Source organism: Streptomyces sp. YIM 121038 (assembly GCF_006088715.1).
Lineage (GTDB): Bacteria > Actinomycetota > Actinomycetes > Streptomycetales > Streptomycetaceae > Streptomyces.
Map to the genome: position 1 here is coordinate 4,774,150 of NZ_CP030771.1, position 114,464 is coordinate 4,888,613.

General features: G+C 71.7%; 109 protein-coding genes, 1 tRNA gene, 3 pseudogenes and 1 riboswitch (1 of these 114 running past the window's edge). Of the genes and pseudogenes, 75 read left to right on the top strand and 38 right to left on the bottom strand.

The genetic code is table 11. The features are described 5' to 3' along the window. Positions 1-76: 76 nt before the first annotated feature. The 15 genes from C9F11_RS20115 to C9F11_RS20175 all read left to right on the top strand — a co-directional run bounded on the left by C9F11_RS20115 (position 77) and on the right by C9F11_RS20175 (position 11,730). Positions 77-1,039: a mucin-2 gene (locus C9F11_RS20115; protein WP_138960582.1), complete on the top strand. Its 963-nt coding sequence runs from the start codon at positions 77-79 to the stop codon at positions 1,037-1,039. Continuing rightward, a complete protein-coding gene (locus tag C9F11_RS20120) occupies positions 1,036-1,716 on the top strand; it encodes a cell surface glycoprotein (protein ID WP_138960583.1) in 681 nt (226 codons plus the stop codon). Before C9F11_RS20115 ends, C9F11_RS20120 begins: the two co-directional genes overlap by 4 nt. Further along, positions 1,713-2,258: a hypothetical protein gene (locus C9F11_RS20125; RefSeq protein WP_138960584.1), complete on the top strand. Its 546-nt coding sequence runs from the start codon at positions 1,713-1,715 to the stop codon at positions 2,256-2,258. The genes C9F11_RS20120 and C9F11_RS20125 overlap by 4 nt, the downstream gene beginning before the upstream one ends. Next, on the top strand, positions 2,255-2,425 hold the full coding sequence (locus tag C9F11_RS47435) for a hypothetical protein (protein ID WP_171075798.1): 171 nt from the start codon (positions 2,255-2,257) through the stop codon (positions 2,423-2,425). Before C9F11_RS20125 ends, C9F11_RS47435 begins: the two co-directional genes overlap by 4 nt. 120 nt (positions 2,426-2,545) lie before the next feature. Next, positions 2,546-3,061, top strand: coding sequence for an HNH endonuclease signature motif containing protein (locus C9F11_RS20130; RefSeq protein ID WP_138960585.1), 516 nt, complete (start codon positions 2,546-2,548; stop codon positions 3,059-3,061). Further along, positions 3,061-3,552: a single-stranded DNA-binding protein gene (locus C9F11_RS20135; RefSeq protein ID WP_138960586.1), complete on the top strand. Its 492-nt coding sequence runs from the start codon at positions 3,061-3,063 to the stop codon at positions 3,550-3,552. Before C9F11_RS20130 ends, C9F11_RS20135 begins: the two co-directional genes overlap by 1 nt. Before the next feature lie 86 nt (positions 3,553-3,638). Further along, the gene (locus C9F11_RS47440; protein WP_171075582.1) at positions 3,639-3,815 is read left to right on the top strand and encodes a hypothetical protein; all 177 of its coding nucleotides are present in this window, start codon (positions 3,639-3,641) and stop codon (positions 3,813-3,815) included. Positions 3,816-3,843: 28 nt separating this feature from the next. Beyond that, positions 3,844-4,269 carry a hypothetical protein gene (locus tag C9F11_RS20140; RefSeq protein WP_138960587.1) on the top strand — a complete coding sequence of 142 codons (426 nt, stop codon included), beginning with the start codon at positions 3,844-3,846 and terminating at the stop codon, positions 4,267-4,269. Positions 4,270-4,468: 199 nt separating this feature from the next. Next, entirely contained in the window at positions 4,469-5,476 is a 1,008-nt protein-coding gene (locus tag C9F11_RS20145) for a hypothetical protein (protein WP_138960588.1), read from the top strand. Then, positions 5,473-6,300, top strand: coding sequence for a hypothetical protein (locus tag C9F11_RS20150; RefSeq protein ID WP_138960589.1), 828 nt, complete (start codon positions 5,473-5,475; stop codon positions 6,298-6,300). The genes C9F11_RS20145 and C9F11_RS20150 overlap by 4 nt, the downstream gene beginning before the upstream one ends. Positions 6,301-6,572: 272 nt before the next feature. Next, positions 6,573-8,390 (top strand): hypothetical protein, encoded by a 1,818-nt coding sequence (locus C9F11_RS20155; protein ID WP_138960590.1) that lies wholly within the window; start codon positions 6,573-6,575, stop codon positions 8,388-8,390. A gap of 62 nt (positions 8,391-8,452) precedes the next feature. Beyond that, positions 8,453-9,271 (top strand): hypothetical protein, encoded by an 819-nt coding sequence (locus tag C9F11_RS20160; protein WP_138960591.1) that lies wholly within the window; start codon positions 8,453-8,455, stop codon positions 9,269-9,271. Between the two features lie 78 nt (positions 9,272-9,349). Next, a complete protein-coding gene (locus C9F11_RS20165) occupies positions 9,350-9,781 on the top strand; it encodes a hypothetical protein (protein WP_138960592.1) in 432 nt (143 codons plus the stop codon). 157 nt (positions 9,782-9,938) lie between these two features. Then, positions 9,939-10,472 carry a helix-turn-helix domain-containing protein gene (locus tag C9F11_RS20170; protein WP_138960593.1) on the top strand — a complete coding sequence of 178 codons (534 nt, stop codon included), beginning with the start codon at positions 9,939-9,941 and terminating at the stop codon, positions 10,470-10,472. Positions 10,473-10,476: 4 nt separating this feature from the next. Next, positions 10,477-11,730: a PBSX family phage terminase large subunit gene (locus C9F11_RS20175; protein WP_138960594.1), complete on the top strand. Its 1,254-nt coding sequence runs from the start codon at positions 10,477-10,479 to the stop codon at positions 11,728-11,730. Here C9F11_RS20175 and C9F11_RS20180 read toward each other — a convergent pair. Then, positions 11,699-12,142: a hypothetical protein gene (locus tag C9F11_RS20180; protein ID WP_138960595.1), complete on the bottom strand. Its 444-nt coding sequence runs from the start codon at positions 12,140-12,142 to the stop codon at positions 11,699-11,701. The two genes, C9F11_RS20175 and C9F11_RS20180, sit on opposite strands and share 32 nt — an antisense overlap. 42 nt (positions 12,143-12,184) lie before the next feature. Here C9F11_RS20180 and C9F11_RS20185 point away from each other — a divergent pair, with 42 nt between their 5' ends. From C9F11_RS20185 to C9F11_RS20260, 15 genes are all read left to right on the top strand, one after another. Continuing rightward, positions 12,185-13,669 (top strand): phage portal protein, encoded by a 1,485-nt coding sequence (locus C9F11_RS20185; RefSeq protein ID WP_138960596.1) that lies wholly within the window; start codon positions 12,185-12,187, stop codon positions 13,667-13,669. Positions 13,670-13,705: 36 nt separating this feature from the next. Beyond that, complete coding sequence (locus C9F11_RS20190; protein WP_138966757.1) at positions 13,706-15,907, top strand: phage minor capsid protein; 2,202 nt, start codon at positions 13,706-13,708, stop codon at positions 15,905-15,907. Between the two features lie 8 nt (positions 15,908-15,915). Next, positions 15,916-16,095 carry an Rmf/CrpP fold protein gene (locus C9F11_RS20195; protein ID WP_138960597.1) on the top strand — a complete coding sequence of 60 codons (180 nt, stop codon included), beginning with the start codon at positions 15,916-15,918 and terminating at the stop codon, positions 16,093-16,095. Positions 16,096-16,208: 113 nt separating this feature from the next. After that, the gene (locus C9F11_RS20200) at positions 16,209-16,934 is read left to right on the top strand and encodes a hypothetical protein (protein ID WP_138960598.1); all 726 of its coding nucleotides are present in this window, start codon (positions 16,209-16,211) and stop codon (positions 16,932-16,934) included. Positions 16,935-16,954: 20 nt separating this feature from the next. Continuing rightward, positions 16,955-17,965 carry a major capsid protein gene (locus tag C9F11_RS20205; RefSeq protein WP_138960599.1) on the top strand — a complete coding sequence of 337 codons (1,011 nt, stop codon included), beginning with the start codon at positions 16,955-16,957 and terminating at the stop codon, positions 17,963-17,965. An 11-nt stretch (positions 17,966-17,976) separates the two neighbouring features. After that, the gene (locus C9F11_RS20210; protein ID WP_138960600.1) at positions 17,977-18,222 is read left to right on the top strand and encodes a hypothetical protein; all 246 of its coding nucleotides are present in this window, start codon (positions 17,977-17,979) and stop codon (positions 18,220-18,222) included. 4 nt (positions 18,223-18,226) lie between these two features. Continuing rightward, a complete protein-coding gene (locus C9F11_RS20215) occupies positions 18,227-18,616 on the top strand; it encodes a hypothetical protein (protein ID WP_138960601.1) in 390 nt (129 codons plus the stop codon). Then, positions 18,613-18,930 carry a hypothetical protein gene (locus C9F11_RS20220; protein ID WP_138960602.1) on the top strand — a complete coding sequence of 106 codons (318 nt, stop codon included), beginning with the start codon at positions 18,613-18,615 and terminating at the stop codon, positions 18,928-18,930. Before C9F11_RS20215 ends, C9F11_RS20220 begins: the two co-directional genes overlap by 4 nt. Then, a complete protein-coding gene (locus C9F11_RS20225) occupies positions 18,927-19,277 on the top strand; it encodes a hypothetical protein (protein ID WP_138960603.1) in 351 nt (116 codons plus the stop codon). Before C9F11_RS20220 ends, C9F11_RS20225 begins: the two co-directional genes overlap by 4 nt. Then, positions 19,274-19,705, top strand: coding sequence for a minor capsid protein (locus tag C9F11_RS20230; RefSeq protein ID WP_138960604.1), 432 nt, complete (start codon positions 19,274-19,276; stop codon positions 19,703-19,705). Before C9F11_RS20225 ends, C9F11_RS20230 begins: the two co-directional genes overlap by 4 nt. Before the next feature lie 11 nt (positions 19,706-19,716). Continuing rightward, entirely contained in the window at positions 19,717-20,262 is a 546-nt protein-coding gene (locus tag C9F11_RS20235) for a hypothetical protein (protein WP_138960605.1), read from the top strand. After that, positions 20,262-20,732, top strand: coding sequence for a hypothetical protein (locus C9F11_RS20240; protein WP_138960606.1), 471 nt, complete (start codon positions 20,262-20,264; stop codon positions 20,730-20,732). Before C9F11_RS20235 ends, C9F11_RS20240 begins: the two co-directional genes overlap by 1 nt. Positions 20,733-20,977: 245 nt before the next feature. Further along, positions 20,978-23,035: a hypothetical protein gene (locus C9F11_RS20250; RefSeq protein WP_138960607.1), complete on the top strand. Its 2,058-nt coding sequence runs from the start codon at positions 20,978-20,980 to the stop codon at positions 23,033-23,035. Positions 23,036-23,056: 21 nt separating this feature from the next. Further along, positions 23,057-25,201 (top strand): hypothetical protein, encoded by a 2,145-nt coding sequence (locus C9F11_RS20255; protein ID WP_138960608.1) that lies wholly within the window; start codon positions 23,057-23,059, stop codon positions 25,199-25,201. Between the two features lie 14 nt (positions 25,202-25,215). After that, a complete protein-coding gene (locus C9F11_RS20260; RefSeq protein ID WP_249401800.1) occupies positions 25,216-26,850 on the top strand; it encodes a right-handed parallel beta-helix repeat-containing protein in 1,635 nt (544 codons plus the stop codon). 58 nt (positions 26,851-26,908) lie between these two features. On the opposite strand, the pseudogene C9F11_RS20265 reads toward C9F11_RS20260, so the two are convergent. Then, positions 26,909-28,106: pseudogene (locus C9F11_RS20265) on the bottom strand (IS110 family transposase). Positions 28,107-28,369: 263 nt separating this feature from the next. On the opposite strand from C9F11_RS20265, the gene C9F11_RS20270 reads away from it, so the two are divergent. From C9F11_RS20270 to C9F11_RS20280, 3 genes are read left to right on the top strand one after another with little or no spacing between them, the layout of a single operon-like run. Then, the gene (locus C9F11_RS20270) at positions 28,370-29,296 is read left to right on the top strand and encodes an N-acetylmuramoyl-L-alanine amidase (protein ID WP_138960609.1); all 927 of its coding nucleotides are present in this window, start codon (positions 28,370-28,372) and stop codon (positions 29,294-29,296) included. A gap of 53 nt (positions 29,297-29,349) precedes the next feature. Beyond that, the gene (locus tag C9F11_RS20275) at positions 29,350-29,586 is read left to right on the top strand and encodes a hypothetical protein (protein ID WP_138960610.1); all 237 of its coding nucleotides are present in this window, start codon (positions 29,350-29,352) and stop codon (positions 29,584-29,586) included. Next, on the top strand, positions 29,583-29,846 hold the full coding sequence (locus C9F11_RS20280) for a hypothetical protein (protein ID WP_138960611.1): 264 nt from the start codon (positions 29,583-29,585) through the stop codon (positions 29,844-29,846). The genes C9F11_RS20275 and C9F11_RS20280 overlap by 4 nt, the downstream gene beginning before the upstream one ends. 60 nt (positions 29,847-29,906) lie before the next feature. Here the strand turns inward: C9F11_RS20280 and C9F11_RS20285 are convergent, their stop codons facing one another. Next, complete coding sequence (locus C9F11_RS20285) at positions 29,907-31,259, bottom strand: transcriptional regulator (protein ID WP_138960612.1); 1,353 nt, start codon at positions 31,257-31,259, stop codon at positions 29,907-29,909. 158 nt (positions 31,260-31,417) lie between these two features. Here C9F11_RS20285 and C9F11_RS20290 point away from each other — a divergent pair, with 158 nt between their 5' ends. The 5 genes from C9F11_RS20290 to hemC all read left to right on the top strand — a co-directional run bounded on the left by C9F11_RS20290 (position 31,418) and on the right by hemC (position 34,204). Then, positions 31,418-31,852, top strand: a complete 435-nt coding sequence (locus tag C9F11_RS20290) for an ATP-binding protein (protein WP_138960613.1) — start codon at positions 31,418-31,420, stop codon at positions 31,850-31,852. Between the two features lie 170 nt (positions 31,853-32,022). Next, a complete protein-coding gene (locus tag C9F11_RS48690) occupies positions 32,023-32,331 on the top strand; it encodes a hypothetical protein (protein ID WP_249401801.1) in 309 nt (102 codons plus the stop codon). Between the two features lie 140 nt (positions 32,332-32,471). Continuing rightward, positions 32,472-32,645, top strand: a complete 174-nt coding sequence (locus C9F11_RS47445) for a hypothetical protein (RefSeq protein WP_171075799.1) — start codon at positions 32,472-32,474, stop codon at positions 32,643-32,645. Between the two features lie 144 nt (positions 32,646-32,789). Next, the gene (locus C9F11_RS20300) at positions 32,790-33,236 is read left to right on the top strand and encodes an NUDIX hydrolase (RefSeq protein WP_171075800.1); all 447 of its coding nucleotides are present in this window, start codon (positions 32,790-32,792) and stop codon (positions 33,234-33,236) included. After that, positions 33,233-34,204 carry a hydroxymethylbilane synthase gene (gene hemC, locus C9F11_RS20305; RefSeq protein WP_138960616.1) on the top strand — a complete coding sequence of 324 codons (972 nt, stop codon included), beginning with the start codon at positions 33,233-33,235 and terminating at the stop codon, positions 34,202-34,204. Before C9F11_RS20300 ends, hemC begins: the two co-directional genes overlap by 4 nt. A gap of 109 nt (positions 34,205-34,313) precedes the next feature. Here the strand turns inward: hemC and C9F11_RS20310 are convergent. The 7 genes and pseudogenes from C9F11_RS20310 to C9F11_RS20340 all read right to left on the bottom strand — a co-directional run. Further along, a pseudogene (locus C9F11_RS20310) lies at positions 34,314-34,526 on the bottom strand (fatty acid--CoA ligase); the annotation flags it as partial. 274 nt (positions 34,527-34,800) lie between these two features. After that, on the bottom strand, positions 34,801-35,352 hold the full coding sequence (locus tag C9F11_RS20315; protein ID WP_138966763.1) for a SigE family RNA polymerase sigma factor: 552 nt from the start codon (positions 35,350-35,352) through the stop codon (positions 34,801-34,803). 195 nt (positions 35,353-35,547) lie between these two features. Next, positions 35,548-36,438 carry a DUF1906 domain-containing protein gene (locus C9F11_RS20320; protein WP_138960617.1) on the bottom strand — a complete coding sequence of 297 codons (891 nt, stop codon included), beginning with the start codon at positions 36,436-36,438 and terminating at the stop codon, positions 35,548-35,550. 52 nt (positions 36,439-36,490) lie between these two features. Continuing rightward, a complete protein-coding gene (locus tag C9F11_RS20325) occupies positions 36,491-37,657 on the bottom strand; it encodes a lipid-transfer protein (protein ID WP_138960618.1) in 1,167 nt (388 codons plus the stop codon). 128 nt (positions 37,658-37,785) lie between these two features. Continuing rightward, positions 37,786-38,172 (bottom strand): annotated as a pseudogene (locus tag C9F11_RS20330) (MaoC family dehydratase); the annotation flags it as partial. A gap of 74 nt (positions 38,173-38,246) precedes the next feature. Beyond that, the gene (locus C9F11_RS20335; protein ID WP_249402204.1) at positions 38,247-39,206 is read right to left on the bottom strand and encodes a bifunctional MaoC family dehydratase N-terminal/OB-fold nucleic acid binding domain-containing protein; all 960 of its coding nucleotides are present in this window, start codon (positions 39,204-39,206) and stop codon (positions 38,247-38,249) included. A gap of 353 nt (positions 39,207-39,559) precedes the next feature. After that, positions 39,560-39,871, bottom strand: a complete 312-nt coding sequence (locus C9F11_RS20340) for a hypothetical protein (protein WP_138960620.1) — start codon at positions 39,869-39,871, stop codon at positions 39,560-39,562. A 369-nt stretch (positions 39,872-40,240) separates the two neighbouring features. On the opposite strand from C9F11_RS20340, the gene C9F11_RS20345 reads away from it, so the two are divergent. Then, the gene (locus C9F11_RS20345; protein ID WP_249401802.1) at positions 40,241-41,242 is read left to right on the top strand and encodes a bifunctional DNA primase/polymerase; all 1,002 of its coding nucleotides are present in this window, start codon (positions 40,241-40,243) and stop codon (positions 41,240-41,242) included. 178 nt (positions 41,243-41,420) lie between these two features. On the opposite strand, the gene C9F11_RS20350 is transcribed toward C9F11_RS20345, so the two are convergent. Then, positions 41,421-41,505: transfer RNA gene (locus tag C9F11_RS20350), tRNA-Ser, on the bottom strand. Between the two features lie 53 nt (positions 41,506-41,558). After that, on the bottom strand, positions 41,559-43,127 hold the full coding sequence (locus C9F11_RS20355; protein WP_138960621.1) for a trypsin-like peptidase domain-containing protein: 1,569 nt from the start codon (positions 43,125-43,127) through the stop codon (positions 41,559-41,561). A 453-nt stretch (positions 43,128-43,580) separates the two neighbouring features. On the opposite strand from C9F11_RS20355, the gene C9F11_RS20360 reads away from it, so the two are divergent. The 3 genes from C9F11_RS20360 (at position 43,581) to C9F11_RS20370 (ending at position 46,406) form a co-directional block, all read left to right on the top strand. Further along, positions 43,581-44,414 carry a glycerophosphodiester phosphodiesterase gene (locus tag C9F11_RS20360; RefSeq protein ID WP_138960622.1) on the top strand — a complete coding sequence of 278 codons (834 nt, stop codon included), beginning with the start codon at positions 43,581-43,583 and terminating at the stop codon, positions 44,412-44,414. 53 nt (positions 44,415-44,467) lie between these two features. After that, positions 44,468-45,112 carry an ATP-binding protein gene (locus tag C9F11_RS20365; protein WP_138960623.1) on the top strand — a complete coding sequence of 215 codons (645 nt, stop codon included), beginning with the start codon at positions 44,468-44,470 and terminating at the stop codon, positions 45,110-45,112. 328 nt (positions 45,113-45,440) lie between these two features. Continuing rightward, the gene (locus C9F11_RS20370) at positions 45,441-46,406 is read left to right on the top strand and encodes a DUF5926 family protein (protein ID WP_138960624.1); all 966 of its coding nucleotides are present in this window, start codon (positions 45,441-45,443) and stop codon (positions 46,404-46,406) included. A gap of 521 nt (positions 46,407-46,927) precedes the next feature. Here the strand turns inward: C9F11_RS20370 and C9F11_RS20375 are convergent. Continuing rightward, positions 46,928-47,626, bottom strand: a complete 699-nt coding sequence (locus tag C9F11_RS20375; RefSeq protein WP_138960625.1) for a hypothetical protein — start codon at positions 47,624-47,626, stop codon at positions 46,928-46,930. A 54-nt stretch (positions 47,627-47,680) separates the two neighbouring features. Continuing rightward, entirely contained in the window at positions 47,681-48,562 is an 882-nt protein-coding gene (locus C9F11_RS48695) for a bifunctional DNA primase/polymerase (protein WP_249401803.1), read from the bottom strand. 615 nt (positions 48,563-49,177) lie between these two features. Between C9F11_RS48695 and C9F11_RS20390 the strand changes: the two genes are divergently transcribed. After that, positions 49,178-50,575, top strand: coding sequence for a PP2C family protein-serine/threonine phosphatase (locus C9F11_RS20390; RefSeq protein WP_138960626.1), 1,398 nt, complete (start codon positions 49,178-49,180; stop codon positions 50,573-50,575). 121 nt (positions 50,576-50,696) lie between these two features. Then, positions 50,697-52,193, top strand: coding sequence for an aminopeptidase P family protein (locus C9F11_RS20395; RefSeq protein ID WP_138960627.1), 1,497 nt, complete (start codon positions 50,697-50,699; stop codon positions 52,191-52,193). A gap of 233 nt (positions 52,194-52,426) precedes the next feature. Here the strand turns inward: C9F11_RS20395 and C9F11_RS20400 are convergent, their stop codons facing one another. Further along, complete coding sequence (locus C9F11_RS20400) at positions 52,427-52,960, bottom strand: carboxymuconolactone decarboxylase family protein (RefSeq protein ID WP_171075801.1); 534 nt, start codon at positions 52,958-52,960, stop codon at positions 52,427-52,429. 47 nt (positions 52,961-53,007) lie between these two features. On the opposite strand from C9F11_RS20400, the gene C9F11_RS20405 reads away from it, so the two are divergent. Beyond that, positions 53,008-54,558, top strand: coding sequence for a PLP-dependent aminotransferase family protein (locus C9F11_RS20405; protein ID WP_138960629.1), 1,551 nt, complete (start codon positions 53,008-53,010; stop codon positions 54,556-54,558). 102 nt (positions 54,559-54,660) lie between these two features. After that, positions 54,661-55,587, top strand: coding sequence for an aldo/keto reductase (locus tag C9F11_RS20410; RefSeq protein ID WP_138960630.1), 927 nt, complete (start codon positions 54,661-54,663; stop codon positions 55,585-55,587). A 24-nt stretch (positions 55,588-55,611) separates the two neighbouring features. Here C9F11_RS20410 and C9F11_RS20415 read toward each other — a convergent pair whose 3' ends face one another. Beyond that, complete coding sequence (locus C9F11_RS20415) at positions 55,612-56,070, bottom strand: cupin domain-containing protein (RefSeq protein WP_138960631.1); 459 nt, start codon at positions 56,068-56,070, stop codon at positions 55,612-55,614. Positions 56,071-56,208: 138 nt separating this feature from the next. Further along, positions 56,209-56,736, bottom strand: a complete 528-nt coding sequence (locus C9F11_RS20420) for a helix-turn-helix domain-containing protein (protein ID WP_346347316.1) — start codon at positions 56,734-56,736, stop codon at positions 56,209-56,211. Positions 56,737-56,854: 118 nt separating this feature from the next. Here C9F11_RS20420 and C9F11_RS20425 point away from each other — a divergent pair, with 118 nt between their 5' ends. Continuing rightward, entirely contained in the window at positions 56,855-57,670 is an 816-nt protein-coding gene (locus C9F11_RS20425) for an NAD(P)H-binding protein (protein ID WP_138960632.1), read from the top strand. Positions 57,671-57,707: 37 nt separating this feature from the next. Here C9F11_RS20425 and C9F11_RS20430 read toward each other — a convergent pair whose 3' ends face one another. Next, positions 57,708-58,292 (bottom strand): ATP-binding protein, encoded by a 585-nt coding sequence (locus C9F11_RS20430; RefSeq protein ID WP_138960633.1) that lies wholly within the window; start codon positions 58,290-58,292, stop codon positions 57,708-57,710. A gap of 319 nt (positions 58,293-58,611) precedes the next feature. On the opposite strand from C9F11_RS20430, the gene C9F11_RS20435 reads away from it, so the two are divergent. The 9 genes from C9F11_RS20435 to C9F11_RS20475 all read left to right on the top strand — a co-directional run bounded on the left by C9F11_RS20435 (position 58,612) and on the right by C9F11_RS20475 (position 69,210). Continuing rightward, positions 58,612-59,445, top strand: coding sequence for a hypothetical protein (locus C9F11_RS20435; RefSeq protein ID WP_138960634.1), 834 nt, complete (start codon positions 58,612-58,614; stop codon positions 59,443-59,445). A 268-nt stretch (positions 59,446-59,713) separates the two neighbouring features. Continuing rightward, on the top strand, positions 59,714-60,469 hold the full coding sequence (locus C9F11_RS20440) for a YcnI family protein (protein ID WP_138960635.1): 756 nt from the start codon (positions 59,714-59,716) through the stop codon (positions 60,467-60,469). 92 nt (positions 60,470-60,561) lie between these two features. Next, the gene (locus tag C9F11_RS20445) at positions 60,562-61,287 is read left to right on the top strand and encodes an SCO family protein (RefSeq protein WP_138960636.1); all 726 of its coding nucleotides are present in this window, start codon (positions 60,562-60,564) and stop codon (positions 61,285-61,287) included. Continuing rightward, positions 61,284-61,985: a copper chaperone PCu(A)C gene (locus C9F11_RS20450; protein ID WP_346347317.1), complete on the top strand. Its 702-nt coding sequence runs from the start codon at positions 61,284-61,286 to the stop codon at positions 61,983-61,985. Before C9F11_RS20445 ends, C9F11_RS20450 begins: the two co-directional genes overlap by 4 nt. A 16-nt stretch (positions 61,986-62,001) precedes the next feature. After that, a complete protein-coding gene (locus tag C9F11_RS20455; protein WP_138960637.1) occupies positions 62,002-64,101 on the top strand; it encodes a copper resistance protein CopC in 2,100 nt (699 codons plus the stop codon). Positions 64,102-64,106: 5 nt separating this feature from the next. Then, the gene (gene efeB, locus C9F11_RS20460) at positions 64,107-65,366 is read left to right on the top strand and encodes an iron uptake transporter deferrochelatase/peroxidase subunit (protein WP_138960638.1); all 1,260 of its coding nucleotides are present in this window, start codon (positions 64,107-64,109) and stop codon (positions 65,364-65,366) included. A 131-nt stretch (positions 65,367-65,497) separates the two neighbouring features. Further along, positions 65,498-66,433: a prephenate dehydratase gene (pheA, locus tag C9F11_RS20465; RefSeq protein WP_138960639.1), complete on the top strand. Its 936-nt coding sequence runs from the start codon at positions 65,498-65,500 to the stop codon at positions 66,431-66,433. A gap of 675 nt (positions 66,434-67,108) precedes the next feature. After that, entirely contained in the window at positions 67,109-68,398 is a 1,290-nt protein-coding gene (gene serS, locus C9F11_RS20470) for a serine--tRNA ligase (RefSeq protein ID WP_138960640.1), read from the top strand. Then, positions 68,395-69,210, top strand: coding sequence for an HAD family hydrolase (locus C9F11_RS20475; RefSeq protein WP_138960641.1), 816 nt, complete (start codon positions 68,395-68,397; stop codon positions 69,208-69,210). The genes serS and C9F11_RS20475 overlap by 4 nt, the downstream gene beginning before the upstream one ends. 433 nt (positions 69,211-69,643) lie before the next feature. Here C9F11_RS20475 and C9F11_RS20480 read toward each other — a convergent pair whose 3' ends face one another. The 5 genes from C9F11_RS20480 to C9F11_RS20500 all read right to left on the bottom strand — a co-directional run bounded on the left by C9F11_RS20480 (position 69,644) and on the right by C9F11_RS20500 (position 73,540). Then, the gene (locus C9F11_RS20480; protein ID WP_138960642.1) at positions 69,644-69,883 is read right to left on the bottom strand and encodes a hypothetical protein; all 240 of its coding nucleotides are present in this window, start codon (positions 69,881-69,883) and stop codon (positions 69,644-69,646) included. 89 nt (positions 69,884-69,972) lie between these two features. Further along, complete coding sequence (locus C9F11_RS20485) at positions 69,973-70,695, bottom strand: ABC transporter permease (protein ID WP_138960643.1); 723 nt, start codon at positions 70,693-70,695, stop codon at positions 69,973-69,975. A 12-nt stretch (positions 70,696-70,707) separates the two neighbouring features. Then, the gene (locus C9F11_RS20490; protein ID WP_138960644.1) at positions 70,708-71,619 is read right to left on the bottom strand and encodes an ABC transporter ATP-binding protein; all 912 of its coding nucleotides are present in this window, start codon (positions 71,617-71,619) and stop codon (positions 70,708-70,710) included. Continuing rightward, on the bottom strand, positions 71,616-72,524 hold the full coding sequence (locus tag C9F11_RS20495) for an ABC transporter permease subunit (RefSeq protein WP_138960645.1): 909 nt from the start codon (positions 72,522-72,524) through the stop codon (positions 71,616-71,618). The genes C9F11_RS20490 and C9F11_RS20495 overlap by 4 nt, the downstream gene beginning before the upstream one ends. After that, on the bottom strand, positions 72,521-73,540 hold the full coding sequence (locus C9F11_RS20500) for an ABC transporter ATP-binding protein (RefSeq protein ID WP_138966774.1): 1,020 nt from the start codon (positions 73,538-73,540) through the stop codon (positions 72,521-72,523). The genes C9F11_RS20495 and C9F11_RS20500 overlap by 4 nt, the downstream gene beginning before the upstream one ends. Positions 73,541-73,853: 313 nt before the next feature. Here C9F11_RS20500 and C9F11_RS20505 point away from each other — a divergent pair, with 313 nt between their 5' ends. From C9F11_RS20505 to C9F11_RS20540, 8 genes are all read left to right on the top strand, one after another. Next, positions 73,854-74,714 carry a M24 family metallopeptidase gene (locus C9F11_RS20505; protein WP_138960646.1) on the top strand — a complete coding sequence of 287 codons (861 nt, stop codon included), beginning with the start codon at positions 73,854-73,856 and terminating at the stop codon, positions 74,712-74,714. Then, a complete protein-coding gene (locus tag C9F11_RS20510) occupies positions 74,711-76,486 on the top strand; it encodes an SDR family oxidoreductase (RefSeq protein WP_138960647.1) in 1,776 nt (591 codons plus the stop codon). The genes C9F11_RS20505 and C9F11_RS20510 overlap by 4 nt, the downstream gene beginning before the upstream one ends. Next, positions 76,483-77,427 carry a metal-dependent hydrolase gene (locus C9F11_RS20515; RefSeq protein ID WP_138960648.1) on the top strand — a complete coding sequence of 315 codons (945 nt, stop codon included), beginning with the start codon at positions 76,483-76,485 and terminating at the stop codon, positions 77,425-77,427. Before C9F11_RS20510 ends, C9F11_RS20515 begins: the two co-directional genes overlap by 4 nt. Positions 77,428-77,572: 145 nt before the next feature. Then, positions 77,573-78,505 (top strand): MerR family transcriptional regulator, encoded by a 933-nt coding sequence (locus tag C9F11_RS20520; RefSeq protein ID WP_138966776.1) that lies wholly within the window; start codon positions 77,573-77,575, stop codon positions 78,503-78,505. Positions 78,506-78,821: 316 nt separating this feature from the next. Further along, entirely contained in the window at positions 78,822-79,346 is a 525-nt protein-coding gene (locus C9F11_RS20525) for an RNA 2'-phosphotransferase (RefSeq protein ID WP_249402205.1), read from the top strand. 19 nt (positions 79,347-79,365) lie between these two features. Next, complete coding sequence (locus tag C9F11_RS20530) at positions 79,366-79,812, top strand: hypothetical protein (RefSeq protein ID WP_138960649.1); 447 nt, start codon at positions 79,366-79,368, stop codon at positions 79,810-79,812. A gap of 106 nt (positions 79,813-79,918) precedes the next feature. Next, on the top strand, positions 79,919-80,821 hold the full coding sequence (locus C9F11_RS20535; RefSeq protein WP_138960650.1) for an LLM class flavin-dependent oxidoreductase: 903 nt from the start codon (positions 79,919-79,921) through the stop codon (positions 80,819-80,821). 129 nt (positions 80,822-80,950) lie between these two features. Beyond that, positions 80,951-81,835, top strand: coding sequence for a Cof-type HAD-IIB family hydrolase (locus tag C9F11_RS20540; RefSeq protein ID WP_138960651.1), 885 nt, complete (start codon positions 80,951-80,953; stop codon positions 81,833-81,835). Between the two features lie 61 nt (positions 81,836-81,896). Here C9F11_RS20540 and C9F11_RS20545 read toward each other — a convergent pair whose 3' ends face one another. From C9F11_RS20545 to hisC, 6 genes are all read right to left on the bottom strand, one after another. Then, positions 81,897-83,018 (bottom strand): M23 family metallopeptidase, encoded by a 1,122-nt coding sequence (locus C9F11_RS20545; RefSeq protein WP_138960652.1) that lies wholly within the window; start codon positions 83,016-83,018, stop codon positions 81,897-81,899. A 248-nt stretch (positions 83,019-83,266) separates the two neighbouring features. Next, positions 83,267-84,880 carry a GAF domain-containing protein gene (locus C9F11_RS20550; RefSeq protein WP_249401804.1) on the bottom strand — a complete coding sequence of 538 codons (1,614 nt, stop codon included), beginning with the start codon at positions 84,878-84,880 and terminating at the stop codon, positions 83,267-83,269. A gap of 490 nt (positions 84,881-85,370) precedes the next feature. Next, on the bottom strand, positions 85,371-89,099 hold the full coding sequence (gene cydD / locus C9F11_RS20560; RefSeq protein ID WP_138960653.1) for a thiol reductant ABC exporter subunit CydD: 3,729 nt from the start codon (positions 89,097-89,099) through the stop codon (positions 85,371-85,373). Positions 89,100-89,177: 78 nt separating this feature from the next. Next, on the bottom strand, positions 89,178-90,197 hold the full coding sequence (gene cydB / locus C9F11_RS20565) for a cytochrome d ubiquinol oxidase subunit II (RefSeq protein ID WP_138960654.1): 1,020 nt from the start codon (positions 90,195-90,197) through the stop codon (positions 89,178-89,180). A gap of 14 nt (positions 90,198-90,211) precedes the next feature. Further along, a complete protein-coding gene (locus C9F11_RS20570) occupies positions 90,212-91,753 on the bottom strand; it encodes a cytochrome ubiquinol oxidase subunit I (protein ID WP_138960655.1) in 1,542 nt (513 codons plus the stop codon). A gap of 419 nt (positions 91,754-92,172) precedes the next feature. Further along, positions 92,173-93,252: a histidinol-phosphate transaminase gene (hisC, locus tag C9F11_RS20575; RefSeq protein WP_138960656.1), complete on the bottom strand. Its 1,080-nt coding sequence runs from the start codon at positions 93,250-93,252 to the stop codon at positions 92,173-92,175. Positions 93,253-93,701: 449 nt separating this feature from the next. Between hisC and C9F11_RS20580 the strand changes: the two genes are divergently transcribed. The 3 genes from C9F11_RS20580 (at position 93,702) to C9F11_RS20590 (ending at position 97,488) form a co-directional block, all read left to right on the top strand. Beyond that, entirely contained in the window at positions 93,702-94,823 is a 1,122-nt protein-coding gene (locus tag C9F11_RS20580) for a LacI family DNA-binding transcriptional regulator (protein ID WP_030677002.1), read from the top strand. Between the two features lie 247 nt (positions 94,824-95,070). After that, the gene (locus C9F11_RS20585; protein WP_171075802.1) at positions 95,071-96,405 is read left to right on the top strand and encodes a metallophosphoesterase; all 1,335 of its coding nucleotides are present in this window, start codon (positions 95,071-95,073) and stop codon (positions 96,403-96,405) included. Positions 96,406-96,609: 204 nt separating this feature from the next. Further along, positions 96,610-97,488, top strand: a complete 879-nt coding sequence (locus tag C9F11_RS20590) for a hypothetical protein (RefSeq protein ID WP_138960658.1) — start codon at positions 96,610-96,612, stop codon at positions 97,486-97,488. 218 nt (positions 97,489-97,706) lie between these two features. Here C9F11_RS20590 and thiC read toward each other — a convergent pair whose 3' ends face one another. Beyond that, positions 97,707-99,536, bottom strand: coding sequence for a phosphomethylpyrimidine synthase ThiC (thiC, locus tag C9F11_RS20595; RefSeq protein ID WP_138960659.1), 1,830 nt, complete (start codon positions 99,534-99,536; stop codon positions 97,707-97,709). Then, positions 99,529-99,674, bottom strand: a riboswitch (TPP riboswitch). It overlaps the preceding gene by 8 nt. A 71-nt stretch (positions 99,675-99,745) precedes the next feature. On the opposite strand from thiC, the gene C9F11_RS20600 reads away from it, so the two are divergent. Then, positions 99,746-101,341: a YibE/F family protein gene (locus tag C9F11_RS20600; protein WP_171075803.1), complete on the top strand. Its 1,596-nt coding sequence runs from the start codon at positions 99,746-99,748 to the stop codon at positions 101,339-101,341. A gap of 155 nt (positions 101,342-101,496) precedes the next feature. Here C9F11_RS20600 and C9F11_RS20605 read toward each other — a convergent pair whose 3' ends face one another. From C9F11_RS20605 to C9F11_RS20620, 4 genes are all read right to left on the bottom strand, one after another. Then, on the bottom strand, positions 101,497-101,934 hold the full coding sequence (locus C9F11_RS20605; protein WP_138960660.1) for an SsgA family sporulation/cell division regulator: 438 nt from the start codon (positions 101,932-101,934) through the stop codon (positions 101,497-101,499). 101 nt (positions 101,935-102,035) lie between these two features. Next, positions 102,036-102,773 carry an IclR family transcriptional regulator C-terminal domain-containing protein gene (locus C9F11_RS20610; protein ID WP_138966780.1) on the bottom strand — a complete coding sequence of 246 codons (738 nt, stop codon included), beginning with the start codon at positions 102,771-102,773 and terminating at the stop codon, positions 102,036-102,038. A gap of 707 nt (positions 102,774-103,480) precedes the next feature. Then, positions 103,481-103,708: a DUF5326 family protein gene (locus C9F11_RS20615; protein WP_138960661.1), complete on the bottom strand. Its 228-nt coding sequence runs from the start codon at positions 103,706-103,708 to the stop codon at positions 103,481-103,483. Positions 103,709-104,076: 368 nt separating this feature from the next. After that, positions 104,077-104,394, bottom strand: a complete 318-nt coding sequence (locus C9F11_RS20620) for a cupin domain-containing protein (RefSeq protein ID WP_138960662.1) — start codon at positions 104,392-104,394, stop codon at positions 104,077-104,079. A gap of 71 nt (positions 104,395-104,465) precedes the next feature. Between C9F11_RS20620 and C9F11_RS20625 the strand changes: the two genes are divergently transcribed. The 5 genes from C9F11_RS20625 (at position 104,466) to C9F11_RS20645 (ending at position 108,412) form a co-directional block, all read left to right on the top strand. Further along, positions 104,466-104,846 (top strand): phage holin family protein, encoded by a 381-nt coding sequence (locus C9F11_RS20625; protein WP_138960663.1) that lies wholly within the window; start codon positions 104,466-104,468, stop codon positions 104,844-104,846. Positions 104,847-104,854: 8 nt separating this feature from the next. Then, a complete protein-coding gene (locus C9F11_RS20630; RefSeq protein WP_138960664.1) occupies positions 104,855-105,388 on the top strand; it encodes a low molecular weight protein-tyrosine-phosphatase in 534 nt (177 codons plus the stop codon). A 155-nt stretch (positions 105,389-105,543) separates the two neighbouring features. Further along, on the top strand, positions 105,544-106,713 hold the full coding sequence (locus C9F11_RS20635) for a cystathionine gamma-lyase (protein ID WP_138966782.1): 1,170 nt from the start codon (positions 105,544-105,546) through the stop codon (positions 106,711-106,713). Positions 106,714-106,964: 251 nt separating this feature from the next. Next, the gene (locus C9F11_RS20640) at positions 106,965-107,870 is read left to right on the top strand and encodes a LysR family transcriptional regulator (RefSeq protein ID WP_138960665.1); all 906 of its coding nucleotides are present in this window, start codon (positions 106,965-106,967) and stop codon (positions 107,868-107,870) included. Positions 107,871-107,929: 59 nt separating this feature from the next. Continuing rightward, a complete protein-coding gene (locus C9F11_RS20645) occupies positions 107,930-108,412 on the top strand; it encodes an NUDIX hydrolase (protein WP_138960666.1) in 483 nt (160 codons plus the stop codon). A gap of 80 nt (positions 108,413-108,492) precedes the next feature. Here C9F11_RS20645 and C9F11_RS20650 read toward each other — a convergent pair whose 3' ends face one another. Beyond that, positions 108,493-109,866, bottom strand: a complete 1,374-nt coding sequence (locus tag C9F11_RS20650; RefSeq protein ID WP_249401806.1) for a globin domain-containing protein — start codon at positions 109,864-109,866, stop codon at positions 108,493-108,495. Positions 109,867-110,824: 958 nt separating this feature from the next. Next, the gene (locus C9F11_RS20655) at positions 110,825-111,496 is read right to left on the bottom strand and encodes an HAD-IB family phosphatase (protein WP_138960668.1); all 672 of its coding nucleotides are present in this window, start codon (positions 111,494-111,496) and stop codon (positions 110,825-110,827) included. 76 nt (positions 111,497-111,572) lie between these two features. On the opposite strand from C9F11_RS20655, the gene C9F11_RS20660 reads away from it, so the two are divergent. Next, positions 111,573-112,154: a DUF2269 domain-containing protein gene (locus tag C9F11_RS20660; protein ID WP_138960669.1), complete on the top strand. Its 582-nt coding sequence runs from the start codon at positions 111,573-111,575 to the stop codon at positions 112,152-112,154. Positions 112,155-112,159: 5 nt separating this feature from the next. Further along, positions 112,160-113,038 (top strand): GNAT family N-acetyltransferase, encoded by an 879-nt coding sequence (locus tag C9F11_RS20665; RefSeq protein ID WP_138960670.1) that lies wholly within the window; start codon positions 112,160-112,162, stop codon positions 113,036-113,038. A 113-nt stretch (positions 113,039-113,151) separates the two neighbouring features. Here C9F11_RS20665 and C9F11_RS20670 read toward each other — a convergent pair whose 3' ends face one another. After that, positions 113,152-113,583, bottom strand: coding sequence for a heme-binding protein (locus tag C9F11_RS20670; RefSeq protein ID WP_138960671.1), 432 nt, complete (start codon positions 113,581-113,583; stop codon positions 113,152-113,154). A gap of 84 nt (positions 113,584-113,667) precedes the next feature. Then, positions 113,668-114,464: the 3' portion of an MFS transporter gene (locus C9F11_RS20675; protein WP_138960672.1), read on the bottom strand. 415 nt of this gene lie beyond the right edge of the window; only the last 797 of its 1,212 coding nucleotides appear in the window; its start codon lies beyond the right edge, outside the window; it ends in the stop codon at positions 113,668-113,670.

Below are 114,464 nucleotides of genomic sequence, written 5' to 3' on the forward strand. Positions count from 1 at the left end.
CCAGTGACCGCCCCGGGGCGAGGACGAGCCACCGACGCCCCTCGCCCCGGGCGCCCATCCCAAGGAGCACAACCCCGTGACTTGGTTCAAAGTCGACGACACCGCCCACGCGCACCCGAAGTTGCTCAAGGCCGGTAATGCCGCCCTCGGCCTGTGGGTTCGCGCGGGCGCCTACGCCGCCCAGCACCTCACCGAGGGCGTGATTCCGGGTGTCGTCGCCCAGTTGTACGGCACCGCCCCTCAGGCCCGGAAGCTGGTTGCGTCCGGTCTGTGGCACCCGGCGGACCACGACTGCACCCGGTGCAAGCAGCCCGCTTCGGGCGACTACGTGATGCACGACTTCCTGATCTACAACCCGAGCCGTGCGCGCGTCGAGGACGACCGCGCCGCCGCCGCCGAGCGCCAGAAACGAGCCCGCGAGAAGGCCGCCGAGCAGCGGAACCAGGAGCGTAATCCGCTCGATTCATCGGCGAATCGTCCGCGAACCATCGACGTTCCGTGGGCCGAAAATCGTGAACCGTCCGCGAATCAGATCGAGTTCCCCGACGACATCGCAGGTCAGGGCGTCCCGTCACAGCGTGACGCCGTCGACCCGTCACGGTCCCCCCGACCCGACCCGACCCGTCCCGCTGTACCTCCTACGGAGGTACAGCAAGCTAGCTACGGCTACGGCTCGACCCCCGCCGTCCCGCCGAACTGTCGGCCGTTGCGTGACGCGCTCACCGCCGCCGGGATCGTCGTCGAGTGGTCCCTCGCCGAGGCCGAATGGTTCCGCCTCGAAGCGGTCGTGCAGCGCACCGCCGTGCCCGCCCTGGTCGACCACGCCCGCGAGCAGTGGCGCCGCGCCCGCTCCCGCCCGCGCTCCGTCCGCTACTTCCTGCCCGGATGGACCGCGCTCCCGCCCGTTCCGACCGGAGCCCCGACCTCGCCCGGCGCCGACGTGATCCCGCTCGACGCCGCCCGCCCCGGCCGCGTGCAGCGCGCCGCCGACCTGTTCCGTACCGCCGCGCACGACGACCCACAGGAGTCGGCCCAGTGAACCGCCGCGAAGTCGCCGCCCTGCTCGCCTACGCCGTCCGCCTCGACCCCCGCAGCGCGCCCGCCGATCAGGCCGCCGCCGACGAGACCCTCGACCAGTGGGCCGACCTGCTCGCAGACGTCCCCTCGACCGCCCCGCACCCCACCGGCCGCCCCTGGGACGCCTCACAGGTCGTACGGCACCACATCGCGACCAGCCCGTACCCGATCAAGCCGAGCGACGTGTCGCGCCCCTGGCACGCATTCCGCCGCGACGTCGTCGACCGCCACCACGACCCCGTACCGGCCGCCGACCCGGACGACCCCGCCGCCTACCGAGCCGAACTGCTCGGCACCCGGCACGCCGTCGCGCTCGGCGCCGCACCGGCCGCCACGTTCCGCGAGCTGACCGGCGGGCCCGCACCCGAGGTCGCCGAACGCCTCGCCGCCCTCGGCAGCTACGTGCCGCGCAGCGTCGCCCAGGCCCTCGCCGACTACCGGCCCCGCCGCGCCGAGCGCGAACGCCGCGCCACCGAGGGACTACCCGACCCGCTCAACGTGGCGTGCCCCTACGAGCAGTGCCGCGCCCGCGCGGGCGAGCCGTGCCGCAACGTCCACCGCACCCCGCGCAGCACCGCACACCCCTCCCGTCTCGACCTCGCCACCGCCCGCCACTACGCCCCGGAGGCCGCAGCATGAGCCCGACCCCGAAGCAGGCCCGCACCCACCGCCGCAAGGCCGCCACCACCGACCGCACGAAGAACGTCAAGTCGTGGCGGGTAGAGGCCAGTTGGGACCACAAGCCCGATGATCCGGCCGTCATCCGGACGTCCGACCGCAAGCGCGCCCAGAAGGCGTTTCGCGACCTGGTCGACAAGGGCGCCTACGTGATCTTTCAGGAGCACGCCGGTTGGGACCGGTGGCGCACCGTGCGCGAGGTTGACGGGGTCGCCCTGCGCGCCGAGCGCGCCGCCGAACAGCAGCTCGCCGCCGCAGGCCATCCGCCGACCCCGCCCGCGTACCGGCCGGACGCCGAGGACCGCCACCGCACGTGGCTTGCGTGGATGAGCGCCCGCGCCGCCGCGGAGCAGGCCGCCCGCGAGCAGGCCGAGACCGACGCCCGCCGCCGACGCGTCGCCGCCGACGTCCGCCGCAACGCCCGCGCCCTGATGAGCCCGCCCGCCAACGTCCGGCCCGAGAACCGGCAGCGCGCCCGGCACATCACCGGGGCGCAGCGATGATGCCCGCCGCCGCCCTCGCCGCCATCCGCGCCGCCGTCGAGGTCGCCCACGGCAACGGCGTCCAGGCCCCCACGGACGTAGCCGCGCACGTGGCCGACGAACTCACGGCCGCGGGGTGGACGCTCACCCTCGACGAGCCCCCGAACGTCGCGCCAGCAGCCGCGTAACTGTCCCGCAGGGGGCGGAAATCGGAATGGCCCGCGCCGCCCCCTGTGCACTATCTTCCTTCCATGGAAGGTTCGAACCTTCCATGGAAGGTCTGACTACATCCCGACGGAGGTACATCCATGGATCGGCTCACCCCCGCCCAGCGGTTCGCCGCCAAGGTGAACCCCGCGGGCCCCTGGTCACTCCGTCGGGACTGCCCCGGCCCCTGCCACCTGTGGGACGGAAGCCAGAACGAAAAGGGCTACGGCACCTTCTGGCACGACCGCACCGTCAAGGCTCACCGCTACGCGTACGAGCAGGCCAACGGCCCGATACCCAACGGCCTTGAGGTCGATCACCGTTGCCGCCGCCGCGCATGCGTCGCCCCCGACCACCTCGAAGCCGTCACGCACCGCACGAACATCCTCCGCTCGACGAACCACGTCGCGCAGAGAGCCGCCGTCACGCACTGCCCCGCGAACCACGCCTACGACCAGGCGAACACCATCCACGCGAAGAACGGCACGAGGAAGTGCCGGGCGTGCAAGAACGCGTCCGCCCGCGCCGCCCGCGCCCGCGCCCGCGAGACCCGCCTCGCCCCCGTTGAGCCCATCCGACTCCGCACCGCCCCCACCCCCGAGAGGACCGCCGCGTAATGGCTGGAGAGACCCCGATCACCGTCGTCGGCAACGTCGTTGCCGACCCCGAGTTGCGATTCACCCCGTCCGGCGCCGCGGTGGCGAACTTCCGCGTAGCCAGCACGCCCCGCACGTTCGACCGCACCACGAACGAATGGAAGGACGGTGACCCCCTGTTCCTGTCCGTCTCCGTGTGGCGCCAGCAGGCCGAAAACGTCGCCGAAACGATCCGCCGCGGCGACCGCGTGATCGTCGTCGGACGCCTCGGACAGCGGCAGTACGAGAAGGACGGACAGACCCGTTCCTCGTACGAGATCCAGGCCGAGGACGTCGGCCCCGCGCTCAAGAACGCCAGCGCCCAAGTCACCAAGAACAGCGCCCAGAACGGCCAACAGCCCGCCCAGGGATACGGCCAGCAGGGCGCCCAGCAGGGCTACGGAGCACCCCAGGGCGACCCGTGGAGCACGCAGCAACCCCGCCAGGGATACAGCGCCGAGCCCCCGTTCTAAGCCCTCGCCGCGACCGGACGCGGGCCCGCCCACGCGCGGGCCCGCACGCGATACCGCCCACCACTGACAACCGGAGCGCCCTCACCGTGACGCCGCCACCCGCCGAGCAGACACCGGTCATCGCCACGCCCGGATGGCCGCCCGTCGCCATCCCCGGCCGCCCCGGCTGGTACCGCCACCACACGGACGGCCGCCCCGGCTGGTACCGCCACCACACGGACGGCCGCCAAGTCGACCTTGCCACCAACCAGCCGCAGCAGTAACGCAGTTCACGGACAGGAGCGCCCCACCATGACCGCCGCCCGCCCCGCCTCGCTCGACACCTTGCTCGACCACGTCGCCGAGCACCTGGTCGCCGACGAGCAGCCCGCCCCGCTCTCCGCCGACGACGTGCGCGCCGCCCTCGCGTTCAACGCCGACGACCGCGACCAGGTGCTCGCCACGCTCCGCGACGTCCTGCTCGACACCACCGCGACGCGTACCCCCGAGCAGGCCCTCGCCGCCGCCCGCATCATCCTGACCGCCCACGCCCAGCAGCTCGCCGCCCTGGTCGAGGCCGAGCGCGACGAGACCCGGACCCGATGGGGACTCAACCGCGGCTCCCGCGGCCTGCTCACCGGCTACAGCTCCGCCCGCCGCACCATCCGGACGTACGCCGACCGCCTCGCCGACGAGCAGACCCTCGCCGAGGCAGCAGGCGACCAGGTCGAGCCGTGACCGCCGCCCGGACGTGTCGGGCGTGCCGCCGCCCGCTCCGCGCACCCTCGCCCGACGGATATGGGCCCACGTGCCGACGCAGACAGCAGCCGCCCGACGTCCGGGCCCACGGCGGCGACCTGTTCGCCCTCGCCCACCAGCCGCGCCCCGCACCGCCCGGACACCCCACCCTCGACGACGCCCAGGAGCAGCAGCCCACATGAGCCCCCGCCCCCAGCAGCGCGCCCCCAAGGGCCGTACCCGCGACCGCGACGACCGCCGGGCCGTCGCCGACATCCTGCTCGCCCGCGCCCAACGGGGCGTCCTGTCCCCCGCCGAGGGCGCCCTACTCGCCCAGCACGTCCGCACCGAGCAGCACCTCGCCGACGAGACCCGCCGCGCCATGGCAGGCACGACGCGCACCCTCGAACAGCACCGCGAGGCCGCCGACACCGCGATCGTCGAGGCCGAGCAGCGCGCCGACCGCGCCGAGCAGGCCCTCGCCCCCGTCGAGCAGGCCCTCGCCGAGACTCGCCGCCGGTACCGCGGGGCGTACGACCGCGTCGACCAGGTGCTCGCCGTCCTCGCCCGCGTCCGCACCGCCCAGTCCCTCGGCGACGCCCTCGCCGCCGTCGCCGAACACGACGGACTGTCCCCCGCCGCCGCACGCATCCACGGCCGCATGCTCGACCACGCCGACACCACCGACGCCCGCCTCGCCGAGCAGCAGCGCGACCACGACATCGCCCTCGCCACCATCAAGGAGCGGGCCCGCCGCGTCAGGGCCACCATGCAACGCACCGTCAACCACTACCGCGAACAGGCCGAGGCCAACGCGACGCGCCTCGACCGCATCCGGGAGATGACCGATGACTGGGAGCGCCGTTTGCCCGTCACCGTCCGCACCGCGACGGCCGCCGATGCCGTCCGCCGTGCCGTCGACGGAGACGACAGCCCCGTCATGTTTGACATCCCCACCGCCAACCCAGCCACCGAAGCCGAGCACCGAGCCGCCCGGTACCGCCTCGCATGGCTCGCCGCCCGCCGCGACCGCCACGCCGACCGTGCCGCCATGGCCACCGAACTCCCCCTCGTGCAGGCCGTCGAGCGCGTGCGCGCCCTCGCCGCCCGCATGCGCGCCGGATCACCCCCGGGCGCCGCCGTCTACTACGCCGCCCGCATCGAGCAGGCCCTCGCCAACAGCAACGAGCAGGAGCACGCCGCATGACGACCACTCACGGCCAGCGCGCCGCCGACGACCTCGCCGCCGTCCGCGAGCAGTGGGGCGACCTGCTCGCCGCCATCGCCGAGCCACCCCGCAGAGCCGATTGGATGCCGTACGAGCGGAAAGGTTTCCTCGACCAGCTCGCCGCCGACGACCGGCACGACGACCAGGCCCTCGACGAGGCCACCATCGGCCGCCTGCCGCTCACCATCCGCGAGCACCCCGCACCGGCGAACCTCCGCGCGCTCGACGCCGCCCTCGCCGTCGAGCGCGACGTCTTCGACATGTGCGACGCCGTCGCCGAGCGCGTGCAGCTTCCCGCCCGCGACCGTCACGGCAGGTGGTCCCTCGGCGCCGATCCGAGCGACCCCCGTCTGTGGCACGTGCCCACGTACCGCGACGCGGGCCCGGCAACGCTCACCTCGGCCGGGTCGCGCGCGTTCGGCCTGCACTGGGCCGCAGTGTGGCTCGGGGGCCGCGCCCTCGACGACGCCGACCGCGACCTGTTCGCCTCCACCCCCGCGCCCCTGGTCGACCAGGTCGCCGACGTCGCCCGCGCCGCGCGCCTACGCGTCGAGGGCGCCCTCGGCCGCACCGCCCGGACGCTCACCCTCGACGGGGCGTGCCCGTTCTGCCACGCGGGCCTCATCACCGTGCACAACGGCGGAGGCGACCCGCGCGCCGCCGTGGCGACCTGCTCGACCGGCCCCTCGTGCCCGGCACCGGTCGACGCCGAGCGAGGCCGCCGAGCGTGGCGAGGGCCCGCCCTGGTCGGTCTGTGGGTAGCCCTACAGGCCGCTTCCGAGGAGCAGCGGGCCGCCGCCTGAAACGACGAATCCGGGCGACTCTGGCTAGGAGTCGCCCGGATACGGGGCGTTTGGCGGGCCGCCCCGGGGCTTGGCCCTCGCCGTCTTGGCGGGTTGATGACGACCGTAGGACGTCGGGCCCCAAGTGCGCCAATTTTGCGGCGAGTTGATTTTCGGGGCGCCCCCACATCCTCTTGTGTACTGAGTTGTGAACCCCGTACAGTGGCGCCTACGCCGAACCTCACTCGGCCGCCGGACCTCACCCGGCACCACCAACCACGGGAGCAACCCCCATGGGCACGTACAACCCCGACACCGACACCATCTGGTCAACCACGCACAGCGGCTTCACCGCGCACGCCTTCAACTCCGAGGGCCGCGCCCTGTGCAACCGCAGCATCCGGCCGCGCTCGGACACCACGATTCGCGACAGCTGGAACACCCGCGCCTGGTACGAGGACGGCACGGCGTTCACCGTTCACGCCCGGTGCGTGCAGAAGCTCGACGCCGCCGCCACGCAGGCCGCCACGGTCGAGCAGACCGCGCCGACCGCGCCCGCCGCCCCGCGCTCCGGTGAGGTCACGATCCCCGGCGCCCTCGCCGACCACCTCGCCGACACCAACCTCGCCACCGGCGACGACGACCACGACCCCGCGAGCAAAGCCACCCGCGAGGCCCTCGACGCCGGACGCCGCGGCCGAGGACGCACCCTGATCATCAAGCCCATGTCCACCGACGTCCTCAACGTCATCAGCGAGTACGCCGACGCCCTGCTCGGCGCGGAGGACGCGACCGCCGCCGAGCGCAGGGCCGCACAGAAGTGGACCGAGCAGGCCGGACACGCCCGCAAGCACATCGCCGCCGAGCAGCGCCTCGCCGCCGCCGCGGTCGACCTCGCCGAGACCGCCGAGCAGGCCGAAACCCCGGCCGACGAGTCGGAATCGGTGCCCGGCACGCTGGTCGATCCGTGGACGTGGATCCGGCGCCCGGCGAGCACCCTCACGCCGACCGCCGCGCAGCGCGCCGAGCGCCGCCAGCAGCTCGCCGACTCCCGTTCGGCCACCGCCTACCCGCTGGCCGTGGCCGCCGTCCGCCAAGTCGTCCGCGAGATGTCCCCGGGCGCCGCCCTCCGCGTCCGCGTCACCGAGGAAGGCCCCGAGACCACCCTCACCCGCGATGACCTGCACGCCCTCGCCTACAGCGGACACACCACCGCCGACGCCGTCACCCGCGTCCGCGCCGCAGTCGCCACCCACATCCGCCACGGGGAACGCGAGGTGCACATCATGTTCCCCGCCCTGGGCATGCGCCCCACCCTGTACCTCCCCGACGTCATGGCCCTACTGAACAGATGGAAGGACGCCCAGGCCGCAGCCGAGCAGGCCCTCGCCGACGCCGAGGCGCAGCAGGCCGCCGCCCTGGTAACCGAGACCGAAGCGAGCGAGGGCACATGGCGGGGCGAGTGGATCGGCGAGCAGCCGGTCGGCGAGACCCTGTTCACCGTCGAGCCCGCCATCGAGCAGGGCGCATTGTTCGACGACCTCGCCACCGCCCCGGCTTCCACTGTCCGCAAGCAGCAGCGTGCCGCCCTCGACCGCATCAAGGCCAAGGCCGACGACGATCGCGCCGACGACCGGGCCGCGACCGACGACCAGATCGCCGCCCACGGCGTACCGGCCCCGGCGACCGTTACGGCTCGGATCGCCGCCCGGACCGGCGAGCAGCCCCCCGAGCGTCACGTCGTCGAGGGCGTGATCGTCGCCCACAACGGCCGCACGAAGGGCACCGCGCCCAAGCACTCGGCCGACCCCGACGCCCTCGCCGCCGTCGCCGCCCTCGGCAACCTTCGCCTCGCCGAGATCACCGACCACGCCGACATCGCCGCCGAGCCCGGCGAGCCCGACCACCAGCCCGACGCGTGGGGATTCCTCGCCGAGCCCCGCGGACACGGCCGCATCGCCCTGTACTGGGTTGAGTCCGGCCGCTACGTGACCCGCGAGGGTAAGCCGTGGGCCGTCGAGCTGAAGATCGGCGCCGACAGGCTGAGCGCCGCCGGATGGAAGATCGAGCCGCGCACCCGCCGATGCGTCATGGCGTGGCGACCCGCGTAACACCAACCGGCCCGCCCTCGCCCGAGGGCGGGCCTCTCACCACACCGACAGGAGCAGCACGCATGAGCAACGAAGACCCGCAGACGGTCGAGGAGCACGGCGTCGAGTTCACCCGCGCGCCCGACCCGGACGCCACCCGGGCCGCCCTCGCCGATCTGCTCGACGAGCGCCCGCAGCTCGCCGCCCTCGCCCTCGACCTGCTCGGCGCCATCACCAAGCACGAGCCCTCCGCCTGGTCGTCCGGCGAGATCGTGCGCAGCGTGCGACGCGGGCGCAGGGCCCAGCGTCTCGCCGAGCGCGAAGCCGACATCGAAGCGCGCTTCCCCACGGAGCAGCGGCCGCACGCGCTCGCCCTCGCGCAGATCGCCGACACGCGCAAGGCGGGCGAGAAGGCCGTCGAGCAGACGCCCCAGATGATCAAAATGGCCGGGGACGCGGGCATCAAGGCGCCGGACATCGCCCGCTTGAGCGACCTCACGCCGTCGTACGTCTACCGCATCTTGCGCGAGCGTTCAGCCGAAGGCGCCACGTCCCCTACCGACCGGTTTCAGCGCGACATGCTGCTCGCCTTTGAGGAGTTCGAGCACGACCGTGCCGCCGCGAATCGCGCCGAGGTAGCGAAGCGGCTCCCCGCGGGACACGTGCTCTACGACTGGCGCCTCGACCTGTTCAACGGCCCCGACGGCGAGGGCTGGCGAGTGTGGGAGAGCGGGACAGACACCGGCCCGGAGGGGTGCGAGTCTCACCTCGCCAAGTCGATCATCGAGAACGGCGGCCACGGGCCCGCAGAGCACAAGACCCGCGTCCTGATCTGGGAGGGCGAGCAGGGCCCCGACGACGCCGCCCTCTTCCGGTACGAGCACACCCCGGACGAGCAGTAACCCACCACACAACAGCGCGGGCCCGATCCGGCGACCTCACCGCCATACGGGCCCGACTCACCGACGGGAGCAACCCCCGTGGCTAACGCCCACCCTAACCAGACCAAGAAGCAGGGCCCGCCGAAGGCAGGAGAGCGGCCCTCGGTCCGCATCGACGAGACCCTCGCGGCCGACCTCGCCGTTCTGATGAGCACGGGCGCCAACTTCAGCGACGCCGTCCGACAGGCCGTCGGACACCTCGCCGACATCTACCGCGTCGGATGGGCCAACGGCGTGTGCCCGGAAGGGACCGCGCCGCAGGTGCTCGCCTACCAGCTGCACCAGCAGGCCACACCCGAGCCGGTGACCGGCGGGTATGACGCGTCGGACGCACGTCCGCCGCACCTGGCCAGGCGCAGGCTCGCCGGTCCGCCACCCGGTGCGCACCTGCCCACCGCGTACGGCGAGACCCTGCTCGGCCGTCCGACAGGGCCGCAGCGACCGGACGCGCAGCGGCCCGCGCGCGCGTGAGGTCACTCGCACGAACTTGCGTCGTTATCGTTCCGTGACCTAATGTTGGACCCGTCTTCGGCGTGCCCGGAAACGGACGCCCCCCTGAACGCCCCGCCGCTCCCCCCGCGGCGGGGCGTTCTGCATGCCTGGCCCCGGGCGAGGAGGTGACCGCCCCATGGCTCGACCAATCGACGACAGCGACCGCGAGCAGGTGCGACACCTCCACGCCCGGGGCCAGTCCCGCAACGAGATCGCCCGCACCATCCGGCGGTCACCCTCGACCGTGTCGAAGATCGCCGCCGAGTGCTCGCCGCCGCTCACCTTCGAGCGCGGGCCCGAAGTCGTCGCCGCCACCGAGGCGCGCCGCATCGACCTCGCCGCCCGCCGCTCCCTGCTCGCCGAGGCACTGCACACCGACGCCGAGCGCCTGCGCGCCCAACTCTGGGAGCGCTGCACGTACGGCGAGTTCGCAGGGCGCGACGGCGAGTGGCACGAGACCTACCTCGACCGCCCACGCTTCGCCGACCAGCGGCAGATCATCGCCGCCACCGCCACCGCCGTACAGCAGTCACTCAAGCTCGCCCCCGTCGAGGGCGGCGACGACGCCGACCAGGTGCGGTCGATGCTCGGCACCCTCGGCGAGGCACTGGCACAGGCCACCAACGACGACCAGGCCCCCGACGACGACGGGGGCGACGCCGGGGGGTGAGCCTGTGCTCGACCTCGACCGCCTGCCCCTGTCCCGCAAGCAGTTGCGCAGCATCGGGCAGGCCACCGCCCGCATCAACCTCTGGCACGGCAGCGTGCGCAGCGGGAAGACGATCGCCTCGCTCCTGGCGTTCGTCATCGCCGTTGCCACCGCCGGACCATCCGGCCTGATCATCATCTGCGGGCGCAGCCTCCAGACGATCGAACGCAACGCGCTGGAACCCTTGCAAGATCGCTCGCTGTTCGGACCGTTGGCCCGGCACATCGTGCACACCCGAGGCGCGACCACAGCGACGATCCTCGGCCGCACCGTCCACCTGATCGGCGCCGCGGACGCCCGCGCCGAGGGCCGCCTACGCGGCTTGACGGCGCAGCTCGCGTACGTCGACGAGGCCACCCTCATGCCTGAGGGATTCTGGACTCAGCTACTCGCCCGCCTCTCCGTGCCCGGCGCGCGCCTGTACGCCACGACCAACCCGGACAGCCCGCGCCACTGGCTCAAGGTCCAGTACCTCGACCGCGCGGGCGAACTCAACCTGAGAGCCTGGCACTTCCGCCTCGCCGACAACCCGAGCCTGTCGCCCGAGTACGTTGCCGACCTCACCGCCGAGTACGTCGGCCTGTGGCGCCGCCGCATGATCGACGGCGCGTGGGTGGTCGCCGAGGGCGCCATCTACGACATGTGGGACGAGACCCGCCACGTCGTGACCGCGCTCCCCGACATGCGTCAGCACTGGCTCGGCGTGGACTACGGCACCACCAACCCCTTCTCCGCGCTCCTGCTCGGCGAGGGCACCGACGGACGCCTGTACGTGTGCGCCGAGTGGCGCCACGACTCCCGCGCCACACACCGCAGCATGACCGACGCGCAATACAGCGCCGCCGTCCGCTCCTGGCTCGCCACGCTCGACGTCACGCCAGAGTGGACGTTCATAGACCCGAGCGCCGCATCGTTCTCCACGCAGATGTGGCAGGACGGACACCCCGGCCTCGCCCGCGCCACCAACGACGTCTCCGACGGCATCCGGTCCGTGTCGAGCCTGCTCGCCGCCGACCGCCTGCTCGTCCACGACTCGTGCGAGGGCCTGCTCGCCGAACTCCCCGCCTACTCCTGGGACCCGAGAGCGACCGAGCGCGGCACGGACGCCCCGATCAAGGTCGACGACCACAGCGCCGACGCACTTCGGTACGTCGTCCACTCCACCGCGCACGAGTGGCGACACCTGCTCACCACATCAGCCGGGAACGCGGAACCTTGATCGCATTTCCCGCATCCCACTTTCTGACAACTCGCGTGTAGCGGACCCACCCAATTGCGCCTGGCACCCCGAACAGGATTGCGAGCAACACAAAGCCGGGATGCACCAGGCCCGCTGTAACTGCGGTCACGAGCCCGATCAGCATGAATACCGTATTGACGCGTTGCTTGGCACGGCAGTGGCGCACGAACTGTTCTGCCCTGCGCTGGGACTCCGCTCGCTGTGCGTCTTCCGCGTCGAGGATGCGGCCCTGCCGCTCGTACCAACGGCGTTGCACCTCTGCTTCCGCCTGACTGAGAGGCGTTCCTTCCGGATTGATCACCACGTCACCGTGGATGTTCCCGGACTGGATCACGTGCCCTTTGATGTGGCTGTCACTCAACTCGTTGCGCACATAAGGCTGTTCGCTCATGAGGTGGAAGATACGCCCGACTACCACTATTGGAGGTAGTAAATGCCTCTGCCTGACAACGGCGCAGCGTGGCCGCCGCCGCAGTGGGCCGCGTACTACGCCGAGATCCGTACCAACGACGCGTGGTACACCGGCGATGCGCGCCGTCTATCCCGTCTCTACGGCCACCACCCGCGGCCCGCCGAGCGCCGCCGCTTGTGGGGCAGGAAGTCGGCCGAGCACCGCGTCGGCCGCCGTGACCACCGCCTTCACGTGCCGTTGCCCGGCGACATCGCGAGCACTTCCGCCGACCTGCTGTTCGCGGACATGCCCCGGATCACCGTCGAGGACACGGCGACACAGGCGCGCCTCGACGTGCTGCTCGACGAGGGCCGCGCGCAACAGGTGTTGCTCGGCGCCGCCGAGCAGGCCGCCGCCCTGTCCGGGGTGTTCCTGCGCGTCACCTGGGACCGGGAACTCGCTGACCGGCCGCTCATGACCGTGATGCAGCCCGACGCCAGCGTGCCTGAGTTTCGATTCGGCATGCTGCGGGCCGTGAACTTCTGGCGGGAGTTGCCCGGCAGTACCGAGGCCACCGTGTGGCGCCACATCGAGCGCCACGAGCCGGGCCGCATCCTGCACGCCTTGTACGAGGGCACCGCCGACAACATCGGCCGTGCCGTCCCGCTTGCCGAGCACCCCGATACCGCCAGCCTGGCCGACTCCCTTGGGGAAGACGGGGTCAGCATCGCTACCGGCATTCGCGACCTCACCGCCGCGTACGTGCCCAACATGCTGCCCAACCGGCTTCACCGCGGCTCCGATCTCGGCCGCAGCGACTACGCCGCCCCGCTGTACGACCTGTTCGACGCGCTCGACGAGACGTGGACATCGTGGATGCGCGACATCCGCCTCGCCCGCGCCCGCCTGATCGTCCCCGACGGGTACCTCCGCGACGAGGGCCCCGGCAACGGCGCATCGTTCGACGACGAGCGCGAGGTCTGGCAGGCCCTGAAGATGCCGCCCAACGACGGGGCGACCATCACCCTGGCTCAGTTCGAGATCCGGGTCGAGGAGCACCGCGCCACCACGGAGGCCCTCACTCGGCAGGCCGCCCAGTCCGCCGGATACTCGCCGCAGAGCTTCGGCCTCGACGGCGAGGGGCAGGCCGTCACCGCGACCGAGGTCGACAGCCGCGACCAACGCAGCATGGTCACCCGGAAGAAGAAGACCGGGTACTGGCGCCATGAACTCGCCGCCATGACGCACGTGCAACTACAGCTCGACGCGGTGCAGTTCGGCCGCCGCATCACACCCGAGCGCCCGCGCGTGGAGTTCGGCGACGGTGTCGCCGAGTCCGAGCAGGCCACCGCGACCACCCTCGACCTGCTCGCCCGCGCAGGGGCCGTGTCGACCTCGACCAAGGTCAAGATCCTGCACCCCGAGTGGGACGACACCGCCGTACAGGGCGAGGTCGTCGCGATCCTGCGGGAGACCGGCGCCGCGGATGCACCGGACCCGGGTGATACCTACCCGCTCGCCGCTTGAGACGATGGGGGGTGGGCGGTGCCGATCCACCCGGGCATGGTCGAGGATCTGGCCGCGACGACGCGCGACACCTACGCCGCGGCCGAGGAACGGCTGTTGGGCATCATCGCGCGCCAGCTCGCCGCAGGGCTCGACGCGCCCGGATGGATCGAGGCCAAGCTCGCCGCCGTCCAGCAAGTACGCCGCGCCGCACAGGCCGTCGTCGAGGAGCTGGGCAAGGCGACCCAGCTCGACGTGTTCGACGCGGTCGCCGAGGCGTACAACACCGGGCACCGCGCCGCAGTTGCCGAACTCGGTGCCCTGTCGGATGACGCCCGCCGCCTGGTCGACGACCGTCTGCCCCAGGCGCAGGCCGTCGACCGCCTCGCACAGGAAGCCGTCGACGTCGTCACCGCGACGCACCGCGGCATTCTGCGGGCCGTGGTCGACGGCTTCCGAGCCGTCGTCGCGTCCGTGGCCGCAACGCCCCTGCTCGGTACCGGCACCCGCCGCCAAGCCGTGCAAGACGCCCTACGCGCCTTCGCCGATCGCGGGATCCGGGCGTTCGTCGACCGCGCGGGCCGACGCTGGTCGCTCCCCTCCTACGCCGAGATGGCCGTACGGACCGCGACCGCGCGGGCCGCGACCGAGGCACACATGCGCACCCTCACCGAGCACGGCGTCGACCTAGTCATCGTCAGCAACGCTCCGCGCGAGTGCCCCCTGTGCCGCCCGTGGGAACGGCAGCTTCTGACGATCGGCGGGCCCGCAGGACCACGTACGGTCGAGGTCGAGCACGCCGTCGAGGACGGCCGCATGGTGCCCGTGCGCGTGGCCGGATCGCTCGACGAGGCCCGCCTCGCCGGATTCCAACACCCCAACTGCCGCCACAGCGTGTCTGCTTACACCCCGGGACTGACCACGGTCGAGGACGCCGAGAGCGACCCCGCCGGATACGAGGCCGGACAGCGACAGCGCGCCATCGAGCGGAACATCCGCAAGTGGAAGCGCCGCGAAGCTGTCGCCACCACCCCCGAGGAGAAGCGCTCCACCCGCGCCAAAGTGCGCGCCTGGCAGGGCGCCATGCGCGACCACCTCGCCGCCCACCCCGACTTGCGCCGACTCAGGCACCGCGAGCAGGAAGGGACGGGCAACCTCCCCGCGACGCCGCGCCCGCCCGCGCCGGATCAGGTCGAGCGGGCGCGCGTATGGTCCGGCGACGAGCGCACCGTCAGCGAGATGAGCGACGACCAGCTCGCCGCCGCGCTGCGTACGCCGCTCGACGACCGCGCGCGCCGCCGGATCGAGACCGAGGCCGACCGCCGCGACCTCGCCGCCCTCCTCGACCGCGCCGCGCCCCGCGGGCGCCTGGCCGAGGATCTGCTCGCCCTGTCCGACGACGACCTCGCCCGCCTGTTCACTCACGTCGACCAGGACGACCGGTTGCGCATCATGGCCGAGACCGACCGCCGCGACCGCGCCGGACAACACCCCGACGTACGGCCCGACTTGATCGGCCTGTCCGACGCGCAGCTCGCCGCCCGCTACCGGGATGCCGGGACCGGCCCAGAGGCCGCCGCGATCGCTACGGAGGCCGCCCGCCGCGACCTGCTCGCCCGCCTCTTCCCCGGCGGGAACCTGCTCGCCGACCTGTCCGGGGTGGGCGACGACGACCTCGCGTGGGCGATGCAGTACGCCGACAACGGCGAACTTCTGCGCATCGCCGCGGAGATGGACCGCCGCGACGCCGTCGAGCTACCGCCCCCGTCCGACACCGGCAACGCGGTCGAGGACCTGCTCGCCGACCGCGACGCCCTCGCCGAGGCCATGGCGCCCGCCCCCGACCCGGAGCAGTGGGGGCGCCTCGCCGACGACGAGACGTTCGCCGCCGAGGCCGCCGCCCTCGCCGCCGCCCAGGACGAGAGCGAGGGCGAGCGGGACGAGCGGCACACGGTCACGCGCCGCGAGGCCCGCGCCCTGTACGAGGAGTACGTCTACCGGCAGTACCTGAAGGCCGAAGACGACTGCCGCGGCTACCTGCTCAACAAGAAGGCCCAGGCCGCCGGGCACAGCCCCGTAAGCCTGTTCAGCGGGCCCGCACGCATCGCCTACGCGCGCGCGTCCGACGAGCTGAAAGAGTGGTGGGCCGAACACGGCAGGCTCACGCAGGCCGAGTTCATCGAGCAGGCGACCGGCAAGGCCCAGCGAGGGGCCGACCGCGCCCGTAAGAACGAGTCGGACCACCAGAACAAGCGCTAAGGGGAGCCATGGGCACGCGCGAGGACATCGTGAAGGCCGTCACGGCAGGCCGCGAGGCAGGCGACCGGGGCGACCCGCCGACCGCGTGCCCGTACCCGAGCACCTCGACGCTGCGTACCGCGTGGATCCGCGGCTACGCCGAGCGCCGCCCCCTCGCCGCCCAAGGCGACCAAGGCGACGCCGACTGACAACCGAACACCGCAGTACCGCCCCGAAGGGGGCCCGCCAGGAGCGGGCCCCCTTTTTGCATGCCCGAACGCGCCCGCCAGGAGCGGGCCCGACGCACCAGGAGTGCACCCCTATGCGCACGCGCACCCTTGCCCGCCACCGTCTCGACGGCGCCGGATGGGCCCACCCCTACCCGCTCACCGCGTTCTCTCCCATCGTCTACGCCAGCGGTGAGGGCGAGGGCGGACAGCAGGGCGCCACAACCGGTCAGCAGGGCGCCGAGCAGAACACCGGCCAGGGCAGTCAGCCGACCGCGCCGAACCCCGCAGCGCCGCCGCAGCAGGGCGCCGAGCAGGATGAATCCACGCTCCCCCCGTGGGCACAGAAGGCCCTCACCGATGCCCGCGCCGAGGCCGGTAAGAGCCGCGTCACCGCGAAGCAGAAGGCCGCCGACGAGGCGCGCAGCGAACTCGCGCAGCAGATCGGCAAGGCCCTCGGCATCGTCGAGGACGACACCCCGCCCGACCCCGCCAAGCTCACGCAGCAGCTCGCCGACGAGCAGGCCAAGGCCCGGCAGACCGCCGTCGAACTCGCCGTCTACCGCACCGCCCACGAGGCAGGCGGCGACCCCGACGCGCTGCTCGACTCCCGCCAGTTCGCCGCCGCGATCGCCGAGGTCGACCCCGCGGACACCACCGCAGTGCGCGCCGCCGTACAGGCAGCCATCGCGACGAACCCCGCCCTCGCGGCCAAGACCACCGCACCTGCCCGCGGCGGCGCCGAGTTCAACGGCCCCCCGTCCGGCGACCGCAAGCCCGCCAGCCTTCACGACGCCATCGCCGCCGCACTCGGCGGCTGAACCCCCAGGAGTAACCGCCCATGGCCACCTCCCTTGCCGAGGCCAAGAACAACGCGCAGGACGACATCGATGTGCAGGTCATCGACGAGTTCCGCAAGTCGTCCGACATCCTCGACCGGCTCACGTTCGACAACGTCGTATCGCCGACCGGCGGCGACACCCTGACCTACGGATACCGGCGACTGATCACGCAGCGCGATGCCGCGTTCCGTGCGCTGAACTCCGAGTACACCCCAGCCGAGGTCACGTCTCAGCGCTACACCGTCGACCTGGTGCCGCTCGGCGGTAGCTTCCAGATCGACCGCGTGATCTCCCGTATCGGCCCGGCCGCGTCCGGCGCCGTGACGCTGAACATGCAGCAGCTCATCAAGGCATCGCGGGCGAAGTTCGCCGACGCGGTGATCAACGGTGACAAGGGCGTCGAGACCAACGGGTTCGACGGCCTGTCGAAGATCCTCACCGGCACTGCCACGGAATACCTTCCGCTCGCCAATGGCGTCACGTCCGGATTCGTCGACTGGACCGCGGTCAACGACAAGGCCAGCGCGCTTGCCGCGCAGACCCACATCGACAACTGGCTCGCCGCCATGGACGACACCCCCGATGTGATCTACGGCAACCGCAAGACCCTGTCCCTGTTCAAGCGCATCGCCGCGTGGACTGACCAGATCGACAAGAGCACCGACGCGTTCGGCCGCCCGGTCACCGCGTACAACGGCATCCCGCTCGCCGATCTCAAGAGCAAGGCAGGCAGCAACGCCGACGTGATCAGTCTGGTGACCCGCGACCCCGACGCGGGCGGCGCAGGTGGCAACGTCACCGGCCTCGGCGACCTCTACGCGATCCGCTACGGCCTCGACGGCTTCCACGGTGCGAGCGTCGGAGGCGGCGCCCCGTTGCTGGGGACGTGGCTCCCGGACTTCACCAACGCGGGCGCCGTCAAGACGGGCGAGGTCGAACTCGGCCCCGTCGCCCCGGTCCTGAAGGCGACCCGGGCCGCCGCCGTCTTCCGCAACATCAAGAGCGCGTGAGGGGGCCCGCAATGCTCGTACGCATCACTGCGCCCGTACCGGGTTTCACTGGCGAGGGGCCCGCCGGACTGACGTTCACCGACGGCGTGGCGGAGACGAGCGACATAGCCGTCATTGGCTACTGCCAGGGCGCCGGATACGTCGTCGAGCGCCTCGACGACAGCCCCGCTCCGCCGCCCGATCCGCAGCCCACGAACGCCCCGCAGACCAAGCCTGCGGGGCGTTCGCCATCCCGGAGCAAGACCAAGGAGGAGTGACCCGGTGGGCCGTGTCTACGCCACCCCCGCACAGCTCACGGCGTGGACCGGGAAACCGGCGCCCGCCGACGCCGAGCGGCTGCTCGCCCGCGCGTCCGAGGACATCGACGACACGCTCGCACGGGCCGTCTACCTCACCGACGACGCGGGCATGCCCACCGACCCAGCCATCGCCGCCGCGCTTCGGGACGCCGTCTGTGCTCAGGTCGAGTACCAGCTCGCCACGGGCGACGACGGCACCGGAGCGGCGGGCCGGTGGGACTCCGTAAGCATCGGGCCCGTCGCCCTGTCCGGCCGCAAGGACGGCCCCCAGGCGCCCGACGACGTCGACCTCGGCCCCCGCGCGCACCGCACGCTGAAGCGGGCGGGACTGCTCCCGGGGGTGATCTGGTGACCCGCGTCCCCGGATGGCTGCTCCGCCACGAGGTGAGTATCGAGCCCTACCTTGGCACCTCCGCCTACGGGCCCCGCTACGGGCCCGCCGCCACCGCCCGCGCCCTGGTCTCCGCAACCGTCAAGCGCGTACGCGACCGCACGGGCGCCGAGACCGTTTCGACGGCGCAGATCATCGCCGCCCCCGATCTCAACTGCCCGGCTGGGTCGAGGATCACGCTGCCCGACGGCCGCACCACGACCGCGCTCACGGTCGCCCACCACACCGCGCCGGGCCTCCCGGTGCCTGCCAGTACGGAGGTGATGTGCGAATGACGCAGCGCACCCGCCTGCGCTGGAACGGCGACGCCGCCCTCGCTGCCACCCGCCAGGGCGCCGCCCGCGGTCTGCGGCTCGCCGCCGAGCACGTCCTCGAAGTCTCGCGGCGGCGCGTCCCGATCGAAGAGGCCACCCTCGAACGCTCCGGAGTCGCGACCGTCGACGAGAGCGCGCTCACCGCCGCCGTGTCGTACGACACCCCGTACGCGGTCCGCCAGCACGAGGAGCTGACCTACCGCCACGACGCGGGCCGCACCGCGAAGTACCTCGAAGGCCCCCTCGCCGAGGAAGCCGACGCGGTCGGCGAGATCATCGCCGCACAGGTCAGGCGGGCTCTGCGGTGACGTTTCTCCCCGACGTCGTCGACGGCCTCGCCCGCCTGCTCGCCGCGCAGGGCGTAGGCACCTACCGGCCCGACGGCATCTACGCCGCGGGGGAGACCGCCATCACCGACACGGTCATGCCCGAGGCGCCCGACCGCGCCATCGTGCTGACCGCATACCCGGTCGACGAGTCGGCCGCGCTCACCGACACCGTGCTCGCCGTGCAGGTCCGTACCCGCGCCGGGCCCGATCCGCGCGAGGTCGCCGCCCTGGACGACGACGTGTTCGCCGTCTTGCACGCCAGCGGCCGCCACACCTTCGGATCCGCCCGGATCTCCCTTGTCTGGCGCTTCTCGTCCGGCTCGCTCGGCGCCGACGCCAACGGCCGCCACGAGCACACCAGCAACTACCGCCTGCGCGCCAACCGCCCACACCCCCGCCTCGAATAGGAGCACCCGCCTTGAGTACGCCCACACCCCCGGCGGAGACCGAGACCGCGCTCGCGCGCCGGTACCGCCTCGAACTCAACACCGGCACCGCCGCCACCCCCGTGTGGTCGCTCGTCCCTGGGGTGCAGGAGTTCGCCCCCAAGGTCGAACCGACCCAGCAGAAGAGCACGACGTATGACGACGAGGGGTGGGCGGACTCCACGGTGACCGAACTCGCCTGGTCGATCGAGACCAAGCTCGCCCACCGCCACCACCCGGAGACCCGTGTGTTCAACGCCGCACAGGAGCGGCTCAGGATCGCGTCCGAGAGCTTCGGTGCCGCCTCGCGTGTGCACGTGCGCTACTACGACCGCGAGGGCCGCCCCGAGGCGTACGAGGGGTTCGCTCTGGTCACCTGGGAGCCGGACGGCGGCGCGGCCGACGACCTCGACACCGTCAAGGTCACCCTGACCGGCAAGGGGCCCCGCAAGGCGATCACCAACCCGGCCGCGCCCGCGGGTGGCGGCACGCTCACGCTCGCCGCCACCGGCAAGACGCTGAAGGAGGTGGCCGCCTGATGGCGTTCGAGGCCCTCGACGAGCTGCTCGACGAAACGCTCGTCCTCCCGATCAAGGGGCGCCGGTACACGATCGAGGCGCCCTCGGCGGAAACCGGTCTGCGCGTGCAGACCATCGTTCAGGCCGCCGCGGTCGCCGCGTCCGGCGGGCAGGTCGACGAGGAAGCACTCGGCGACGCGGCCGAGGGCGACCTCTACCGCGACTTGCTCGGCGACGCCTACGACCAGATGCTCGCCGACGGCGTGAAGTGGCCCGCGCTCAAGCATGCCGCCCGGACCGCCATTGCGTGGGTGGTGCAGGACAAGGCCGCCGCCGAGCGCGTGTGGCTCTCCGGTGGCGACCCTTCTCGGCTGGCCCCGAACCGTGCGGAGCGCCGATCGGGCGGGGCGAATACGACGAGGAATCAGGGCTCTTCGAGTGGTACGAGTGGCCGCCCGGCACCGGCCCGCGCACGGCGCACGCGTCGCTGACCTGGCCCCAACTCCTCGACCAGTGGCCCCTGATCGAGGCCGATCTGCACGAGGTGTACGGCGTCGATGTCGGTGACCGGCGCCTCATGCGCGCCCGCTCCTGGCGCTGGTTGCGCGTGCGCATCTTTGGACTGCTCTCGGCCGACTCGCGCATCGCGCGCCACCTGGCACCACCTGAACAACCCCCGCGGTAGTCCGCTGTAGCGGCCCGCGCCCACCACCGAGCACGACGGGAGGTGGGGCGCGTGGCGCTGACCGTCGGCGAACTCACCGGCTTCATTGACCTCGACGACTCCGGGGCGCGGCGTGGACTCGCCCGCACCCGCGCGGGCATGGATGACCTTGTCCGCGGCACCGATGGCCGCTTGCGAGATCTGCGCGGGCGCTTCGTTGCGGAGTCCGCGGCGATGGGCGGCGCGCTCGGCGACCGCGTTCGTTCCGGCGCGGTGCGCGCGGCCAAGGGGTTGGCGCTGGTCGGCGGCGCGGTCCCGATCGTGGCCGCGGGCACCGCCGCGCTCATGGGCCTGGCCGCGGGCGCCGTCGCCGCCGGATTGGCGGTCAAGGCGTTCTCTGCTGCGGTTGGCCCGCAGATGGAGGCCGTCCAGGAGGTCGCCGACCTTGCGGCCGAGGCCGAGAAGGCAGCGGCCGAGGGCGCCGCAGACGCGGCCGAGAAGCAGCAGGAATACAACGATGCGCTCGCCCAACTCCCCCCGGCGACCCGGGATGCGGCCACCGCGTTCATCGGCCTGAAGAGCGACTACCAGGCGTGGTCAGACTCCCTCTCGACCACCACCATGCCGGTGGTCACCAAGGGCCTTACCGCCCTTCGAAGCCTGCTGCCCTCCCTGACTCCGTTCGTTGAGGCCGCCGCGGGCGCGTTCTCCGGGTTCTTCGACGACATCTCCACGGGCATCAAGTCGGCCGAGTTCAAGGAGTGGGTGAGCGAGACAAGCGCGGTTGCCGGGCCCGCGCTGCGCGACATCTTGACCGTGGTCAAGAACTTCGCCGTGGGGTTCGCCGGGTTGCTGCAGGCGTTCTTGCCCGCCTCGGCGGGGGTGACCGGCGGCCTGGTGACCATGTCGGCCGCGTTCGCCGACTGGGGCACCTCGCTGGACGACTCCGAGGGTTTCGCGACGTTCCTCGACCTGGCCGAGCAGGGCGCCGGAACCCTCGGCGACCTCGGCGGCGCCGCCGTCGAGGTGCTCGTCGCCCTCTCCCCCCTGCTCGGCGTCACGGCCCAACTCGCCCTGATCCTCGCGCAGATCCTCACCGCAGTACCCACCCCGGTGCTCACCGCGCTCGCCGTGGTCATCGGCTCCGTCACCGTCGCCACCAAGGCATGGGCGCTCGCTCAGACCGTGGTCGCCGCGCGTAACGCCATCTGGACCAGTAGCCAATGGGCCCTGAACGCCTCGATGTTCGCGAGCCCTGTGTTTTGGATCATCGCTGCGATCGTCGCCCTGGTCGCCGTGGTGGTGCTGATCGCGACGAAAACGGATTGGCTCCAGCGCGGTTGGTCGGCTGCGTGGGGCTTCATCCAATCGACCACCGATACGGCCGTATCCGGCATCGGCGCCGCGCTGGGCTGGTTCGGCTCGCTGCCTAGTCGGCTCGGCGGCTGGTTCGGCAGCGCCAAAGACGCCGCAGTCGGCAAGATCGTCGAACTGACCATCTGGCTTGCCGGGGTGCCGGGGCGCACCGCGTCGGCGCTGGCCGGTCTGCCGGTCAGTCTGCGCCGATCGGCCGTGAACGGCTTTCAGGCGTTCCGCACGGCTGCGGGTCAGAAGGCCGCCGAGTTTCTCGTGTGGGTGCGCGGCATGCCCCGGCGCATCGCGAGCGGCATCGGGTCGCTCGGTGGTCTGCTCACCGGCAAGGGCCGCGACGTCGTGCGCGGCCTGTGGCGCGGCATCAAGTCCATGGGCGGCTGGCTCCGCGACACCTTGATCGGCTGGGCCAAGAGCATCATCCCCGGCCCCGTGGCCAAGGCGTTGGGGATCGCGAGCCCGTCCAAGGTCATGGCTGACCAGGTCGGCCGCTGGATTCCCGCCGGAATCGTGCAGGGCATCGAGTCGGGACAGGGCGCGGTCGATCGCACCATGCGCAACCTCGTGACCACTCCCACCCCCGGGCAGGCCACCGCCGCGGCGATGGCCGCGCAGACCGGTACGGCCGCGGGCGACGCGGTCGGCGGCGGGCGCCTGGTCCTCGACGTGACCGGCGCCGACGCCGAATGGAAGCGCCTCGTACGCCGCATGGTCCGCGTCGACGGCCGCGGCTCCGTACAGACCGCCTTCGGCACCTGACACCCACAAAGGAGGTGCCGCATGGCCTTTCCCGATGACCCGCTCGACGTCCGCGTCGAACTGCAACTCGGCGGCACGTGGCTGGACATCACCAGCGACGTCTACACCGAGAACCCGATCACCATCACCCGCGGGCGCCCCGACGAGGGCGCCCGCACCGATGCGGCCACCTGTGTTTTCGTCCTCGACAACACGAGTGGCCGCTACAGCCCCCGCAACCCGCGCAGTGACCTGTACGGGCGGATCGGCCGCAACACCCCCGTACGCGTCTCCGTCGCCCCCAACGGGCCGAACGGTCCGCGGCTGGTGCGGTTCGTGGGCGAGGTCCCCGGATGGCCGGTGAAGTGGGGCACCGCGCATGACGTGTCGGTGTCCGTCACGGCCGCGGGCATCCTGCGCCGCCTGGGGCAGGGCGCCGCCCCGCTGCACTCCGCGTTGCGCCGCGAGTACTCCGCCCCCTCCCGTACGAGCATCGTCGCCTACTGGCCGCTCGAAAGCGGCACAGGAGCAACAGAGTTCGGCTCGGCGCTGCCCGGCGGCCCGCCCATGCGCATCACCACCCCCGGCATCAAACCGGGGGCGTACACCGCCTATGCGGCATCCGACGCGCTGCCCACGCTCGGCGAGGGCGCGGCCACCGGCACCGTGCCCGCCTACCCCACCACCCCTGAGACAGCGCTCCGTCTCTTCGTTGCCCTCCCCGAGCAGGCGCCCGAGGCCGAGACCGTGCTGTGCACGATCGTGTGCACCGGTTGGGTATCCCGCTGGACGATCGCCCTGAAGCCAGACGGCAAGCTCAACATGTACGGCCGCACCGCACTCGGCATCGAGGTCGTGCGCGTGAACGGCGGCGGCGACTCCCTGCTCGGCCACCGCCTGAGTCTGCGCCTGGACGTCAGGCAGGAGCCGCTGAGTACCTCGTGGCGCCTGTACTTCATGGACATCGACCAGTACACCTACGTCCTGGGCGGGCGGCTGTACCAGTGGCAGGGCGAGACCGTGCCCAACGCCATCGGCCGCATCACCCACGTCACGGTGGGCGGCGGCAAGGCGGGCGAGCTGGCCGTCGGTCATGTTGCCGTGGCGAACGCGCTCGACGCGTTCGACTCGACGGCCCCCTCCATGATCGCGTGGGCGGGCGAGCCGCTCTCACGCCGCATGACGCGGCTCGCCGCCGAGGAACAGATACCCCTCGCCTACACCGGCCGCCCCGATGCACCCGGCACCCGACTAGGCGCACAGGCCATCACCTCGTTGGTGGACCTGCTCCAGGTCGCGGCCGAGGCCGACGGCGGGATGCTGCACGAGCAGCGCGACGCGCTCTCCCTCGCGTTCCGCACCCGCGCCACCCTCTACACCCAACCCGCCGCCCTCACCCTCGACTACGCGGCCCGCGAGGTCGTCGCCCCTCTCGAACCCGTCGACGACGACCAGGCCGTACGCAACGACATCACCATCGTCCGCGAGGGCGGCTCTTCCGGCCGCGCAGTGCGCGAGACGGGGCCCCTGTCCGTGCAGGCCCCGCCCGCGGGCATCGGCCGCTACGCCGCGAGTACGACGCTCGGCCTGTTCGAAGACGAGCAGACCGCGCCGTACGCGTGGTGGCACCTGCACCTCGGCACCTGGGACGCCCCGCGCTACCCGTCGGTGTCCGTCGCCCTGCACCAGGCGCCGCACCTGATCGAGCAGGTCGCCGCCGTCGACGTCGGCGCCCGCGCCCGCATCCTCCACCCACCGCCGTGGCTACCGCCCGAGGCCATCGAGCTACTCGTCGAGGGCTACACCGAGACCCTCGGCGTACGCACGTGGGAGATCACGTTCACATGCTCGCCCGGCGGGCCGTGGCTGGTCGCCGCACTCGACGACGGCGAGTACGCCACCGTCGCCAGCGACGACACCAGCCTCGCCGCCCCGGTCGGGCCAGAGGCGACCTCCCTCGACGTGCGGGTATCCGCCGGTCCGTTGTGGCCAAGCCGCGCCGCGATGCCGGAAGCGCTCCCGCTCCCGGTGCAGATCGGCGGCGAGCACCTGGTCGTGACCGACGTCGCCTCACTCACGGGCGGACGCCAGCGATTCACCGTCACCCGCGCCGCCAACGGCCTCGCCCTCGCACACCCCGCGGGCGCCCCCGTGCAGCTCGCCCGCCCCGCCTACGTATCCCTCTAAGGAGATCTCCGCCCGTGTCCACGCCCGTGGCTCAGTGGCTCCCCGGCATGACGATGACCGCCGGACGCCTGCAATACATGCTCGAACGACTCTCGGAGTCGTTGACGGTCACCGCCTTCGGGGCCACCGGTAACGGCACCGTGGATGACGCCCCCGCCATTCAGGCCGCGCTCAACGCCGCCAAGACCCGCGGCGGTTGGGTGATCATCCCGCCCGGCCGGTACCTGCTCGCCACCCTTCCCCTGCGGATCTACGACTCGACCCGGCTCACGCTGTTGCCGGGCGCCCGCTTCATCCGGGGCGCGGCCGAAACAGTGATCATCAACGGTGATGCCGGACAGACCCGGAGCGGCTACACCGGACATGGCTCCATCACGATCGAGGGCGGCGTCTGGGACTGTCAGGGCACCGTGCCCGCCCTGTCCGCCTCGGCCATGTGCATGAGCATCGGCCACGCCCGTGACATCACCATCCGCGACGTCGAGATCCGGGACGTGTCCGGCTATCACGCGATCGAGCTGAACTCGACGAAGCGCGCCACCATCGAGAACTGCCGGTTCCTCGGCTACGTCGACCCCGGCGCCCGCGACTTCTCCGAGGCCGTACAGATCGACCTCGCCAAGTCGAGCGGCGTGTTCGGCGGGTTCGGCCCGTACGACCACACGCCGTGCGAGGACGTCACGGTGTCCGGCTGCTACTTCGGAGCGTCCGGCACGAGCGGCACGACGGCATGGCCACGCGGCGTGGGCAGTCACTCGGCGACGATCACCAAGTACCACCGCCGGATACGGCTCAGTGACTGCACGTTCGAGGGGGTCACTCAGTATGCGATCAGTGCCTACAACTGGGAAGACACCACGGTGACGGGCTGCAACTTCACGCAGTGCGGCTCGGGGGTGCGCCTGCGCACGGTGATCCTCACCGACACCGAGGACACCAAGCGGCCGGACGGCACGCAGACCGGCGCCTCACAGTCCATGCGCAATGCCACGATCACCGGCTGCACGTTCCGTCAGGGTGGCGGCTACGACGAGCCGATCGTCGCCCTCGGCGAGACGTCCGGGCAGATTCTGAACCTGACTGTCGGCGACAACTCCATCGACGGCAGCGCCGCGAGCCAGAACGGGATCCGGCTGCAACAGGTGCAGCGCTTCACGATCTCCGGGAACTCCATCTGCAATGTCGACGGTACGGCCGTCTCGATGGAGACCTCGGACAACGGCGCGGTGACCGGCAATCAGATCTACAGCCCCGGCGCGCACGGCATGACCGCCGTGACCTGTACGCACACGTCCCTGACGGGCAACGTGATCATGTACCCGGGCGGTAACGGGGTGTTGGTCCAGGACGGCAACAACATCCACATCCGCGACAGCTACATCAAGTCGCCCGGCCGCTCCGCGAACAACACGTACTACGGCATCCGCCTCTCGACGAGCGCCTCGTCGGTCTCCCTGTCCGGGAACAAGGTCCGGCCCAACGGGTCGGGCAATGAGGCGATCAACGGACTGTCGATCACGAACACGTGCTCGCTCATCCACCGGTACGGCAACGACTGGCGCGGCTCCACGTGGACCGACACCGGATCCCGGCCCGTGGACGACCCGGCCAGCATCAACACCAACACCAGCGCGGCCGACCTCGCCTGAACTCGCACTCCATCCCGTACGCCCCGCGCATCGCGCCGGGGCATCTCAATGCCCTTTGTCAAGCGGCCCGAGGCAGGGGTGGGGTTGCGGTGAACAGCCGTTTGTCGCGGAGCATGGCCCACAGGACATCCACTCGTCGCCGGGCCAGCGAGAGCACGGCCTGGGTATGCAACAGCCCCTCCTTGCGCTTCTTGCGGTAGTAGTCCTGGGACGGGCCGGGCAGCGTCATCGCCGTGTGGGCGGACATGTAGAAGACGTGCCGCAGGCGCCGGTTGTAGTGCTTGGGCCGGTGCATGTTGTTGGTCCGTCGGCCGGAGTCTCGTGGGACGGGGGCGAGGCCGGCGTGAGCGGCCAGGTGACCTGCGTCCTTGTGCGAGGTCATGTCGCCGACGAGGGCCAGGAACTCGGCGCCGAGGATTGGGCCCATGCCGGGCATGGACTCGATGATTTCGGCCCGCTCGTCCGTGCGGAACAGGGCGGCAATGGCCTGCTCGTTCTCCTTGATTCGTTCGTCCAGTTCGAGGACACGATGGGCCAGCTCGTTCACGAGCTTCGCCGCCAGATCCTCGCCGGGCAGCACAGTGTGTTGCGAGGCGGCGGCCTCGACGGCACGCTCGGCGAACACGGCTGGGGTCCGCACCTTCCGGCGCGCAAGCCATTCCGTCAGCCGTTTCACTCCCATGCGCCGGATGGCGGCCGGTGTCTGGTAGCCGGTCAGCAGGACCAGCCCCGGCCGCTTGCGGAACTCGAAGGCCCGCTCCAGGGCCGGACAGACACCGACCAGGACCTCGCGCAGCCGGTTGATCAGCCGAACCCGGTCAGAGATGAGGTCCTGGCGGTAGCCAACGAAGCTGGAGCCCGCTGGACAGCTCCACCGACGGCTCAATGGGGCGGAAGTCCCGCCGTAGCCGGGCCAGGTCGGCGATGATCCGGGCGTCCTTGGCGTCGGTCTTGCCCTCGCCGCGGTAGGCACCGGTCATGCGGTTCACGGTCTTGCCGGGGATGTAGACGACCTGCTGGCCACGCGCGAGCAGAAGGGTCAGCAGCAGAGCGGACGGGCGGCTGGAGATGTCCACCGCCCAGCGGACCTCCTCCGCCATGGCCAGCACGTCGGCGAGAAGCGAGAGGACCTCGCCCTCGTCGTTGATCACCTTCCGCGACAGTAGCCGTTCACCGTCGCCGTCGATCGCCGCCGCCCAGTGGTGACCCTTGCCCGCGTCGATGCCCACCCAGATCAGCTGATGTCTCGTACCCACCGCGCGTCCTCACCCCTAGTGACCTGCAAGTTCGTGGTCCGAGGAACACCCCGCCGTCGAAGCCTTAGTCAGCGATGGGTCGCAACTCTCAATCAGCAGTCAGAGCGTCCAAGGGAACCGGGCGGCCATGCCCCGGGAGCCATCTGCGCGGCACTTTCTCATCAGCCACACCCGGTTCCCCCGGACCAGATCAAACCTGCCCAAGTCGCCTTAGAACCACACCAACAGTTCTAAGGCTTTTTTCATGTCTGGAGACACCCCTTATGGCTCCTCCCCTGTCCCCGACCGCGTTCCGCAACGCCATCGCGGGCGAAGGCGTCGACGTCGTCGGCGTCGGCAACTGGCCCGAGCACAACCGCAACCACAAGGGCCCGTGGGGGCCCATACACGGCATCATGATCCACCACACGGTGACGTCCGGCACCGCGCACTCGGTCGCCATGTGCCGCGACGGACACGCGGCCCTGCCCGGCCCGCTGTGCCATGGCGTCATCGACAAGAGCGGCCGCGTGCACCTGGTCGGCTACGGCCGCGCCAACCACGCCGGTTTGGGCGACGACGACGTCCTCGCCGCGGTCACCGCCGAGCGCTCGCCGCTGCCCGCCGACAATGAGGCGAACACCGACGGCAACCGCTACTTCTACGGCTTCGAGTGCATCAACCTCGGCGACGGCGACGACCCGTGGCCCGAGGTCCAGATCGAGGCCATCGCCCGCACCGCCGCCGGGATCTGCCGCAAGCACGGGTGGGACGAGCGATCCGTGATCGGCCACCTTGAGTGGCAGCCCGGCAAGGTCGACCCCCGCGGCCCGATCGGCAAGAAGGGCGGGCCCGCCCTCACCATGGCCAAGATCCGCGCGCGCGTCGCCGAGCTGCTCGACGACGACACCCCGCCGACCAAGCCGCCGACCCCGGGCAAGCCCAAGCCCTACACCCCGCCGCGCTTCCCGGCGGGCCTTGCCCCGGGCCGCACCCGCCCCTCGGCGCGGCCGCTCCAGCGCGCGCTGAAGGCCGCCGGATACCTCGCCAAGAGCGTGCCCGAGGCCGACGCCTACGGCCCCCAGACCCAAACCGCCGTGGCCAAGTTCCACAACGCCCACCCCGCCTACCGCGCCGCTGGCAAGTCCCACGACCCCGCCATCGGCCCGCGCGGATGGGCCGCCCTGCACCGCCTCGCCTACGCCAAGTAGCGCGACGAGCCGCACCACACCACCTCACCCACACCAAGCAAGGAGCACCACCCATGACCCCCGAGAACAAGCGCACCATCCGCACCGTCCTTCAGGGCACCGTGGCGTTCGCCGTCGCCCTGCCCGGCATCGTCGCCGCATCCGGAGTGCCCGACTCCCTGCCGTGGGTATCGGGCGGACTCGCCGCGGCGGGCGGCCTCGCCCGCGTGATGGCCCTGCCCAGCGTCGAGGCCCTGCTCGACCGCTTCGGCATCGGCCTGGTCGACGACCCCGACGGCGGCACCCGGTGACCATCCCCACCCCGTCCGATCCGGCCGCGGTCGCCGTCGAGTTGGAACGGCTCAGGGGCACGATGGAGACCGGCTTTGCCCGGGTCGACGGCTCCCTCGCCCTGCTCGTGCAGCGGGGCGAGCAGACCGACCGCGCCATCGCCGACCACGAGACCCGCCTCGACGCCCTCGAACGGGCCCGGTGGCCACTCCCGTCCGTGGCCGCCCTGGTCGCCGCGCTCGGCCTAGCCCTGTCCGTGTGGCAACTCACCAGATCATGACAACGCCCCCCGCAACGGCCACTCACGGCCGTTGCGGGGGGCGTTCTGCCGTTCCAGCATCTACGCCGCAGTGACCAGCTCTCGCGCCCGCGCGTTGAAGTCGGCAACCAAGCGGTGACCACCGAAGGGCTCCATGCGCCGCTGTAGATCTTGCACGGCCTCTAGCGCGCGCGACGACTTCACCTGTCCCGACAGCTTCAGCGTCCGAAGCCCTGCCGCGTGCGCCTTTTCAAGGTCCCGCCGTTGCAGGTAAGACACCGCTAGCGCCGCTTGCGACATGGCACCCCGTCGGGCCCGGTTCTGCTTCTCAGCGTGCTCGATCGATCGGCTCGCGTGCTCCTCGGCGGCCTTTGCCTCGCCCAAGTCCCGCATGGTGTTTGCATGTTCACCGTGCAGGTAGGCCGGATCGATGAACGCCGCCCAGTCCGCCTCCTCCGCCAAGTCTGCCCGCTCGTACGAGTGTTCCGACTGCACAACCGCGCGGGCCGCCGCCTTCTTCTCGCCGAGCAGTGCCAGCGCCCGCCCTTCCAGGCACCACAGATCAGCGAGGCAGGCGGGCGAATCAGCTTTCGACAGCCCATGTCGGCCCGCCTGGGCCAGGCGCCGCCCCTCGGCAGGGTCACCGAGCAGCGTTGCTTGATCGGCCATACCAGCTAGGACGTGCGCACCGAGGGGAGCGTTACGCGACTCCTGCGCAAGGCGTAGCGCCTGGATTAGGTAGCGCTGCGCGACGGAGTGCTCGCCGTTGTCAAAGGCCATCCACCCGAGTAGATACGTCTGTTCGGCAGCGGCCTCGCACAGTGCGCGCCGCACGGTGTCGACGTGCGACCGCCGCAACAACGGGTAGACGTGTTGGTTCATGTACTCGGCAAGCACCAGGCGCCCAGACCCGCCGCCCTGTAGGACGTCCATCTTCTGGAACGTGCTGAACATGTTCTTTACCGCGGACACGTCTTCCAGCCGCACCCGCGGGCCTGGTTCGGGTTCCTGGTCAAGGGTGGCCACGAGCCAGTCCCGCGAGGGACCGACACCGGCCACCGCGGCGAACGGTGCGGCTGATAGAAACGCTCGTCGATCCACGTCAGCTCTCCCCAGGTCGGCTACGACTTCCACGGTAGCTGCGAACGACGGGTCGTAGGCGAGGGCGGCATCGACTGAACTTCCGTCGCCGAGCCCAAGGTCGTATGTCATGAGGCGCCAACCGAAGTGCCTTGAGAACACCGCGGCCAGAATGTCAGGAACAGGTGCGCGCGGCTTCTCACCTTCCAACCAGCGCCGAACACTGGTCGCGTTGGGAGCGATATTCGGTTGCCCCCACTCATGCACCTTTGATTGCACGAGGCGCGCCAAGCCTTTACGGCTGATCCCCGAGCGTCCAAGCCAGTACGCGAGTTCGTCGTTCGGCGTTCCCATTCTCCGCACCTCCGCGACCGTGGGCGACGAAAGCGACACCCTTCGACACCCCCCTCGACGGTACCCGCGGTTCCGCAGCACGTGTTGCCTAGTTCAGACAAACCCATCCACTCGAAGCAGCGACGACGGCGCGTCGTGACTGCCCGAAGGGGTTAGGCATGATCAAACAACGGCGGGACCCGGTGCCCTGCTACGCCACACCCAACGGTCCCCCGGCGCAGGCGATGATCCCCGCGGACGACGAAGCACCCGCGCGGGCCCGCGCGTACGTGCGCGACCTCTTAGACCACGACGACCAGCCGCTGAGTGACGACCGGCGCGACGAAGTCGTACTCATCGTTTCGGAACTCGTCACGAACGCCTACCGCTACGGCACCGAGCCGGGCGACTCCCTGCTCGTCGTCGTCATGACGACGTCGGAGCGTGTGCGCATCGAGGTACACGACCCCAGCCGCAGACGCCCGCACATGAGAACCGAATCAGGGGAGCGCTCCCGCGGGCGCGGCCTGCACATCGTTCACGCACTCGCGGCGCGGTGGGACGTCGTTGACCGGCCGCTCGGTAAAGCCGTATGGGCGGAGGTAACACGATGAACTGCTCCGTATCGTTCCGGGCGGCGCCCGGTCCCGGATTCGCTGCCGGGTGCACCGTGTCGACGTGGGTCAACGTGCCCAAGCTCGCGGGCCCCATTGCGTATGTCCTGATCGCCCACGGTCCCCCACGGCGGGCGCACGAGACAACTGAGTCGGTCGAAGACAACTTGATGGGGTTGGTCGACGCGATGCACCTTCGGCGCGCCGTCGAGCGCGTGCCGATCGTCGGAGCACGCCTGATCGTCCGTGGACGGTACGTCGCCCTCGACTACGGGCACCCTCGCTACTACATGCGGCTACCGTCCCCCAGCCGTCTGTGGCGCCACCATGTCACCGCGGGCGGCCCGGTCTGCCTGACGGTCTGCCTCGAACCCCTTCCGCCCGGCCACTTAGGCGTTGACGCCGTCGAGACGTACCTCGCGCGTGCCGTCCGCACGGATCGCGCCTACATGGGTGCCACGACCATTCGGACCCGGTGATGACTGATGGACCGGCCGAGGACAACGCACTGCCCATACCGCCGCCCTTCATGTGGGATTGCCAGGAGTGTGTCCGGTGGCTGTGTCGGCTCGCTCGCAAGTGGGGTGCGCCCGAAGGGTGCTTCTGGGAACAGTTACAGGTGGCGCGGCACATCGCCGAGGTGCACCCCGAGAGGGTGCCGCCGCAGCACCTCGACGGCTGCGAGCTGTGCCTCGGCTACTCACGCCGCAACGACGGCGACGTCACGCTCGTGTGGGCGCAGCACCGGGCCCGCGGCCTCTTCATGCCGCCGTCGCTCGCTCGCCTGCTGTAGCCAACCGGGGACGCACACTCACCCGATCACGTGGGGCGCATGGCACATCGACGATGCCCTGCCCCTCGGCTGCTCGATGATCGGTACCGCCACCGTCAACCCCGGGGGTGCCTCGTGAGTGCGAACGCCCCAACCGGGCTTCCCGTGACCGCCACGGTCCTCATCACAGACCCCAGTGATCGACTGCTGATCGTCCGATCCGCCCGCGGGGGCACGTGGCACCTCCCCGGGGGCAGCGTTGAGCAAGGCGAGTCGCCCCTCGACGCCGCACGCCGGGAAGTCCGGGAAGAGATCGGCCTCAACCTCGACCTCAGCGAGCACCACCTGTTCGCCGTCGAGTGGCTACAGGCCACCCGTCCCGGACGCCGGGACCGCCTCGCCCTGGTCTTCGCGGGCCCCGTACTGACGCCAGCAGACACAGCGCACGTCGTATTGCAGTCCGACGAGATCGACGACTGGGGATGGCAAGCCCCGGAAACCGCGCTCCAGCTACTTCACCCGGCACTCGCAACACGGATACGGGGACCGCTCCTGACCCCTGGATCGGCCCACTACCGTGAATCACGAACCGAGAGGACTCCCCGCCCATGACCAACGACTTTCCCGCCCGCAAGCTGCGCATCGGAACGCGCAGCTCACCTATGGCGCTCGCACAGGTCGAGCAGGTATCCGCCCTGCTCCGCAAGCACGAGCCCGACCTCGACATCAAGGTCGTGCCCGTCACCACCGAGGCCGACCTCTGGCAAGGCGACCTGGCCAAACTCGGCGGGAAAGGTCTGTTCGTCAAGCAAATCGACCAGATGTTGCAGCGCGGCGAAGTCGACATGGCCGTGCACTGCATCAAGGACGTACCCGGAGACGTAGCCATGCCCGAGGGCCTGGTCTTCGCCGCCTACCTCCCACGCGACGACGTGCGCGACGTCCTACTCTTCCCCGAAGGCTCCGACCGGCAGACCCTCGACGACCTGCCCCCAGGCGCAACCGTCGCCACCTCAGCCGTACGCCGCAAAGCACAAATCAACCGCGTCCGCCCCGACCTCAACGTCGTTCGCGTCCGCGGCGCAGTCGGCACCCGCGTCGACAAGCTCGACGGCACGAAGGCCATCGACCACAAGCTCGACGCGATGATCCTCGCAGCCTCTGGCCTCGAACGTCTCGGCATCGCGCACCGCGGCCGACAGGTCTTCAATGTCGACGAGCTGCTACCTGCCGTAGGCGCTGGTGCCCTCGGCCTCGAATGCCGCCGCGACGACGAACCCGTCGCCGGACTCCTCTCCCAGCTCAACCACGAACGCACCATGACCGAGATCACCGCCGAGCGCGTCATGCTGCACGGCCTACGCGGACACTGCAACAGCCCCATCGCCGGGTACTGCATCACCGAACCTGACGGACAGCTCACGCTCCGCGGGATGGTGTTCTCCCGCGACGGTTCCAAGTTCGTCCACGCTCACTTCTGGGGCGAGCGGAACAACGACCCCGCCGTACTCGGCACGCGCGTCTGCGCCGAACTGCTACGCCAGGGAGCACGCGAGATCATCGAGGGCATCCCCCACTGAGGTTGCCCATCGCACGCAGACGACGGCCCCGATACCTCTCAGGAGGTATCGGGGCCGCTTCCTGCCTGCCGTGCGTTCGCCGAGGTCACTGGCCGAGTGTTTTACACAGGTTGTCGCACATGAACGTCGCGACGCGTTCGTCGTCGCTGACCCCGAGGTCGTCGCGCAGGGCGTGGGCGAGCTGGGCGGCGCGGGCGCCGATCTCCCGGAAGCTGCGGCGCTGTGGCGCACCGTCGCCGGTCCAGGTGGTGACCTGCGATGTCCCGTGCACGGTCTCGCCGTGGTTGAGGATGCGGGTCACGGTCAGCGGTACGTCCTGCATGGTGCTCAGCACGGCGTCCTCCCGGTCGGCGGGCGGCAGGCGGCCGGGTGCTCCCGGCGCTCTACCTGGCGGTAGCCCCAGATTCTCGCCGCATACCGAGCGGTATGTCACTACCGCGAGCGCACAAGAACGCAAATTGAGCTACGACCGCCACTCGCCCGGCGCCCGGGCCGGACGACGCGCCTCCGGAACGGCCGACCGGCCCACTGGCCGGCTGGTCGGCTGGCCGGCTGGCCGGCTGGCGCGCCGACGGGCCGGTCGGCCGACTGGTCGCTCAGCGGACCGGCGTCAGCTCCGGGTCCTCGCGGAGCTTGCCGAGCGCCCGCGACACCGCGCTCTTGACCGTGCCGATGGACACCCCGAGCACCTCGGCCGTCTGGGCCTCGCTCAGGTCCTCGTAGTACCGCAGGACGACCATGGCCCGCTGCCGCGCCGGCAGCTTCATGATCGCGCGCCACATCGCGTCGTGCAGGGCCTGCTGCTCGGCGGGGTCACCGGCCGGCACGGTCTCCGGCTCGGGCAGCTCGTCACAGGCGAACTCGTCGACCTTGCGCTTGCGCCACTGCGACGTGCGCGTGTTCAACAGGGCCCGGCGCACGTACCCGTCGAGCGCCCGGTGGTCCTCGATCCGGTCCCAGGCCACATAGGTCTTGGTCAGGGCCGTCTGCAGCAGGTCCTCGGCGTCGCTCGGGTTCGCCGTCAGCGAGCGGGCGGTGCGCAGCAGCACGGGCTGGCGGGCCCGGACGTACGAGGCGAACGACGGGTAGGCGGAAGGACCCGCGCCCCGCGTCGCGGCCTTCGATGCGCTGGTGCACACGGACACCATGGATGCGGTCATGGCTCCACGCTAGAAGCGCCCCCTACATCTGCGGATCGGCCGCAGGTCCCGAAGCCGTGTCCGCCTCAGGTTGTACGAGGGGAGGTAGCCTCACCTCCTGAAGGTGGAGGAGAAGGAGCACACCCCTGAGGGTTCGACCCTGAGGAACCGGAAACCGCTTGCCCACTCGGCTCCGGTCACCGCTCACTCCAGCAGGGCCACCGGCGCGTGCACCAGGTTGCGATCGATCTGCAGGGTGCGCCCGCCGTACCGCTCCGTGACGTTGCCCGCGTACTGGTGGATCCGGCGCTCCGGATGCCAGGCGTACCAGGGAAGTCCCTGCTCACCGTACAGGTCGGGCCGGTTGTTCCAGCGGGCGAACCACATGATCGACGGCAGGTCGTCGACCCCCGCCCGGCGCGCCGACTCCAGGTGCGCTACGCCGGAGTCGGCACTGCTGTAGAACCCCGGTACGTAGCCGTGGCTGCGCACTTCGCGGCTCCAGGCCCGTACGAAAGTGAGCGTGGCCGTGGCGCATTTCCCGTTCTGGTACGCATACGCCTCCATGTCCAGGTAGAGCGGACTGTCCGGCCCCATGCCGAGCGCCGCGGCCCGGCGCACCGCGTCGTGTCCCTCCCGGGTGCCCTGGGGTCCGGGCTCGCTTCCGATGCGGACGTGCTGCTTGTTCTCCGCCCGTACGCATGGGGACTGCGAGCCGACGTACACCGGAAGCACGCCCCAGCCCATCTCGTCGACCGCCGACAGCCAGGCGCTGCTCAGCTGCGGCTGGTCCTGACAGGCCCGGCCGCGCCCGGCGTAGTAGACGCCCACCGCGCGGTACGGCGAGTCGAGCCAGCGCCGCATGGTGTCGGCCGACGGCGTCAGACAGGTGTCGAAGGCCTGGCCGTCGAAGACCCCGGGCCGGGCCGCCGCCGCGTGCCGGCCCGGCCCCGTCGGTCCCCCGAGGACCGCCGGGCGCGCGGGCCCGGAACCTTCGGCAGGCCCCGAACCCTCGGGTGGGTGCGAGGTGTCCAGGGCCAGCGTCGCCAGGGCGAGGGCGAGGACAAGGCCAGTGATCTTCTTCCGGTGGCGCATACGGCGAGTGAACGGGCCGGGGTGGGTGCCAGGACCGGGACACGCGCCGCGTTCAGCCGTCCGCCGTCAGAATCAGCCCCGAAGTGGGGACGCCGGTGCCCGCCGTGACCAGGGCGTGCGCGGCGCCGGGTATCTGGTTCACCGCGGTGCCGCGCAGCTGGCGCACGGCCTCCGCCATGCCGTTCATCCCGTGGAGATAGGCCTCGCCGAGCTGTCCGCCGTGGGTGTTCAGCGGCAGCCGCTCCTTGGCGACGAACTCCGCGGCCTCGCCCGGCGCGCAGAACCCGAACTCCTCCAGCTGCATCAGCACGAACGGCGTGAAGTGGTCATAGAGGATCCCGACGTCGACATCGCCGGGAGCGAGCCCCGAGGTGCGCCACAACTGCCGTGCCACGACGCCCATTTCCGGCAGGCCGGTGAGATCGTCCCGGTAGTAGCTGGTCATCTGCTCCTGCGCCCGGCCCGCGCCCTGCGCGGCGGCGGCGATCACCGCGGGCGGCTGCGGCAGGTCCCGGGCCCGCTCCACGCTGGTGACGACGAGGGCCTGTCCGCCGTCGGTCTCCTGGCAGCAGTCCAGGAGCCGCAGCGGCTCCACGATCCACCGGGAGGCCGCGTGCTCCTCCAGCGTGATGGGTCTGCCGTGGAAGTACGCCGCCGGGTTCGTCGCCGCGTACTTCCGGTCGGTGACCGCCACATGGCCGAAGACCTCCGGGGTCAGCCCATGGGTGTGCAGATAGCGCTGCGCGGCCATCGCCACCCACGACGCCGGGGTGAGCAGTCCGAAGGGCAGCGCCCAGCCGAGTGCGACCCCCTCCGCCGAGGGCTCGCGATGGCTGACTCCGGCGCCGAAGCGGCGCCCGGACCGCTCGTTGAACGCCCGGTAGCAGACCACCACTTCGGCCACCCCCGCGGCTATCGCGAGCGCCGCCTGCTGGACGGTCGCGCAGGCCGCGCCGCCGCCGTAGTGCACCCGGGAGAAGAAGGAGAGCTCGCCGATGCCCGCCGCCTGGGCGACCGTGATCTCCGGGCTCGTGTCCATCGTGAAGGTGACCAGGCCGTCGACGTCGGCGGGGGCGAGGCCCGCGTCGTCGAGCGCCGCCCGCACCGCCTCCACGGCCAGGGTCAGCTCGCTGCGCCCGGAGTCCTTGGAGAACTCGGTGGCCCCGATCCCGACGACCGCCGCCCTGCCCCCGAGATCGTCCCGCGCCCGCACGCTCATGCGGCACCTCCTGCCACGACTGGGGCCGGGCCGCCCGGAGCCGGGCCGTCCGGGGCCGGGCCGTCCGGAGCCGGGCCGCGCGCTGACCTCGCCTCGTCCGCCGGGGCCGCGCCGCCCGAGGGCGCGCGCACGGTCACCGTCACCATGCCGGTGACGTGCTTGCCCATGCCGTTGGCCCCGACGACCCTGACCGTCGCCGTGACGCCCTCCGGGGCGCGGGTGACCTCCTCGATGGTGCCCGTCAACACCATCGTGTCGCCCGGGTAGTTGGGCGCGCCCAGCCTGATCTTCACCTGGCGGAGGATCGCGCGAGGGCCGAAGTGGTCGGTGATGTAGCGCCCCACCAGGCCGTTGGTGGTGAGGATGTTCATGAAGATGTCCGGGGAGCCCCTCTCCTTGGCGAGCTCCGCGTCGTGATGCACGTCCTGGTAGTCCCTGGAGGCGATCGCTCCCGCGACGATCAGCGTGCGCGTGATCGGGATCTCCAGCGGCGGCAGCGCGTCACCCTCCCTCAGGGCGGCCGGGGCCTTCGGCGGATGCCCCCGCTCCGCGCGCCCCGCACCGGCGTGGCCCGTCCCCGCGCGCCCCATCAGCCCTCGCCCCCTTCCGGAGCAGCCACGGCCGCACCCTCCAGGGCCCGGAACACCGGCAGCTCCAGGTCCTCGTCCACCCGCTGGAACTCCAGCCGCACCGGCATCCCGATCCGCACGGCCCGGTGCGGTACCCCCACCAGATTGCTGATGATCCGCACGCCCTCCGCGAGCTCGATGAGCACCACGGCGTACGGACTCGCCCCGCCGGAGGCCCCGTCCGGCGCGAAGGCCGGGAACGGCGGGTGGTGCATCACCACATACGAGTAGACGGTGCCCTCACCGCTCGCCTCGACCGTGTCCCACTCGGGGGAGCCGCAGGCCCCGCAGCCCGGCAGCCAGGGGAAGCGGAGCGTGCCACAGGCCCCGCAGCGCTGGATGAGCAGGCGGTGCCGGGCCACGCCCTCCCAGAACCCGGCGTTGTCCCTGTTGACCACCGGGCGGGGGCGGGTGGCCGGGGCGGCTCCGCGCCCCCGGCCGACAGGGGTGGCGGTCGGCCGCCGCTTCGCGGGGCGGTACTTGAGGATCCGGAAGCGGTGGGTGCCCGCGAGCTCGCCGCCCGCGCGGATGTCCATCCGGGTCGTCACGAAGTACCCCGCGCCGAGCTTGGTCGTCTTGCGGTCCGACACCGACTCGATCACCGCGTCGAACGTGATCTCGTCGCCCGGCCGCAGCGGGCGCAGATACTCCTGCTCGCAGTCCGTGGCGACCACCGAGGTGCACCCGGCGTCGTCGAGCAGCGCGAGCAGCTCGTCGTACGCCTCGGAGCGGGTCGCGTGGCCCGCGAGGCCGCCCATCGTCCAGGCCTGGAGCATGGTCGGCGGGGCGATCGCGTCGGGTCCCTGATAGGCCGGGTGGGTGTCGCCGACGGCCTCGCACCAATGCCGGATCATCGGCGCGTTGACCGGGTCCCTGCCGTGGCCGGACTCGGCCGCGGACCGGCCCTCGTACGCCTTCAGCCGTCCGTACCACCGGTCGGGTCCGTCCGGTCCCGTCGCCGGTCCGTCCGCCCTGCTCCGCGCGCTGCCCGTCACCGTCGTCCCCTCCGCCGCCCCGATCAACCGCCCCCGCGAGCTCCTGACACATTCGGCACACCGCAGCCGCCGCGTCGGTTCCCACGGATGTCCCGCCGCCGCGCCACTGGTTTCTGACTGTCCGTCAGTTTCCGTACGGGTGTCAAGACGGGGAGCCGACGCCCGCCGCCGCGCCCCGCACACACAGCTGCGCGGCGGGGCCCGAGGCACCGCCGCGCAAACTGTCACATCACCCCACAGAGCAGGCCCCGAGGATCACTCCCCGACGAGGCCCCGGCTCACCACAGTTCGCTGAAGTTGACGGCGACGTTGGCGTTCGACTGGTCGATGTCCGTGAACGCGGAGCCGTTCACCTGAGCCGTGTTGCTCTGGTTGGAGGCGCCGTTGCCGACCGCCTGCTGCTGAGTGGTCGAGGAGTTGCCGTTGTTGTCATCGCCGACACCGCTGCCGTTGACGACCGCAACACCCGCGTTCGATCCGTTGTCCGCGAACGAGCCGTTGTCGGCCATCGCGACACCCGAGAAGAGGGCGGCAGCCAGCGGCAGTGCGGCGACGGCGGCGAGGGCACGGGCGGTACGGATGCTTGCCATGTCTATTTCCTCCAGAACGGGGGGTGAGCTCCGGCCCCTGCCGGGCGCACCTGAAATACGGCTTGTTCCAGGGCAGTTGGCCGACCGCCCTGGAGATCTGCACGACGTCGCGCATCCAGAGTTGCCCACCGAATCCCCGCCGAACCACCCCGGAAGTCACTATTCCCCCGCAAGCGTGAGGACAAGTCGATAAACCCGCTTCGCTCCATCAACGCCCCAGCTCAGCACCCTCACCCCAGCCGACCCCAGACGCCGCACGGGCTGAAGCGTTCCGGCAAAACCCCGGCAAAAGGGGGCGCTGCCCCCATCCGGCCACCCTGCGCGCCCTTCCCCCTTCCCTTCATCGAACGCTAGTACGAAAATGAAGTCATGGCCCCCAGCGACCGCCATGCCGAAGACCGCCCCGCCCACGACGGCCCGCACGAACCGGCCGCCGAGCACCCGTCCGCCCACGAGCCACGGCCCCACGAACCGGCACCCCGCGCGCGGGCCCGCCACGCGGCCGAGCGCCACACCGCCACCCTCGCGCTGGCCCACGCCCTGTCCGCCGCCGAGCGGGGCCTCGCCGTCATCCCCCTGTCCCGCGGCAAGCTCCCCGCACTGCGCTCGCCGCACCACGACGACCCGCACCCCCCGCCGTGCCACGGCGAGTGCGGACGCCTGGGCCACGGCGTGTACGACGCCTCCACCGACCCGGTGCGCATCCGCGAGCTGTTCGCCGCGGCGCCCTGGGCGTCGGGCTACGGCATCGCGTGCGGGCTGCCGCCGTACCACCTGATCGGCATCGACCTGGACACCAAGTCCGGCGCCGACGCCCCTGCCGCGCTGCGCGAGCTGGCGCTGCGGCACCTGTTCACCATCCCGGAGACCGTCGTCGTCACCACCCCCAGCGGCGGGCGTCACGTCTGGCTCTCCGGGCCGCCGGACGTCGTCGTGCCCAACTCGGCGGGCCGTCTGGCCCCCGGCATCGACATCCGGGGCGCGGGCGGCTATCTGGTCGGCCCCGGCTCGCGCACCGAGCAGGGCGTGTACAGCACCGTGCCGGGCACCGCCCACCTGCCCCCGGCCCCGTGCCCCGAGGCCCTCCTGCGGCTGCTCGTGCCCCCGCTCCGCCGCCGCCCGGCGGCACCCCCGCGCGCGGACGGCCCCGAGGCCGCCCAACAGGGCCAGGGCCTGGTCCAGTTCGTCCTCGCCGCGCACGAGGGCCAGCGCAACACCCGGCTCTTCTGGGCCGCTTGCCGCGCCTACGAGAACGGCCTGGGCGAAGCCCTCGCCGCCCCCCTCATCGAGGCGGCCCTACGCGTCGGCCTCACCCTCCGCGAGGCCCGCTCCACGATCGCTTCAGCGGCCCGCCTGACGGGCCACGCCTGACGCCACGCACGCGTGCCACACGACGCGACCCCGGCCCCCGACCCGAACCAGCCACGCACACCGGACACCAGGCACCGGGCACCCCAGGGGCGGCCCCTCACACACGTCCCTCACACACGAAGGGGCGCCCGGATCTCTCCGGACGCCCCTTCGACGACTGGCCCTGGGCCAGCACCCGCGGTGGGTGTGGGATTTGAACCCACGGTGACTCGCGCCACGACGGTTTTCAAGACCGTTCCCTTAGGCCGCTCGGGCAACCCACCCCGCGCTGCCGCCGTGTGATCGGGCGGGCTTGCGCGGGGTCAAGAGTAGCGGGTCAGCTGTCGCCCTTGCGCTCGCCCAAGGTCACGTCGACCGTGCGCTCCTTGCCGTCGCGCTCGTAGGTGATCTTGACCTTGTCACCCGGCTTGTGGGTCCAGATCTGGCCGATCAGGGTCGGGCCGCTGTCGATGACCGTGTCGTCGAGCTGCGTGATGACGTCGCCGGACTTCAGGCCCGCCTTGGCCGCGGGGCCGTTCGGCTCGACCGCGGGGCCCGAGCCGGCGGCGCCGCGGTCGGAGATCACCGCGCCGCCCGAGGCGTCGGCCAGAGAGACCGAGGCGCCGATCATCGGGTACGTGGGCTGGCCGGTCTTGATCAGCTGCTGTGCGACGTTCTTCGCCTGGTTCACCGGAATCGCGAAGCCGAGGCCGATGGAGCCGGACTGGCCGCCGCCCACACCGCCCCCGCTGTCGGCGGGCTTGATGGCGGAGTTGATGCCGATGACGGCGCCGCGCGCGTCCAGGAGGGGGCCGCCGGAGTTGCCCGGGTTGATGGAGGCGTCGGTCTGCAGGGCGCTCATGTACGAGCTCTTGCTGCTGGCGCCGTCGCTGGACGTGACGGGGCGGTTCTTCGCGCTGACGATGCCTGTCGTGACCGTGTTGGACAGGCCGAAGGGGGCACCGATGGCGATGGTGGAGTCGCCGACGGCGACCTTGTCGGAGTCCGCGAGCGCGAGCGGGCGCAGGTTCGCCGGCTTGTTCTTGAGCTTGATGACCGCCACGTCGTACCCCTGCGCGCGGCCGACCACCTCGGCGTCGTACTTCTTGCCGTTCGAGAACGTGGCCGACAGCTTGCCGCCCTCGGCGGCCGAGGCCACCACGTGGTTGTTCGTGAGGATGTGGCCTTCCTTGTCGTACACGAAGCCCGTGCCCGTGCCGCCCTCGCCGCTGCCGCTCTGGGCCTCCAGGGTGACCACGCTCGGCAGCGCCCTGCTCGCGATGCCGGCGACCGAGCCCGGCTCGCGCTTGAGGTCGGCAGGGGCGTCCGAGGCGGAGACCGTCGTGGAGTCCGTGCTGCTGTCGTCGTTGCGGTCCGCCGCCCAGTAGCCGATGCCGCCGCCCACGCCGCCCGCGACGAGGGCCGCCGCGAGCACGGCCGCGAACAGACCGCCGCGACGGCGGCCGCCCGGCTTGGGCGCGGACGGCTGCTCGGCCGTCCAGGAGGAACCCCATCCCGAGCCTCCGCCCTGCGTGTACGACGGCACGGCGGGGGGCGGGGGCGGCGGCCAGGAGCCGCCGGACGCGGCCCCGGGGGCCTGGGCGTGCGCGGCGGTGGGGTGCGCGGCCGTCGGCTGCGCGGCCGTCGTATGGGCGTACGGGTCCGGGATCTGGGGCGCCGGCGGCGCGGCGGGCGCCTGGGGCTGGGCCTGGGCCTGCGCGGCGTCCTGCGGCGCCTGCTCGGGCGCGGGCGCCGCGGCGGGCTCATGGGCGGGCGCGGACGCGGGCTCCGGCCTCGCGGACGCCTCCGCTGCGGGAGGGGCGGCGGGAGCAGCGGGAGTGTCCACCGGCACAGGAGGTGCGGACGGGGCCGGGGGGACCGCAGTGCCCTCGTTCTCGGTGCTCACAGCTTTCTTCTCCTCGGTCCACGCTGTCGTACTCGGTCACGGCCAAAGATCGGCCCGGGGCAGCACAGGTCGGATACCCGGTCAACCGTTCAGTTGTCCCAGTCAGCTTTTCCCATGGGCTGTCAGGCCACCATAAGCCGACGCTGTGCGTTCACGACGGGCGAAACCGCCGCATTCGGAAAGCTTCGGGCGGCTCCGGAAAGCCCCGGGAAGGCCGTGTGCGCCTTCATGAAGTCCCCGGAGCCTCCCGAGTCCCCGGAAAGCTCATCCGAAGGTTCACAGCCAAGTCACAGAGCCACCTGAAGGCTGCGTGAGAGGAGTCTGAGAAAGGCCGCGCCCCGGGGCCGCCGGTCCGCACTCCCGGGCCGACGACGGCCCGCACGCCCGACCCGCCACAGCCCTCGCAGCCCGGCCCCGCGGGCCCGCGCCCCCGGACGGTGGCACCATGACGCGGTGACCCACGCACGACAGCACCTCATCCAGGTCGTCGCCCACCGAGGGGCCTCCGAGGACGCCCCGGAGCACACACTGGCCGCCTACAAGAAGGCCGTCGACGACGGCGCGGACGCCCTCGAATGCGATGTCCGGCTCACCGCGGACGGGCACCTGGTCTGCGTCCACGACCGCCGCGTCAACCGCACGTCGAACGGCCGGGGCGCCGTCTCCGCCCTGGAGCTCGCCGAGCTGGCCGCGCTCGACTTCGGCTCCTGGAAGAACCGCGAACAGGGCCCGTACGCCGAGGACCCCGACTGGGAGGAGGGCCCGGCCCCGGAGGACACCTCGGTCCTCACCCTGGAGCGCCTCCTGGAGCTCGTGGCCGAAAACAATGCCTCCGGGCGACGCCTTCAGCTCGCCATCGAGACCAAGCACCCCACGCGCTGGGCGGGCCAGGTCGAGGAGCGGCTGCTGCACCTCCTGAAGCGCTTCGGTCTGGACGCTCCCTCTCCGGAGGAGCCCTCCCCGGTGCGGGTGATGAGCTTCTCGGCGCGTTCGCTGCAACGTGTCCGCGCCGCGTCGCCGACCCTGCCGACCGTTTACCTGATGCAGTTCGTCTCGCCGCGCCACCGCGACGGGCGGCTGCCCCAGGGGGTGCGCGTCGCGGGACCGAGCATGCGGATCATCCGCAGCCACCCCGGATACGTCGCCAAGCTCAAGCGCGCGGGCCACCAGGTCCACGTGTGGACCGTGAACGAGCCCCAGGACGTCGAACTCTGCGCCCGGCTGGGCGTCGACGCCATCATCACCAACCGCCCGAAGCAGGTTCTGTCCCAACTGGGCCGCGACTAACTTTCGTTACGGGGTGTGCACCGGCGCGTTCGTTCCGTATTCGATCGTGACGAGTGCGTCACCATCCCGGTGTTGGCCGGTTTCCGGTCCAGTCCATTGGGGCATCCACTCCGTGGCGTGGGGCAAAGGAGGTCTCGGGGGTGGCGTTTGTGGTGGCACGGGAAGTGCCCACGTCGTCGAGCATGGCCGTACCCCATGGTCCTGCGGGCGTGGGGGAAGCCAGACACCGGATGCGCGATCAGCTTCGCGTCAGCGGGGTGTCGGAGTCGGTCATCGACGACGCCGTACTGATCCTTTCCGAACTTCTCAGCAACGCCTGCCGACACGGCAGACCGCTGGGCAGTGGGCTGCACGACAGCCCGAAGGGCAGTGACGGCAGCGGCGACGGAGACGTGCGCGCCGCCTGGCAGGTCGACAAGGCGGGACGCCTGACGGTCGAGGTGACGGACGGCGGCGGCCCGACCCGCCCGGTTCCGGCCACTCCGTCGGTCACCGCCCACGGCGGCCGCGGGCTGAACATCATCACGGCCCTCGCCGAGTCCTGGGGAGTACGGGACGACGCCCGCGGCGAGGTCACCGTCTGGGCCCTCGTGCACGCCGGGCACCGCGCCGAGGACTTCGCTACGCGCGTCGCCGCCCCGTCGGCCTCCGCGATAGCCGAGCTGGGCTTCTCGGACCCGTTCGACGACGTGGACTGAAATCCGACGGCGGATCGGCGACAGCCCGACGACGACGGTTCGACGACGGCCCAGCGACCACGCGTCGACAACCGCCCGGCGACGACGGTTCGACGACAGCGCGACGACCACGGTTCGACGACAGCGCGACGACGTGGGCCGGAGTACGCGGACCTTGACCCCGCTCCGCGCAGCCGAACGCGGACCACGACCCGCCGCCGGACCAGGGCCGTATCCGAAGGCCACCGCGGCCCGCGGGCCCCGCGCGCACACGCGCCGAGTCGCTCCACCCTCGAACGGCTAGGCTCGCGCCCGTACGCAAGCGAGCCGTAACCGGGAGACACCCACGATGGCCAAGAAGCGCCCGCAGACGAAGGGCAAGCAGCCGCAGCTCAAGGACCACGAGGTCCCGGTGGTCGGCGCCAGGGAGCCCTGCCCCTGCGGTTCGGGCCGCCGCTACAAGGCCTGCCACGGCCGGGCCGCCGCGCACGCGGTCACCGAGCTGGTGCAGCGCCCCTTCGAGGGGCTGTCCGGCGAGTGCGACTGGGTGGCGCTGCGCGAGCTGGTGCCCGCCGCCACGGTCGAGCTGACCCTGAAGGACGGCCTGCCCGACGGCGTGCCCTCCGTGACCCTCGCCACGGTCCTGCCGATGGCCTGGCCCGCGCTGCGCCGCGAGGACGGCTCGGTCCTGCTCGGCCTGCAGAACGACACCTCGTCCGGCGACCTCAGCCGCGACCTCGCCGACACGCTGAGCCGCGCGCTCACCACGGAGCCGGGCCAGCCGGTGGCGGGCCGCAGGGCGCCCGCCGACGGGCCGCGCCTGCAGGACGTCCTCGACGACAAGGCGCCCTTCGCGCCCGTCGTGCACTCCGGCTTCGAGTTCTGGGTGCCGGACGCGGAGAACGCCACGGCGGAGGTCTCGGCCTCCCTGGAGCGGGCCAACGCCGCCGCCATCCCGACCGTCAAGCTGGGCGGCGTCGACTCGGCGTACTGGTGCGAGACGCCGGAGAAGAACCACCTGCGGTGGGTCATGCCGCACGCCGAGGAGGAGCTCCTCGACGCGCTCGCGCGCCTGCACGCCGCCGGTGCGTCGAGCCTCGGCGAGGGCACCCGCCTGGTCGGGTCCTTCCGCGCGCACGGCCTGACCGTGCCGGTGTGGGACCTGCCGAGCGGCATGGAGGCGCAGGACGTCGAGAAGCCCGCGGCCGAGTTCGCCGAGCGGCTCGCGGCGGCGCTCGCGGCCACGGAACCGCTGTCCGCGGAGGAGCGGCGCGCCCGCGGCGGCCTCACCAACCGCCAGGTCACGCTCAGCTGATCCACTTCCGGCGCCGGTCCACTTCCGGCGCCGGTCCACCGGAGGTGCGGCACCGTGCGCGGGGACCTGTCCCCGCGCGCGGGAGCAGCGCCCCTCGCGCACGCTTCCCGAACCTCACGATGGCCCTCCCACCGGCGCTTCGCCAAGCCCCGCGGCTCGTCCACGGATGACATTCGGCTGAGGTCTCGCGTCGGATTTCGAACAGGTGGGTGGTGCCGGGCGCCGGGGAGCGGCCCGTGGACCTCGTCCCGTCACGCTTTCTTAACCGGGCGAGTGCGCCGGGTGACCGGGCGGAGCCCGCGCAGGCGCCTCACCTCTGTCTCCCTGACCCACGGTTCAGCCGGAGCGAACGCGTGACTCCTGTCACAACTCCCCATGGGCGCAGGTGAATCCCTGTCCGGATAACTGAGATCGAATTTGCCAAGCGCAGATCTCTTGTTACCGTTCAGGTAGCCCGGTTGCTGGTGCATCCCCCGTCGCCAGCAACCGGGCGTTTCCATGCCCGCGCAGAAGTTACGCGCTCAACTGCCTTGTGGCCCGGCGGAGTTGCTGCCCGAGCGCAGCAGCAGGGCGCCGCCGCTCTCACTCGCGAACTCCGCGACCGCCGTGTAGCGCGCTGCGGCTCCCGACGTGCGCTCCCTAGGGGTGTCGCACGCCCCCGGCTCGTCCCCCGCGCCCACCGCGCAATACATCTGCACCGTGCGCCCCCGGGGGCCCATCACGCTCAGCACGGCCTCCAGGGCCTCACCGGTGACATTGCGGTAGTAGGTGCGCGCCCAGGTGTCCGCGCCCTGGGTCAGTACGCAGGTCTGGGCCTCGACGCCGTCGGGCGAGGAGAGTTCGGGGCCGCAGCGGGAGAGCGTGTCGGGCTGGGACGCGGCGTCGGCGGCACGCGCGGCACCAGGGCCGTCGGCAGCACCAGGACCGCCTGCGGCGCCAGGGCCGTCCGCGGCACTCGGCCCACCCGCGGCACCGGGACCGCCCCCGGCCCCGTGCGGCCGGAGCGGCGGCTCGGCCCGCGAAGCCCCGCGGGCCCCGGCCTCCGGCACCGAGGTGCCCGGCTCCGGGGGCCGTGCTCCCGCGCGCCCCGGATCGGCGGGTGCCTTGGTGTCGTCGAACACCGGCCCGGCGGCCGCCCCGGCGAGGGGCAGCAGCGCGGCGACGGCCACGATGCCCAGGAGCGCGAGCAGGCGGGGGTTCATGGCCGGGCGCGGGTGCATGCGCCGAAGATAACGACCCCGGGCGCCCCGCCCCGCGCCGCGCGCCCAATTCCCTTAGAACTCGGGCGCGCTCACACCCGTATGAGTGAGCGCGTCGACCACCGCGTCCACGACGGCCTCCACGTCGGGCACCCAGGGGGCGGCGGAGCCGGGCAGCGGAGCCCGCTCCCAGCCCGCCTGGCCCTGGCCCGTCTCGGACGGGGGCAGGGGGATGTACCCGCCCTCTCCGTGGAAGCGCAGCGAGCCGGGCACCCGGTCCTTGGCGTACAGGAGCTCGCCCAACTGCTCCATGGAGTACGGCGCGACGAGGACGAAGCAGCGGGCCGGCGTGGCCACGACGGGGCCGAGGCGGATGCCCGCGAGTTCGAGCGCGGCGAGGGCGCGCGCTCCGGCGCCCGCGGGCAGGCTCACGGCGCACGGGGCGCGCCCGCCGGTGGCCAGGAGGATGGGTGCGCCGGGCCGGTTGGTCCACCACCAGCGGACCATGCGCTCGTCGGTGGTGGCGGCAAGGAGTCCCGGGTCGAGCGGGTGGGCGCCTGGAACGACGCACTCCGGGTCGGGGCAGGCGCACCTGGCCTGGCCGCGGGTGGTGTCACGCTGGGAGACCGACATCTCCGGCCGCTCGTCGGCCGCTCCTCGCTGCGCGGCGCGCGGCCCCCGCTTCGCACCCCGCTTGCCGGTCCTTCTGGCACTCTTGCCGCCACGCGTGTCGCCCTGCCTCTCGCCGGGACCGGCGAGACCGGCGCGCCCGTCGAGTCCGGCGATGCCGTCGAGGAGCTGCCTGCTCTGCCCTTCGATACCGACACCGGGCAGCACGGGCCAGCGCCATGCTGTCGCGAAGGTCAGGGCCGCACCGATCAGAGAGGGACTCTGGTCAGACTTCCTACCGATTCGCCAGGACAGGAGCCTGCGTCGCCTTCCGAGGATCTCGCGCATGAGCGCTCGTTCCTTTCCGTTACACGCAGAGGGACACTTCGGGCCACATCACACCATGTGTGGATCTCTATCGCTGTGTACGAGGTGCGCGTACAAGGTGCATGCAAGGTGCGTACAAGCTGGCGCGTCACACCCCAGCCTGCGGCATGGGGAACCCCTATGGGCCGAGCGTTAACGTGGCGTGGGGTGGCGGCGCCTGGCGTTTGCCGTCCCGCGTTCTTCTTGCCCCCGGTGCCACGGGACGATGGGGCGCGGTCGCCGTGGGTTAAGACGTCCGGGTCCGGCGACAGGTTCCGGGCGTCGCGCAACTGCCCTGGTCCAGCCCCGAGCCACCACTTGAATCCGTACCCATCACGGCCGCTGTGACGCTCCTTCGAACAATGTCAGTCGACCGCAATATGGCGTTCCCTGCAACAGTTTTGAGCCAAGTTCTCAAGATCATTTCCAGTTCACAGAATTCTCACGCCGCGCACTGGACACCAGGAATCCCGGCAGGACAATGCTGGACATCCCCTCTCCAGTGCGTGTAGATGTGGAGACATTGCTGGCGGCGCAGAATGACAGGGGGTTTGCGATGCTATTGAGCAATACGCACTGGCCGGAAAGCGGTCAGCCATGAACGCCCCGCACCTGCCGAAAGTGGCCGGAATCGATTCCACTGTTCCCCCACCGGCGCACACTGTCCCGCCCGCCGCGCCCGTCCCGGAAGCCCCCGGCGCCCCCGGCGCGCTGATCCAGGACCGCCTGGCCGGCTGGGTCTCCGACCTCACCACGCTGCACGAACTCACCGAGCGCCTGTCCCGCACCGCCACCCTGGACGAGGCCCTGAACGAGGTGCTCCGCGCCGGTGCCGCCCTGGTCGGCGCCCGCCGCGGCCTCGTCGTCGTGGAGCCCGCCGACGGCCTCGGCCCCGACACCACCGTCGGCCTCGGCTTCGCCCGCGCCGACCTCGGTTATCTGGAGACGGTGCCGCGCGCCGCCACCGCGTACGGCCGGCTCCTGGAGGCGAGCGCAGCGGGCACCCCGCTCGCCGAGATCACCGAGATCGCGCAGCCGGACCTCTTCGCCGACGAGACCTTCGACCCGCGCCACCGCGAGGTCGCCCGCCGCCTCGGCTACGCGGCGAGCTACGCGCTGCCCCTGGCCACCGAGGCGACGGGCGGCGTCGGCGCGGCCGTCTGGCTGTACGACGAGCCCGCCGAACCGGCGCCGCGCCGCCGCCATCTGATCGGCCTGTACGTCCGCTACGCCGCCGAGCACCTGGCCCGCCTCGTCGAGTTCACCCGTGCCCGCACCACCGTGGCGACCCTGCGCGAGGAGCTGCTGCCCTCGCGCCTGTCCCGGGTCGCGGGCGTGCAGCTGGCCGCGCGGCACCGCGCCGGGGCGCGCGGCGGCGGCGACTGGTACGACGCGCTGCCGCTGCCCGACGCGGCGCTCGGCCTCTCGGTGGGCTCGGTCACCGGGTCGGGGCCGAGCGCGGTCGCCGCGATGGGCCGCCTGCGCGCGAGCCTGCGGGCGTACGCGGTGATGGAGGGCGAGGACCCCGTCGCCGTCCTGTCCGACCTGGAGCTACTGCTGCGCCTGACGGAGCCCGCGCGCTCGGCGACGGCCCTGTTCGCGTACTGCGAACCCGCGCTGCGCAAGGTCGTCCTCGCCGGGGCCGGGCACAGCCCGCCGTTGCTCGTCGGGGAGCGGCGCACGGAGTTCGTCGAGACCTCGCTGTCCGCGCCGCTCGGCATGCTCGCCTGCTGGGAGGCGCCGAGCGTGGAGATCCGCCCGGAGCCCGGCGAGACCCTGCTGCTCTACACCGACGGTCTGCTGCACCGCACCGGCGACGCGATGGACCGGGCGTTCGCGCGCCTGCACGCGGCGGCGGCGAGCGTGCCGAAGGCCGCCCGGGAGGACCCGGGAGCGGTCGCCGACCACGTCCTGCGGACCGTGCTGCCCGAGGGGATCGACGGGGCCGCCGGGCGCGACGAGGACGTGGTGCTGCTCGCGGCCCGCTTCGAATAGGGCACCCTTCGGTCGCTGCCCCGGTTGCCGTTCCGGCGCGCACCCCAGGCTCCGTGTGACCTCTTGACTGCGCACTGTAAGGGTCCTTCTGCCTCTGGACCCCCTTCCTGACCGCCGTACGATGAGAAGGCCCGTTGTCGTACATAGGAGGCAGACCGTGTCGGACGCTCTCAACCCGGAGACCCCGGAAGCTGAGGACGAAGAGCCGATCAAGCAGCGGAAGAACGGCCTGTACCCGGGTGTCTCCGACGAGCTCGCCGAGAACATGAAGTCCGGCTGGGCCGACACCGAGCTGCGTGACCTGGAGCCGGTCGCCCAGGCCGGGCACACCGCCGCCCGCCGTGCCGCGCTGTCCGCGCGCTTCCCCGGCGAGCGCCTGGTGATCCCCGCGGGCAACCTGAAGACCCGGTCGAACGACACGGAGTACGCCTTCCGCTCCTCCGTCGAGTACGCGTACCTCACCGGCAACCAGACGGAGGACGGCGTCCTCGTCCTGGAGCCCACGCGCGACGGCCACCAGGCCACGATCTACCTGCTGCCGCGCTCCGACCGCGAGAACGGCGAGTTCTGGCTCGACGGCCAGGGCGAGCTGTGGGTCGGCCGCCGGAACTCGCTGACCGAGGCCGAGAAGCTGTACGGCGTCCCCGCCTCGGACGTGCGCGAGCTGACGGGCCTGCTGAGCGAGGCCACCGGTCCCGTCCGTGTCGTGCGCGGCTACGACGCCGGGATCGAGGCGGCCCTGACCGACAAGGTCACCGCCGAGCGCGACGAGGAACTGCGGGTCTTCCTCTCCGAGCAGCGCCTGGTCAAGGACGAGTTCGAGGTCGGCGAGCTGCAGAAGGCCGTGGACTCCACGGTGCGCGGCTTCGAGGACGTCGTGAAGGTCCTCGACAAGGCCGAGGCGACGAGCGAGCGCTACATCGAAGGCACGTTCTTCCTGCGCGCCCGCGTCGAGGGCAACGACATCGGCTACGGCTCCATCTGCGCCGCGGGCCCGCACGCCACCACCCTGCACTGGGTGCGCAACGACGGCGCGGTGCGCTCCGGCGACCTGCTCCTGCTCGACGCGGGCGTGGAGACGCACACGTACTACACGGCGGACATCACCCGCACGCTGCCGATCAACGGCCGGTTCAGCGAGCTGCAGAAGAAGATCTACGACGCCGTGTACGAGGCCCAGGAGGCCGGTATCGCGGCGGTGAAGCCGGGCGCGAAGTACCGCGACTTCCACGACGCCGCACAGCGCGTGCTCGCCGAGAAGCTGGTCGAGTGGGGCCTCGTCGAGGGCCCGGTCGAGCGCGTCCTTGAGCTCGGTCTGCAGCGCCGCTGGACGCTGCACGGCACCGGCCACATGCTCGGCATGGACGTCCACGACTGCGCCGCCGCGCGCACCGAGACGTACGTGGACGGCACCCTTGAGCCCGGCATGTGCCTGACGGTCGAGCCCGGTCTGTACTTCCAGGCGGACGACCTGACCGTGCCGGAGGAGTACCGCGGCATCGGCGTGCGCATCGAGGACGACATCCTCGTCACGGAGGACGGCAACCGGAACCTGTCCGCCGCGCTGCCGCGCCGCGCGGACGAGGTCGAGGCGTGGATGGCCCAGCTCAAGGGCTGAGGTCCGTCCCGCACGGCCGATCGCCCCGCGCACTCGTCCTCGAACGCCGGACGGGGCTGGATTCCCCAGCCCCGCCCGGCGTTTTGCGTTCCCTGGCACCGGGTCCAAGTGGCCCATGAACAGGCGTAGGAAACCGCCCGGCGTTCGAGGACGCGCCCGCAGGCCGGCAGCGACAGTGCCGCCCCGGCTTGGGGGTGCCCCGCAGGGAAGGCAACCTGTCCAGCGCGGCGAGCTCAGCCCTGGCGCTCGTCCGTGCCGGCGACCTTGGCCGTGGCCAGGGCGATCCGGTTCCACGTGTTGATCGTGAAGATCAGGGACAGGACCTGGGCCAGCTCGGCCTCGTCGAAGTGGGCGGCGGCCTCCGCGTAGACGGCGTCGGGGACGCCCGCGTCGGCGAGGCGGGTGACCGCGTCGGTCAGCGCGAGCGCCGCCTGCTCCTTGGCCGTGAAGAAGTTCCTGGCCTCGCGCCAGACGGCCACCATGTGCAGCCGGTCCTCGCTCTCGCCCGCCTTGCGCGCGTCGTTGGTGTGCATGTGCAGGCAGTACGCGCAGCCGTTGAGGTGCGAGGCGCGGATCTGGACCAGCTCGACCAGGGCCGGGTCGAGGCCGTCGCGGGCGGCGGCGTCAAGGCCGATGACGGCCTTGAAGACCTTCGGCGCGGCCTTGGCGAAGTTGAGGCGGGGAGCCTGGGCGGCGGACTCGGCGACGGCGGGCGCGGTGGCGGTGTCGGTGGCGGCGGGCGCGATGACTGCGGTGTTGTTCGTCATGACCATGAATCTACGAGCCCCAAAGACCTTGGGTAGGGTGCACTTCCATGGCGGAATCATGGGTCAATTCGGCGGGGCGCATCGGCGCTGACCTGCACCTGGACCTCTCCGGCAGCGGCAGCCGCCGCGCCGCCCTGATCGACGCCCTGCGCGAGGCGGTGCGCTCCGGGCGGCTCGCCCCGGGCACCCGCCTGCCGCCGTACCGCTCCCTCGCCGCCGACCTCGGGATCGCGCGCAACACCGTCGCCGACGCGTACGCGGAGCTGGTCGCCGAGGGCTGGCTGACCGCCCGCCAGGGCTCGGGGACGCGGGTCGCCGAGCGGGTCGCACCGCCCCCGCGCATACGTGTCCCCAAGCGCGCCCCCACCGGTGGCGCGCCCCCCGCGCACAACCTGGTCCAGGGCCAGCCGGACGCCGGTTCCTTCCCGCGCACGGCCTGGCTCGCCGCCGCCCGACGGGCCCTGACCGCCGCGCCCACCGAGGCGTTCGGGCCCGGCGACCCGCGCGGCCGGGTCGAGCTGCGGCGCGCCCTCGCCGGTTATCTGGCGCGCTCGCGCGGGGTGCGGACCGACCCGGAGCGGATCGTGGTGTGCTCCGGCTTCGCGCACGCCCTGCGGCTCCTCTTCGGCACGGGCACCGGCGGAGTGCTGCGCGGCCCCCTCGCCGTGGAGGCCTACGGGCTCGGCTTCCACCGCTCCCTGCTCGACACGGCCAAGGTGCGGCCGGTGCCGCTGTCCCTCGACGAACACGGCGCCCGCGTCGAGGAGTTGTCGGACGTCCCCGGCCCGGTCCGTGGGGTGCTGCTCACGCCCGCGCACCAGTTCCCGACGGGCGGGCCGCTGCACCCCGCGCGCCGCACCGCCGCCGTCGACTGGGCCCGCACGCGCGCGGGGCTGATCCTGGAGGACGACTACGACGGGGAGTTCCGCTACGACCGCGAGCCCGTCGGCGCCCTCCAGGGGCTCGACCCCGAACGGGTCGTGTACATCGGCTCGGTGAGCAAGAGCCTGTCCCCGGCCGTGCGGCTCGGCTGGATGGTCCTGCCCGAGCACCTCGTGGACCCCGTCGTCGCCGCCAAGGGCCAACGGGAGGCGTGGGCCAGCGTCCTCGACCAGCTCACGCTCGCCGAACTCATCGAGTCCGGGCGGTACGACCGCCACGTCCGCCGGATGCGGCAGCACTACCGGCGCCGCCGCGACCAGCTCGTCGCCGCGCTCGCCGAACGCGCCCCGCACATCACCGTCACCGGCATCGCGGCGGGTCTGCACGCCGTGCTCCAACTGCCGCCCGGTACCGAGGCGTCCGCCGTGAAGGCCGCCGCATGGCACGGCGTGGGCCTGGAAGGGCTGGCCGACTACCGGCATCCGGAGGCGACGGGGGCGGCTCCCGACGGGCTCGTCGTCGGCTACGCGACGCCCTCCGAGCACGCGTACACGGCGGCGATCGACGCCCTGTGCCGGGCGCTGCCGCCCGCCCCCGACCACGGAACGGACACGGACGTCCGGACGTCCGGGCGAACGGGCGAACGGACGGGCGGACGGGCAGCCGTCCGGTCGGCCGGACGTGAACGGCGTGTGAAGCCTGGTACCCCCTTCTGAGCTGCTGAAATAACGACCCGCTGGCGCTGGTTGGGATCTGACACGCCCCTCACGAAGGGACGTGCGCAACAGACCTCATCAACCACGTACGGGGGAGCAGCGATGACGAACAAGGGCACTGGGGAACGCACGGAACAGTTGACGTTCGCGATCGGCGGCGATCTGCCGGTGCGCCGCATCGGCTACGGCGCGATGCGGCTCACGGCGGCGCCCGACCCTGCCGACGGCGAGCCGGGCGCGGGCCACGTGTGGAAGCCGCCGACGGACCGCGCCGCCGCTGCCGCCGTGCTGCGCAAGGCCGTCGGGCTCGGCGTGAACCTGATCGACACGGCCGACTCGTACATGATCGGCGGTGGCGAGGAGCTGATCGCCGACGCGCTGCACCCCTACGCCGACGACCTGACGATCGCCACGAAGGTCGGCGTCGTCCGCCCGTCGGCGACCGAGTGGGTGCCGCTCGGGCACCCGGCGTACCTGCGCCAGCAGGCCGAACTCAGCCTGCGCCGCCTGCGCGTGGAACGGCTCGACCTGCTCCAGCTGCACCGGCTCGACGACGCCTATCCGCTCGCCGACCAGATCGGCGCCCTCAAGCAGCTGCGCGACGAGGGCAAGGTGCGGCACATCGGCCTGTCCGAGGTCGGCGTGGAGCAGCTGCGCGAGGCGTCCGCGATCACGCCGATCGCCAGCGTGCAGAACCTGTACAACCTGGCCGACCGGCAGCACGAGGCCGTCGTCGACTACGCCACCGAGCAGGGCATCGCGTTCCTGCCGTTCTTCCCCGTGGCGATGGGCGCCCACGCCCGGGCGGGCGGCGTGGTCGCGGAGGTGGCGGCGGAGCTCGGCGCGACCACCGCCCAGACGGCCCTCGCCTGGCTGCTGCGGCGCTCCCCCGTGATCGTGCCCATCCCCGGCACGACGTCGGTGGGGCACCTGGAGGAGAACGTACGGGCACTGGACGTGGAGCTGTCCGACGAGCAGTTCGCCCGGCTCTCCGGGGTGGCCGAGTCCTCCGCCGGGGCGTCCGCCTAGCCTCCGCCGGGCGCTGAGCGCGCGTTAGCCCGCGTCCGCCGCCGTGAGTTGGTACAGCTCGGGCACGGAGACCTTGATGGGCTCCTGGGTGGTGCGCGCGATCACCACGACGACCGGCTCGTCCGGGTCGGGATGCTCCTCCCGGTGCGGGACGAACGGAGGCACGAGCAGGAAGTCGCCGGGGCCCGCCTCGATCCTGACTTCCTGCTCGCCGTCGTGGAAGACGAACACCGGGTGGCCGCTGACCACGTAGACGCCCGCCTCGGACTCGCCGTGGTGGTGGTTGTCGGTCGAGCTCATCGGCTCGTGCTCCACGAGCCCCATCCACAGCTTCCGGGAGCCGACGGTGCCGCCGCTGAGGGCGGTGTAGCCGTCGAGCTCTCCGGCGCGGACGTGGTGGACACGGTTGTTCGGCGGCGTGGCCCCGGACGTGGTCCGGGGCGTGGTCTGGGGCGTGGTCTGGGGCGTGTTCTGCGTGGGCACCGGGTGGCCTCCTGACGTTTCGAGCGCCTTCTGGACTGGCACCAGACTGCGATCGCCCCATCAGGTGCGGCAAATGTTATTGCCGTAACGGCAAGTTGACCGTACCGCTCCCCTGGTGGGCCGGGGCCTACTAGGGGCCTAGGAGCTACCGGGGCCCGAGGCCTGCTGCGCCTCGTCGTACGCCTCCCGCGCCGCCGCTATCGCCGGGCGGTGGGCTATCGACCAGTCGGCGAGGGACTTGATGAGGTGGGTCATGCTGTGGCCCATCTCCGTCAGCTCGTACTCGACCTGCGGCGGGATCGTCGGGTGCACCGTCCGCTTCACCAGGCCGTCCCGCTCCAGGCGGCGCACCGTCAGCGTGAGCATGCGCTGCGAGATGCCGCCGTGGATGCGGCGCTGGAGCTCCTTGAACCGCAGTACGCCGCCCGCCAGTTCGACCACGACGTACACCGACCACTTGTCGCCGAGGCGGTCCAGGACGTCCCGCACCCCGCACTCGTCCTGCGGCGTCTCGCACGCGATCACGGGCTCGCCGACCAGCGCCTTGAGCGCCGCCGCGGGCGCCCGCCCGGAAGGCGACGGCTCCGCGGGAGCCTCCCCGGAAACCTCGGAAACCCCGGCCGCCGCGGCCTCGGGGGTGGTTACCACCGTGTGCCCCACTGACATCAAAGTGCCTCCTTACGTGCTCCCCCGCCATCGCTCACGATGGTCACGTACCGAGTGCACAGCACATCTCGCACCGGTCGTCACCCAGTCCAACTGCTCTTCTCGGGGGATCGTTCCCATGCTGCTCGTCACCGGCGCCACCGGCGCACTCGGCCGGCTCGTCACCGCGAAGCTCGCGGGCCGCGCGGACACGCCCTTCGCCGTCGGCACCCGCACCCCCGCGCCCGGTCAGCGCCGCGTCGACTTCGACGACCCGGATTCCCTGGACTTCACCGGCGTGGACACGCTGCTCGTGATCTCCGCGGGCGCCGCCGAGGACGACGTCGTCATCGCCCGGCACGAGGCCGTCGTCACCGCCGCCGAGAAGTCCGGCGTCGGCCACCTCGTCTACACCAGCCTGAGCGGCGACGGCGACCATCTGACGTACGCGCTCGCCCACCGCTGGACCGAGCGCAGACTGCGCCGCTCCTCCCTGAACTGGACGGTGCTGCGCAACGGCCTGTACGCGGAGTTCCTCGCCGCCGTGGCCGCGCCGGGTCCGGACGGGACGATAGCCGCGCCGCTCGGTGACGGCCGGCTCGCCGCGGTCGCCCGCGAGGACCTGGCCGAGGTCGCCGTCCGCGTGGCCACGGCCCCCGCCGCCCACGCCGGGCGCACCTACGAGCTCGTCGGCGAAGAGCCCCTCGGCGGCGCCGACTTGGCCGCGGCGACCGGCGGTTCGTACGAGCCCGGCGGGCTGGAGGCGACCCGCGCCGCGATCACCGCGTCCGGTCAGGCCCTGCCCTTCCAGGTGCCGATGCTGCTCAGCACGTACGCGTCGATAGCGGGCGGCTTCCTCGACGGCACCTCCATAGCGGACAACGCCCTGCGTGCCCTGCTGGGCCGCGCCCCGCGCTCCGCCCTCGACACCTATGCGGCGGCGGTCCGGGGCTGAGCCCCGGGGCCCGGCCCTGAAGCCGAGCCCGGGCGGCTCACACGGCCGCCAGCGGAGCGCCCTCCCGCCACTTGAGGATCTTGTCGAAGCTGATCACCGCGCCGCCGTCGCGGCCCGGCCTGTTGCCGAAGTGCACGTCGTCGGCGAGCTCCCGGATGAGGCACAGGCCGCGGCCGCTCTCGGCGACCTCGGAAGGCGGCGTGGGCGCGGAGGGCGGGGCCTGGGTCCGGGACTGGCGCGAGGCCGGGGCGGCCTGCGTGCCCGCGCGGCGGCGCGTGCGGCGGCCGCGCCCGGTGCCCCTTCGGCCCTTCGTCCTCGTGGCCGGGGTGTTCGCGGCGCTCATGAAGACCCGGCCCGGCGGCAGTCCTGGGCCGGAGTCGGCGACCTCGATGCGGCACTTCTCGCCGTCGAGATAGGCGGTGACGCGGTACGCACCCGTCGCGGCACCCGTCGCACCGCCGTGCTCCACCGCGTTCGCACAGGCCTCGGTGAGCGCGAGAGACAGGTCGTACGAGACGTCCGGGTCCACCCCGGCCGTCTCCATCGTGCCGATGAGCAGGCGCCGCGCGAGCGGGACGCTCGCGGCTTCGCGCCGCAAATGGAGGGACCACCAGATGCTCATGCTTCAGCCTCCTGGCATGCTCCAGCCCTCTGGCCGCGGCTCGACATACCGATACGTATTGCCGCCAGCGCCCCGGGATAAGCGCCCAGTTGACGTGACGCCGCCCATACGGCGGACGCGGCGAGGGCTGTGTCCGGTGTAGCGGGACATACCGCTGCGCCTACCCGGCACGGCGGTGGTGAATTCCCGGAGCCCTCCCATCAGGCCCTTCCCGGCACTTACGGATCATTTCGGGTGATTCCGTCGCCTTGCGGCATGGACGGGAGCTTGCGGACCTGCTGTACGGGGCGGGGCGGCCCAGTGCGATGATGGCCCGGCCATGACTGCCCCCCACCAGCGCCAGGCGCGCACCGGAGCCGATCTCCGGCTGCTGCGGGCCGCGATGTTCGCCGCGGTGTGCCTCGTGCTGTCCGCCGGGGGCCATGTGCTCGCCTCCTGCGCCACCGTCCCGCTGTGGACGCTCGGCGCCGGGTTCCTCGCCGTGCTCGTGCTCGCGCTGCCCCTCGCCGGACGGGAGCGGTCGCTCCCCGGCATCGCCGGGGCGCTCGCGGTCGGGCAGCTCGGGCTGCACGCGCTGTTCGGGCTCGGCCAGCACGGCACGGCCATGGCGGCGGGCGGCACGGGCGGCGGCTCGCTCGTCGAGCGCGCGGCCCGCATCGTGTGCGGGGCGGGCGGGGCGACCATCACCCCCGTCCAGGCCCGGCAGATCCTGGAGACCGCGGGGCTCGACCCGTCCGGCGGCCACGGCGCGCACGCCCACGCCACCGGCGAGGCGGCCGCGCAGTCCGCGATGGTCCCGGGCCCGGCGATGTCCCTCCTGCCGACGCTGCCGATGCTGCTCGCGCACGTACTCGCGGCGGTGGCCGCGGGCTGGCTGCTGCGCCGCGGCGACGTGGCGCTCATGCGGCTCGTCCGGCTCTCCGCCCAGGGGGCACAGGGGGTGGCGCAAGGAGCGCTCATGCGTTCACTGCGCGCCGCCCTCACTCTGGTGCGCGCGCTGCGCGCCGGGCTCCCCGGCGCGGCAGAGCCGGCCTCCGGTCCGGCGCGCGCGGCCCGTGCCCTCGTACCGCCGAAGCTCCGGGCGGCCGCGCTCCAGCACACGGTGATCCGGCGCGGCCCGCCCGCGCCCGCCGTGTTCTCGCTCGCCGCCTGACGCGGCCCGCTCCACGCGACACCGACGCGTACGCGCACGCAGTGACGTACGACGTACCGAGTGACGCACCGGCGTACGGACGTACTGCTGTCGGAGGGGTGCCGCTCGGCGCGCCCGCACGGGTGCGCGGCCAGTCGGCCCGCCGCACCGCGTCCCTTCCGCACACCTCACGTACGCACGGCCGTGCCTCCGCTCGTCGGGGGTCCCACGGGTCCCGCCACGACGGCCCGGCCGCCGCGCACTCCTGCCGAGACTGGAGCATTCCGCGATGACGACCCAGAAGTCCCCGAAGTCCGCCGCCCTCACCCGCGCCTCCGTCGTGGGCGGCGTCGCCGCCTCCGCCGTCCTCCTGCTGTCCGTGCCCGCCTTCGCGCACGTCAGCGTCACCCCCGAGGGCCAGGCGGCCAAGGGCGGCTACGCGACCGTCAACTTCAAGGTCCCGAACGAGCGCGACGACGCCTCGACGACCAAGCTGGAAGTCACCTTCCCCGCCGACCACCCGCTCGCGTCCGTGATGCCGCAGCCCGTGCCCGGCTGGAAGGCGAAGGTCACCAAGACCAAGCTCGACAAGCCGATCGAGATCCACGGCGAGAAGATCAACGAGGCCGTCTCCAAGGTCACCTGGACCGCCGACGGCAAGGGCGTGGAGCCCGGCTACTTCCAGAAGTTCCCGCTGTCCATCGGCCAGCTGCCCGAGGACGCCGACGAGCTGGTCTTCAAGGCCCTGCAGACGTACGACAACAAGGAAGTCGTCCGCTGGATCGAGCCGCAGAAGGGTGACGAGGAGCCGGAGTACCCGGCGCCGACGCTCGCGCTGACCGCCGCGTCCGACGACCACCACGGCGCCTCCGCCGCCAAGGACGACAAGTCCGACGCCAAGTCCGGCGACGCCAAGCAGGAGACCGCGTCGGACGGCGACAGCAGCGACACCACCGCCCGCACCCTCGGCATCGTGGGCATCGTCGTCGGCGTGGCGGGGGTCGCCTTCGGCGTCGTCGCCCAGCGCCGCCGCGCCACCAGCTGAGGCGTCGCCGCCCAGGCCGCCCTCGGGACGCGCCGCCGCCGGACACCCGGCCCCGGCGCGTCCCGGCCCCCTCACATCTGGGACATTTTCGTATGCGCAAGTTGAGCAACCAGACCACCACGTCGGGCCCGAAGACCACGAAGAGGCGCGCGTTCGCCGGCGCGGCCCTGCTCGCCGCCGCGGGACTCACGCTGACCGCCTGCGGCGGGGACAACGGCGACAAGAAGGACAAGCCGATCGCCGACGTCTCCATGGAGGCGGAGTCGAAGCAGGCCGCGACCGTCCTCGACAAGCCGTTCAAGAAGCCGGACCTGGTCCTCACCGACACCCACGGCAAGAAGTACGACCTGCGCGAGCGGACCAAGGGCAAGCCGGTGCTGCTGTACTACGGCTACACCAACTGCCCCGACGTCTGTCCGCTGACGATGAGCAACATCGCCGTCGCCAAGAAGGACATGCTGCGCAAGAAGGCCGTCACCAAGGCGGAGCTCGACCAGCTCCAGGTCGTCTTCGTGACCACCGACCCCGAGCGGGACAAGCCCAAGGAACTCGGCAAGTGGCTGAAGGCCCAGGACCCCGAGTTCATCGGCCTCACCGGTGACTTCCCGACCATCCAGGGCAGCGCCCGGACGGTCGGCATCAGCATCGAGCCGTCCAAGAAGCTCAAGAACAACAAGATCGAGTCGATGCACGGCACACAGGTCATCGCCTTCTCCCCGAAGACCGACGCCGGATACGTCGTCTACAACGGCCAGGACACCCGCGCCGAGGAGTACGCGCAGGACCTCCCCAAGATCATCAAGGGACAGAACCCGTGAACCACCGCACCACCCGGCGCCGCCTCCTCACCGGCTGTGCCATAGCACTGACCGCGGGCCTCGCCCTGACCGGCTGCAACGACGACAAGGGCGCGAAGGACGCGTCCGAGAAGCCCGAGCTGAAGGTCAGCGGCGCCTACATCCCCGTCCCCGCCATGGACGACATGGCGGGCGGCTTCTTCACGCTCACCAACAAGGGCGCCGCCGACACGCTCACCTCGGCGTCCAGCCCGCTCGCGGGCAGCGTGACCCTGCACGCCACCAAGGGCAGCACGATGAAGGAGCAGAAGTCCTTCGCCGTGCCCGCGAACGGCGAGCTCGTCTTCGCCCGCGGCGGCAACCACATCATGCTCGAGAAGCTGAAGCACAAGCCGAAGCTGGGCGACAAGGTGAAGGTCACGCTCCGGTTCGAGAAGTCGGACCCGATCACGGTCGAGATGCCGGTGAAGGCCGCGACGTACAACCCGAAGCCGGGCTCCGGCACGACGGACTCCGACAAGGCCGACACCGGAAAGACCGACTCCGGCAAGACCGACTCCGGCGACACGGACTCCGGCAAGAAGACGCACTCCGGCAACCCGAAGACGCACTCCGAGCACGACCAGCACGCCACGGCCGACGGTTCCAAGGCCGATCAGCACGCCTCGCACTCGTCGCACGCCTCGCACTCGTCGCACGCCTCGCACTCGTCGCACTGAGGGGACTGAAGAGTTGATGCGGACCACCGCTCCCCGCCCGGGGCCGGACCTCGCCGGCCTCGGACGCCTGCTGCTCGTCGCCGCGGCCCTGGTCTCCGCCGTGCTCGGCGCCGTCCTCGCCACCGCGGCGCCCGCCGACGCGCACGCCGCGCTGACCGGCAGCGATCCCAAGCGGGGGGCGGTGGTCGCCAAGGCGCCCGACCAGGTGTCCCTGACCTTCTCCGAGAAGGTCGCCATGTCCGACGGCTCGGTCCGGGTCCTCGACCCCGCGGGCAAGCGCGCCGACACCGGCAAGACCACCGACCTCGGCTCCACCACGTACGGCGTGAAACTGAAGCCCGGCCTGCCCGACGGCACCTTCACCGTCGCCTACCAGGTCGTCTCCGCCGACAGCCACCCCATCGCCGGAGCCTTCACCTTCTCCATCGGCGCGCCCTCCGACACCAAGGTCGCGCTGCCCGACCAGGAGGTCGGCGGCGGCCTCGTCGGCACGCTCTACGACACGGCGCGCTACCTCTCGTACGCCGGGTTCATCGTCGTCGTCGGCGGTGCCGCCTTCGTCCTCGGCTGCTGGCCGCGCGGCGCAGGCGTCCGGCCGCTCCAGCGCCTCGTCGTCTCCGGCTGGCTCGCCCTGACCGGCGCCACGCTCGCGACGCTGCTGCTGCGCGCGCCCTACACCGGCTCCGGAAAGCTCGCCGACGCCTTCGACCTCGCGAAGCTGGGCGACGTCCTGCAGACCAAGACGGGCGCCGCGCTCGTCTCGCGGCTGCTGCTCCTCGCGGCCGCCGCGCTGTTCATCGCCGTCCTGTTCGGCGCGTACGACAAACGCGAGGACCCCAAGGAGAAGCGGGACCTGGCCTTCGGCCTGGCCGTCGGCGGCGGGGTCGTCGCCATCGGCATCGCGGCGACCTGGGCGCTCGCCGAGCACGCCTCGACCGGCATCCAGGCCGGGCTCGCCATGCCCGTCGACGTGCTGCACCTGCTCGCCGTCGCCGTCTGGCTCGGCGGTGTCGTGGCGCTGCTGCTGTGTCTGTACCGGGCGCCGCTGATCGACGCGAGTGCCGTACGCCGCTTCTCCGGGGTGGCCTTCGGCAGCGTCGTGGCCCTCGCCGGGACCGGGCTCTACCAGTCGTGGCGGCAGGTCGGTTCCTGGACCGCGCTCGTGGAGACCGACTACGGACAGCTGCTCCTGATCAAGATCGGGCTCGTCGCCGTCCTCGTCGGCATCGCCTCCGTGTCCCGCCGCTGGACCGGGCGCATCCTCGCGGAGGCGGGCGGCCTGGCACCCGAGGCGGCGGCGACGGCGGTCGTCGAACAGCGCACGCGGGCGACCACGGCCAAGAACGCCACGGCCGGCAAGAACGCCACGGCCAAGGGCGCGAGCACCAACGCGAGCACCAAGAAGAAGAAGCCCGTCGCCGTCGCGCACAGCTCCAAGACCGGGGTGTCGGCGACGGTGGACACGGACGCCGGGACCGGCGGCACGTCCCTCGACAAGGCCAAGGACAAGCCCGGCGCCAAGCCCGGAGACAAGCCCGCAGGCGACGACAAGCGTGCCGCCCAGCTCGCCCGGCAGCGGGCCGCCGTGGACGCCGCCCGGGAGAAGCGGGTCCGCGACGCCGATCCGCACCGCTCCGGCCTGCGCCGCTCGGTGCTCGCCGAGGTCGGTGTCGCCGTCGTCCTGCTCGCCGTCACCACGGCCCTGACCACCACCGAGCCGGGGCGCACCGAGGAAGAGGCCAAGAACGCCACCTCGTCCGCGCCCCAGAACACCGGGCCCGTCAAGATCAAGATTCCGTTCGACACCGGCGGCCAGGACGGCAAGGGCACCGTGCGCCTCGAACTCGACCCCGGCCGCACCGGCAGCAACGACCTGCACGTGTACGCGACCCGGCCCAACGGCAGCGCCTTCGACATCCCCGAGGTGAAGATCGCCTTCACGCTCAAGGCCAAGGACGTCGGCCCCCTGCCGGTCGCCCCCGACCGCATCGCCACCGGACACTGGAGCGCGAGCGGAGTGCAGATTCCCATGGCCGGCGACTGGAAGGTCGCGGTGACCGTCCGCACCTCCGACATCGACCAGGTCACCCTCGACAAGAACGTGCAGATCGGCTGAACCCCATGGCGGACCACACCATTTCGCGACGGCGCCTGCTCGGTACGGCGGGCGCCACCGGCCTCGCACTCGGCGCGGCAGGCGGCGCGGCCGGATACGCCGCGGCGTCCTCCGGATCGTCCGGCGGCTCGGACACGACGGGCACACCGCTGACGTCGCTCGGGGCCGATGAGGTGATGTTTCACGGGAAACATCAGCCCGGGATCACCACCCCCGTGCAGTCCTGCGGCCATCTGGTCGCCTTCGACCTCACCCCGGGCGCCGGGCGCAAGGAGGCGACGGCCCTGCTGCGCCGCTGGTCGGCGGTGGCTCAGCGGCTGATGGCGGGCAAGCCGGTGGAGGGCCACGGCCAGGACACCGACATCGCGCGCGACGCGGGGCCGTCCTCGCTGACCGTCACCTTCGGCTTCGGCCACAGCTTCTTCGGCCGCACCGGCCTGGAGAAGCAGCGCCCGGCCGCCCTCGACCCGCTGCCGGAGTTCTCCTCCGACCGCCTCGACAAGGCCCGCGGCAACGGCGACCTGTGGGTACAGATCGGCGCCAACGACTCCCTGGTCGCCTTCCACGCGCTGCGCGCCCTGCAGAACGAGACGGGCTCGGCGGCGCGGCTGCGCTGGCAGATGAACGGCTTCAACCGCTCGCCCGGCGCCACCGCCCGCCCCATGACGACGCGCAACCTCATGGGCCAGATCGACGGCACGAACAACCCGAAGCCGTCCGACGACGACTTCGACAAGCGCGTCTTCGTGCCCGACAAGGCCGCCGACGCCGACCCCGCCTGGATGGCGGGCGGCTCGTACGCCGTCGTACGCCGCATCCGGATGCTCCTGGACGACTGGGAGGGGCTCTCCGCCAAGGACCAGGAGGACGTCATCGGCCGCCGCAAGGCCGACGGCGCGCCGCTGACGGGCGGCACGGAGACCACCGAGATGGAGCTGGAGAAGACGACCGCGGGCGGCGACCTCGTGGTCCCGCTCAACGCGCACGCCCGCATCAGCCGCCCCGACCAGAACGGGGGCGCCGCGATGCTGCGCCGCCCGTTCTCGTACCACGACGGCTTCACCGGCAAGGGCGAGCCGGACGCGGGCCTGCTCTTCATCTGCTGGCAGGCCGACCCGCTGCGCGGCTTCGTCCCGGTGCAGCGGAAGCTCGACCGGGGCGACGCCCTGTCGAAGTTCATCCGGCACGAGGCGAGCGGGGTGTACGCGGTGCCGGGCGGGGCGGAAGCCGGTGGGTACGTGGGGCAGGCGCTGCTGGAGGGCTGACTCGCGCCGGGCGGTGGCGGAAGGCTGACCCGTGGCGGGCGGTGGCGGAGGGGCCAGTGGCGGGCGGTGGCGGAGGGGCCAGTGGCAGCGGACGCGTACGCCCGCCCCGTCCGCCGCATTAGGGTGACGGCATGTCGGCGACGCGCTACACCTACCTCGGCCCTGAAGGCACCTTCACCGAAGCCGCCCTGCGCACCCTGCCAGAGGCCGCGACCCGCGAGCTGGTGCCGATGGTCTCGGTGCCCGCGGCCCTCGACGCCGTGCGCGCGGGCGAGGCAGCGGCGGCGCTGGTGCCGATCGAGAACTCGGTGGAGGGCGGCGTCACGACCACCGTGGACGAGCTCGCCAAGGGCGAGCCGTTGATGATCTACCGCGAGGTGGTCCTGCCGATCGCCTTCGCCCTCCTGGTGCGTCCGGGCACCGCCCTCAAGGACGTCAAGACGGTGACCGGGCACCCGGTGGCCCAGCCGCAGGTGCGCAACTGGCTGGCCGCCCACCTGCCGGACGCGGTGTGGGAGTCGGCGGCGTCGAACGCGGACGGCGCCCGCCTGGTGCAGGAGGGCCGGTTCGACGCGGCGTTCGCGGGCGAGTTCGCCGCGGCGACGTACGGGCTCGAACCGCTGGTCACCGAGATCCACGACGCGGCGAACGCGGAGACGCGGTTCGTCCTCGTCGGCCGCCCGGCCCGGCCCGCGGCGCCGACGGGCGCGGACAAGACCTCGCTGGTGATCTGGCTCGGCGACGACCACCCCGGCGCGCTGCTCGAACTGCTCCAGGAGTTCGCGGTCCGCGGCGTCAACCTGATGCGCATCGAGTCCCGCCCGACCGGTCGCGGCATCGGCGACTACTGCTTCTCCGTGGACGCCGAGGGCCACATCACGGACCGCCGCGTCGGCGAGGCCCTGATGGGCCTGAAGCGGATCTGCCCGAAGGTGCGCTTCCTCGGCTCGTATCCGCGTGCCGGAGTGGCACCGGAGAACGTACGGCCGCTGCGGCCCGGGACCTCCGACGAGGACTTCACATCGGCGTCGGACTGGCTCGCGCGCAGCCAGGACGGCCGATTCTGAGCGTTTGACGCTCCGCCACCGGGTCTTCCCGGTGCTTCCGCCTGCCTGTGCACAGGTCCGGATCGGTAGTCCTACCTGCAGATTTATGTTGTCCACAGAAGTTATCCACAGGTCCCCTTCTCGACCTGGGGACAAGTCGACAAGGCAGTGCGACATCGTCGACAAAACGGCACTCAGCGCCCAAGTCCGCCCACAGCCACTCCCGTCACTCCTTCGTCCACCTTTTTCCATGTGGTGACACTTTGGAGTTAACCAATTCCACTCGAAAGTTGGCGCTGAGCAGGTTTGGGAAGGGAATCCTTCACTGTGGGGGACCATGAAAAGGGCCCCGATCCGGCGTCCACAGATCTTTCGCACAGCCTGTGGATAACTTTCCGGAGACTCCGATTCCTGTGGACAACCGGCTCCCCAAGTCCCGTTTCCCACAAGGGAATCCAGTCAAGGCGACGAGGCCCATCTGCCCCGATTCGGGGAATGACGCCCGTTTTATTGACCCTGCCGTGCCATGCGCCGGGGCCGCGGCAACCCCCCGGTGGGCACGCGTCCCCACCCGCGAAAGCCGGGTGACGGGCCGAAGTGATGGGCGAGAAATTCACATTCCGGCATTTCGGTCATATCGGGGGGCAGGGGAAAATCAAGTCGTGGGCCGGAAGCGCACGAAGGTAGCCTGGGGGGGTGATTGACCTTCGCCTGCTCCGTGAGGACCCCGACCGTGTTCGCGCTTCGCAGCGCGCCCGTGGAGAGGACGTCGGCCTCGTCGACTCCCTCCTCTCCGCCGACGAGCGGCGCAGGTCCTCAGGGGTCCGCTTCGACGAGCTCCGTTCCGAGCAGAAGGCGCTCGGCAAGCTCATCCCCAAGGCTTCCGGTGACGAGAAGGCCGAGCTCCTGAAGAAGGCGGGCGAGCTGGCCGCCGCGGTCAAGGCCGCGGGCGCCGAGCAGGACGAGGCCGACGAGGAGACCAAGCGCCTGCTGCTCCGTCTCGGCAACCTCGTGCACCCGGACGTCCCGGTCGGCGGCGAGGAGGACTTCGTCGTCCTGGAGACGCACGGCACGGTCCGTGACTTCGCCGCGGAGGGCTTCGAGCCGAAGGACCACCTGGAGCTCGGCCAGGCGCTCGGCGCCATCGACGTCGAGCGCGCCGCCAAGGTCTCCGGCTCGCGCTTCTACTACCTGACGGGTGTCGGCGCGCTCCTGGAGCTCGCGCTGGTCAACGCGGCCATCGCGCAGGCCACCGAGGCCGGGTTCATCCCGATGCTGACCCCCGCGCTCGTCCGCCCGCACGCCATGGAGGGCACGGGCTTCCTCGGCCAGGCCGCGGAGAACGTGTACCACCTGGAGAAGGACGACTTCTACCTGGTCGGCACCTCCGAGGTCCCGCTCGCGGCGTACCACATGGACGAGATCCTCGAGGCCGACAAGCTCCCCCTGCGGTACGCGGGCTTCTCGCCCTGCTTCCGCCGCGAGGCGGGCACGTACGGCAAGGACACCCGCGGCATCTTCCGGGTGCACCAGTTCGACAAGGTCGAGATGTTCTCGTACGTCGCCCCCGAGGACGCGGCGGCCGAGCACCAGCGGCTCCTCGACTGGGAGAAGCAGTGGCTGAACAGCCTCGAACTGCCCTTCCAGGTGATCGACGTCGCCACGGGCGACCTGGGCGCGTCCGCCTCCCGCAAGTTCGACTGCGAGGCGTGGATCCCCACCCAGGGCAAGTACCGCGAGCTGACCTCCGCGTCGAACTGCGACAGCTTCCAGGCCCGCCGGCTCTCCGTGCGCATGCGCGAGGACAAGGACGGCAAGAAGAACGTGCAGCCGCTCGCGACGCTGAACGGCACGCTGTGCGCCGTGCCGCGCACGATCGTGGCGCTCCTGGAGAACCACCAGCTCGCGGACGGCTCCGTGCGCGTCCCCGAGGTGCTCCGTCCGTACCTGGGCGGCCGCGAGATCCTGGAGCCCCTCGCCAAGTGAGCTCCGACGGCCCCGCCTTTCCGTACAAGCTCGTCGCCACCGACCTCGACGGAACGCTCCTGCGTCCCGACGACTCGGTGTCGACGCGCACCCGTGACGCGCTCACCGCGGCCACCGCGGCGGGCGCGGCCCACATCATCGTCACCGGCCGCTCGGTGCCGTGGACGCGGCACGTCCTGGAGGACCTCGGTTACGAGGGCATCGCCGTGTGCGGCCAGGGCGCGCAGGTCTACCACGCGGGTGAGCGGCGGCTGCTCACCTCGGTCACGCTGGACCGGCAGCTGGCGGGCCTGGCCCTGGCGAAGATAGAGGCGGAGATCGGCCCGCTGGCGCTCGCCGCGAGCCGTGACGGCATCGACGGCGAGGTCCTCGTCGGCCCCGGGTACCTGGTCCAGGACGGCCCGCTCCCCGCGGTCCCGCTCGCCGACCCGGCCGACCTGTGGTCGGCTCCGCTGAACAAGCTGTACGTCCAGCACCCGGGCCTCGACGACGACGCGCTCACGGCCGTGGCACGGGAGGTCGCGGGGGACCTCGTGGGCGTCACGATGGCCGGCGAGGGCATCGTGGAGATACTGCCGCTGGGTCTGACCAAGGCGACGGGCCTGTCCCTGGCCGCCCGTCGGCTCGGCGCGAAGGCCGTGGACACGATCGCGTTCGGCGACATGCCCAACGACATCCCCATGTTCGCCTGGTCCGCCCACGGCGTGGCCATGGCCAACGCCCATGAGGAGCTCAAGGCGGTGGCGGACGAGGTGACGACGTCGAACGAGGCCGACGGAATCGCGGTCGTCCTGGAACGGTTGCTGGCTTAGACCGGACGCCGGGCTCAGCTGAGGCGCGGCTCGCGCGCGATGCCAAGCTCGGCTCGCGCGCGATGCCAAGCTCGGCTCGCGCGCGATGCCGGGCTCGGGCAGGGCGCCGGGCTCCGGCCCGGCACCCCCTCCGGGAGGGGCGGCCCGCGCACTGCTGCGCGCTCGAAGCGGCCGCCCCCGGGCGGTCTCCCCCGTGACGGGGCTCCACGGAGCGGGTGATGACTCCGGAGCCTGCCGCGGACCGCCCTGCCGGAAGCGCGACGCCCCTTGCGGACCGTCGGCTTCACTCCCGGTAGGAGAACGCCGGAGTGGTGGCTTCCGGCGCGTGGTGACACAACTACTGTGCCGGGCCGTGTGGTTGCCCGCCACTGAATTTCTCGCGGGCCGGACCGGGCGCGACTCCTCACGGGCCGACCTGGGCGCGCTCCCGGGCTCAGCCCTCGCGCCGCTTGCGCCTGCGCTTGCGGGCCCGGCTGAAGAACCACCCGGCGGGCGGCTCGTCGGACCGCCACGGCTGCGGCTCGGGGGCCTGCTGCCGCCAGCGGGCGGTGAGCATCCGGGCCCGCGCGGAGGGCTCGGCGGTCTCGGCGGACCGTATGAAGTCGTCGTCGAGGACCACCTCGTCCCAGGCGTCGCTCCCGGGACCGTCGCCCCGTCCCTCGTCCGATGCCATCGCGGCACCTCCTAGACACTCCTGCGCATCCCCCTCCCACCAGTGTCCCGGCAGGAGGGTGAAGACACCGTCAAGGCGGCTCGCCGGGACTACTCGTCCCCGGCGACGGTCAGGGTCCGCAGCTTCTGGCCCGCGTACCAGGTGGCCCCGGCCGTGACCACGACCAGCAGGATCACGGCGGCGGGCAGGCCCACGTCGGAGGTCACGAGCTGGCCCCCGTCGGCGGCCTTGTGGGCCACGGCGAGCGACCACTGCTGGACGCTCAGCGTGCGGGCCCCGGAGACCAGGGAGCCGAAGAGGGCCTCCCAGACCAGCGCGTACACGAGCCCGAAGACCACGGCGTGCCGGGTGACCGTGCCGAGCAGCAGGAAGATCGCCGCGTACGCGATGGAGGACACCAGGGCGGCGATGGTGTAGGCGACGGCGACCTGCTGGCTGTTGCCGTTGAGGATCAGGCCCGCGATGAGCGTCGGGACCGCCGAGAACGCCATGGTGACGGCGATGGCGACGGTGAGCTTGGTGACGATGATCGTGGGGCGTTTGACCGGCTTGGACAGCAGATACATCACGGAGCCGTCGTCGATCTCGGGGCCGATGGCGCCGGTGCCCGCGATGACGCCGATGATCGGCACCATGGTGGCGAGCGCGAAGCCGCCGAGCAGGTCGGAGGCCACTTGGTCGTCGGCGCCGCTGAAGCCGCGCACGGCGGCCGCGATCACGATGAGCAGCAGGGGCAGGGCGAAGAGGATCAGTGCCCGGCGGCGGCCGAGCAGGGCCCGGTAGGTGAGCCGGGCGACAGTGGGGTCGTACACGATGGCTCCCTTTCAGGCCGCGACGAGGTAGGAGAAGACCGACTCGAGGGACTCGTCCGAGGGCGAGACCGTGAGCAGCCGGATGCCGTGTTCGCGGGCGACGCGGGGCAGCAGGCTGGTGAACCGGCCGAAGTCGACGGCCTGGATGCGCAGCGCGCCTTCCTTGAGGTCGACCTCGATGCCCGCGGTGGACGGGTCGGCGATCAACGCGGCCGCGAGCGCACGGTCGTCGCTGGAACGCACCAGGTAGCGGTGCGGCCGGTCCGTCATCAGACGGCGGATCCGGCGGAAGTCGCCGCTCGCGGCGTGCCGCCCGGCGACGATCACCTCGATGTGCGAGGCGAGCTGTTCGACCTCTTCGAGGATGTGGGAGGAGAACAGGACGGTGCGGCCCTCGTCGCCCATCCGCCGCAGCAGGTCCATGAGCTGCATGCGCTGGCGCGGGTCCATGCCGTTGAAGGGCTCGTCGAGCAGCAGCACGGACGGTTCGTGGACGAGCGCGGAGGCCATCTTCACGCGCTGCCGCATGCCCTTGGAGTACGTGGAGATCTTGCGGTCCTGCGCGTACTCCATCTCGACCGTGGCGAGGGCCCGTTGGGCCGCCTTCTTGCCCAGGCCGTGCAGCTCGGCGTTGGCGACGACGAATTCGAGGCCGGTGAGGAAGTCGTACATTCCCTCGCGCTCGGGCACGATGCCGAGGTGCTTGTAGATCTCCTCGTTGCGCCAGGTGGGCTTTCCGTCGAGGGTGACGGAGCCGGTGGAGGGGGCGAGGAAGCCGCCCATCATGCTGATGAGGGTGGACTTCCCGGCGCCGTTGGGACCGAGGAGGCCGGTGACTCCGGGGCTGATGGTCATCGTGACGTCGTTGACGGCCACCACGTTGCCGAACCAGCGTGAGACGTGGTCGATGCTGATCGTGGTCATAGTCCGGCCTTCCGGTAGCGGCGCATGAGAGCGGCGTAGCTGCCCGCTACGAGGGCGAGAACGAGGAGGAGGTAGACGACGCCCACACCTGCCGAGGGGCCTTCGTTCCCGGGGAACGAGGAGGCCGCGCCGAGGAAGGCGGTCTGTACGCCGTCGATGAGGGTGATCGGCGAGAAGAGGCCGAGCCACTCGATGGCGGTTCCGTTGCCCCCTTGTTCGTGCGCGATGGCCTGGACGGTGGACACCGCTCCGTAGGAGATGGTCAGTACGGCGATGACGGCGGCGATGCCGAAGCCCCGGCGGGGCGTCACGGCGGAGATGACGAGTGCGATCCCGGAGAAGAGCAGCGACAACAGGGCGACGGAGACGAGCCCCTGGGCGAACCCCTTCGTCTGCTCCGCGAAGTCCAGCTTCGCCAACAGGGCGCCTACGTAGAGCACGATCAGCGGTGTCGCGGTGAGGATGAACAGGGCCGACGCCATGGCCGCGAACTTCGCGCGTACGTAGTCGACGCGTTCGATGGGGCGGGAGAAGTACAGCGGCACGGTCTTGAACCGCAGGTCCCTGGAGACGGTCTGCGGGGCCTGGGCCGCCAAGTAGAGGCCGATGACGGCCTGGAGGAGCACCGCGTAGCGCGTGTAGTCCACGGGCAGTTTGTCGGCCTTGGTGGCGACGGCTACCGCGACCATGATCAGCGCGGGGGCGCACATGACCCCGAAGAGGATCATCGGGAGCACCTTGGACTTGGCCGAGCGGCCGAGGCCGTAGGCGCCGCGCAGGCTCTGCGAGTACAGCGAGCGGGTGGCGTAGGCGCGGCCGAGGCGGGGGCCGTCGTAGGTGCGGTATCCGATGTTGTGGATCTGGGTGGAGTCGGCGTCACGCGCCCGTGTCGACTCGGCGGTCATCGCTTGCCGCCTCCTGTCTGCTCGGCGGCGGCCGCGGTCGCCGCCCAGGCGGCCGCGCGCTCGGAGACCTGCTCCGGCCGCTGCTCGTCCTGGGAGCGGAAGACCTCCGCGATGTGGTGCCTGCGCTGTTCCATGCGGACGAGGCCGAGGCCGAGGTCGGCGACGGTGTCCCGGACGAGGTCGTACGTCGCCTCGTCCGCGGCGTCGAGCAGGAAGATGTGGCCCGCGCCGGGCAGCCCGCCCCCGTCGTCGTGGGTGGTCACGCCGTGGGCGTGCAGGGCCGCGCGCAGCGCGCCGGTGCCGTCGGGGTGCTCGTCGCTGTCGGTGACCTCGATGGCGAGGGTCGTGGTGCTCTGGGTGAAGTCCGTGGTGGAGCTGGAACGCAGGAGCTTGCCGCCGTCGATGACGACGACGTGGTCGCAGGTGCGCTCCAACTCGCCGAGGAGGTGTGACGTGACCAGGACGGAGATGCCGAAGTCGGTGTGTACGCGCCGGATCAGGTCCAGCATCTCGTCGCGGCCGACGGGGTCGAGGCCGTTGGTCGGCTCGTCGAGGAAGACCAGCTGGGGGTCGTGCACGAGTGCCTGGGCGAGCTTCACGCGCTGCTTCATGCCGGTCGAGTAGCCGCCGATGGGGCGGTAGCGCTCCTCGTAGAGACCGACGTGGCGCAGGGTGTCGGCGGTGCGCTCGCGGGCCGCGGCGGGCGGCAGGCCGGACATGCGCGCCATGTGGACGACGAACTCGGTGGCCGAGACGTCGGGCGGCAGGCAGTCGTGCTCGGGCATGTAGCCGACGCGCTCGCGGATCTCGCCGCCGCTGGTGGCGACGTCGAGGCCGAGCACGGAGGCGGTGCCCTCGGTGGCGGGGGACAGACCCAGCAGGATCTTGATCATCGTTGACTTGCCGGCGCCGTTGGCTCCGACGAGCCCGGTCACACCGGGTCCGATGTCCAAGGTCAGCCGGTCGAGGGCGGTCACCTTCGGGAACCGCTTGCTCAGGCTTTCGGTCGCGATCACAGTCACGTGTTCGACGGTAGTGGCGCGGACCACACCGGGGCGTCACTCCACAGGCTGTCTCCGCCCTCACTCTCGAGTATTACGGGCCCGTAGGGGTCGTCCGGAAGTCGAACCCTTCAGGGTTCTCCCGGTGGCCCCCTCAGGGTTCTTCCGGGCCTGTCCCGAAGGCTCACGCAGACCTATTGACGCAGCCGCCAAGCATTGTCACATTCATCAGTGTCAAGTTACGAGCACGTACGGAGACGGTGCGGTGACGCGGTGCGTCGCGGTGCCGCCCCGGCGGGCGTGGACCGGACACGGGACGGACGGTGGCATGACCTCAGCAGTGAAGGGTGAACTCTCCGCGGAGCTGCGGGGGTTCCGCCGCGTGCAGACCCTCGCGTACGAATGCGCGGAAGCGGTCGCCGCCCAGCTCAAGCCGGGGGTGACGGAGCGCGAGGCGGCGCGGATGCAGCGGGTGTGGCTGCGCGAGCGAGGCGTGCGGGACTGGTTCCACCTGCCCTTCGCCTGGTTCGGCGACCGCACGGCGTTCGTGGACTTCCGGGTGCCTCTGCAGTTCTTCCCCACCCACCGCAGGCTGGAGCCGGGGATGCCGTTCATCCTCGACATGGCCCCGGTGTTCGAGGGCTATACGGCCGACATCGGCTACTCGGGCTGCCTCGGGCTCAACCCGGTGCACGACCGGCTCCTCGCCGACCTTGAGGCGCACCGCGAGCTGATCCTGCGCGAGGTGCGCGAGCGCCGCCCGCTGCGCGAGATCTACGAACACGTGGACCGGCTCATGGTCCGCCAGGGCTATGCCAACCGCCATCGCGCCTATCCCTTCGGCGTCATCGCGCACAAGGTCGACCGGGTCAAGGAGCGCCGCTTCTCGCCGCACGTGTTCGGCTTCGGCACGCAGTCCCTGAAGGGCCTCGCGAGCGACGCGCTGCGCGGCCACCGGGACGGCTGGTCCCCCCTGTGGTCGCCGTACAAGTTCTCCGACCATCCGCCGCAGCCCGGTCTGTGGGCGGTCGAGCCGCACCTCGGATTCCGGGGCACGGGGGCGAAGTTCGAGGAGATCCTGGTCGTCACCGACTCCAGGGACCCCGAGGAGAGCGCGTTCTGGCTGGACGACGACCTGCCGCACGTGCGGCGCTGGTCCGTGGAAGACGCTGAGAGGGCTGCCGTATGACGACCGTGGAGCTGAAGGGCGCGCGCGAGCGCTGGGTGCGCACCGGCGGGGTGGAGCTGTGCGTCGCCGAGCTGGGCGAGACCGGGCGGCCCACGGTGCTGCTCGTGCACGGCTATCCGGACTCCAAGGAAGTGTGGTCCGAGGTCGCCACGCGCCTGGCCGAGCGCTTCCACGTGGTGCTGTACGACGTGCGCGGTCACGGCAGGTCGACGGCCCCCAAGCCGCTGCGCGGCGGCTTCACGCTGGAGAAGCTGACCGACGACTTCCTCGCGGTCGCCGACGCGGTCAGCCCGGACGAGCCGGTGCACCTGGTGGGCCACGACTGGGGCTCGGTGCAGGCCTGGGAGTTCGTGACGGTCCCGCGCGCCCAGGGGCGGATCGCGTCCTTCACGTCGATGTCCGGCCCGTCCCTCGACCACTTCGGGCACTGGATCAAGAAGCGCCTGTCCCGGCCGACCCCGCGCCGGGCCGCCCAGCTCGTCAACCAGGGCGCCAAGTCCTGGTACGTGTACATGCTGCACACCCCGGTGCTCCCCGAGCTGGCCTGGCGCGGCCCGCTCGGCCGGCGCTGGCCGAAGATCCTCCAGCGCGTGGAGAAGGTGCCCGCGGACGGCTACCCCACGGCGTCCCTGCCCACGGACGCCGCGCACGGCGCCTGGCTCTACCGCGACAACGTCCGCGCCCGCCTGCGCCGCCCCCGCCCGGACGCGTACGCGCACGCGCCGGTGCAGCTCATCACGCCCTCGGGCGACGCCTTCCTGTCCCAGCGGCTGTACGACGACCTGGACCAGTGGGCCCCGGAGCTGACCCGCCGCACGCTGCCCGCCAAGCACTGGGTGCCGCGCACCCGCCCGGACCAACTGGCCTCCTGGATCACCGAGTTCGTCACCGCCCACGAGGACGGCGTGCCGCCGGTGGCGAGCGCCGCCGAAGCCCCCGGAAAGCACGCCGAGCGCTTCTCCGGCCAGCTGGTGCTCGTCACGGGCGCGGGCAGCGGCATCGGGCGGGCCACGGCCTTCGCGTTCGCCGAGGCGGGCGCGCGCGTGGTGGCCGTCGACCGGGACGCGGAGAGCGCGGCCCGCACCGCCGAGCTGTCCCGGCTCATCGGCGCCCCCGCGGCCTGGGCCGAGACGGTCGACGTGAGCGACGAGCAGGCGATGGAGAAGCTCGCCGAGAAGGTCGCCACGGAGTACGGCGTGGTGGACGTCCTGGTGAACAACGCGGGCGTCGGCCTGTCCGGCTCCTTCCTCGACACCAGCGCCGAGGACTGGAAGAAGGTCCTGGACGTCAATCTGTGGGGCGTCATCCACGGCTGCCGCCTCTTCGGCAAGCAGATGGCCGAGCGCGGCCAGGGCGGCCACATCGTGAACACCGCGTCGGCTGCGGCCTATCAGCCCTCGCGCGCCCTGCCCGCGTACAGCACGTCGAAGGCGGCCGTCCTGATGCTCAGCGAGTGTCTGCGCGCCGAGCTCGCGGGCCAGGGCATCGGCGTCTCCGCCATCTGTCCGGGCTTCGTGAACACGAACATCACGTCGACGGCCCGCTTCGCCGGGGTCTCCGCCGCCGAGGAGGCCCGCCGCCAGAAGAGGTCCGCCCGGCTCTACGGCCTGCGCAACTACCCGCCGGAGAAGGTCGCCGACGCCGTGCTGCGTGCCGTGGTCCGCAATCAGGCCGTGGTGCCGGTCACCCCGGAGGCGCGCGGCGCCCACCTCATGTCCCGGTTCTCGCCCAGGGCCCTGCGCGCGCTGGCCCGATTGGAGCCACCGCTGTGAGCACGGAGCACGGCACCACACCGCCCCACGACCCGCCCCACGAGGAGCACTACACGATCGTTCCGCGCCGGGTCTCGTTCGACTGGGACGCCACCCCGCTGCACTGGATCCCGGACGAGCCCACGGCCACCCACGTCATCAACGTCCTGCACCTGCTGCTCCCGGCGGGCGAGCGATGGTTCGTGAAGGTCTTCAAGGAGGGCCTGCCCCTGATCACCGATCCGGTGCTACGCGCGGACGTCAAGGGGTTCATGGGGCAGGAGGCCACGCACAGCGTGCAGCACGCGTACGTGCTCGATCATCTGGCCGCGCAGCGCCTGGACACCACCGGGTTCACGAAGTACGTGGACTTCCTGTTCGAGAAGCTCCTCGGTGAGCGGCCGCCGTTGGGCGCGCCCGTGGCCACGCAGGAGTGGCTGCGCTTCCGGCTCGCGATCGTCGCGGCCATCGAGCAGTTCACGGCCGTGCTCGGCGACTGGGTGCTGCACGCGGAGGGGCTCGACCGGGCCCGGGCGGACGAGGTGATGCTGGACCTGCTGCGCTGGCACGGCGCGGAGGAGGTCGAGCACCGCGCGGTCGCCTTCGACATGTACCAGCACTGCGCCGGCACCGGCGCTCCCCGGTACGTCCGCCGGGTGGCGGGCATGGCGGTCACGGCCCCCGTGATGCTGTATCTGTGGCTCTGGGGCGCCGCGTATCTCGTCCGCCACGACCCGTGGCTCGCGGGGCGCCTGCGGTATTCGCTGCTCGCGCACCACAGGGCGGTCAGGAAGGGCCTGCTGCCGCCGTGGCGACAGATAGGCGCGGCCGTGCCCCGCTATCTGCGGCGGTCGTACCATCCGTCGCAGGAGGGGTCGCTGCGCAGGGCCGTCGAGTATCTGGCGTGGTCGCCCGCCGCGCGGGCCGCGGTGGGGGCGGTCGGGCGCGCGGCCATCGCGTAGCGCGGGGTACGACCGGGTGCCACCGGGAAAGGACGGGGGAGCGTTGGACGGACGCAGGGAGGAAGGCCGCGCCTCGGCGCCGGGTGCGCCTCAGCCGGAGTCGGCGGGCACGCCCTGGGTGGAAGCGCCGCCGGGCGCGCCCCGGGTGGAGTACCGCATAGAGGACCTCGCCCACCACAGCGGAGCCACGGTCCGCACCATCCGGGCCTATCAGGACCGCGGCCTGCTCCCCCGGCCCGAGCGGCGCGGGCGGTCCAATGTGTACGGCGACGCCCATCTGGCGCGGCTGCGGCAGATCGCCGACCTGCTCGACCGGGGTTACACCCTGGCCTCCATCAAGGAGTTGCTCGAAGCCTGGGACGCGGGCCGTGGCCTCGGCGGTGTCCTCGGCCTGGTAGCCGAGGTCGACGGGCCGTGGACGGACGAGAAGGCCGACCGGATCACGCGGGCGGAGCTGGAGGCGGCGTTCGGCGGCACTCCGGATGCCGCCGCGGTCGCGGACGCCGTGGCGCTCGGCGTGCTGGAGCCGCTGCCGGACACGGACGACGAGTTCCTGGTGCCGAGCCCTCAAGAGCTGGCGGTGGCGGCCGAGTTGCATGCCGCGGGTGTTCCGCTGTCGGCGATCTCCGGGCATTTGCGGGAGTTGCGGGGTCAGGTCGAGCACATAGCGGCGCGTTTCCTGGAGTTCACCAATGAACACGTCTTCGCGCGGTATCTGGGAAACCGTCCGCCGAGCGAGGCGGACGCGGCGGAAGCGGCCTCCCTCATCCGCAGGCTGAGGCCGCTCGCGCAGAAGTCGGTCGACGCGGAACTGGCCCGCGCCATGCGCTTGTTCGCCACCCGCAACCTCCGTCGGCACCTCGCCGCCGAGGAGCCTCCGCGGCAGCGTGCCGAGCTTCAGTACGTGGCACTGCCCGCCAGCACAATGGACGCGGTCCAGGCGCTGGTTGGGCAGGAGAACGTGGCGGCGTTCATCACGGCGGCCGCCGAACGCGAGCTGCACGGCAGGACATTGGATGCACTCGCGGCAAGTAGGGGTGATTCCGGCATAGTTGAGCAAAAGCCGCCTTCTACCTGAGAGTTGTCCACAGAATTCCCAAGTAGCCTGTGGATAACTGCACTTGTCTGTGGATCAAACATGGAAAGCCGAATTCCACGATGAAAAGTCGATGGCAGAAAACCGAGTGCGTGGAGAACGGTGGAGCGCGACGCTGAAGAGATGAAAGAACGACAAGCCCCGGAAGGCCGACCTCCGGACGACCGGGGTTCCGCGGGGGGCGCCTCTCGGCGACCAGAGCACCGTGAAAGTGCCGCCGGACGGCTCGCACACCGCACAGGCCGCTCCCGACGGCCCCCGGACCACAAAGGCTCCCGACGGCCCCCGCGCCGTAAAGGTGTCGAAATATCTGTCGAAGCATCTGCGCCATCAGCCCGAGCGCATCGGGATCACGCTCGACGACGGTGGCTGGGTGGACATCGGCACGTTGATCGCGGCCGCCGCGGCCCATGGGTTCCGCTTCACCCGGGCCGAGCTCGACCACGTGGTGGCCGCCAGCGACAAGCAGCGGTTCGCGGTCGACGGCGACCGGATCCGCGCCAACCAGGGCCACTCCGTCGCCGTGGACCTCCAGCTGCCCCCGGCCGCCCCGCCCGCGTACCTCTTCCACGGGACCGTGGCCCGCCACCTCCCCGCGATCCGCGCCGAGGGCCTGCGCCCGATGACCCGGCACGCGGTGCACCTCTCGCCCGACCGCGGGACGGCGACGCGCGTGGGCGCACGGCGCGGCCGGCCCGTCGTCCTGACCGTCGACTCCGGCGCGATGCACCGAGACGGCCACGTCTTCCGCGTCAGCGCCAACGGCGTCTGGCTCACCGCCGCCGTGCCCGCCCGCTATCTGCGCTTTCCGGCGCCGGACTGACCCGGCAGGATCGATGGGTATGGAGCATCTGCACAGCACCGAGGCCGCCGTGGGGGCACTGCGGGAGATCGCCCGCGAGTACCACCTGGAGTTCGAGGTCGGCCATGACATAGGCGCCGACCGGACCTCCCGCCGCACCGCGGCCGGTGTCGCCGTGACGACCGACGCGGACGGCTCGCTGCCGCACGAGGCGTTCGTGGAGTTCGGCGGGTCCCCGCGGGTGTCCGTGCGGCTCTACCCGGACGACGACGCCCTGATAGACGTCGACGGCGTCGAGTGCCACGACGTGCCGCGCGACCACGTGCCGCCCTTCCTGCGGTCCGTCTTCGGCGGCCTCGCGTACGTCAAGGGGCGGCGCTTCCCGCCCGGCTACTGGCTGGTCGTACCGCTGCCCGGGGACACGACGTACAAGGAGCTCATCCCCATGATCTCGCTCACTCCCTGGCTCAGCGGAAAGGTCCGCTGACGTCCCGGGCACGGGGCGAAGTGCCTGGCAGCGGCCGTGACCGGGCCCGCGCGGGCGTCCGGCGGGCGGGGTAGGGCCCGCTGGGGGCCGCCGTAGGCTCGATCACATGAGTCTGCGTCTGAGCACCGTGATCCTGCCCGTGACCCGCTGGCACGAGGACGGCAGGGAGCGCTGGCAGCGCGCCGAGGAGCTGGGCTTCCACACCGCGTACACCTACGACCACCTGTCCTGGCGGACCTTCCGCGACGGCCCGTGGTTCGGCGCGGTGCCCACGCTGACCGCCGCCGCGGCCGCCACCGAGCGCATCCGTCTGGGCACGCTCGTGACCTCGCCCAACTTCCGGCACCCGGTCACGCTCGCCAAGGAACTGATCACGCTGGACGACGTGTCGAACGGACGGATCACCCTCGGCATCGGCGCGGGCGGCAACGGCTTCGACGCCACCGCGCTGCGCCGCGCCGACGAGGAGCCCTGGACACCCCGTGAACGCGCGGACCACTTCGGAGAGTTCCTGCCGCTGCTCGACCGGCTGCTCACTGAAGACGCCGTGACCTACGAGGGCGAGCACTACGCGGCGCACGAGGCGCGGAACATCCCGGGCTGTGTGCAGCGCCCCCGGCTGCCGTTCGCGGTGGCCGCGACGGGGCCGCGCGGCCTGAGGCTCGCCGCCCGGTACGGCCAGGCGTGGGTGACCACCGGCGACCCGAAGATCTTCGCCACGGGCACCCCCGAGGAGTCCCTGGAGGCCATCCGCGGCCAGGTCGACCGCCTCGGCGCCGCCTGCGAGCAGACCGGCCGCGACCCCGGCGAGCTGCACAAGATCCTGCTCACCGGCTTCACGCCGGACCGGCCGCTGGAGTCCTTCGACGCCTTCGTGGAGTTCGCGGGCAAGCACGCCGCGCTCGGCTTCGACGAGATCGTGCTGCACTGGCCGCTGCCCGGCACGGACTTCGCCGCGGACCAGAAGGTCTTCGAGCGCATCGCGACGGAGGCGCTGGCACAGCTGTAGCCGACAGCGGGAGCGGCGGGGGCTCGTCCGCCGTAGCCCGGGGTACGGACGGGGCGTGCGGGGGCGCGTTGTACTCACATGTGCGCCCCGCCACACACCCGTGCGCGCATATGCGGGACAATCAGCTACGTGACCTCAGCTACCGCCCGGCCCCGGACCCCGGCCCCCTCCGTCCCGCCCCGGCTGATCGCCACGGACCTGGACGGCACGCTGCTGCGCGACGACAAGTCCGTGTCCGAGCGCACGGTCGCCGCGCTCGCCGCCGCCGAGACCGCGGGGATCGAGGTCTTCTTCGTGACCGGGCGCCCCGCGCGCTGGATGAACGTGGTCGCCGACCACGTTCACGGCCACGGCCTGGCGATCTGCGCCAACGGCGCGGCGGTCGTCGATCTGCACGGCGGCCCCGGCGCACACCGCTTCACCAAGGTGCGGGGCCTGAGCGCGCAGAACGCCCTGGAGGTCGTCGAGCTGCTCCGCGCCGCCGCCCCGGGCACGTCCTTCGCCGTCGACCGGACCGGCGGGGTGCACCACGAGCCGCACTACCCGCCGCTGCGCATGGACCCCGCGGGCAGCGTGGCGCCCGCCGAGAAGCTCCTCGTGGCGGACGCCGCCTGCGCGGACGAGCCCATCCTCAAGCTGCTCGCCCACCACCCCGAGATGGCGCCGGACGACTTCCTGGCCCTCGCGCGCGAGGCCGCGGGCGACCGCGCCGAGATCACCCGCTCCAGCCCGACCGCCCTCCTGGAGATCAGCGCCCCCGGCGTCACCAAGGCGGGCACCCTCGCGCTGTGCTGCGCCGAGCGCGGCATCTCTCCCGACGAGGTCGTGGCCTTCGGAGACATGCCGAACGACGTGGAGATGCTCTCCTGGGCCGGAGTGTCATACGCGATGGGCAACGCCCATCCCGACGTGATCGCCGCAGCGTCGGGCCGCACGGTCGCCAACAACGAGGACGGCGTGGCCGTCGTCATCGAACGCATCCTGGCGGACCGCCTCTCCGTAGAGGCCGGTTGACCGGGCCGGTGCGCCAGGAGAGGCCGATCCACCTCTAGGGACGATCAGCGCAGCGGAACGATCACCCCGTAGAGGCCGATTCCAGGTTCACCCCGCGCTCGGCCAGCCACTTCACCGGGTCCACTCCCGAGCCCAGGTCCGGCGTGAGGCGGGCCTCGAAGTGCAGGTGCGGACCGGTCGAGTTGCCGGTCGTGCCCGCCTGCCCGACCCACTGCCCGGCGCGGACCGCGTCCCCCTGGTCGACGGTCACGGCCGCCAGGTGCGCGTACTGCGTGTAGTAGCCGTCCCGGTGGCGCACCACGACCTCGATGCCGAAGCCCCCGCCGCAGGCGACCCGCACCACCCGCCCCGCGCCCACCGCCCGCACCGGGGCGCCGATGTCGACGGCGAAGTCCTGTCCCGTGTGCCGCCGCGCCCACCGCTCGCCCGCGCTGTCGAAGCCCGCGGACAGCTCGTACGTCTCCACGGGCGTCACCCACGCGCGCGTAGAGGCCGCTTCCGGCTGCTCCAGGCGGACGGCGCCCCGGCACTGACCGGCCGCTACGGACGCGTCGGCCTCTCCCTGGAGCGTCCAGCGCGCCGACTCCAGCTTCGTCTCGATGTCCCGTTTGAGGCGTGCGAGGCGTGCCGTGCGCCGGTCGAGGACGCCGCGCGCCCGCTCCGCCGACCGCCTGGCGGTCGTGAGCCGGGCGGCGGCCCGCTGGGTCTTGGCGACGGCGTTGGTGACGGCGAGGTCCGCCTGGCCCAGGGCGCGCCTGCCGCGCAGCAGTTCGTCGGGGCTGTCCGCGAGCAGCAGCCGCGCGGTGAGCGGCAGACCACCGCCGGTGCGGTACTGGGCGCTGGCCATCCGGCCGAGGTCGTCGTGCAGGACGGCGACCTGGTAGCGCTCCTCGGCGAGCAGCCGGTCGAGCTTCCTGACGCGGCCGCGCTGGACCTCGGCGGCGCGCCGCTCCCCCTCGTAGCGCTCGGTGGCCTTCGCCGCGTCCTCGTAGAGGCGGGCCACCTCGGCACTGGTGCCCGACCCGCCGTGGCCGTCCATGGCGCCGGGCCCGTCGGCCTCGCCGGCGGCCGCGGGCGGTGGCGTGCCCAGGGCGAGGAGCGCGCACAGCAGGACCGGCACGGCGACCAGGCGCCGCGGGCGGCGGGTACGGAGACGGCTCGGGCGGCTCGGACGGGCACACATGACTCGGATCGTTGCCCCCACGCGCGCGTGCTGCCCTGCGGACTCGTACGCGCGGGGGACCGGGTGACCCGTACGGCGCACCCCCGTACCGCCGATCAGCGGCCGCTCGTAAGCGTCTGAGCGCCGAACGGCCGTCGGGGCGTACGCGCCGAGCGCCGGACGCGGGGGAGGCGCACGCACCGAGCGTCGGACAACCGGGGAGGCGTACGCGTCTGAGTGCCAGTCAGCGGCCGGGCGCGGGCCGGGCTTCAGTGCGGCGCCTGCCACACCACCGTCGTGCCGCCGCCGTCCTCACCGATGCCCGGCCCGTACCAGCTGGAGCCGCCCAGGGACTCGGCCCGCCGCTTGAGGTTCTTCAGGCCGCTGCGGCGACCGCCCTCGGTGATGCCCACACCGTCGTCGGCCACTGTCAGGCGCACGCCCTGGCGGCCGTCGGGCAGCACGTGGGTGGCGTCGACGACGACGTCGATGCGGTCGGCGCCCGCGTGCCGGAACGCGTTCGACAGGGCCTCTCGCAGGGCCGCGATGAGGTTCTTGCCGGTGAGCTCGCCGACGACCGTGTCGACGGGCCCCAGGAAGCGGTGCGAAGGCTTGAAACCGAGCGGCACGGCCGCCATGTTGATCTCGCGCAGGACCCGGGTCCGCAGCCCCGAAGGCGCCTCGGCGGGCCCCTGCTGGAGCGCGAAGATCGCGGTGCGGATCTCCTGGATGGTCACGTCCAGCTCGTCGACGGCCTTGCCGACGCCCCTGATCACCTCGGGCACCACGGACCTGCGCTGGGCGCTCTCCAGCATCATCCCGGTGGCGAAGAGCCGCTGGATGACCAGGTCGTGCAGGTCCCGGGCGATGCGGTCGCGGTCCTCGTACACCGCGAGCCGCTCCCGGTCGCGCTGCGCCTCGGCCATCATCAGGGCGAGCGCGGCCTGCGAGGCGAACTGGGTGGCGAGCGTCCGCTCCACCTCGGTGAACGGCCGTCCCCCACGCGCGCGTGGGGTGACGAGGGTCCCCAGGACCCGGCCGTCGCTCTGGAGGGGCAGCATCATCACGGGCCCGTACCCGCGCGCGAGGTCCGTCATGATGCGCGGGTCGGTCGCCGCGTCGTCGATGAACACCGCCTGCCCGTCGAGGAGGTCGGCGATGATGCGGCTCTCCGGGGGGACGGTGACGCCGAGCGCCCCGTTGGGCTCGTCCGAGGAGACGGCGACGATCTCCATGCCGCCCTCGTCGTCCGGGAGCAGCACGATCCCCGCCGCCGAGTCCGCGAGGTGCCGGGCCTGCTCCGCGACGACCGCGAGGGCGTCCTCCGCGTCGGAGCCCGAGAGCAGCGCCGTGGTGACCGCCACGGAGCCGTCGATCCACCGCTCGCGCTGCTTGGCGGCCTCGTACAGGCGGGCGTTGCCGATCGCGATGCCCGCCTCCGTGGCGAGCACCCGCACCATGTGCATGTCGTAGTCGTTGAACTCGGCGGCCTCCCCGGGGGCCGCCGGGGTGCGCTTCTCCGTGAGGTACAGGTTCCCGAAGATCTCGCCCTGGACGCGGATCGGCACCCCCAGGAAGGTGCGCATCGGCGGGTGGTGGGCGGGGAAGCCGCAGGAGCGCGGGTCGGCGGAGAGGTCGGCGAGGCACAGCGTCTCGGGCTGGTGGATGAGCGCGCCGAGCAGTCCGCGGTGGCCGTCGGGCAGGTGGCCGATGCGCTCGGCGGTGGCCTCGTCGATGCCGAAGGAGACGAAGTCCGCGAGCCCCTCGCCGTCCTCGGCCACGACGCCGATCGCGGCGTAGCGGGCGTTCGTCAGCTTGGCCGCGGTCTCGCAGATGCGGTTCAGGGTCGTGTGCAGCTCCAGCCCCGCGCCGACGGACCGCATCGCCTCCAGGAGCTGCGGTACGCGCGCGGTGAGCTCCGTGGAGAGCCCCTGAAGACTGCGACTGGCCCGCGCGACGGCCTCGGCCGGGTCGGTGGGGCCGGGTGGACTGGCGGGGCTGGTGGGGTCAGCCTGACCAGTGGGGCCGGGTGGGCCCGAGGAGCCGGACAGTTCAGCGGGGCCGGGTGAGCCCGACACCCCCGGTGAGCCCGACGCTCCAGGCGGGCCGAGGGCACCCGACGCGCCGCCAGCGCCCCTGGACGGCCCCGTCCCGCCCCCGGACGCGCCTGCCGGGGCCGACGCGCCTTCGGAAGGCGGCGGCGCGGCGGAGGCCGGGGGGACGGACATGCCTTGAGCGTAGTTAGTCCGTTTTGCCGTGGCACGCCGAGGCGGCGCCGCCGTCGGCCGCCACGCCGCCCCAGGGCCCAGCCCAAGCCCCGGCCCCGGCCTCACCCCCAGCCCCAGCCCCGGCCCCAGCCCCGGCGCCATGACGTCAGCCGACCGCGTGCGTCAGCAGGTCCGCCGCCGCCTCGCGCTCCCGCATCCGCCGCAGCGGCCCCTCGACGGCCACCAGCTCCTCGTACGCGCCGCGCTGCACGACGTGACCGGCCTCCAGCACGATCACCTCGTCAACTATGTCCAGTCCGGCGAGACGGTGCGTGATGAGCAGCGTCGTCCGCCCCTCGGTGGCCGCGAGCAGATCGGCGGTGAGGGCGTCGGCCGTCGGCAGGTCGAGGTGTTCGGCGGGCTCGTCGAGGACGAGGACGGGAAAGTCCGCGAGGAGCGCGCGGGCCAGCGCGAGCCGCTGTCGTTGGCCTCCGGAGAGGCGGGCCCCGTGCTCGCCGACGAGCGTGTCCAGGCCGTCCGGCAGGGACCGCACCCAGCCGTCGAGCCGGGCGCGCGCCAGGGCCCCGTACAGCTCGTCGTCGCTCGCGTCCCTGCGGGCGAGCAGCAGGTTCTCGCGCACGGAGCTGTCGAAGACGTGCGCGTCCTGCGCGCACAGGCCGACCAGGCGCCGCACGTCGTCACCGTCGAGCCGGGAGGTGTCGGTGTCACCGAGGGCGTACGTCCCCTCGTACGCGCCCAGGAAGCGCAGCAGGACGTGGGCGAGCGTGGTCTTGCCCGAGCCGGAGGGGCCGACGACGGCGACGCGGCGGCCGCGTTCGAGGGCCAGGGACACGCCCGCGAGCGCGTCCCGCTCCTGCCCCTCGTAGCGGGCCCGCAGACCGTCGAGGCGCAGCGGGAAGGGCGAGCGCGGCGCCCGGGGCTCCCCGGTCCCGGGAGCGGCCGAGGACGCCGGGCGGGGGTCCGGCAGCGGGTCGGGCGCGTCCAGGACCTCGTAGACCCGCTCGGCGCTCTTCCTGACGCGCTGGCGGTACTGCACGGCCAGCGGCAGCCCCATCACGGCCTCGAACGCGGCGAGCGGCGTCAGGACGACCACGGCGAGCGCGATGCCGCCGAGCCGTCCGTCGTGCACGCCCTGGACGCCGACGACCGCCGCGGCGGCCACGGTGAGGCCCGTCGCGAGCGCGCCGAGCCCGTCGCCGAGCGCGGTGGCGCTCGCCGTCCGGGACGCGATCCGGGTCAGCTCGGCGTCGGCGTCCTGAACGTGCGCGGTACGGCGCCGCAGCGCGCCCGCGACCGTCAACTCGGCCGTCCCCGTGAGCAGATCGGCCACACGGGTGGCGAGCACCCCGCGCGCGGGGGCCAGCTTCCGCTCCGCGCGGCGGGCCACGGCACCGCTGACCAGCGGCACCCCGACCCCGGCGACCAACAGGCCGACGGCGAGCACCGCGCCCGCCTCCGGCAGCAGCCAGGCCGTGAAGCCGACCGCGCCGACGCTCACGACCGCGGCGGCGCCGGCGGGCAGCAGCCAGCGCAGCCAGTAGTCCTGGAGCGCGTCCACGTCGGCGACGAGCCGGGACAGCAGATCACCGCGGCGCGTGCCGCGCAGCCCCGCGGGGGCGAGGCGTTCGAGGCGCCGGAACACGGTGACCCGCATGTCGGCCAGCATCCGCAGCACCGCGTCGTGCGACACCAGGCGCTCGGCGTAGCGGAAGCAGGCCCGCCCGATGCCGAAGGCGCGGGTCGCCGTGACGGCGATCATCAGGTACATCACGGGCGGCTGCTCCGAGGCCCGCGAGATCAGCCAGCCGGAGGTGGCCATGAGGCCCACGGCGCAGCCCAGCGCGAGGCTGCCGAGCAGCAGGGCGAGGCTCAGCCGCCCCCTGCGGGGACGCGCCACGGCCCGCACCCGCGCGAGGACACCGCCCTTCGGACGGGTCTCCTCCCACGCACCCGACTCCCACGCACCCGACTCCCGCGCGCCCGATTCCCGCGTCCCCGGATCCCGCGTCCCCGGATCCCGCGAGCCCGGCTCTCGCGCCCCCGAATCCCACGCGCCCGATTCCCGCGCCCGCGCCCCCGAATCCGACTCACCCGGCTCACCCGGCTCACCCGGCTCCCCCGAGCCCGACCGCTCCCCGAGCACCGCACGGCCCCCGTCGAGAGCGACAGCGTGCTCCCCGTAGTGGTCCACCGGCCCGGTGGACATCCCAGGCGAGCGCAACGCCCCCCGCGAGCCCGCCGTTTCGGCGGCCCCCACCCGGACCACCCGGTCCGCGACGGCCAGTAGCGCGGGCCGGTGCACGACCAGCACCACGGTCCGCCCCACGGCCAGCCGCCGCACGGCCTCGACGACCCCTGCCTCGGTCGCCCCGTCCAGGGCGGCGGTCGGCTCGTCGAGCAGCACCACGGGCCGGTCAGCGAGGAACGCCCGCGCCAGCGCGACCCGCTGCCGCTGCCCGGCGGAGAGCCCTGCCCCGTCCTCACCGAGGGCGGTCCTTGCCCCCAGCGGCAGGGCGTCCACGAACTCCAGCGCCCCGGCCGCGCGCAGGGCCTCCCGCACCGCCCCGTCCTCCGCGTCCGGCCGCGCGAGCCGTACGTTCTCGGCGATGGACCCCGCGAACAGATGCGGCCGCTGCGGCACCCACGCCACCTGCTCCCGCCACCGCTCCAGGGACACGTCCGCCAGGTCCGCGTCACCGACGCGCACCCGCCCCGCGGAGGGCTCGACGAAACCGAGCAGTACGTTCAGCAGGGTCGACTTGCCGCAGCCGCTGGGCCCGACCAGGGCAACGGTCTCCCCGCGCCCGACGGTGAACGAGACCCCGCTGACGGCGTCCGCCGCCCGGCCCGGGTAGCGGACGGCCAGGCCCTCCACGCTCAGCGGGCCCGCGGGCACCGGCGCGCTCCCCCCGGGCGGAACGGGCGTCTCCAGGACCTCGAAGATCTCCTCCGCCGCGGCGAGCCCCTCCGCCGCCGCGTGGTACCGCGCGCCGACCTGCCGCAGCGGCAAGTAGGCCTCGGGCGCGAGGATCAGGATGACCAGGCCGTCGTACAGCGCCATGTCGCCGTGCACGAGCCGCATGCCGATGGTGACCGCCACCAGGGCCACGGAGATGGTGGCGAGCAGCTCCAGGGCGAACGACGACAGGAACGCGATGCGCAGCGTCCGCATGGTCGCCCGCCGGTACTCCCCGGTGATCTTGCGGATCGCCTCGGCCTGCGCCTTGGCACGGCCGAACACCTTGAGGGTCGGCAGGCCCGCCACCACATCGAGGAAGTGACCCGAAAGGCGCGAGAGGAGCCGCCACTGGCGGTCCATCCGGGCCTGGGTCGCCCAGCCGATCAGGATCATGAAGACCGGGATCAGCGGCAGCGTGCCGGTGATGATCGCCGCCGACACCCAGTCCTCGGTGACGACGCGCGCGAGCACCGCCACCGGGACCACCACCGCGAGTCCCAGCTGCGGCAGATAGCGCGAGAAGTAGTCGTCGAGCGCGTCCACGCCCCGGGTGGCCAGATTGATCAGCGACCCCGTCCGCTGCCCTGTCAGCCACCCGGGTCCCAGCGCCCCGGCCCGCTCGACGAGCCGACGCCGCAGCTCCGACTTGACCGCCGCGCTGGCCCGGTGCGCGGCGAGTTCGGTCAGCCAGGCCACGATCCCCCGGCCCACGGCCACCGCCGTGAGCAGCAGGATCGGGGTGCGCAACTCGCCCACCGCAAGCCCGCGCTGGAAGGAGCCCACCACGATCTCGGCGATGAGCATCGCCTGGGCCACGACGAGCCCCGCCCCGGCGAGGCCGAGAACCACCACCGCGGCCAGGAAGAAGCGGGTGGCACGGGCGTACCGGAGCAGGCGCGGGTCGATTGGTTTCACGTGAAACACACCCTCCCAAGGACCGGGGAAGCAGGGCCAGTTGCCGCGGCGAACGCGGTCGTGGACCAGTGGCGCGGATTAGTGGGCGCCGCCGACCGGAAGGTCGGGGGCAATGTGCTGGGTACCGATGCGCTTGCGGAACACCCAGTACGTCCACGACTGGTAGAGCAGCACGACAGGCGTCGCGATGCCCGCGCACCAGGTCATGATCTTCAGGGTGTAGGGCGTCGACGAGGCATTGGTGACCGTGAGGCTCCAGTCCTCGTTCAGCGACGACGGCATGACGTTCGGGAAGAGGGTCAGGAAGAGCATCGCGACGGCGGCGACGATCGTGACGCCGGACAGGGCGAATGACCAGCCTTCACGGCCGAGTTGGATCGCCCCGATGGCGGCCACGAGGGCCACGACGGCGACGAGCATCGCGGCCAGGCTCTTGCCGTCGCCATGGTCCAGCTGGGTCCAGATGAGGAAGCCGAGCGCGAGCGCCGCCGTCACGAGTCCGAGTACGACCGCGAGCTTGCGGGCCCGCATCCGGATGTCGCCCACCGTCTTGAGCGCGGTGAACACCGTGCCGTGGAAGGTGAAGAGCGTCAGCGTGACCAGGCCGCCGAGGATCGCGTACGGGTTGAGCAGGTCCCAGACGTTGCCCACGTACTCCTTCTGCGCGTCGATCTTCACGCCGCGCACGATGTTGCCGAAGGCCACACCCCACAGGAACGCCGGGATGAGCGAGGTCCAGAAGATCGCGTGCTCCCAGTTGGTCTGCCAGCGCTCCTCGGGGCGCTTCGCCCGGTACTCGAAGGCGACCCCGCGCACGATCAGGCAGAGCAGGATCAACAGCAGCGGCAGATAGAAGCCGGAGAAGAGCGTCGCGTACCACTCGGGGAAGGCGGCGAAGGTCGCGCCGCCCGCCGAGAGCAGCCACACCTCGTTGCCGTCCCAGACCGGGCCGATGGTGTTGATGAGCACCCGCTTCTCGGTCCGGTCACGGGCGAGCAGCTTGGTGAGGACCCCGACCCCGAAGTCGAAGCCTTCGAGGAAGAAGTAGCCGATCCACAGGACGGCGATCAGGACGAACCAGACGTCGTGCAGTTCCATGTGCGCCCAGCTCCTTAGTACGAGAAGGCCATGGGCCGGTCGGCGTCGGCGTCGGCGTCCGTGCCGGTGCCGCCACCGGGCGGACCGCCGATCTTGGTGGGCGGGTTGAGGTCGGCGTCGGTGAGCTCGGGCGGGCCCTTGCGCACGTACTTGAGCAGCAGCTTGACCTCGACGACGGCGAGGATCGCGTAGATCAGCGTGAAGACGATCAGCGAGGTGAGCACCTCACCCTGCGAGACACCGGGGGAGACCGCGTCCTCGGTCTTCAGGACGCCGTAGACGACCCAGGGCTGCCGGCCCGTCTCGGTGAAGATCCAGCCCCAGGCGGTGCCGATGAGCGGGAAGATCAGCGTCCACTGCGACAGGCGCCACCACCAGATGCCGAGCTTCGGCGCCAGCTCCTTGTTCTTGGTGAGCATCAGCTTCGGCACCTCCTCGTCGCCCGTGCGGTGCTCCGGGGCGAGCCAGACCTTGCGCCTGGTGAGCCAGAGTCCGGCAGTGCACAGGGCCATGGAGACCCCGCCGAAGCCGATCATCCAGCGGTAGGACCAGTAGGCGGTGGGGATGTTGGGCCGGTAGTCACCGGGGCCGAACTTCTCCTGCGCCTCCTTGTTGAGGTCGTTGATGCCGGGGATCTCCGCGCTGAAGTTGTTCTTGGCGAGGAAGGAGAGGACCCCGGGGATCTCTATGGCGACATCGTTGTGGCCCTTGGCCACGTCTCCGTAGGCGAACAGCGAGAACGGCGCGGGCTTCTCCGACTCCCACAGGGCCTCGGCGGCCGACATCTTCATCGGCTGCTGCTCGTACATGACCTTGCCGAGGGTGTCGGCGCTGATAAGGGTGAGCAGGGTGCCGACGAACGCGGTGACCAGGCCGAGCCGCAGCGACATCCGCATCGTGCGGACGTGCCGCTTCTTGCGCAGGTGGAAGATGGCGATGCCGGTCACGAAGGCGCCGCCGACCAGGATGGTCGCCGCGATGACGTGGAAGAAGTTGACGAGCGTCGTCTCCTGGAACAGCACCTTGGCGAAGTCGGTGAGCTCGGCGCGCTTCTTGCCGTCGCGCTCGCTGATCTTGTAGCCCACCGGGTGCTGCATAAAGGCGTTCGCGGCGATGATGAAGTACGCCGACAGGATCGTGCCGATCGACACCATCCAGATCGTCGCGCAGTGCAGCTTCTTCGGGAGCTTGTCCCAGCCGAAGATCCACAGGCCGATGAAGGTCGACTCGAAGAAGAAGGCGATCAGGGCCTCGAAGGCGAGCGGAGCGCCGAAGACGTCCCCGACGAACCGTGAGTAGTCGGACCAGTTCATGCCGAACTGGAACTCCTGCACGATGCCGGTGACGACACCCATAGCGATGTTGATCAGGAACAGCTTGCCCCAGAACTTGGTCGCTCTGAGGTAGTGCTCCTTGCCCGTCCGCACCCAGGCCGTCTCAAGGATCGCCGTGAGGGCGGCCAGGGAGATCGTCAGGGGGACGAAGAGGAAGTGGTAGACGGTGGTGATGCCGAACTGCCATCGCGCCAGGGTTTCCGGCGCTAGAGCCAGGTCCACGTCGACTTCTCCTTACGTGCCGTCGTCATAGCGGCAGTTTGCCCCTTATGTCATAGACAAGTGCGGAGCAAGTGGGACACGCTTGTGAACGCGTTCACATTCACAAGCATTATGTCGTACGGACTGTCGAGGCTTGAAAGGGGGGTCCCGTTACCGCAAGGAACGGGGTAGGCGACGCGGTCGCGGGTGGGGCCGTTCGGCCCTGGCGCGGCGGTCAGCAGGGGCCGCATGGCGGCCGTTCTGCCCTGTCGCGGCCTTCGTGAGGCTGCGTAGCCCCAAGCGGGCACTCCTGCTGTGACCTGCGGAAATGCTGCTTCCCGAGCGCCCGAGCGGCTCCCGGCCGCAACAAGAACGCCCCGCGCGGACACAACGGTCCACGCGGGGCGTCAGGGCCGGACCGAGCAGATCCGGCCGAATGCCTAGAGCTCCTTGCGGAACTCCTCCGCCACCTTCAGGAAGATGTCGTTGGCCTCCACCTCACCGATCGTGATGCGGACGCCCTCGCCGGGGAACGGCCGCACGGTGACGCCGGCCTGCTCGCACACCCCGGCGAAGTCCACGGTCCGCTCACCGGTCCGCAGCCACACGAAGTTCGCCTGGGTGTCGGGCACCGTCCAGCCCTGCGTCCGCAGCCCCTCCAGGACCCGCGCGCGCTCGCCGACCAGCACGCCGACCCGGCCGAGCAGTTCGTCCTCGGCCCGCAGCGAGGCCACCGCCGCGTCCTGGGCGAGCTGGCTGACCCCGAAGGGCACCGCCGTCTTGCGCAGCGCGGCCGCCACCGGCTCGTGCGCGATCGCGAAGCCGACGCGCAGGCCCGCGAGGCCGTACGCCTTGGAGAAGGTCCGCAGGACACAGACGTTCGGCCGGTCGCGGTAGAGCTCGATGCCGTCCGGGACCTCCGGATCCCTGACGAACTCCCGGTAGGCCTCGTCGAGCACCACCAGGATGTCGCTCGGCACCCGGTCGAGGAACCGCTCCAGCTCGGCCTTGCGGACCGCGGTGCCGGTCGGGTTGTTGGGGTTGCAGACGAAGATCAGACGCGTGCGCTCGGTGATGGCCGCCGCCATCGCGTCGAGGTCGTGCACCTCCCCGGAGGTCAGCGGCACCCGCACCGACGTGGCCCCGCTGATCTGCGTGATGATCGGGTACGCCTCGAAGGACCGCCAGGCGTAGATCACCTCGTCGCCCGGGCCCGACGTCGCCTGGATCAGCTGCTGGGCGACGCCGACGGAGCCGGTGCCCGTCGCGACGTGCGACACGGGCACCCCGAAGCGGTCGGCCAGCTCGCTCATCAGCCCCGTGCAGGCCATGTCCGGGTACCGGTTGAAGGCCCGCACGGTCTCCATCGCGGTCTCGAGCACGCCCGGCAGCGGCGGGTAGGGGTTCTCGTTCGAGGACAGCTTGTACGCCTGTCGGCCCTCGGCCGCGGCGGGCTTGCCCGGCTTGTAGGTGGGAATACCCTCCAACTCGGCGCGCAGCCTCGGGCTCGTCTCGCTCACCGCGGTCCTCCTCGTGATCATCCGGCCTTCAATGATTCTCACCTTATGAGGATTCGCGGCCGCTGCGAATGCCCTGGCGGCCCCAATCAGCGCGTATGCCGTCCCGGCGGCCCGCCCCACGGGCATCCGGGGCCCCTCCGGCCCGAGCCGGGGGCGCGGCCCGGCTCACGCCCGCCGCGCGTGATCTCAGGGGGCGCCCCTGGCAGAAGCGCGCGCCGGTGGCTCACTCCGTGGCGCGCATCACCCGTGAAGGTGAGTTGAGACCTCTTCGAGACCTCGCTCATTTGGCAGGCCCCCACGCGACGACAAGGGGACGATGCTGGACGAGGGGGCCAACTCCCTTGCAATCTAAGGTCATTGAGGGAAAATCACCATGCAGAATCGTGCCTGTCAACGGGTGAATATGCGCCCGCACTACCCACCCCCATGAGCCCTACTATCGGCTCGCCATGACAGCAGCAGGGAAGCACCAGGTGAGCCGAGCGGAGACCGCCCGCCGGGGCAACCGGCAGAGCCGAGCCGGCATCAGAGACGTCGCCGCCGCAGCCGGTGTCTCCATCACGACGGTCTCCGACGCGCTCAACGGCAAAGGGCGATTGCCCGATGCCACTCGACGCCATGTCCGCGAGGTCGCCGACCGCCTCGGCTATCGCCCGTCGGCGGCCGCCCGAACACTCCGTACCGGCAAGTCGGGCCTCATCGGCCTGACCGTGACGACGTACGGGGATGAACCTTTCACCTTCACCGAGTTCGCGTACTTCGCGGAAATGGCGAGAGCCGCCACATCCGCCGCCCTCGCCCGGGGCTACGCCCTGGTCATCCTGCCCGCGACCTCGCGCCGCAGCCCCGTCGACGTCTGGTCGAACGTGGCGCTCGACGGCACCGTCGTCGTCGACCCCTCCGACCACGACCCCGTGGTCAGCGAGCTGGTCCGGCAGGGCCTTCCGGTGGTCTCCGACGGCCGCCCGGCCGGCTCCCTGCCGGTCACGGCCTGGGTCGACAACGACCACGAGGCCGCGGTCCTGGAGATCCTCGAACACCTCGCCGCGGCCGGTGCCCGCCGCATCGGCCTGCTCACCGGCACCACCACGGACACGTACACCCATCTGTCCACCACCGCCTATCTGCGCTGGTGCGAGCGCGTCGGCCAGGACCCGGTGTACGAGTCCTACCCCGCCCACGACCCGTGCGCGGGCGCCGTCGCCGCCGACCGGCTGCTCGCCCGGCCGGACCGGCCCGACGCCGTCTACGGCCTGTTCGACCCGAACGGCACCGACCTGCTCGCCGCGGCCCGCCGCTACGGCCTGCGCGTACCGGACGACCTGCTGCTCGTGTGCTGCAGCGAGTCGACCGTGTACGCCACCACCGAGCCGCCCATCACCACGCTCTCGCTGAAGCCGCGCCGCATCGGCACCGCCGTGGTCCAGCTGCTCATCGACGCCATCGAGGGCCTGGACACCGGCCGTCCCGTCGAGCAGGTGATACCGACCGAGCTGATCGTGCGCACCTCGTCCGAGCGACGCCCCCCGCGCACAACCGTCAGTCCGCCCCGCGCCCCCGGCCACGGCTGACTCCCCGCGCTCCCGACCGCCCGACCAGGGGCCCGGGGTCACCATCCCGGGCCCGTGGCCTGCGGGGAAAGCTCGGGCCAATTCGGGAGAAAACCGTGGTGAACTGGGTCTCCCCATCGATTCACCACCCCTGGTGCACCACACAGCGACAGCCGCATTCCTATGATGGGCGGACGACACCGCGGGCCGCTGCGACCAGGCAGTCCGATCACGGTGCAGATGCGGCGCAATGGTGGTGGAGGGGTCGATGACTCAGGGGGCCGGTCAGGGACCCGAGGTGCGGACGGCGACGCTGCGCGACTTCCGCGTTCCCGCGTACGTGTACGAGGGCGTCCGCGAGACCGGCATCCAGGCTGCCGAACGCGGCGACCAGGCCGCCGAACAGGAGCAGTCCGCTCCGGCCCCCGCCGCAGGCCGGGGCCCCGGCCCCGCCCAGGGGCAGTTCCACGCCGGACACGCCCCGCACGCCCCTGAGGCCCCCTCCGGGGCGCCGGGCGCCGTCCCGCCCCGCGTTCCCGTCCAGCCGGGCCCCGGGCGCCACGCGCACGCTCCCAACCAGCTGGGACACCCCATGGCCGCGCAGGCCCCCGCGGTCCCGCCGGAGGCCATGTCCGCCCCGGCCCACCCCGGCGCCGCTGGCGGCCTGCCCGACGGCTACACCCCGACCGAGCGCGACCTTCCCGTCATCAACCGCGGGGACACCGTGCAGGTCGAGGTGCGCGAGATGCCCGAGCCGCCGCCCGCGCCCAGCACGGACGAGCTCGGCCCGCTCTACGTCGTGGGCGACGTCCACGGCTATCTGGACGAGCTGGTCGGGGCGCTCCAGGCGGAGGGGCTCATCGACGCCGACCTCACCTGGTGCGCGGGCAACACCCGGCTGTGGTTCCTCGGTGACTTCACCGACCGCGGGCCCGACGGCATCGGCGTCATCGACCTCGTGATGCGCCTGTCCGCCGAGGCCGCCGCCGCGGGCGGCTACTGCAAGGCGCTCATGGGCAACCACGAGCTGCTGCTCATCGGCGCCAAGCGCTTCGGCGACACCCCGGTCAACTCCGGCGCGGGCACCGCCACGTTCCAGGCCGCCTGGCTCCTGAACGGCGGGCAGAAGACCGACATGGAGCGCCTGGAGGACCACCACCTCCAGTGGATGGCCCGCCTCGACGCCATCGAGGAGGCGGACGGGCATCTGCTCGTGCACTCCGACACCACCGCGTACCTCGACTACGGCGACTCGATCGAAGAGGTCAACGACACCATCCGCGAGGCGCTCACGCGCAACGACGCGGACGAATACTGGGACCTCTTCCGCAAGTTCACCAAGCGCTTCGCCTTCCGCGACGACTCCGGGCCGGCCGCCGTACGCGAACTCCTCGACGTCTACGGCGGCAGCCGCATCGTCCACGGCCACAGCCCCATCCCGTACCTCCTGGGCGAGGTCGGCTCCGAGTACGACGGGGACGACGACGGCCGCCCGGTGATCGAAGGCCCGCACGTCTACGCCGACGGCCTGGCCATCGCCATGGACGGCGGAGTGACCATGGCCGGAAAGCTACTGGTCTGCCAGTTGCCGCTGGCTAACTGAGCGTTCACCGGGCAAGGCACGAGTAAACACGTCGCTACGGCATGTCGATACAGGATCTCGCTGGCCAGCAGGCCAATTCTGGAAACCCCCTGTCACCGCGTGCCGTCACGGCTCTACCATCGCTCTATCCGTAGCAGGCTCCCCTCCGTTTCTGCCCGACGGCTCGTGATCCTGCGAGCCCCAAGCCCTACGGAGCATCGGGGGATGCACATGAACAGCGCTCCACACCTGCTCAATGAGGACCGCCCCGAGTACGCGCGGATCCTCGATGAGGCGCTGCGCACCGCACCGAACCGCCCGGAGCTGGCCGCGGTGGGCCAGCGACTCAACCCCGAGCAGCTGCGCACGATGGCTCTCAACGCCACCGCACTGATCACGGCCGCGGCAGCGACCGAATACCGCCAATATGTGAAGGTCCGTGAGGATCTGCGGAACTCCGGACGCTCCACGCCACGATCGATCCGTGAAGGGAGCGGTTCCGGCTCCACCCCGGCCGAATCCAGTCCCGGCGGCGTCGGCCTCGCCACGATGGGCGAGGTCACCGAGACCGCCGGTGCCGGAGCGGTCGCCGTGATCGCGGTTCTCGCACCGGTCCTCGCCGGAGCGGCCGCCGCGATCTTCCTCCTCGTCGGCTACATCCTGAAGATGCTCAACCCCGAGCCCGCCTTCGCGGACACCCTGCTCACCGCCGGGTGGCTGTTCGGCGCGCTCACTGCGGGCGCCATTCTGGTCGCCGCGGTCGGCCTGCTCCTGACCGCCCTGCGCAACGGCTCCACCTCCCTCCAGGCAGGCTCGCACGACGAGCGGAACGCGGAGGTGGAACGGGCCAGGGAAGCCTGGAGCCGGGCCCTCCTGGAGCGCGGCATCCTGCCGTTCCTGCGGGAGGCACTCGCGGACCCGGGCGGACCGCCCGCACCCCGGCCGCCGTCGGCGGGACCGACCGGGCGCATGCCGCAACTCGGCTATCACAGGCCGGGTTTCAGCAGTCCCGAGAGCGGTTCCACCACGGGCACCCGGCCGAGCTACTCCAGCCCGGACTTCTCCAGCCCGGACTACGGCGGTCCCGAGCACCGGCCCGATTGACCCGACGGACGTCATCCGGTCGCCGACAGGCGACGGGAGCGGCCCGGTCGCCGCCCGGCGACGGGGCCACTCCGGACGGGCACCGGTCCCCGCACGGGACCGACGCGCCGGGCCCCCGCCCCGGCGCGCCAGGAGGCCGCTCCGCCCTGCCCGTACGCGGCACGGACGCCTCCGCGGGACGGACACCGCCGTGCGGCCACCGGCCCAGGTCGGCCGGCTCAGTCGGCGACGGGCAGATAGACCCGGTTCCCCGCCGCCGCGAACTCCGCGGACTTCTCCGCCATCCCCTGCTCGATCTCGGCCTGCGAGCTCCCGTGCTCCCTGCGGATGTCCTGGGAGATCTTCATCGAGCAGAACTTCGGCCCGCACATCGAGCAGAAGTGCGCCGTCTTCGCGGGCTCCGCGGGCAGCGTCTCGTCGTGGAACTCACGGGCCGTCACCGGGTCGAGGGCCAGGTTGAACTGGTCCTCCCAGCGGAATTCGAAGCGCGCGTCCGACAGCGCGTCGTCCCAGTCCTGCGCGCCCGGGTGCCCCTTGGCGAGGTCCGCCGCGTGCGCCGCGATCTTGTACGTGATGACGCCGGTCTTCACGTCGTCGCGGTTGGGCAGGCCGAGGTGCTCCTTCGGCGTGACGTAGCAGAGCATCGCCGTGCCCCACCAGCCGATCATCGCGGCGCCGATGCCGGAGGTGATGTGGTCGTACGCGGGCGCGATGTCGGTGGTCAGCGGGCCGAGCGTGTAGAACGGCGCCTCCTCGCAGATCTCCTGCTGGAGGTCGATGTTCTCCTTGATCTTGTGCATCGGGACGTGGCCCGGGCCCTCGATCATCGTCTGCACGTCATGCGCCTTGGCGATCTTGTTCAGCTCGCCCAGGGTCTCCAGCTCGGCGAACTGCGCGCGGTCGTTGGCGTCCGCGATGGAGCCGGGCCGCAGGCCGTCCCCGAGCGAGTACGTGACGTCGTACGCCGCGAGGATCTCGCAGAGCTCCTCGAAGTGCTCGTAGAGGAAGCTCTCCTTGTGGTGCGCGAGGCACCAGGCCGCCATGATCGATCCGCCGCGCGAGACGATGCCCGTCTTGCGGTTCGCGGTGAGCGGGACGTACGGCAGGCGGACGCCCGCGTGCACCGTCATGTAGTCCACGCCCTGCTCGGCCTGCTCGATGACCGTGTCCTTGTAGATCTCCCAGGTCAGCTCCTCGGCCTTGCCGTCGACCTTCTCCAGGGCCTGGTAGAGCGGCACGGTGCCGATGGGCACGGGGGAGTTGCGCAGGACCCACTCGCGGGTCGTGTGGATGTTGCGGCCGGTGGACAGGTCCATGACCGTGTCGGCGCCCCACTGGGTCGCCCACGTCATCTTGTCGACCTCCTCCTCGATGGAGGAGGTGACCGCGGAGTTGCCGATGTTGGCGTTGACCTTGACCAGGAACTTCTTGCCGATGATCATCGGCTCGATCTCCGGGTGGTTCACGTTGGCCGGGAGCACCGCGCGGCCCGCCGCGATCTCGTCGCGGACGACCTCGGGCGCCATGCTCTCCCGGATGGCCACGTACTCCATCTCCGGCGTGATCTCCCCGCGGCGCGCGTACGCGAGCTGGGTCACCGCCTGCCCGGCGCGGGCGCGGCGCGGCTGGCGCGGGCGGCCGGGGAAGACCGCGTCGAGGTTGCGCAGGCCGCCGCGCGGCGAGGTGTGCTTGACGCCGTCGTCCTCGGGCCGGACCGGGCGGCCCGCGTACTCCTCCGTGTCGCCGCGGCCGATGATCCAGTTCTCCCGCAGGGGGGTGAGCCCCCGGCGTACGTCGGTGTCGATCTCCGGGTCCGTGTACGGACCCGATGTGTCGTACAGGGTCACGGCCTTGCCGTTGGTGAGGTGCACCTGGCGGACCGGCACGCGCAGATCGGGGCGCGAGCCCTCGATGTACGCCTTGTGCCAGCCGGTGGACTTCCCGACCTCCGAAGCGTCCTGCCCGCTGGGCGCGGTCTGACCGCTGGGCGCGGCCTGTCCGCTTTCGGGCTGCATGGAGGCAGGCGTGCGTGTGTCCGATGTGGTCATGAGACCTACTCCCTACGCCGGCATTACCCGGTAACAGGTTCGGCGGTCGACGCAGCGGCTTCCGTACGGTCCGATTCCCGTTCGTACGGAGGTCAGCGCCCTCTCAGCCCGGTGCTCCGAGCTCCCGCGTGTGCAAAGGTGCCTCCACGCTAGCGTCATATCGGGCGCGGTGAACAGAGGGCCCCCTCCGTTCTTGCGATGATCGGGCCGTGACCACCACAGAGCCCCCCACACCGCCGCCGCCCCCGCCCGGTCCGCACGGGCACGGGCACGGGCACGGACATGCGCACAGCCACGGCCCCGCCGCGCCCGTCTCCCGGCATCTGCGCAAGGTCATCGCCGCCGTGCTGATCCCCTTCGCCACGGCCGTCCTCGTCGGCCTCGTGATGCTCTGGCCCGGCGGCACCCCCGACCACGAGCGCACCGGCGTCGGCTTCGACCGGCAGACCCAGTCGGCCACCGTGGCGAAGATGGACACGCTCCCCTGCGAGGACGTGAACGCCTCCCAGACCCCGCCCAACGGCGACACCTCCACCCCCGAGGGCCGGTCCGCGCAGTCGCGCTCCGAGGGCACCTGCAAGAAGGCCACGATCAAGGTGACCAGCGGCCCGGACAAGGGCTACACCTTCACGGAGATCGTCCAGCCCGACTCCCCCCGGCAGCTGAAGCTGGGCCAGGGAGTGGTGGTCGCCTACGAGCCCAAGGCGCCCAAGGGCCTGCAGTATTCGATCGCCGACGTGAACCGCAAGGTCCCGATGGCCCTGCTCGCGGGCATCTTCGCGCTGGCCGTCGTCGTGGTGGGACGGCTGCGCGGCGTCATGGCCCTGGTCGCCCTCGCGGTGAGCTTCCTGATCCTGACCTTCTTCATCCTGCCCGCGATCCTCCAGGGCTCGAACCCCCTGGTCGTCGCGATCGTCGGGGCCAGCGCCATCATGCTGATCGCGCTCTATATGTGCCACGGCCTGACCGCGCGCACATCGGTGGCGGTGCTCGGCACCCTGATCTCCCTCCTCCTCATCGGCCTACTCGGCTCGCTCTTCATCGGCTGGGCCTCCCTGACCGGCAACACGGACGACAACACCGGCCTGATCCACGGCCTCTACCCGTCCATCGACATGAGCGGCCTGCTGCTCGCGGGCGTCATCATCGGCTCCCTCGGCGTGCTCGACGACGTCACCGTCACCCAGACCTCCGCGGTCTGGGAGCTGCACCAGGCCAACCCGACGATGGGCTGGCGCGGTCTGTACCGCGCGGGCATCCGCATCGGCCGCGACCACATCGCGTCGGTCGTGAACACCCTGGTCCTCGCCTACGCGGGCGCCGCTCTCCCCCTTCTGCTGCTCTTCTCCATCGCCCAGAGCAGCGTGGGCACCGTCGCCAACAGCGAGTTGGTCGCCGAGGAGGTCGTCCGCACCCTGATCGGCTCGATCGGCCTCGTCGCCTCCGTCCCCGTCACCACCGCGCTCGCCGCCCTGGTCGTCTCCGCCGACCGGCCGGGCGCAGCCGTCCCGGTCCCGGCCGTCCCGGGCGCGGCTCCGGGCGCGGCTCCGGGCGCCGCGGTGGGCTCCTCACATCCGGCGGGGCCTGGGGGGCCGGGCGGACCGGCGGGGCCCGGTGGGCCTGGTGGGCCTGGTGGGCCTGACGGCTCCGGTGGGCCCGGTGGGCCAGGTGTGCCTGGGGGAACGGCCGGGCCGGGGCCTGTGGGGCCTACGGGGCCCGCCAGTGTCGCCTCGCCCCGTACGGGCGCCTCTCCGGCCCGGCCACGCCTCACCCGTGGCGGCACGGGCCGCCGCCGAAAACCCTGAACTCCCCCTCGCCGACCGGTTCCTCACCCTCCCCTCCAGTCCCCACCCTTCCCTCCGGTCACTGACCGCCCTGCGGCTACTCACCGCGTCCGGTCACTCCCCGTGAAAAGCACCAATCCGCCATCACGCCTCGCGCCCCGTGCGCCGGGCGGTGCTCAGCCCGCGCTCTGCTCCTCCGCAAGGATGCGGTGCAGCGCCTCGTCGAGATGCGTGTCGAAGTCGGCCAGCGTCCGCTCCTGGCCCAGCGGCACCAGCTTGTCCGTCCGGTCGAGGAAGGCGAGCAGCGGCGCGATCCCCACCCTGAACAGGGCCTGGTCGCCTCCCACTTGCAGCCTGATGACCGCCTCGTCGAGCTCGTCGTGTCCGGTGGGCGCGATGTGCACGTCTCCGTCGCCGCAGGCCCTGCCCACGCCGTCCACCAGCAACTCCCGCCCGAAGGCCCAGGTCACCGGGGCGTCACCGGGCAGGTGGAAGGTCAGCCGCACCGCGTAGGGATCACACGTCTCGTAGCGCAGCTCCACCGGGATCCGGAACGAGAGATCCTCCGACACAAGGAAGCTCATCATGACCTCTGCCTGGACCGACTCTCGCATCGCCGCCTACCCCGTCAGTAGCCTTCCGTGGCCAGGAACCAACTCCCTGACACTCGTGTCATCTTGCTCAACGTGCACACCAGATCACAAGGAGTGAGTTTTCAGATGCTGATAGAGAAGGCGAGTGTCCTTAGTAGCTTTCCGAGCTCGCCCTGCAGGATGCGCGCCGCGGGCATCAGCCGGTCAGCCTGACCCGACGGCACGGAGATGGCCATCGTGGCCGCCGTGGTCCCCACAGTGATCGGGATCGCGGCGCAGACCGTCCCCAGCGCGTACTCCTGGTGCTCCACCACCGGTGCCATTCGTCCCAGCGCGTCCAGCCTGCGCAGTAAAGTCCGTTCGTCACGCACCGTGTTCGGCGTGAGCGACCGTACCGGGTAGCGGTCGAGGTGCTCGCGCCGCGCCTCGTCGTCGAGCTGCGCCAGCAGGCACTGCCCGATCGCGTGCGCGTGACCGGTCTCCCGGAAGTCCGCCCACTCCTCGACGGCCGGATTGCCCGAGGTGTCGGCGATCGAGACGACCTCGATCTCGCCGTCGCGATAGATGGCGAAGTACACCGGCACGCCGATGGCATCGCGCCAGTGCGCCAGGACGTCCCCGATCATGGAGCGCCGGTTCTGCTGCGCCGCGCTGGCCCCCAGCCGCTCCGCCGCCTCGCCGAGCACGAACACCCCGTGCTCCCGGCGCAGATAGCCTTCGTGCGTCAGCGTTCTGAGCAGGTGGTACGCCGTCGGGAGCGCGAGCCCCGACTCACGGGCCAACTGCTTCGCGGGCGCCCCGTCCTGGTGGGACGCGGCGGCCTCCAGCAGACGCATCGCCCGCTGCACGGAGCCGATCAGTGTCGGGCCGACGCCGGCTGGGCCGGTATCCGGCGAAGTCGACTCCGCCGACGCCCTGGTCGCCGAAGCATCGGGGGCGGAAGCGTCAGGTGCCGGAGCGGGAGTCGAGGCCTTCCCGCACGAGGTGGCTTCGCGTGCAGGGGTGTTGGCATGAGGGGAGGAGTGTGGGGGTGAGGCGTCAACCGTGGCCATGGGTCACTCCCGGTGCACATGGGGGTCCACCCGTGCCGGGGATACACGGGAGGGGGCAGTGGTCCCGCCTGCGGGGACGGCCCCGCGTCGGTTTTCGGACTCTAACCCTTGGCCACCGCTCCGGGGTCCCGCGTGGGGAAACTTCCCCCTCGGGAGGGAATCACGTGCTACTTCACCTGTCGGTGTGCGATGCCTTTCCCCAAACGCTGCCCGCTGACTTCCACGGTCACCGCGTGAGGATTTACTGATCGGTGCGCGACGGCTTCGCTGATCCGTGGGCTTGGCCTCGCCGGTCAGTAGGCGTGACTCCACCAGTCATTCAGCTCGGCCTCGCCGGTCAGTCGGCGCGGCTCCGCCAGTCGGTGCGACAAGGTCACCGGCGAGCACGACGCGTTCCCCGGGCGGCCCGCTGCGCAGGCCACAGCCGACCTGCCCCGAGACGCCTCGCCAGGCTCCCCGAGCTCCCCGAGCCCCCCGTCGGCCCGCTGCGGGGCCCCGCCCATCGCGGGACGGGCTCACCAGTCGGCGTGCGACGAGCCCCGGGACGAAGGCGAGCGGGATATGAACTTCCGCACCAGGTAGATCAGTCCGCCGACCAGGGCCACGAAGAGCAGCACCTTGAAGAGCAGGGCGAACACGAAGCCGATGACGCTCGCTATCAGCCCGCCGAACACGACCAGAGCGACGATCGGCACCGCGACCCACTTCACCCACCACGGCATACCCGCGAAGATCTCTCGCATTGCCTCGCCCTTTCCCGTTCTCCATCACTGCGTTCAGTTCTCCGCCGCTGGGCGGATTCCTTGTGTCTCGCATTCGATGCTAGGACGGAAAGGGTCCGTTCGGGGCCGCGAGATCCCTTGTCCGCCCCTGACTCGTCCCCTAGGGAACCCCGGGGTTGGGACCCTGATCCAGCCCCTGCCCCTGGCCGACGCGCCCATGCCTCCCCAGGCTCCCCGGCCGGACAGCCCAAGGACGGGACAGCCCGAGGAACAGAGGCCGGGCCGCCCGATGCCTCGACGCGGACAGCCCGGCGGCCGGGCGGATCCCACGCCGTCGGCCCGAGCCCGGAGAGACGTAGCTCACCTCCCGGGCGGCGGGGGCACGCGCATCACCGTTCCGGCGGCGAGAACACGACGAGAACCCGCAGGTCCTCGGTGATGTGGTGGAACTTGTGCGGCACTCCGGCCGGGACGTACACCACGCTGCCGCGCGCGACCTCCGTCGTCTCCATGCCCACGGTGATCGACGCGCGGCCGCTGACGATCATGTACACCTCGTCCTGGCGGTGGGGCTGCTGCGGGTCGGTCTCCCCGGCGTCCAGCGCGTAGAGCCCGACCGACATGTTCCGCTCCCGCAGAAACTGCAGATACGCGCCGTCGTTCGCGGCTCGCTCCGCTTCCAGCTCGTCCAGTCGGAATGCCTTCATCGCTCTTGTGCGCCCCTTGCCCCAGGTCGTGGACCGACCGCTGTCTACGTACGTCTGCCACGATCAGACACATGAAGAATTTCGTAGTCAAGACGATCGCCAACGCGGTGGCTCTGGCCGTCGCGGTCTGGCTGCTCGACAAGATCACGCTCACCGGCGACAGCACGGGTGGGAAGGCGCTCACGCTGCTCGTCGTCGCACTGCTCTTCGGCCTGGTGAACTTCCTGGTCAAGCCCGTCGTACAGGTGCTCACCTTCCCGCTGTTCGTGCTGACGCTCGGCCTGATCACCCTGGTGGTCAACGCCTTGATGCTGCTGCTGACGTCGTGGCTCTCCGACAAACTGGATGTCAGTTTCCACGTCGAGGGCTTCTGGACCGCTGTGTTCGGTGGCCTGATCATTTCGATCGTCTCCTGGGCGCTGAACGTCGCCCTGCCCGACCACAAGGACTGACCCGACCGATGCCCTCCGCCGCCCCGTCGTCCCGCCCCGCCGCCGCGCCGTTCAGCGTCTGCTTCGTGTGCACCGGCAACATCTGCCGTTCGCCCATGGCCGAGTCGGTCTTCCGCGCCGTGGTGCGCGACGCGGGTCTCGAAGGCCTCGTCCTGGTGGACAGCGCGGGCACCGACGGCTGGCACGAAGGGGACGCGGCCGATCCGCGTACCGTCGCTGTCCTGGCGTCGGCGGGCTTCGACACCACGCACGTGGCCCGGCAGTTCCGGACGGACTGGTTCGCGCGGCTCGACCTCGTGGTCGCGCTCGACCGCGGCCACGAACGCGCCCTGCGCCGCCTGGCACGGACTCCGCAGGACGCGGACAAGGTTCGGCTGCTGCGCTCGTTCGACCCCTCGGCCGAAGGCGCCGACGCCCTCGACGTCCCCGATCCGTACTACGGGGACTTCGTGGGCTTCGAGGAGTGCCTGAAGATGGTCGAGGCGGCGTGCGAGGGCCTGCTCGACGTCGTACGGGAAGCGGTGGAAGGACGGTCGGCATGACGGAATCGGAGCGAATACGCGCGGCGGGCGCGGGCCCCACGGCGGCCACGAGCTCCAGCGAGGGCACGGCTCCTTCGCCGACAACGGCCACCGGCTCCCACGCGGGCACGGACCCTTCGCCGACGACGGGCTCGGGTGACACGGGCTCCCCTCCAATAGCGAGCCCCACCGCCGCGCCCGGCAGCGCGCGACCGCTGGGTACGGGCGACGGCACGCGCGCCGTGCGCGCCGGGCTCCCCGCGCCCGTGAAGCACGAGCCGACGCTGCCGGGTCCCGTGTTCGCCGCGCACTTCCATCTGCCCGGCGACCCCACGGGTCCGTACACCTACGGCCGCGACGAGAACCCGACCTGGACGCTCCTGGAACGAGCCATCGGGCAGCTCGAAGCCCCGGACGACGCGAACGGCGACGTGGAGACGCTGGTCTTCGCCTCCGGCATGGCCGCGATCTCCGCGGTGCTCTTCTCCCAGCTGCGCGCCGGCGACGCCGTGGTGCTGCCGAGCGACGGCTATCAGGCGCTGCCGCTGGTCCGTGAGCAGCTCACCGCGTACGGCATCGAGGTCCGCACCGCGCCCACGGCCGACGACGCGCAGCTCGACGTGCTCGACGGCGCCCGGCTGCTGTGGCTGGAGACCCCGTCGAACCCCGGCCTCGACGTCTGCGACGTCCGTCGGCTCGTCGCCGCGGCACACGCGCGTGGGGCCCTGGTCGCCGTCGACAACACCCTCGCCACCCCGCTCGGCCAGCGACCGCTCGGCCTCGGTGCCGACTTCTCCGTGGCCAGCGGCACCAAGCAGCTCACCGGCCACGGCGACCTCCTGCTCGGCTACGTGACCTGCCGTGATGCCGAGCGCGCGGCCGCCGTGCGGCGCTGGCGCAAGATCGTCGGCGCCATTCCGGGGCCCATGGAGGCCTGGCTGGCGCACCGATCGCTCGCCACGCTCCAGCTGCGCGTCGACCGGCAGAACGCGAACGCCCTGGCTGTCGCCGAGGCGCTGCGCGGCCACGCCGACGTGACCGGCCTGCGCTACCCGGGCCTGTCCGACGACCCCTCGCACAAGATCGCGGCCCGGCAGATGCGGCGCTTCGGGTGTGTGGTCTCGTTCGTGCTGCCCTCACGCCTGCGTGCGGACCGCTTCCTCGACGCACTGCGGCTCGTGGACGACGCGACAAGCTTCGGAGGTGTGCGTTCCACCGCCGAGCGGCGCGGCCGCTGGGGCGGGGACGCCGTTCCGGAAGGGTTCATCCGCTTCTCGGCCGGGGCTGAGGACGCCGAGGACCTGGTGGCCGATGTGCTGCGTGCGCTGGACGAGACGGCGGACTGAGCCCCGCCACCGCCCGGCCGGGGCATGCTCCCGTACTCGGCCTCCGGGGCGGACGTACGGAGCTACGTACATCGGACGGTCCGAACCTCCCCCCTCGTGGCTCGGACCGCCCTCGGTTCTGCGCGCGAAGAACCGCGCGAACAAGGCTAGTTGACTCTGTGTCAGTGTCCAATCACAGTAGCGACAGCAACCTATCGACAAATTTATAGTTGTGCTGCGCCGGGGGCCGACAGGGAGGAGAGGGTGAGACCATGGATCTGGCCCTGTTGCGCACATTCGTCACGGTGCACCGGGCCGGCTCGTTCACCCGTGCCGCCGCTCTCCTCGGTCTGTCCCAGCCCGCGGTGACCTCGCAGATCCGCACGCTGGAGCGCCAGCTGGGCCGTCCGCTCTTTCTGCGCCAGGCCCGAGGCGTCACCCCGACGACCATCGGCGACGAGCTCGCCCACAAGGCCGCCCCGCACCTCGACGCGCTGGTGGAGATCGCCGAGGCCGGGCTCGACGAGGACTCGTCGATTCGCACCCTGCACCTCGCGGGACCACCCGAGTTCACGGCGGAGCGGGCCCTTCCGACCCTCACCGCGCTGACCGGGGCCGACGGGCAGGGTTTCGCCCTGCGTGCGTCGTTCGGCAACGCCGAGGAGGTCCTGGAGGGGCTCGCCGCCGGACACCACGACCTGGCCATCACCACCGCCCGCCCCCGTGGCGCTCTGCTCACCGCGACACCGCTCTGCGACGAGGAGCACGTCCTGGTCGCGGCACCGCGCTGGGCCGCCCTGATCGGGCCCGGCAAACTGCGCCGCAAGGGCGCCCTGACGGTTGAGAACCTGCCGGTCGTGGAGGTCCACGAGTCGCTGCCGCTCGTCTCCCGCTACTGGGCCGCCGTCTTCGACTCCCGCCCGGCCGCGTCGGGCGCCGTCATCGTGCCGGATCTGCGGGCCGTTCTGGCCTGTGTGATCCAGGGCGCCGGGCTCGCCGTCCTGCCCCGCTATCTGTGCACGCCCGCCCTGGAGCGGTGCGAGGTCGTGGCGCTGCTCGACCCCGCGGTGCCCCCGCTGCGGACGTATTTCCTCGTCGTACGCACCGGCACACTCGCCATGCCGCACATCGCGCGGGCGCACGAGTGGCTGCTGCGCGCTGCGGTCGACTGGACATAAGGCGAGCCCCGACTGGTTCGCGATGTTTCACGTGGAACAGTCCGGGCCACATTTCTCCCATGACCGTCCGACCAGTGGTCAAGCGCACCGCACGTGCCGTCCTTCTGGACGGGAACCATCTGATCCTCATCAAGCGGACCAAGCCCGGCGTGGATCCGTACTGGGTCACCCCCGGCGGTGGGGTGGAGGCCGAGGACGCGACGGTGGTCGACGCGCTCCACCGCGAGGTGCACGAGGAACTGGGCGCCAAGATCACTGATGTGGTGCCGTGCTTCGTGGACACGGTCGAGCACATCGGCGAGGACGGTGGTGCCACCGGCGTGAAGGTGCAGCACTTCTTCGTCTGCCGCCTGGAATCCATGGACCCGGGCCAGCGGCACGGCCCCGAAGTCGAGGAGCCGAGCGGCGAGTACGAGATCGTCCGGGTGCCGTTCACCCGTGTCGGCATCGCCTCGGTCCACCTCGTGCCGCTGTCGCTACGGCACTATCTGGACGGCAACATCGAGGGCGTACGCGCGATGCACGCGCCTGATCTGGGCTGAAGCTCCTGGCAACGGGGCTTCGGCGCCGCCTTTGGTGCCGCGGTGGTCATCCGCCCCTGCTCATCAGCCGCCCATGGCGGTCAGCCACCCGCGGCGACCAGTTCCTCCACCGCGTCGTGCCTGATCCGGCCCTCCGGTATGCCCACGTCCCGCAGCGCGTCGACACCGCTGCGGATCATTCCGGGCGGGCCTGACAGATACGCGTCGTACTCGTTCCACGGGCCGTACTCGCGCACGGCGTCCGGCAGCTGCGCGCGCGTGTCGACGACTGGGCGGACGGCCAGCCAGGGGTGCGTCCGCTGGAGCCGCAGCATGGTGTCGATGTCGTACAGGTCGTGGTTGGTGCGGGCGCCGTAGAAGACTTCGACGGGGCGCCGTCTGCCGTGCTCGGCGACGTCCTCCACGAGGGCTTTGATGGGGGCGATGCCGGTTCCGCCGCCGAGACAGAGCAGCCCGCTGTCCGTGCTGTGGTCGACGGTCATGGAGCCGGACGGCGGCCCGAGCCTGAGCACGTCACCGGGGCGCGCGTGGTGCACCAGCGCGTTGGAGACCCAGCCCGCCGGGACCGCCTTGACGTGGAAGGAGAGCAGCCCGTCGGAGCGCGGCGCCGAAGCGAAGGAGTAGTGCCGCCAGATGCGCGGCCACCACGGCGTCTCCAGGCTCGTGTACTGCCCGGCGAGGAAGGGGTAGGGCTGGTCCGGGCGGACGGTGATGACGGCGATGTCGGACGTCCGCAGGTCGTGCGAGACCACCTCGGCGTACCACCAGGCCGGTGCGCGCAGCTCGTCCTCGGCCGCCGCGTCGATCATCACCTGGGAGATCGTCGTGTACGTACGGACCCACGCGGCCTCGGTGTCGTCGTCCCAGACCGCGCTCGCGTACCGGCTCAGCGCCCCGATCAGACACTCCCCGACGGCCGGGTAGTGCTCGGACTGCGTGCCGTACTTGCGGTGCCCGCGACCGAGGTTGCGCAGGTAGTCGACGAGGACGTCGGCCTGGTCGATGTGTTCCGCGGCGGTCAGCAGGGCCGTCAGAAGCCGGTCGCGCTGGGTGTCCATCGCCGCGGGGAACAGCGCGCGCAGGTCGGGGTGGCGGGTGAAGAGCAGCGCGTAGAAGTACGAGGTGACTTTGTCGGCGATGGGGGCGATCTCGGCCATGGTGCGCTGGATGAGAACGGCGTCGGGGGACGGGGCCGGCTCGGGAGAGGCCTTGGGGAGGTCGGGGTGGGCTGGGGCGTTGGCTGCCGGGGACGCGCCTGCTTGGGCGTCGGCTTCCGGGGACGCGCCTGCTGCGGTCGGAGCGTTGCCTTCCGGGCCTCTGCCCCGTGTGGTCTGAGCGCCGCCGCTGCCGCCTATGGCGGGAGCGGCGAATTCCGCGCCCGCGTCCTCCACGGCCGGAACGCTAGCTTCCAGAGCCACGCTTCCTGCGGCCGGAACGCTGACTTCCGGAGTCACGCTCCCTGCGGACGGAGCGCCGACTCCCGGGCCCGCGTCCTCCGTAGCCTTCACGTCCGCGGCAGCCGGAGCTGTGTCCACGGCGTCGGGCACCGGAGGCCTGGCCCCGTCTTCGGGAGCCGGAAGCGTAGCCGTGCCGCTGCCCGGCGCGGCAACGCCGGTGCCTCCGGAACTGGTTGGCGTGCGCCCTGCCACCGTCCACCACGAAGTCTCAGCAGCCGTACGGAAGGACGTGTCGGGCGTGGGCTCCTGGGCAGTTGCCGCTGCTTCCGGGACCGGCTCGGGAGTCGGTCCCGGCGCGGCGAACCGGGCAGGCGGTATTCGCCCCGCCTCGGCTTCGGCAGGCCCGGCGGCCGGTCTGCCGAGGGGCCGTATGGTCGCTACGCGCCGCCCCTCGGGCACTTGGCGGTGCGTGCGCTCACGGCCCTCCGGGCCCTCATGGCCCGGCTCGGCATGCTCCGCGCTGTCCGCGCCCTCGTCGGCGGCAGCCGTCTCCTCCGGCCGCTCCGGCGGCCTCCGTGGCGTGAACCAGTTACCGCCGTGCCCGGAAGTGCCGTTGCCCGCCGACGTGGTGGTCGGAGCGTCCATGCTGTGCCTCGCCTCGAACATCTCTCAGTCGGTCCGCGCACTTCCTCACCGGAAGGTGCCTGCTTTCCCGCCCTGCCTCGGCAACCCATGTTGATCACATTGAACCCTGACGCCCCACGCTTTACGGACAAGTAGGGAAAGATGTGACATTGGCCGCAGTCACCTCTCCCGCAGCATCGCATCCACGCCCGTCGTGCGGGGCCCTTAGCCGGAAGAACGGGTTCTCGATCTCTTTACCCCGTTAAACTTTGCCGATCCGTGCGCGCCTCCAGGGGTGCGTCTCCCGCTCGCCCAGCGCGCACCGAATCCCACCCGGCTTGAACCGGACTCGACCATACCGGCACCCGTCGAACACACAAGTGCCCTTCTTTCATTCGGAATTCTGGGGTCCACCCTCTCCGACTGCTTCCCTCACCGAAGCGCGCACCAACGCGTACGCCTGTCGCAGATCCCGCCCGACGTAGGAGTGAGTGGCCAGGTCGACCAGCCGCGCATCCGCGTTGACCGCGACCGAAACCGGCACCGCGGCGAACAGATCCAGGTCGGAGAGCGAGTCGCCATAGGCAACGCAGTCGGCCCGGTCCACGCCGAACTCTTCACAGAGCCGGTTCGCGACCTTCACCTTGGCCGCCGCGTTGAGGATGCCCGTGGGGTCCACGGGCTCGCGGAACGGCACCGAGGGGAAGCGGGAGCCGAGCGCGGCGTGGGCGCCCCAGCCGAGCAGACGCTCGACGAAGAACGAGGGCGAGAGCGAGACCACGGCGCAGTAGTCGCCGTTCGCCCGGATCTCGGCCCAGGTGTCCTGGATGCCGGACAACCAGGGCGCACCGTCGAAGGCCGTCCCCACATGGGCGTCCGTGAGATCCGCCCACAGCCCGTGGACCCGTACTCCGTACTGAGCCGAATCGATACGACCCGAGACGAAATCCCGTTCAAGTGCGGCTATTTCTTGCTCCAGCCCCAGTTGCCGGGAAATCTCCACAGGTGCCGCCGTGCCGTACAGCAGCGTTCCATCCAGGTCGAAGAGGTGTAGACGTGCCATGTACGCCGAGGCTAGTACCCGCGGTTACTCCCGCTGTCAGACGCCGTGGTCCGCCGCTCCCGGCACGGTGTTTCACGTGAAACTACGTCGTCCCGCACGCCGGGCCACCCTCGTTGTCCATGTCGCCGCCTCGGCGGGCTGGCTCGGGCTCACCCTCGGGCTGCTCGCGCTCGCCACGGCCGCGATCACCACCGACTCCCACCCGACCATTGAGGCCTCCGTCCGTGCGATGAAGGTCTTCACCGACTGGCTCGTCCTCCCCCTGGCACTCCTCACCCTGCTGAGCGGCCTGCTGCTCTCACTCGGTACGTCCTGGGGGCTCGCCCGCCATCGCTGGGTGTACACGAAGTTCTGGCTGACGCTGGCGACGACGGCCGCGTCGACCTTCGCGCTACGGCCGGGGATCAACGAAGCGGTCGCGACCGTGTCCGCAGGGGACGCCCTGGCCAGTTCGACCGACCTCATCATGGGACCGATCGTCTCCCTCAGCGCTTACCTCTTCATGACGGTCATCTCCGTGCTCAAGCCCTGGGGGCCGACCCGGCGGGGCCGCCGCCTGCGCGCCGCTCACCAGCGTGGCCAGAGGAAACTTGGCGAAAAGCAACGTGCTTCTCCCCACAAAGAGGTGGACGCCGAGGTCATGCGTCAGACAGCCTGACCCGCGTGTCGACACCTTCCCTCTCCGCACTGCCCATCCGCAGGCTCACGCCCCGCGACCTCACCGCCTGTGCCGATCTGTCCGAGGACCGCGGCTGGCCCCGCGAGGAACACAAATGGGGGCTGCTGCTCTCGGCCGGGACGGGCTACGGCATCGACGACCCCGACGGCCCCGGCCTCATCGCCGCGTGCGTCGTGACGCAGTACGGACCGTACGAGAACCCAGGACTGTCGGCGATCGGCATGGTGCTGGTCGCCGAACGGCACTCCCGCAAGGGCATCGGCCGCCGTCTGATGCGCTCCGTCATCGAGGGCGCGGGCACCACCCCGCTGACCCTGCACGCGACGCCCAACGGCCGCCCCCTCTACGAAGAGCTCGGCTTCAAGACGACCGGCCGCGCCGAAATGGTCCGCGGCCGCTTCACCGTCGACGGCTCGGACGCACAGGCGCCGGGCATCGCCACCCGGGCGGCGACCGCGGAGGACCTGCCCACCCTGGTCCGGCTCGACACAGAGGTCTTCGGCCTCGACCGCACCCACATCATCACCCGCCTCCCTGCCTTCACCGATCAGCTACGGGTCGCGGAGGCGGACGGCGAGATCATCGGCTACGCGGGGGCCTGGCCGAACATGGAGACCCACGTCGTCGGCCCGCTGATCGCCCGGGACACGGAGACGGCCAAGGCGCTCATCGCCTCGCTCGGCGCCCGTACCGACCGCCCGCTGCGCACGGACATCGACGTCCGCCACGAGGAACTGCTCGCGTGGGTGAAGGCTCACGGTCTGGAGTCCATCGCCTTCAACTCCGTGATGACGTACGGCATCCCGGAGCTGCTCGGTGACTGGACGCGCCGGTTCGCCCCGCTGACGGTGGCGGCGGGCTGAGCGCGTAGGGCCGCTTCCACGCCGAAGCCCGCCCTCACCTGCCGTGACTCTTCCGGCGGTGAGGGCGGGCTTTCCGTTGGGCCCCGGTCGGGCCCGGTGAGGTGAGGCAGGGGTTAGACGAGGGCCTCCACGGCCGTCGTCGCGAATCCGTGGTCCTGCTCCGGGGCGCCACCACCGACACCGATGGCGCCGATGAGACGGCCGTCGCGGTGGACGGGCACGCCACCCGCGATGAACAGCAGCGGCCGGTCGAGGGCCGTCGGCAGCGTGTGGAAGAGGCCGCCGGGCTGGACGGCGTCCACGAGGTCGGCGGTCGGGGTGTTCAGCTGGAGCGCGGTGTACGCCTTGCGCGTGCTGGTCTCGCCGGCGATCAGCACCGCCCGGTCGTCACGCCGGAAGGCGAGGAGATGGCCACCGGCGTCGAGGACGGTGACGCTGACGTGGACTCCGGCGGCGTCGGCGGCGCGGTGTGCGGCGCTCACGAGGGCCTCGGCGTCGGAGATGGTCAGCGGGGCGACAGCGATGGGGGCGGGGGTGGTGCTCACGAGGAGTCTCTCCTTGGTGGAACGGTGTTTCGGTGAGGCCCCTCGCCCCGGGCCAGTGGAAGCCGGGGCGAGGGAGGCTTGGGGTCAGTGGTGGGCGGCCGCCACGTGCTCGGGCACGGGGGTGGCGCCGGTGACGACCTTGGTGGGCGCGGGGGACCGGCGCTCCAGCGCCGCCGACAGGAAGGCGAGGACCAGGGCGGACGCGGCGAGCACGGCACCGACCCAGTTCGGAGCGGTGTAACCGAGGCCCGCGGAGATCACGATGCCGCCGAGCCAGGCCGACAGGGCGTTGCCCAGGTTGAAGGCGCCGATGTTGACGGCGGAGGCGAGCGTGGGCGCTCCGGAGGCCTGGTCGAGGACCCGCTTCTGCAGCGGCGGCACGGTGGCGAAGCCCAGGGCGCCGATCAGCATGATGGTCACGGCCGAAGCGATCTTGTTGTGCGCGGTGAGCGTGAAGACACCGAGGACGAGGGCCAGCGAGCCGAGCGAGACGTACAGCATGGGCATCAGCGCGCGGTCCGCGAACCGGCCGCCGATCAGGTTGCCGGCAACCATGCCGAGGCCGAACAGGACGAGCAGCCAGGTCACGGAGGACTCCGAGTAGCCGGCGACCTCCGTCATCATCGGCGTGATGTAGGTGATGGCCGCGAACACGCCGCCGAAGCCGAGCACGGTCATCGCCATGGCGAGCAGCACCTGCACGTTGCGGAACGCGCCGATCTCCTGGCGCAGGCTCACACCCGCGGGCTTGGGCAGGTCCGGTACGAGCTTGGCGACACCGACGAGGCCGACCACACCCAGGGCGGCGACGATGACGAAGGTGATCCGCCAGCCGATGGCCTGGCCGACGAACGTACCCAGCGGGACGCCGACCACATTGG

Bases quoted from the DNA above. Each gene is read 5' to 3' on its own strand.
- C9F11_RS20125 (WP_138960584.1), top strand. From the start codon at position 1,713: ATGAGCCCGACCCCGAAGCAGGCCCGCACCCACCGCCGCAAGGCCGCC.
- C9F11_RS47435 (WP_171075798.1), top strand. From the start codon at position 2,255: ATGATGCCCGCCGCCGCCCTCGCCGCCATCCGCGCCGCCGTCGAGGTC.
- C9F11_RS20130 (WP_138960585.1), top strand. From the start codon at position 2,546: ATGGATCGGCTCACCCCCGCCCAGCGGTTCGCCGCCAAGGTGAACCCC.
- C9F11_RS20135 (WP_138960586.1), top strand. From the start codon at position 3,061: ATGGCTGGAGAGACCCCGATCACCGTCGTCGGCAACGTCGTTGCCGAC.
- C9F11_RS20140 (WP_138960587.1), top strand. From the start codon at position 3,844: ATGACCGCCGCCCGCCCCGCCTCGCTCGACACCTTGCTCGACCACGTC.
- C9F11_RS20145 (WP_138960588.1), top strand. From the start codon at position 4,469: ATGAGCCCCCGCCCCCAGCAGCGCGCCCCCAAGGGCCGTACCCGCGAC.
- C9F11_RS20150 (WP_138960589.1), top strand. From the start codon at position 5,473: ATGACGACCACTCACGGCCAGCGCGCCGCCGACGACCTCGCCGCCGTC.
- C9F11_RS20155 (WP_138960590.1), top strand. From the start codon at position 6,573: ATGGGCACGTACAACCCCGACACCGACACCATCTGGTCAACCACGCAC.
- C9F11_RS20160 (WP_138960591.1), top strand. From the start codon at position 8,453: ATGAGCAACGAAGACCCGCAGACGGTCGAGGAGCACGGCGTCGAGTTC.
- C9F11_RS20170 (WP_138960593.1), top strand. From the start codon at position 9,939: ATGGCTCGACCAATCGACGACAGCGACCGCGAGCAGGTGCGACACCTC.
- C9F11_RS20180 (WP_138960595.1), bottom strand. From the start codon at position 12,142: ATGAGCGAACAGCCTTATGTGCGCAACGAGTTGAGTGACAGCCACATC.
- C9F11_RS20185 (WP_138960596.1), top strand. From the start codon at position 12,185: ATGCCTCTGCCTGACAACGGCGCAGCGTGGCCGCCGCCGCAGTGGGCC.
- C9F11_RS20190 (WP_138966757.1), top strand. From the start codon at position 13,706: ATGGTCGAGGATCTGGCCGCGACGACGCGCGACACCTACGCCGCGGCC.
- C9F11_RS20195 (WP_138960597.1), top strand. From the start codon at position 15,916: ATGGGCACGCGCGAGGACATCGTGAAGGCCGTCACGGCAGGCCGCGAG.
- C9F11_RS20200 (WP_138960598.1), top strand. From the start codon at position 16,209: ATGCGCACGCGCACCCTTGCCCGCCACCGTCTCGACGGCGCCGGATGG.
- C9F11_RS20205 (WP_138960599.1), top strand. From the start codon at position 16,955: ATGGCCACCTCCCTTGCCGAGGCCAAGAACAACGCGCAGGACGACATC.
- C9F11_RS20210 (WP_138960600.1), top strand. From the start codon at position 17,977: ATGCTCGTACGCATCACTGCGCCCGTACCGGGTTTCACTGGCGAGGGG.
- C9F11_RS20225 (WP_138960603.1), top strand. From the start codon at position 18,927: ATGACGCAGCGCACCCGCCTGCGCTGGAACGGCGACGCCGCCCTCGCT.
- C9F11_RS20240 (WP_138960606.1), top strand. From the start codon at position 20,262: ATGGCGTTCGAGGCCCTCGACGAGCTGCTCGACGAAACGCTCGTCCTC.
- C9F11_RS20255 (WP_138960608.1), top strand. From the start codon at position 23,057: ATGGCCTTTCCCGATGACCCGCTCGACGTCCGCGTCGAACTGCAACTC.
- C9F11_RS20270 (WP_138960609.1), top strand. From the start codon at position 28,370: ATGGCTCCTCCCCTGTCCCCGACCGCGTTCCGCAACGCCATCGCGGGC.
- C9F11_RS20275 (WP_138960610.1), top strand. From the start codon at position 29,350: ATGACCCCCGAGAACAAGCGCACCATCCGCACCGTCCTTCAGGGCACC.
- C9F11_RS20285 (WP_138960612.1), bottom strand. From the start codon at position 31,259: ATGGGAACGCCGAACGACGAACTCGCGTACTGGCTTGGACGCTCGGGG.
- C9F11_RS20290 (WP_138960613.1), top strand. From the start codon at position 31,418: ATGATCAAACAACGGCGGGACCCGGTGCCCTGCTACGCCACACCCAAC.
- C9F11_RS48690 (WP_249401801.1), top strand. From the start codon at position 32,023: ATGGGGTTGGTCGACGCGATGCACCTTCGGCGCGCCGTCGAGCGCGTG.
- hemC (WP_138960616.1), top strand. From the start codon at position 33,233: ATGACCAACGACTTTCCCGCCCGCAAGCTGCGCATCGGAACGCGCAGC.
- C9F11_RS20315 (WP_138966763.1), bottom strand. From the start codon at position 35,352: ATGGTGTCCGTGTGCACCAGCGCATCGAAGGCCGCGACGCGGGGCGCG.
- C9F11_RS20320 (WP_138960617.1), bottom strand. From the start codon at position 36,438: ATGCGCCACCGGAAGAAGATCACTGGCCTTGTCCTCGCCCTCGCCCTG.
- C9F11_RS20325 (WP_138960618.1), bottom strand. From the start codon at position 37,657: ATGAGCGTGCGGGCGCGGGACGATCTCGGGGGCAGGGCGGCGGTCGTC.
- C9F11_RS20340 (WP_138960620.1), bottom strand. From the start codon at position 39,871: ATGGCAAGCATCCGTACCGCCCGTGCCCTCGCCGCCGTCGCCGCACTG.
- C9F11_RS20345 (WP_249401802.1), top strand. From the start codon at position 40,241: ATGGCCCCCAGCGACCGCCATGCCGAAGACCGCCCCGCCCACGACGGC.
- C9F11_RS20370 (WP_138960624.1), top strand. From the start codon at position 45,441: ATGGCCAAGAAGCGCCCGCAGACGAAGGGCAAGCAGCCGCAGCTCAAG.
- C9F11_RS20375 (WP_138960625.1), bottom strand. From the start codon at position 47,626: ATGCACCCGCGCCCGGCCATGAACCCCCGCCTGCTCGCGCTCCTGGGC.
- C9F11_RS48695 (WP_249401803.1), bottom strand. From the start codon at position 48,562: ATGCGCGAGATCCTCGGAAGGCGACGCAGGCTCCTGTCCTGGCGAATC.
- C9F11_RS20390 (WP_138960626.1), top strand. From the start codon at position 49,178: ATGAACGCCCCGCACCTGCCGAAAGTGGCCGGAATCGATTCCACTGTT.
- C9F11_RS20395 (WP_138960627.1), top strand. From the start codon at position 50,697: ATGAGAAGGCCCGTTGTCGTACATAGGAGGCAGACCGTGTCGGACGCT.
- C9F11_RS20400 (WP_171075801.1), bottom strand. From the start codon at position 52,960: ATGACGAACAACACCGCAGTCATCGCGCCCGCCGCCACCGACACCGCC.
- C9F11_RS20405 (WP_138960629.1), top strand. From the start codon at position 53,008: ATGGCGGAATCATGGGTCAATTCGGCGGGGCGCATCGGCGCTGACCTG.
- C9F11_RS20410 (WP_138960630.1), top strand. From the start codon at position 54,661: ATGACGAACAAGGGCACTGGGGAACGCACGGAACAGTTGACGTTCGCG.
- C9F11_RS20420 (WP_346347316.1), bottom strand. From the start codon at position 56,736: ATGTCAGTGGGGCACACGGTGGTAACCACCCCCGAGGCCGCGGCGGCC.
- C9F11_RS20425 (WP_138960632.1), top strand. From the start codon at position 56,855: ATGCTGCTCGTCACCGGCGCCACCGGCGCACTCGGCCGGCTCGTCACC.
- C9F11_RS20430 (WP_138960633.1), bottom strand. From the start codon at position 58,292: ATGAGCATCTGGTGGTCCCTCCATTTGCGGCGCGAAGCCGCGAGCGTC.
- C9F11_RS20435 (WP_138960634.1), top strand. From the start codon at position 58,612: ATGACTGCCCCCCACCAGCGCCAGGCGCGCACCGGAGCCGATCTCCGG.
- C9F11_RS20440 (WP_138960635.1), top strand. From the start codon at position 59,714: ATGACGACCCAGAAGTCCCCGAAGTCCGCCGCCCTCACCCGCGCCTCC.
- C9F11_RS20445 (WP_138960636.1), top strand. From the start codon at position 60,562: ATGCGCAAGTTGAGCAACCAGACCACCACGTCGGGCCCGAAGACCACG.
- C9F11_RS20455 (WP_138960637.1), top strand. From the start codon at position 62,002: ATGCGGACCACCGCTCCCCGCCCGGGGCCGGACCTCGCCGGCCTCGGA.
- efeB (WP_138960638.1), top strand. From the start codon at position 64,107: ATGGCGGACCACACCATTTCGCGACGGCGCCTGCTCGGTACGGCGGGC.
- pheA (WP_138960639.1), top strand. From the start codon at position 65,498: ATGTCGGCGACGCGCTACACCTACCTCGGCCCTGAAGGCACCTTCACC.
- C9F11_RS20480 (WP_138960642.1), bottom strand. From the start codon at position 69,883: ATGGCATCGGACGAGGGACGGGGCGACGGTCCCGGGAGCGACGCCTGG.
- C9F11_RS20490 (WP_138960644.1), bottom strand. From the start codon at position 71,619: ATGACCACGATCAGCATCGACCACGTCTCACGCTGGTTCGGCAACGTG.
- C9F11_RS20495 (WP_138960645.1), bottom strand. From the start codon at position 72,524: ATGACCGCCGAGTCGACACGGGCGCGTGACGCCGACTCCACCCAGATC.
- C9F11_RS20505 (WP_138960646.1), top strand. From the start codon at position 73,854: ATGACCTCAGCAGTGAAGGGTGAACTCTCCGCGGAGCTGCGGGGGTTC.
- C9F11_RS20510 (WP_138960647.1), top strand. From the start codon at position 74,711: ATGACGACCGTGGAGCTGAAGGGCGCGCGCGAGCGCTGGGTGCGCACC.
- C9F11_RS20530 (WP_138960649.1), top strand. From the start codon at position 79,366: ATGGAGCATCTGCACAGCACCGAGGCCGCCGTGGGGGCACTGCGGGAG.
- C9F11_RS20535 (WP_138960650.1), top strand. From the start codon at position 79,919: ATGAGTCTGCGTCTGAGCACCGTGATCCTGCCCGTGACCCGCTGGCAC.
- C9F11_RS20545 (WP_138960652.1), bottom strand. From the start codon at position 83,018: ATGTGTGCCCGTCCGAGCCGCCCGAGCCGTCTCCGTACCCGCCGCCCG.
- C9F11_RS20550 (WP_249401804.1), bottom strand. From the start codon at position 84,880: ATGCGGTCCGTCGGCGCGGGGCTGGAGCTGCACACGACCCTGAACCGC.
- cydB (WP_138960654.1), bottom strand. From the start codon at position 90,197: ATGGAACTGCACGACGTCTGGTTCGTCCTGATCGCCGTCCTGTGGATC.
- C9F11_RS20580 (WP_030677002.1), top strand. From the start codon at position 93,702: ATGACAGCAGCAGGGAAGCACCAGGTGAGCCGAGCGGAGACCGCCCGC.
- C9F11_RS20585 (WP_171075802.1), top strand. From the start codon at position 95,071: ATGACTCAGGGGGCCGGTCAGGGACCCGAGGTGCGGACGGCGACGCTG.
- C9F11_RS20590 (WP_138960658.1), top strand. From the start codon at position 96,610: ATGCACATGAACAGCGCTCCACACCTGCTCAATGAGGACCGCCCCGAG.
- thiC (WP_138960659.1), bottom strand. From the start codon at position 99,536: ATGACCACATCGGACACACGCACGCCTGCCTCCATGCAGCCCGAAAGC.
- C9F11_RS20605 (WP_138960660.1), bottom strand. From the start codon at position 101,934: ATGCGAGAGTCGGTCCAGGCAGAGGTCATGATGAGCTTCCTTGTGTCG.
- C9F11_RS20615 (WP_138960661.1), bottom strand. From the start codon at position 103,708: ATGCGAGAGATCTTCGCGGGTATGCCGTGGTGGGTGAAGTGGGTCGCG.
- C9F11_RS20620 (WP_138960662.1), bottom strand. From the start codon at position 104,394: ATGAAGGCATTCCGACTGGACGAGCTGGAAGCGGAGCGAGCCGCGAAC.
- C9F11_RS20625 (WP_138960663.1), top strand. From the start codon at position 104,466: ATGAAGAATTTCGTAGTCAAGACGATCGCCAACGCGGTGGCTCTGGCC.
- C9F11_RS20630 (WP_138960664.1), top strand. From the start codon at position 104,855: ATGCCCTCCGCCGCCCCGTCGTCCCGCCCCGCCGCCGCGCCGTTCAGC.
- C9F11_RS20640 (WP_138960665.1), top strand. From the start codon at position 106,965: ATGGATCTGGCCCTGTTGCGCACATTCGTCACGGTGCACCGGGCCGGC.
- C9F11_RS20645 (WP_138960666.1), top strand. From the start codon at position 107,930: ATGACCGTCCGACCAGTGGTCAAGCGCACCGCACGTGCCGTCCTTCTG.
- C9F11_RS20655 (WP_138960668.1), bottom strand. From the start codon at position 111,496: ATGGCACGTCTACACCTCTTCGACCTGGATGGAACGCTGCTGTACGGC.